General features: G+C 55.1%; 100 protein-coding genes, 1 tRNA gene, 1 pseudogene and 1 riboswitch (2 of these 103 running past the window's edge). Of the genes and pseudogenes, 47 read left to right on the top strand and 55 right to left on the bottom strand.

Annotated elements, in window-relative coordinates; all coding sequences use genetic code 11:
* The 4 genes in view from U2949_RS05755 to U2949_RS05740 are tightly spaced (at most 7 nt apart) and all read right to left on the bottom strand, a layout consistent with a single transcriptional unit that may run on beyond the window.
* Nucleotides 1-142, bottom strand: the 5' end (the start) of a protein-coding gene (locus tag U2949_RS05755) for a DUF484 family protein (protein ID WP_026484117.1). Its footprint begins 536 nt before the window's first position; 142 of the gene's 678 nt are visible here — the first part of the coding sequence; its start codon is at nt 140-142; the stop codon falls past the left edge of the window.
* A 2-nt stretch (nt 143-144) separates the two neighbouring features.
* Nucleotides 145-1,068, bottom strand: coding sequence for a diaminopimelate epimerase (gene dapF, locus U2949_RS05750; RefSeq protein WP_042488095.1), 924 nt, complete (start codon nt 1,066-1,068; stop codon nt 145-147).
* Nucleotides 1,069-1,075: 7 nt separating this feature from the next.
* Nucleotides 1,076-1,966, bottom strand: a complete 891-nt coding sequence (locus U2949_RS05745) for a lysophospholipid acyltransferase family protein (RefSeq protein WP_009462598.1) — start codon at nt 1,964-1,966, stop codon at nt 1,076-1,078.
* The gene (locus tag U2949_RS05740) at nt 1,963-2,817 is read right to left on the bottom strand and encodes a lysophospholipid acyltransferase family protein (protein WP_026484119.1); all 855 of its coding nucleotides are present in this window, start codon (nt 2,815-2,817) and stop codon (nt 1,963-1,965) included. Before U2949_RS05740 ends, U2949_RS05745 begins: the two co-directional genes overlap by 4 nt.
* 237 nt (nt 2,818-3,054) lie before the next feature.
* Between U2949_RS05740 and metK the strand changes: the two genes are divergently transcribed.
* The 4 genes from metK to metF all read left to right on the top strand — a co-directional run bounded on the left by metK (nt 3,055) and on the right by metF (nt 7,204).
* Nucleotides 3,055-4,218 carry a methionine adenosyltransferase gene (gene metK / locus U2949_RS05735; protein WP_026484120.1) on the top strand — a complete coding sequence of 388 codons (1,164 nt, stop codon included), beginning with the start codon at nt 3,055-3,057 and terminating at the stop codon, nt 4,216-4,218.
* Nucleotides 4,219-4,422: 204 nt separating this feature from the next.
* Nucleotides 4,423-4,515: riboswitch (S-adenosyl-L-homocysteine riboswitch) on the top strand.
* Nucleotides 4,516-4,589: 74 nt separating this feature from the next.
* Nucleotides 4,590-5,987 carry an adenosylhomocysteinase gene (gene ahcY, locus U2949_RS05730; RefSeq protein WP_026484121.1) on the top strand — a complete coding sequence of 466 codons (1,398 nt, stop codon included), beginning with the start codon at nt 4,590-4,592 and terminating at the stop codon, nt 5,985-5,987.
* Nucleotides 5,988-6,029: 42 nt separating this feature from the next.
* Nucleotides 6,030-6,368 carry a phage holin family protein gene (locus U2949_RS05725; RefSeq protein WP_009462594.1) on the top strand — a complete coding sequence of 113 codons (339 nt, stop codon included), beginning with the start codon at nt 6,030-6,032 and terminating at the stop codon, nt 6,366-6,368.
* Complete coding sequence (gene metF, locus U2949_RS05720; RefSeq protein WP_026484122.1) at nt 6,365-7,204, top strand: methylenetetrahydrofolate reductase [NAD(P)H]; 840 nt, start codon at nt 6,365-6,367, stop codon at nt 7,202-7,204. Before U2949_RS05725 ends, metF begins: the two co-directional genes overlap by 4 nt.
* Before the next feature lie 143 nt (nt 7,205-7,347).
* Here metF and U2949_RS05715 read toward each other — a convergent pair whose 3' ends face one another.
* Nucleotides 7,348-7,977, bottom strand: a complete 630-nt coding sequence (locus U2949_RS05715) for a 5-formyltetrahydrofolate cyclo-ligase (protein WP_026484123.1) — start codon at nt 7,975-7,977, stop codon at nt 7,348-7,350.
* On the opposite strand from U2949_RS05715, the gene U2949_RS05710 reads away from it, so the two are divergent.
* Both U2949_RS05710 and U2949_RS05705 read left to right on the top strand, forming a co-directional pair.
* A complete protein-coding gene (locus U2949_RS05710) occupies nt 7,976-10,078 on the top strand; it encodes a lytic transglycosylase domain-containing protein (protein ID WP_026484124.1) in 2,103 nt (700 codons plus the stop codon). The two genes, U2949_RS05715 and U2949_RS05710, sit on opposite strands and share 2 nt — an antisense overlap.
* 11 nt (nt 10,079-10,089) lie before the next feature.
* Nucleotides 10,090-11,235, top strand: a complete 1,146-nt coding sequence (locus U2949_RS05705; RefSeq protein ID WP_257723870.1) for a tRNA CCA-pyrophosphorylase — start codon at nt 10,090-10,092, stop codon at nt 11,233-11,235.
* A 306-nt stretch (nt 11,236-11,541) separates the two neighbouring features.
* On the opposite strand, the gene U2949_RS05700 is transcribed toward U2949_RS05705, so the two are convergent.
* Both U2949_RS05700 and U2949_RS05695 read right to left on the bottom strand, forming a co-directional pair.
* Nucleotides 11,542-12,756: a class I SAM-dependent methyltransferase gene (locus tag U2949_RS05700; protein WP_321286611.1), complete on the bottom strand. Its 1,215-nt coding sequence runs from the start codon at nt 12,754-12,756 to the stop codon at nt 11,542-11,544.
* 4 nt (nt 12,757-12,760) lie between these two features.
* Nucleotides 12,761-12,982, bottom strand: coding sequence for a hypothetical protein (locus U2949_RS05695; protein WP_026484127.1), 222 nt, complete (start codon nt 12,980-12,982; stop codon nt 12,761-12,763).
* A 118-nt stretch (nt 12,983-13,100) separates the two neighbouring features.
* On the opposite strand from U2949_RS05695, the gene U2949_RS05690 reads away from it, so the two are divergent.
* Nucleotides 13,101-13,670 carry a class I SAM-dependent methyltransferase gene (locus tag U2949_RS05690; protein ID WP_321286610.1) on the top strand — a complete coding sequence of 190 codons (570 nt, stop codon included), beginning with the start codon at nt 13,101-13,103 and terminating at the stop codon, nt 13,668-13,670.
* Between the two features lie 85 nt (nt 13,671-13,755).
* On the opposite strand, the gene U2949_RS05685 is transcribed toward U2949_RS05690, so the two are convergent.
* On the bottom strand, nt 13,756-14,538 hold the full coding sequence (locus U2949_RS05685; RefSeq protein WP_321286608.1) for a sulfite exporter TauE/SafE family protein: 783 nt from the start codon (nt 14,536-14,538) through the stop codon (nt 13,756-13,758).
* A 139-nt stretch (nt 14,539-14,677) separates the two neighbouring features.
* The gene (gene ppc / locus U2949_RS05680) at nt 14,678-17,512 is read right to left on the bottom strand and encodes a phosphoenolpyruvate carboxylase (RefSeq protein WP_088451288.1); all 2,835 of its coding nucleotides are present in this window, start codon (nt 17,510-17,512) and stop codon (nt 14,678-14,680) included.
* A 163-nt stretch (nt 17,513-17,675) separates the two neighbouring features.
* Here ppc and ilvD point away from each other — a divergent pair, with 163 nt between their 5' ends.
* From ilvD to U2949_RS05650, 6 genes are all read left to right on the top strand, one after another.
* On the top strand, nt 17,676-19,535 hold the full coding sequence (ilvD, locus tag U2949_RS05675; RefSeq protein WP_026484131.1) for a dihydroxy-acid dehydratase: 1,860 nt from the start codon (nt 17,676-17,678) through the stop codon (nt 19,533-19,535).
* Between the two features lie 172 nt (nt 19,536-19,707).
* Complete coding sequence (locus U2949_RS05670) at nt 19,708-20,193, top strand: cupin domain-containing protein (protein ID WP_026484132.1); 486 nt, start codon at nt 19,708-19,710, stop codon at nt 20,191-20,193.
* A gap of 152 nt (nt 20,194-20,345) precedes the next feature.
* Nucleotides 20,346-21,368: a TRAP transporter substrate-binding protein gene (locus U2949_RS05665; protein WP_321286604.1), complete on the top strand. Its 1,023-nt coding sequence runs from the start codon at nt 20,346-20,348 to the stop codon at nt 21,366-21,368.
* A gap of 18 nt (nt 21,369-21,386) precedes the next feature.
* Nucleotides 21,387-21,899 carry a TRAP transporter small permease gene (locus tag U2949_RS05660; RefSeq protein ID WP_051316331.1) on the top strand — a complete coding sequence of 171 codons (513 nt, stop codon included), beginning with the start codon at nt 21,387-21,389 and terminating at the stop codon, nt 21,897-21,899.
* On the top strand, nt 21,900-23,192 hold the full coding sequence (locus U2949_RS05655) for a TRAP transporter large permease (protein ID WP_026484134.1): 1,293 nt from the start codon (nt 21,900-21,902) through the stop codon (nt 23,190-23,192). It begins immediately after the preceding gene.
* The gene (locus U2949_RS05650) at nt 23,189-24,637 is read left to right on the top strand and encodes an amidase (RefSeq protein ID WP_321286601.1); all 1,449 of its coding nucleotides are present in this window, start codon (nt 23,189-23,191) and stop codon (nt 24,635-24,637) included. The genes U2949_RS05655 and U2949_RS05650 overlap by 4 nt, the downstream gene beginning before the upstream one ends.
* Before the next feature lie 83 nt (nt 24,638-24,720).
* On the opposite strand, the gene U2949_RS05645 is transcribed toward U2949_RS05650, so the two are convergent.
* Nucleotides 24,721-25,374: a GntR family transcriptional regulator gene (locus U2949_RS05645; RefSeq protein ID WP_321286599.1), complete on the bottom strand. Its 654-nt coding sequence runs from the start codon at nt 25,372-25,374 to the stop codon at nt 24,721-24,723.
* A 283-nt stretch (nt 25,375-25,657) separates the two neighbouring features.
* Between U2949_RS05645 and nadE the strand changes: the two genes are divergently transcribed.
* Both nadE and U2949_RS05635 read left to right on the top strand, forming a co-directional pair.
* Nucleotides 25,658-26,485, top strand: coding sequence for an ammonia-dependent NAD(+) synthetase (gene nadE, locus U2949_RS05640; RefSeq protein ID WP_321286597.1), 828 nt, complete (start codon nt 25,658-25,660; stop codon nt 26,483-26,485).
* 2 nt (nt 26,486-26,487) lie between these two features.
* Nucleotides 26,488-27,243: an IclR family transcriptional regulator gene (locus U2949_RS05635; protein WP_321286595.1), complete on the top strand. Its 756-nt coding sequence runs from the start codon at nt 26,488-26,490 to the stop codon at nt 27,241-27,243.
* An 8-nt stretch (nt 27,244-27,251) separates the two neighbouring features.
* Here U2949_RS05635 and U2949_RS05630 read toward each other — a convergent pair whose 3' ends face one another.
* The 4 genes from U2949_RS05630 to U2949_RS05615 are packed head-to-tail and all read right to left on the bottom strand — an operon-like array spanning nt 27,252 to nt 31,100.
* Nucleotides 27,252-28,418, bottom strand: a complete 1,167-nt coding sequence (locus tag U2949_RS05630; protein WP_321286593.1) for an acyl-CoA dehydrogenase family protein — start codon at nt 28,416-28,418, stop codon at nt 27,252-27,254.
* Nucleotides 28,415-29,644: a CaiB/BaiF CoA transferase family protein gene (locus U2949_RS05625; RefSeq protein ID WP_026484140.1), complete on the bottom strand. Its 1,230-nt coding sequence runs from the start codon at nt 29,642-29,644 to the stop codon at nt 28,415-28,417. The genes U2949_RS05630 and U2949_RS05625 overlap by 4 nt, the downstream gene beginning before the upstream one ends.
* 17 nt (nt 29,645-29,661) lie before the next feature.
* On the bottom strand, nt 29,662-30,660 hold the full coding sequence (locus tag U2949_RS05620; protein ID WP_407654164.1) for a Bug family tripartite tricarboxylate transporter substrate binding protein: 999 nt from the start codon (nt 30,658-30,660) through the stop codon (nt 29,662-29,664).
* Nucleotides 30,661-30,719: 59 nt separating this feature from the next.
* Entirely contained in the window at nt 30,720-31,100 is a 381-nt protein-coding gene (locus U2949_RS05615) for a cupin domain-containing protein (protein ID WP_321286591.1), read from the bottom strand.
* Between the two features lie 550 nt (nt 31,101-31,650).
* Here U2949_RS05615 and U2949_RS05610 point away from each other — a divergent pair.
* The 4 genes from U2949_RS05610 to U2949_RS05595 all read left to right on the top strand — a co-directional run bounded on the left by U2949_RS05610 (nt 31,651) and on the right by U2949_RS05595 (nt 36,206).
* Entirely contained in the window at nt 31,651-32,715 is a 1,065-nt protein-coding gene (locus U2949_RS05610; RefSeq protein ID WP_035275006.1) for an AI-2E family transporter, read from the top strand.
* Between the two features lie 313 nt (nt 32,716-33,028).
* Nucleotides 33,029-33,113: transfer RNA gene (locus tag U2949_RS05605), tRNA-Leu, on the top strand.
* Between the two features lie 447 nt (nt 33,114-33,560).
* Nucleotides 33,561-34,799, top strand: a complete 1,239-nt coding sequence (locus U2949_RS05600; protein WP_026484201.1) for an O-antigen ligase family protein — start codon at nt 33,561-33,563, stop codon at nt 34,797-34,799.
* Nucleotides 34,800-35,111: 312 nt separating this feature from the next.
* Nucleotides 35,112-36,206, top strand: coding sequence for a Wzz/FepE/Etk N-terminal domain-containing protein (locus tag U2949_RS05595; RefSeq protein WP_321286589.1), 1,095 nt, complete (start codon nt 35,112-35,114; stop codon nt 36,204-36,206).
* Nucleotides 36,207-36,273: 67 nt separating this feature from the next.
* Here U2949_RS05595 and U2949_RS05590 read toward each other — a convergent pair whose 3' ends face one another.
* The 12 genes from U2949_RS05590 to U2949_RS05535 all read right to left on the bottom strand — a co-directional run bounded on the left by U2949_RS05590 (nt 36,274) and on the right by U2949_RS05535 (nt 50,605).
* The gene (locus U2949_RS05590) at nt 36,274-37,710 is read right to left on the bottom strand and encodes a mannose-1-phosphate guanylyltransferase/mannose-6-phosphate isomerase (RefSeq protein WP_321286587.1); all 1,437 of its coding nucleotides are present in this window, start codon (nt 37,708-37,710) and stop codon (nt 36,274-36,276) included.
* Between the two features lie 49 nt (nt 37,711-37,759).
* Nucleotides 37,760-38,860: a glycosyltransferase gene (locus U2949_RS05585; protein ID WP_026484913.1), complete on the bottom strand. Its 1,101-nt coding sequence runs from the start codon at nt 38,858-38,860 to the stop codon at nt 37,760-37,762.
* Nucleotides 38,861-38,876: 16 nt separating this feature from the next.
* Nucleotides 38,877-40,064, bottom strand: coding sequence for a hypothetical protein (locus tag U2949_RS05580; RefSeq protein WP_266140767.1), 1,188 nt, complete (start codon nt 40,062-40,064; stop codon nt 38,877-38,879).
* On the bottom strand, nt 40,065-41,588 hold the full coding sequence (locus U2949_RS05575) for a capsular polysaccharide export protein, LipB/KpsS family (protein WP_321286586.1): 1,524 nt from the start codon (nt 41,586-41,588) through the stop codon (nt 40,065-40,067).
* The gene (pseI, locus tag U2949_RS05570) at nt 41,542-42,597 is read right to left on the bottom strand and encodes a pseudaminic acid synthase (RefSeq protein WP_026484916.1); all 1,056 of its coding nucleotides are present in this window, start codon (nt 42,595-42,597) and stop codon (nt 41,542-41,544) included. The genes U2949_RS05575 and pseI overlap by 47 nt, the downstream gene beginning before the upstream one ends.
* Nucleotides 42,598-42,649: 52 nt before the next feature.
* On the bottom strand, nt 42,650-43,138 hold the full coding sequence (pseH, locus tag U2949_RS05565; protein WP_051316420.1) for a UDP-4-amino-4,6-dideoxy-N-acetyl-beta-L-altrosamine N-acetyltransferase: 489 nt from the start codon (nt 43,136-43,138) through the stop codon (nt 42,650-42,652).
* Nucleotide 43,139: 1 nt separating this feature from the next.
* Entirely contained in the window at nt 43,140-44,237 is a 1,098-nt protein-coding gene (gene pseG / locus U2949_RS05560) for a UDP-2,4-diacetamido-2,4,6-trideoxy-beta-L-altropyranose hydrolase (RefSeq protein WP_080655596.1), read from the bottom strand.
* 6 nt (nt 44,238-44,243) lie between these two features.
* The gene (locus U2949_RS05555) at nt 44,244-46,271 is read right to left on the bottom strand and encodes an aminotransferase class III-fold pyridoxal phosphate-dependent enzyme (RefSeq protein WP_026484917.1); all 2,028 of its coding nucleotides are present in this window, start codon (nt 46,269-46,271) and stop codon (nt 44,244-44,246) included.
* Nucleotides 46,268-47,152: an aldo/keto reductase gene (locus U2949_RS05550; protein WP_026484918.1), complete on the bottom strand. Its 885-nt coding sequence runs from the start codon at nt 47,150-47,152 to the stop codon at nt 46,268-46,270. The genes U2949_RS05555 and U2949_RS05550 overlap by 4 nt, the downstream gene beginning before the upstream one ends.
* Nucleotides 47,153-47,215: 63 nt before the next feature.
* The gene (gene pseC / locus U2949_RS05545) at nt 47,216-48,373 is read right to left on the bottom strand and encodes a UDP-4-amino-4,6-dideoxy-N-acetyl-beta-L-altrosamine transaminase (protein WP_026484919.1); all 1,158 of its coding nucleotides are present in this window, start codon (nt 48,371-48,373) and stop codon (nt 47,216-47,218) included.
* Entirely contained in the window at nt 48,373-49,371 is a 999-nt protein-coding gene (gene pseB / locus U2949_RS05540; RefSeq protein WP_026484920.1) for a UDP-N-acetylglucosamine 4,6-dehydratase (inverting), read from the bottom strand. Before pseB ends, pseC begins: the two co-directional genes overlap by 1 nt.
* Before the next feature lie 13 nt (nt 49,372-49,384).
* Nucleotides 49,385-50,605: a lipopolysaccharide biosynthesis protein gene (locus U2949_RS05535; protein ID WP_266140769.1), complete on the bottom strand. Its 1,221-nt coding sequence runs from the start codon at nt 50,603-50,605 to the stop codon at nt 49,385-49,387.
* 436 nt (nt 50,606-51,041) lie between these two features.
* Here U2949_RS05535 and rfbB point away from each other — a divergent pair, with 436 nt between their 5' ends.
* A complete protein-coding gene (gene rfbB, locus U2949_RS05530; RefSeq protein WP_035275490.1) occupies nt 51,042-52,121 on the top strand; it encodes a dTDP-glucose 4,6-dehydratase in 1,080 nt (359 codons plus the stop codon).
* Between the two features lie 114 nt (nt 52,122-52,235).
* Here rfbB and U2949_RS05525 read toward each other — a convergent pair whose 3' ends face one another.
* Together U2949_RS05525 and U2949_RS05520 are read right to left on the bottom strand one after the other, a co-directional pair.
* On the bottom strand, nt 52,236-52,781 hold the full coding sequence (locus U2949_RS05525; RefSeq protein WP_321286577.1) for a hypothetical protein: 546 nt from the start codon (nt 52,779-52,781) through the stop codon (nt 52,236-52,238).
* A 52-nt stretch (nt 52,782-52,833) separates the two neighbouring features.
* Nucleotides 52,834-53,334, bottom strand: a complete 501-nt coding sequence (locus U2949_RS05520; RefSeq protein WP_321286575.1) for a hypothetical protein — start codon at nt 53,332-53,334, stop codon at nt 52,834-52,836.
* A gap of 760 nt (nt 53,335-54,094) precedes the next feature.
* Between U2949_RS05520 and U2949_RS05515 the strand changes: the two genes are divergently transcribed.
* Nucleotides 54,095-55,141 carry a porin gene (locus U2949_RS05515; RefSeq protein WP_407654163.1) on the top strand — a complete coding sequence of 349 codons (1,047 nt, stop codon included), beginning with the start codon at nt 54,095-54,097 and terminating at the stop codon, nt 55,139-55,141.
* Nucleotides 55,142-55,285: 144 nt separating this feature from the next.
* Here U2949_RS05515 and U2949_RS05510 read toward each other — a convergent pair whose 3' ends face one another.
* From U2949_RS05510 to U2949_RS05500, 3 genes are all read right to left on the bottom strand, one after another.
* Complete coding sequence (locus U2949_RS05510) at nt 55,286-57,472, bottom strand: DNA/RNA helicase domain-containing protein (RefSeq protein WP_321286573.1); 2,187 nt, start codon at nt 57,470-57,472, stop codon at nt 55,286-55,288.
* 289 nt (nt 57,473-57,761) lie between these two features.
* Nucleotides 57,762-58,565, bottom strand: a complete 804-nt coding sequence (gene dkgB / locus U2949_RS05505; RefSeq protein WP_321286572.1) for a 2,5-didehydrogluconate reductase DkgB — start codon at nt 58,563-58,565, stop codon at nt 57,762-57,764.
* A gap of 150 nt (nt 58,566-58,715) precedes the next feature.
* Nucleotides 58,716-59,921 (bottom strand): MFS transporter, encoded by a 1,206-nt coding sequence (locus U2949_RS05500; RefSeq protein WP_321286570.1) that lies wholly within the window; start codon nt 59,919-59,921, stop codon nt 58,716-58,718.
* A gap of 104 nt (nt 59,922-60,025) precedes the next feature.
* On the opposite strand from U2949_RS05500, the gene U2949_RS05495 reads away from it, so the two are divergent.
* The 4 genes from U2949_RS05495 (at nt 60,026) to U2949_RS05480 (ending at nt 63,572) form a co-directional block, all read left to right on the top strand.
* Entirely contained in the window at nt 60,026-60,931 is a 906-nt protein-coding gene (locus U2949_RS05495) for a LysR family transcriptional regulator (RefSeq protein WP_321286567.1), read from the top strand.
* A gap of 315 nt (nt 60,932-61,246) precedes the next feature.
* Nucleotides 61,247-62,452 carry a chromate efflux transporter gene (gene chrA, locus U2949_RS05490; RefSeq protein ID WP_321286788.1) on the top strand — a complete coding sequence of 402 codons (1,206 nt, stop codon included), beginning with the start codon at nt 61,247-61,249 and terminating at the stop codon, nt 62,450-62,452.
* 196 nt (nt 62,453-62,648) lie between these two features.
* The gene (locus U2949_RS05485) at nt 62,649-63,170 is read left to right on the top strand and encodes a ferritin-like domain-containing protein (protein WP_321286565.1); all 522 of its coding nucleotides are present in this window, start codon (nt 62,649-62,651) and stop codon (nt 63,168-63,170) included.
* 117 nt (nt 63,171-63,287) lie between these two features.
* Nucleotides 63,288-63,572: a hypothetical protein gene (locus U2949_RS05480; protein WP_321286563.1), complete on the top strand. Its 285-nt coding sequence runs from the start codon at nt 63,288-63,290 to the stop codon at nt 63,570-63,572.
* A 53-nt stretch (nt 63,573-63,625) separates the two neighbouring features.
* On the opposite strand, the gene U2949_RS05475 is transcribed toward U2949_RS05480, so the two are convergent.
* The 3 genes from U2949_RS05475 to U2949_RS05465 are packed head-to-tail and all read right to left on the bottom strand — an operon-like array spanning nt 63,626 to nt 69,497.
* The gene (locus tag U2949_RS05475) at nt 63,626-65,101 is read right to left on the bottom strand and encodes an efflux transporter outer membrane subunit (protein WP_321286561.1); all 1,476 of its coding nucleotides are present in this window, start codon (nt 65,099-65,101) and stop codon (nt 63,626-63,628) included.
* A 14-nt stretch (nt 65,102-65,115) separates the two neighbouring features.
* Nucleotides 65,116-68,292, bottom strand: a complete 3,177-nt coding sequence (locus U2949_RS05470; protein ID WP_321286558.1) for an efflux RND transporter permease subunit — start codon at nt 68,290-68,292, stop codon at nt 65,116-65,118.
* A complete protein-coding gene (locus U2949_RS05465; protein WP_321286556.1) occupies nt 68,289-69,497 on the bottom strand; it encodes an efflux RND transporter periplasmic adaptor subunit in 1,209 nt (402 codons plus the stop codon). Before U2949_RS05465 ends, U2949_RS05470 begins: the two co-directional genes overlap by 4 nt.
* A gap of 327 nt (nt 69,498-69,824) precedes the next feature.
* On the opposite strand from U2949_RS05465, the gene U2949_RS05460 reads away from it, so the two are divergent.
* The 3 genes from U2949_RS05460 (at nt 69,825) to U2949_RS05450 (ending at nt 72,170) form a co-directional block, all read left to right on the top strand.
* Nucleotides 69,825-70,826, top strand: coding sequence for a 2Fe-2S iron-sulfur cluster-binding protein (locus U2949_RS05460; RefSeq protein WP_321286554.1), 1,002 nt, complete (start codon nt 69,825-69,827; stop codon nt 70,824-70,826).
* A 200-nt stretch (nt 70,827-71,026) separates the two neighbouring features.
* Entirely contained in the window at nt 71,027-71,503 is a 477-nt protein-coding gene (cueR, locus tag U2949_RS05455; protein WP_026484939.1) for a Cu(I)-responsive transcriptional regulator, read from the top strand.
* Nucleotides 71,504-71,621: 118 nt separating this feature from the next.
* Nucleotides 71,622-72,170, top strand: a complete 549-nt coding sequence (locus tag U2949_RS05450; protein ID WP_021447025.1) for a GNAT family N-acetyltransferase — start codon at nt 71,622-71,624, stop codon at nt 72,168-72,170.
* Between the two features lie 158 nt (nt 72,171-72,328).
* On the opposite strand, the gene U2949_RS05445 is transcribed toward U2949_RS05450, so the two are convergent.
* From U2949_RS05445 to lldP, 11 genes are all read right to left on the bottom strand, one after another.
* Nucleotides 72,329-74,581, bottom strand: coding sequence for a TonB-dependent receptor (locus tag U2949_RS05445; RefSeq protein WP_321286551.1), 2,253 nt, complete (start codon nt 74,579-74,581; stop codon nt 72,329-72,331).
* Between the two features lie 107 nt (nt 74,582-74,688).
* Nucleotides 74,689-75,693 carry a siderophore ABC transporter substrate-binding protein gene (locus tag U2949_RS05440; protein ID WP_321286549.1) on the bottom strand — a complete coding sequence of 335 codons (1,005 nt, stop codon included), beginning with the start codon at nt 75,691-75,693 and terminating at the stop codon, nt 74,689-74,691.
* The gene (locus U2949_RS05435) at nt 75,690-76,466 is read right to left on the bottom strand and encodes an iron ABC transporter ATP-binding protein (RefSeq protein ID WP_321286547.1); all 777 of its coding nucleotides are present in this window, start codon (nt 76,464-76,466) and stop codon (nt 75,690-75,692) included. The genes U2949_RS05440 and U2949_RS05435 overlap by 4 nt, the downstream gene beginning before the upstream one ends.
* The gene (locus tag U2949_RS05430) at nt 76,463-77,404 is read right to left on the bottom strand and encodes an iron chelate uptake ABC transporter family permease subunit (RefSeq protein ID WP_321286545.1); all 942 of its coding nucleotides are present in this window, start codon (nt 77,402-77,404) and stop codon (nt 76,463-76,465) included. Before U2949_RS05430 ends, U2949_RS05435 begins: the two co-directional genes overlap by 4 nt.
* The gene (locus U2949_RS05425; protein ID WP_321286543.1) at nt 77,401-78,345 is read right to left on the bottom strand and encodes an ABC transporter permease; all 945 of its coding nucleotides are present in this window, start codon (nt 78,343-78,345) and stop codon (nt 77,401-77,403) included. The genes U2949_RS05430 and U2949_RS05425 overlap by 4 nt, the downstream gene beginning before the upstream one ends.
* Nucleotides 78,345-80,111: an ABC transporter ATP-binding protein gene (locus U2949_RS05420; RefSeq protein WP_321286541.1), complete on the bottom strand. Its 1,767-nt coding sequence runs from the start codon at nt 80,109-80,111 to the stop codon at nt 78,345-78,347. Before U2949_RS05420 ends, U2949_RS05425 begins: the two co-directional genes overlap by 1 nt.
* The gene (locus tag U2949_RS05415; RefSeq protein ID WP_321286539.1) at nt 80,105-81,892 is read right to left on the bottom strand and encodes an ABC transporter ATP-binding protein; all 1,788 of its coding nucleotides are present in this window, start codon (nt 81,890-81,892) and stop codon (nt 80,105-80,107) included. Before U2949_RS05415 ends, U2949_RS05420 begins: the two co-directional genes overlap by 7 nt.
* Nucleotides 81,893-82,188: 296 nt before the next feature.
* Nucleotides 82,189-83,910, bottom strand: a complete 1,722-nt coding sequence (dld, locus tag U2949_RS05410; protein ID WP_321286537.1) for a D-lactate dehydrogenase — start codon at nt 83,908-83,910, stop codon at nt 82,189-82,191.
* A 2-nt stretch (nt 83,911-83,912) separates the two neighbouring features.
* Entirely contained in the window at nt 83,913-85,052 is a 1,140-nt protein-coding gene (gene lldD / locus U2949_RS05405; RefSeq protein ID WP_026484948.1) for an FMN-dependent L-lactate dehydrogenase LldD, read from the bottom strand.
* Nucleotides 85,049-85,828 (bottom strand): transcriptional regulator LldR, encoded by a 780-nt coding sequence (gene lldR, locus U2949_RS05400; RefSeq protein ID WP_026484949.1) that lies wholly within the window; start codon nt 85,826-85,828, stop codon nt 85,049-85,051. Before lldR ends, lldD begins: the two co-directional genes overlap by 4 nt.
* Nucleotides 85,829-85,906: 78 nt before the next feature.
* On the bottom strand, nt 85,907-87,574 hold the full coding sequence (lldP, locus tag U2949_RS05395; RefSeq protein WP_026484950.1) for an L-lactate permease: 1,668 nt from the start codon (nt 87,572-87,574) through the stop codon (nt 85,907-85,909).
* Nucleotides 87,575-88,081: 507 nt separating this feature from the next.
* On the opposite strand from lldP, the gene U2949_RS05390 reads away from it, so the two are divergent.
* The 3 genes from U2949_RS05390 to U2949_RS05380 all read left to right on the top strand — a co-directional run bounded on the left by U2949_RS05390 (nt 88,082) and on the right by U2949_RS05380 (nt 90,546).
* Nucleotides 88,082-89,095: a TetR/AcrR family transcriptional regulator gene (locus tag U2949_RS05390; protein ID WP_257723909.1), complete on the top strand. Its 1,014-nt coding sequence runs from the start codon at nt 88,082-88,084 to the stop codon at nt 89,093-89,095.
* A gap of 204 nt (nt 89,096-89,299) precedes the next feature.
* Nucleotides 89,300-89,728 carry a hypothetical protein gene (locus tag U2949_RS05385; RefSeq protein ID WP_257723910.1) on the top strand — a complete coding sequence of 143 codons (429 nt, stop codon included), beginning with the start codon at nt 89,300-89,302 and terminating at the stop codon, nt 89,726-89,728.
* A 113-nt stretch (nt 89,729-89,841) separates the two neighbouring features.
* Nucleotides 89,842-90,546 carry a GntR family transcriptional regulator gene (locus tag U2949_RS05380; RefSeq protein WP_321286534.1) on the top strand — a complete coding sequence of 235 codons (705 nt, stop codon included), beginning with the start codon at nt 89,842-89,844 and terminating at the stop codon, nt 90,544-90,546.
* Nucleotides 90,547-90,588: 42 nt separating this feature from the next.
* On the opposite strand, the gene U2949_RS05375 is transcribed toward U2949_RS05380, so the two are convergent.
* The gene (locus U2949_RS05375; RefSeq protein ID WP_321286533.1) at nt 90,589-91,050 is read right to left on the bottom strand and encodes an Lrp/AsnC family transcriptional regulator; all 462 of its coding nucleotides are present in this window, start codon (nt 91,048-91,050) and stop codon (nt 90,589-90,591) included.
* 143 nt (nt 91,051-91,193) lie between these two features.
* Between U2949_RS05375 and kynU the strand changes: the two genes are divergently transcribed.
* From kynU to U2949_RS05350, 5 genes are all read left to right on the top strand, one after another.
* A complete protein-coding gene (gene kynU / locus U2949_RS05370; RefSeq protein WP_026484953.1) occupies nt 91,194-92,444 on the top strand; it encodes a kynureninase in 1,251 nt (416 codons plus the stop codon).
* Between the two features lie 37 nt (nt 92,445-92,481).
* A complete protein-coding gene (locus U2949_RS05365; protein WP_250756672.1) occupies nt 92,482-93,855 on the top strand; it encodes an amino acid permease in 1,374 nt (457 codons plus the stop codon).
* Between the two features lie 379 nt (nt 93,856-94,234).
* Nucleotides 94,235-95,179 carry a hypothetical protein gene (locus U2949_RS05360; protein WP_026484955.1) on the top strand — a complete coding sequence of 315 codons (945 nt, stop codon included), beginning with the start codon at nt 94,235-94,237 and terminating at the stop codon, nt 95,177-95,179.
* A gap of 238 nt (nt 95,180-95,417) precedes the next feature.
* Nucleotides 95,418-95,927 carry a TetR/AcrR family transcriptional regulator gene (locus U2949_RS05355; RefSeq protein ID WP_321286529.1) on the top strand — a complete coding sequence of 170 codons (510 nt, stop codon included), beginning with the start codon at nt 95,418-95,420 and terminating at the stop codon, nt 95,925-95,927.
* A gap of 87 nt (nt 95,928-96,014) precedes the next feature.
* On the top strand, nt 96,015-96,566 hold the full coding sequence (locus U2949_RS05350) for a peroxiredoxin (protein ID WP_026484957.1): 552 nt from the start codon (nt 96,015-96,017) through the stop codon (nt 96,564-96,566).
* Between the two features lie 68 nt (nt 96,567-96,634).
* Here U2949_RS05350 and U2949_RS05345 read toward each other — a convergent pair whose 3' ends face one another.
* Genes U2949_RS05345 through U2949_RS05335 form a run of 3 tightly spaced genes read right to left on the bottom strand, consistent with a single transcriptional unit; the run spans nt 96,635 to nt 99,568 of the window.
* The gene (locus tag U2949_RS05345; protein ID WP_257723914.1) at nt 96,635-98,116 is read right to left on the bottom strand and encodes a tripartite tricarboxylate transporter permease; all 1,482 of its coding nucleotides are present in this window, start codon (nt 98,114-98,116) and stop codon (nt 96,635-96,637) included.
* On the bottom strand, nt 98,116-98,589 hold the full coding sequence (locus U2949_RS05340) for a tripartite tricarboxylate transporter TctB family protein (RefSeq protein ID WP_321286526.1): 474 nt from the start codon (nt 98,587-98,589) through the stop codon (nt 98,116-98,118). The genes U2949_RS05345 and U2949_RS05340 overlap by 1 nt, the downstream gene beginning before the upstream one ends.
* A 19-nt stretch (nt 98,590-98,608) precedes the next feature.
* Nucleotides 98,609-99,568, bottom strand: a complete 960-nt coding sequence (locus U2949_RS05335) for a Bug family tripartite tricarboxylate transporter substrate binding protein (protein WP_009463174.1) — start codon at nt 99,566-99,568, stop codon at nt 98,609-98,611.
* Between the two features lie 275 nt (nt 99,569-99,843).
* On the opposite strand from U2949_RS05335, the gene U2949_RS05330 reads away from it, so the two are divergent.
* From U2949_RS05330 to U2949_RS05305, 6 genes are read left to right on the top strand one after another with little or no spacing between them, the layout of a single operon-like run.
* Nucleotides 99,844-100,614, top strand: coding sequence for a DeoR/GlpR family DNA-binding transcription regulator (locus U2949_RS05330; protein WP_257723916.1), 771 nt, complete (start codon nt 99,844-99,846; stop codon nt 100,612-100,614).
* Nucleotides 100,611-101,711 (top strand): ABC transporter ATP-binding protein, encoded by a 1,101-nt coding sequence (locus tag U2949_RS05325; protein WP_257723917.1) that lies wholly within the window; start codon nt 100,611-100,613, stop codon nt 101,709-101,711. Before U2949_RS05330 ends, U2949_RS05325 begins: the two co-directional genes overlap by 4 nt.
* Nucleotides 101,712-101,730: 19 nt before the next feature.
* Nucleotides 101,731-102,993 (top strand): ABC transporter substrate-binding protein, encoded by a 1,263-nt coding sequence (locus U2949_RS05320; RefSeq protein ID WP_321286522.1) that lies wholly within the window; start codon nt 101,731-101,733, stop codon nt 102,991-102,993.
* 12 nt (nt 102,994-103,005) lie between these two features.
* Nucleotides 103,006-103,896 (top strand): carbohydrate ABC transporter permease, encoded by an 891-nt coding sequence (locus U2949_RS05315; protein WP_321286520.1) that lies wholly within the window; start codon nt 103,006-103,008, stop codon nt 103,894-103,896.
* Nucleotides 103,896-104,738: a carbohydrate ABC transporter permease gene (locus U2949_RS05310; protein ID WP_251196507.1), complete on the top strand. Its 843-nt coding sequence runs from the start codon at nt 103,896-103,898 to the stop codon at nt 104,736-104,738. The genes U2949_RS05315 and U2949_RS05310 overlap by 1 nt, the downstream gene beginning before the upstream one ends.
* Nucleotides 104,739-104,747: 9 nt before the next feature.
* Nucleotides 104,748-105,557 carry a phosphodiesterase gene (locus tag U2949_RS05305; RefSeq protein WP_035275502.1) on the top strand — a complete coding sequence of 270 codons (810 nt, stop codon included), beginning with the start codon at nt 104,748-104,750 and terminating at the stop codon, nt 105,555-105,557.
* A gap of 123 nt (nt 105,558-105,680) precedes the next feature.
* Here the strand turns inward: U2949_RS05305 and U2949_RS05300 are convergent, their stop codons facing one another.
* The 3 genes from U2949_RS05300 to U2949_RS05290 form a co-directional block, all read right to left on the bottom strand.
* Nucleotides 105,681-108,116 (bottom strand): TonB-dependent siderophore receptor, encoded by a 2,436-nt coding sequence (locus U2949_RS05300; RefSeq protein ID WP_321286518.1) that lies wholly within the window; start codon nt 108,114-108,116, stop codon nt 105,681-105,683.
* Between the two features lie 147 nt (nt 108,117-108,263).
* A complete protein-coding gene (locus tag U2949_RS05295; protein ID WP_321286516.1) occupies nt 108,264-109,259 on the bottom strand; it encodes a FecR family protein in 996 nt (331 codons plus the stop codon).
* Nucleotides 109,249-109,755 (bottom strand): RNA polymerase sigma factor, encoded by a 507-nt coding sequence (locus U2949_RS05290; RefSeq protein WP_257723922.1) that lies wholly within the window; start codon nt 109,753-109,755, stop codon nt 109,249-109,251. Before U2949_RS05290 ends, U2949_RS05295 begins: the two co-directional genes overlap by 11 nt.
* Before the next feature lie 458 nt (nt 109,756-110,213).
* Here U2949_RS05290 and U2949_RS05285 point away from each other — a divergent pair, with 458 nt between their 5' ends.
* The 5 genes and pseudogenes from U2949_RS05285 to U2949_RS05265 all read left to right on the top strand — a co-directional run bounded on the left by U2949_RS05285 (nt 110,214) and on the right by U2949_RS05265 (nt 112,729).
* Entirely contained in the window at nt 110,214-110,921 is a 708-nt protein-coding gene (locus tag U2949_RS05285; protein ID WP_257723923.1) for a TerC family protein, read from the top strand.
* A gap of 92 nt (nt 110,922-111,013) precedes the next feature.
* Nucleotides 111,014-111,298, top strand: a pseudogene (locus tag U2949_RS05280) (peptidylprolyl isomerase); the annotation flags it as partial.
* Between the two features lie 253 nt (nt 111,299-111,551).
* Nucleotides 111,552-111,818: a hypothetical protein gene (locus U2949_RS05275; protein WP_009463198.1), complete on the top strand. Its 267-nt coding sequence runs from the start codon at nt 111,552-111,554 to the stop codon at nt 111,816-111,818.
* Between the two features lie 3 nt (nt 111,819-111,821).
* Nucleotides 111,822-112,280, top strand: a complete 459-nt coding sequence (locus U2949_RS05270) for a YaiI/YqxD family protein (protein ID WP_026484968.1) — start codon at nt 111,822-111,824, stop codon at nt 112,278-112,280.
* Between the two features lie 74 nt (nt 112,281-112,354).
* Complete coding sequence (locus tag U2949_RS05265; protein ID WP_321286512.1) at nt 112,355-112,729, top strand: nucleotide pyrophosphohydrolase; 375 nt, start codon at nt 112,355-112,357, stop codon at nt 112,727-112,729.
* Between the two features lie 13 nt (nt 112,730-112,742).
* On the opposite strand, the gene U2949_RS05260 is transcribed toward U2949_RS05265, so the two are convergent.
* From U2949_RS05260 to U2949_RS05250, 3 genes are all read right to left on the bottom strand, one after another.
* Complete coding sequence (locus U2949_RS05260) at nt 112,743-113,384, bottom strand: HD domain-containing protein (protein WP_321286510.1); 642 nt, start codon at nt 113,382-113,384, stop codon at nt 112,743-112,745.
* A 115-nt stretch (nt 113,385-113,499) separates the two neighbouring features.
* Entirely contained in the window at nt 113,500-114,474 is a 975-nt protein-coding gene (locus U2949_RS05255; RefSeq protein WP_026484971.1) for a Bug family tripartite tricarboxylate transporter substrate binding protein, read from the bottom strand.
* Between the two features lie 30 nt (nt 114,475-114,504).
* Nucleotides 114,505-115,343, bottom strand: the 3' portion of a protein-coding gene (locus U2949_RS05250) for a mandelate racemase/muconate lactonizing enzyme family protein (protein ID WP_321286508.1). Its footprint extends 316 nt past the window's final position; the window shows 839 of its 1,155 coding nt (coding positions 317-1,155); the start codon falls outside the window, past its right edge; its stop codon occupies nt 114,505-114,507.

Genomic DNA, 115,343 nt, shown 5'->3' with positions numbered 1-115,343 from the left:
CGCCCAAGGAAATAGCACGACTTTGATGGGGATGCGGCACCATCAGTTTGGAAAAAACATCGGCATGTGCGTCGAAGAAATCAGGGTTGGCTTTCAAAAACTGGGCCACTTCCACGGCGCTAAGGCTGTTGGGGGTATCCATGTCTAGAAGGTTTCCTTTCTGGCTAGGGACGCACACAGTGCATCTATATCGACTTGTCCGGTAAAGACAGTTTGGGCCGGGCCGCTCATGCGTAGCGCCTGTCCGTCCCATTCAATGCGCAGACTGCCTCCACGAGTATCAACGACAACCGGGCTTTGGAGCAATCCCCGGCGTATTCCCGCCACCACAGCCGCACACGCGCCTGTACCGCAGGCCAGGGTTTCACCGGCTCCGCGCTCGTAGACGCGCAGCTTGATGTGGTGGGGATCAATTACTTGCATGAAACCCGCGTTCACTTTGTGGGCAAAACGGGGGTGGGATTCGATGAAGGGGCCTACCGTGGCAACCGGGGCCTGTTTCACATCGTCCACGACCTGCACGGCATGGGGATTGGAAATCGAGACCAGTGACAGGGCGACGGGGGCGGCTTGATCGGGCACAGGCAAGAGCCACAGCGTGTCTTCGCCTTGGGCGCGCGTTTCCAGGCCCTTATTGTCAAAACCCACATCGGCAGGCGCAAAGCGGGTGGTGCCCATCATGACATCCACGCCGCGTTGCGGGTCGTCATTAAGGCTGATGATGCCGGTGCGGATTTGCGCCCGCAAAGGGTTGGCCGAGGACAGGCCTTGTTCATGCACAAAGCGGACAAAACAACGTGCGCCGTTGCCGCAATGTTCCACCTCACTGCCGTCCGCATTGAAGATGCGATAGCGGAAATCGGCCCCTGCTTCGGTGGCGGCCTCGACCAGCAAGATCTGGTCGGCACCAATCCCGAAGTGGCGATCGGCCAAGGCGCGGGCTCGTTCAGGTGTCAGTTCGATGTGCTGCGTCACACCATCCAGCATGACAAAGTCATTGCCCGCTCCGTGCATTTTGCTGAAACGCCAAAGAGAGGAAACGGGCTGGGGGGCGGTGGGACTGTGCATGATGGGCCTAGTAGATGCCGGGTTGACCTTCAGGTCGGGTTTTGAAGCGTCGATGTACCCAATAATACTGCGGCGGGTCCTCGCGCACATATTTTTCAATCAGGGCATTCATGCGTTCCGTGGCTTCTTCCAGGCTGCCTTCACCCGGAAAGTCGGACATGGGTTCCAGCACCTGAATGTGGTAGTGACCAGTCTCGGCGTCCACGCGGGAAATAACGGGGATCACTAGCGCGTCCTGATTGCGTGCGATCTGGGCTGTGGACAAGAGCGTGGCCGCCGGGACATTGAAAAAGGGCACAAAGGCCGAGCCCTTGGTGCCGAAGTCCATATCAGGCAGGTAATAAATCGGCTGGCCTTTTTGCAGCGCGCGCATCAGACCACGAATACCATCCTTGCGGGAAATCAGCGGGACCGAGGAAAAGCGGCTACGGCCTTCGTACATCAGGCGATCCACATGGGGATCGCGTTGGGGGGTGTAAAAGGCGACCAAGGGCGAGATGGACATGGATAGTCGTGTCCCGGCTGCGTCCATCCCCAGAAAATGCGGGACCAGCAGCATGACCTTGCGGCCCTGTTCCAGGGCTTGGGTGATGTGTTCTTCGCCCGTCAGGTGCAGCGTGTTCAGAATGGTGCTGGGCAGGCCAAACCAGAGCAGGCCCCGATCCAGATAGGATTGGGCCAGCAGGCGAAAGTGCTGCTTCTCCCATTCGCGGCGTGTGCTTTCGGGGGTGTCGGGAAAACACAAATCCAGGTTAGTGCGAACAATGTGACGGCGGCGGGAGGCAAAGCGATGCACCAGCCCGCCCAGCACAGCACCCCAACGCTGGCGCGTGCGTACCGAGGCACGGCCAAAGTAGGTGAAAACGGATTTGAGCAGCGGGTAAGAATTAAAACTCATGGGGTGGTATCGCCAGGCAAAGGGGGCGCATCATGGGGAATCTTGTAGCGGTTATAGCCCCACAGATACTGGGTGGGGAAACGGCGTATCAAGCTTTCCATGGATTCGTTGATCAGGGTGGCCAGTTCCGTCGGGTCTTCGGGCAACGGTTCGGGCAGGCGCAAGGTGTGAATATGCCAGCCGCGCCCTTTAGGCAGGCGTTCGGCTGCGGTCACAATTACAGGCACATTGGATTGGCGGGCCAGCTTGCCAGCTAGTGTCATGGTCAGGGCAGGGCGGCCAAAAAATGGGGCCCACACACCATCGCCACCACTGGGGACCTGGTCGGGCAACATGCCGACAGATTCGCCCTTGCGAAACGCGCGGACAAATTCGCGCACGCCTTTTATGTTGGCGGGGACGGCATGCAGGCCGGGCAGTTCACGTGACTCCACCATCAGGGGTTCCAGTACGGCCTGGCGTGGTGGGCGAAACATCACGGTCAGTGGGCCTAAACCCACCAGATAACGTGCCGTAATCTCAAAGCAACCCAAGTGCGGGGTCAGATACAGCACGCCGCGTCCTTCGGCATGGGTGGCCTCCAGCAAGGCCACATTATCGACGGTGCAGCGGGCCAGACAGGCTTGCGGATGCAGCCAGACGCGTGGTGTTTCCAGGATCATGGCGCCGGTTTGTCCGGCTGCTTGCCGGAAAAAGGCAGGGGAGTCGTAACCCGCTTGTCGGCAGTGGCTTTGCAGACGGCGGCGGTAGCGTCCGGGAAAAGCGTAAATCAGGCGTCCGATTCCTTTGCCCAGCCCATGAAGAACGGGTAAAGGCAGACGAGCCATCAGACGTAAAAGTGCCGCGAGCATGGGCCAGGCAATCCTTTAGTGTGAAGTTTTGCTGAAATAAATACGTATTTTCGCTTAAAATGGATTGTATCGCTGAGTTAAACGACAACTTGCGGAGCGATCGGGCAGCAAACTGCCCTCTATAAACCGCTAAAGCGTCGCGCCCCGTCTATCGTATCCACATCGCTGGCTTCGAGGTGCAACGCAGTTTGTTCAACCTCGTGCTGATTATCAGCCCTTATTCAAGGAAGCTACGCTGTGAACAACAACGACTTTCTCTTTACATCCGAATCCGTTTCTGAAGGCCACCCCGACAAGGTAGCCGACCAGATCTCCGACGCCATCCTGGACGCTATTTTCGAGCAAGATCCTCAGGCACGTGTTGCTGCCGAGACCTTGTGCAATACCGGTCTGGTGGTGCTGGCTGGCGAGATCACCACGCATGCCAACGTGGATTACATCCAGGTTGCCCGTGACACCATCAAGCGCATTGGCTATGACAATGGCGATTACGGCATTGATTACAAGTCCTGCGCCGTTCTGGTGGCCTATGACAAGCAGTCGCCTGACATCGCCCAAGGCGTGGACCGCAGCCCAGAAGAGTTGCTGAACCAGGGGGCTGGCGACCAGGGCCTGATGTTTGGCTACGCGTGCGATGAAACCCCTGATCTGATGCCTGCTCCTATCTGGTACGCCCACCGTCTGGTGCAGCGCCAGAGCGAGCTGCGCAAAGATGGCCGTTTGCCCTGGTTGCGTCCTGACGCCAAGTCCCAGGTGACCTTCCGCTACGTGGATGGCCGTCCTACCGAAGTGGATACTGTGGTGCTGTCCACTCAGCACGCGCCTGAAATGTCCCAGAAAGACATTCACGAAGCCGTGATCGAACACATCATTCGTCCATGCTTCCCTTCGGACCTGCTGACCGAGAAAACCCGCTTCCTGGTGAACCCCACCGGCAAGTTCGTGATTGGTGGCCCTCAAGGCGATTGCGGTCTGACTGGTCGCAAGATCATTGTGGATACCTACGGTGGCGCATGCCCTCACGGCGGCGGTGCTTTCTCCGGCAAGGACCCCTCCAAAGTGGACCGTTCCGCTGCCTATGCCGCCCGTTATGTGGCCAAGAACATTGTGGCAGCCGGTCTGGCCCGCCAGTGTCAGGTGCAATTGAGCTACGCCATTGGTGTGGCCGAGCCTATCAATATCACCATCTACACCGAAGGCACAGGCGTGATCCCGGACACCGAGATCGCCAAGCTGGTTCGTCAACATTTCGACCTGCGCCCACGTGGCATCATCGAAATGCTGGATCTGCAGCGTCCCATCTACACCAAGACTGCTGCCTACGGTCACTTTGGCCGCAGCGAACCCGAGTTCAGCTGGGAAGCCACGGACAAGGCCCAGGCTTTGCGTCAGGCTATCTAAGCGATGCACAGATAGGCAAAGGCCGCTTGCGGGCGGCGCTTTGCTGCAGTTTGACAGCGTTGTCGGGGCCGGGAAACCAGTCAGCCAGCAACGCTGGGTGGGACGGGCAAGTGCCAGTCTCATGAGAAGAAATTATGATTTTTACCCGTGGAGCCGTCTTCCCAAGACGATCCAAACGGGTACAATCACCCACATTCATTTGCCATCCTCGAGGGGCGTTGCGACAAGACCCACGGTCTTGCCAGGCTCGGGGCATGGATAGGTGGTATCCACCTTGGAGAACGACGCTCACCACGACCTGCATGGCGGGCTGCTGGTGAGAATTCATTTGCTCTCCCTGCAGTCTGCGTGCCGTATAACGGAGCCCGACTGTGACTTTTACCGATTACAAAATTGCCGATATTTCCTTGGCTGAATGGGGCCGCCGCGAGCTGACCATTGCCGAGACCGAAATGCCTGGCCTGATGGCCACCCGCGAGGAATTTGCTGCCTCCCAGCCCCTGAAGGGCGCACGCATTGCCGGCAGTTTGCACATGACAATCCAAACCGGGGTTCTGATCGAAACCCTGACCGCCCTGGGCGCTGAAGTGCGCTGGGCATCGTGCAATATCTTCTCCACTCAAGACCATGCTGCCGCTGCCATTGCCGCATCTGGCGTGCCTGTGTTCGCCGTCAAGGGCGAAACCCTGGAAGAGTACTGGCAATACGCCCATGACATTTTCGATTGGCCCGGCGAACAGGCCAACATGATTCTGGACGACGGTGGCGACGCAACCTTGTTGCTGCACCTGGGTGCCCGTGCAGAAAAAGACCTGTCCGTTCTGGACAAACCCGGCAGCGAAGAAGAGCGTGTCATGTTCGCTTCGATCCGCGCCCGTCTGCAAAACGACAAGACCTGGTACTCCACCCGTCTGGCCCAGATCAAGGGTGTGACCGAAGAGACCACCACCGGCGTGCACCGTCTGTACCAGATGGCCAAGAAAGGCGAGCTGGCTTTCCCCGCCATCAACGTGAACGACTCGGTGACCAAGTCCAAGTTCGACAACCTGTACGGCTGCCGCGAGTCCCTGGTAGACGGTATCAAGCGTGCTACCGACGTGATGGTTGCCGGCAAGATCGCCGTGGTTTGCGGTTTTGGTGACGTGGGTAAAGGTTGTGCTCAAGCACTGGCCGCCTTGCGCGCCCAAGTTTGGGTTACCGAAATTGACCCCATTTGCGCCCTGCAAGCCTCGATGGAAGGCTACCGCGTTGTGACCATGGAAGAAGCCGCCGACAAGGCTGACATCTTCGTGACTGCCACCGGTAACTACCACGTGATCGACCGCTCGCACATGGAACGCATGAAAGATCAGGCCATCGTGTGCAATATCGGTCACTTCGACAATGAAATTGACGTGGCCTCGGTGGAAGATCTGGAGTGGGAAGAGATCAAGCCTCAGGTTGATCACATCATTTTCCCTGATGGCAAGCGCATCATCCTGCTGGCCAAGGGCCGTCTGGTGAACCTGGGTTGTGCTACTGGCCACCCCTCTTTTGTGATGTCGGCTTCGTTCACGAACCAGACCATTGCACAAATTGAACTGTTCACTCGTGGCGAGAACTACGAAACGGGTAAAGTATATGTACTGCCCAAGCATCTGGACGAAAAAGTTGCTCGTTTGCACTTGAAGAAGTTGGGTGTGAACTTGTCGACCTTGTCTCAGGCGCAGGCGGATTACATCAACGTACCTGTGCAAGGGCCATTTAAGGCTGAGCACTACCGCTACTAAAACGCACCGGCGTCTTTGGACGCCTATTCTTGGAGCCCTATCATGACTTTGCTACTTGTCTGGATCCTGAATGCTGTTGCCCTGCTGGTTGTCGCCTACATCCTGCCTGGTATTACGGTTGCCTCGTTTGGCTCGGCACTGATCGCTGCGCTGGTACTGGGCCTGCTCAATACCTTGGTCAAACCTTTGCTGATTGTGCTGACCTTGCCCATCACTATTGTGACGTTGGGCTTGTTCCTTCTGGTGCTCAACGCCTTGGTGTTCTGGTTTGCGGGCTCCATCCTCAAAGGCTTCCAGGTTGAAGGCTTCTGGTGGGCCGTGATTGGGGCGATCGTCTACAGTCTGGTTTCCGGGCTGCTGTCGGGATTGTTAATGAAATGAGCAACAAGCAAACCTTGAGCCTGGAGTTTTTCCCGCCGCGAGACATCGCGGCGCAGGAAAAACTGGTGCGCACCGCCAAGTCCCTGATGGGCTTGAATCCCGCCTATGTCAGCATGACGTTCGGAGCCGGTGGCTCCACCCGTGCGGGCACGGTCGATGCGGTGGCACTGCTGCAAAAACTGGGTTTTGATGTCGCACCGCACTTGTCGTGCATTGGTACGGCACCCGCGCAGCTTAAAGAGATGCTGGACAATTACCGCGATCAGGGCATACGACGTATCGTGGCCCTGCGCGGTGACTTGCCCTCGGGTATGGGCGGTGATGCGGGCGAGCTGCGCTATGCCAGCGATCTGGTGTCATTCATTCGTGAAAACTATGGCGAACACTTCCACATCGAAGTGGCCGCTTATCCCGAGATGCACCCTCAGGCCACAGGCTTTAGCGACGACCTGGGTCACTTTGTGAACAAGGTCAAGGCAGGTGCGCACGGTGCGATCACGCAGTACTTCTTCAACCCGGACTCGTATTTCAGCTTTGTTGAGCGAGCTCAGGCGCAAGGAGTCACGATTCCGATCACACCGGGCATCATGCCCATTACCAACTCGTCGCAGTTGCTGCGGTTCTCGACCATGTGCGGTGCAGAAGTGCCGCGCTGGATTCGCCTGCGACTGGCCGATTTTGGTGATGATCGTGCATCGATTCGTGCTTTCGGTATCGATGTGGTGGCACGCTTGTGTCAGGACCTGCTCGATGGCGGCGCTCCTGGCATTCACATGTACACCCTGAACGGGGCAGATGCGAGCATGGCTATTTTGCCGAATCTGACCTGGCGCTAGGCTCTCAGATGTTTAATAAAAAACCCGCCAGAGGTCTTGGCGGGTTTTTTTATGGGGCGGCTATATGGCCTGTACCTTTTCCGGTTTGATCGACTGCTTTGTAAACAGAGTTCTCGATTAAACAGTTTGTGGTAGCGGGTTACTTATAGTTCCGGGGCGGGTACAGCCCAGCCTTTATCAGTCAGAATACTGTCCAGACGTTGATCGTGCGGGGCAGGCTGGTAGGATTGGCCCGACAAGTCGCCCACAGCCCAGGCAATACCAATGCTGGTAAACGCGTGGTTTTGTTCTTTCAGCGCCGCCAAGGTCCGGTCGTAGTAACCCTTGCCATACCCCAGACGATCACCCTGTCTGGTGTAGCCCAGGGTGGGGACCAGGACAATATCCGGTTGCATGGTTTTAGTGGAAATGGGGATTTCGATGCCGTAGCGACCCTTTTCCATTTCGGTCTCGGGTGTCCACTCGACAAAGCTCAAAGGGGCATCGGCCTCTTTGACAACGGGCAGACAGACATTGATGCCTTCCTCTTCCACCCATTGAAGCAGCAGTGGGCGCAAGTCCGGCTCCTGGGCCATAGGCCAGAAAGCGGCAATGGTGGTGGGTTCGGCACGGCCCTGTTCACGCAGGCGGCTGCGGTTGGTAGCCAGCCAGGTAAACAGACGGCCCCGGATCAGCAAAGCGCCCCGGTTGGTGTCGATGGAGGGCTGCCCGGCTCGCAGGTCTTTTAGTCGCGTGCGCAGCGCGGCTGCGTTATGCTCTACGTTCTGAATCATGGGTGATTTTCTAAAGGCCGTCACTATGGGTATCAACCAGCTAAAGTACCAGAAAACACCAGCTTGGGGCATGGCATCCATGCTTCCTCGCCCGCCCTTGAGCGCTTTGGTGGTGTTTGCTCTGGGTTTGGTCGGCTGTGCGGGGTCGCAGTCGCCGCAAGCCCAGACACATTCCCCGGATCCTGTCGTTGCCAAGCAAGCTGTCGTGTTGCAGCCTGCCAAAGAAGCCGTGCGTCGTTGGGATCGAGTCCCGCCTGTGCCGCCAACGGCCCGCCAGGCTTTGATTGACGCCCGTGATGCCATGCAGGCCAAGCGCTGGACGGCGCTCGATGCTCTGGCTCCGGTTGCCGCCAATGATCCTGTTCTGGGTTCTTATGCCGAGTACTGGCGCTTGCGCCGGATTTTGCAGGACACGACCACGCCCGTGCCTGATGAGCAAATTCGTTTGTTCCTGAGCGGCAATCAAGATGAATACCTGGAAAATCGCCTGAAGTCCGACTGGATTGTGGCGGCTGCTCGTACCGGCAACTATGCTTTGGTGCGTGAGCTGGCCCCCGTTCACGCCCCTACCTCGGCTGTGAAGTGTGCAGTAGCGTCGGCACAGAACGTGGCCGGTCAGCCTGTGGATGTGCAGGACTTGCTGGCGTCATTCTCTCCAAGCCAGGCCTGCTGGTCGGCATTGGACCAGTTGTACGCCCGTAAAGTGATCAGCAAGAATCAGGTCCGTGATCTGATGCGTGATGCTCTGGAAAATAACCGCACATCCCAGGCCCGCCGCCTGGCTGCGATTATCTTCACTGCGCCGCAAATGAAGGATTACACCGCTTTGATGGCTTCGCCGCAGAAGTGGCTGGATCGTAATGTGAACAACAGTTCGGTCAATCCGGAGCTGGTGTCCTTGGCCTTGTCCCGTCTGGGTCGTGGTCAGCGTGATGCTGCAGCGGCCTATATAGACCGTACCTGGGCGGGCAAAATCCCTCAGGAAAACCTGAATTGGGTGTGGGGCCAGTTTGGTCTGATCAGTGCCTTGCGGGTAGAGGACGATGCGGCCAAATGGTATCGCCGCTCCGGTCGTACCCCCATGACGGATTACAACAATGCCTGGCAAGTGCGCGCCGAGCTGCGTCAGGGCACCATCGAGTGGAAGCATGTCTCTGCCGCCATCGACAAGATGAACGATGCACAAAAGGCCGAGCCGGTTTGGGTCTACTGGTCGGGACGTGCACACGATGCCTTAGGTCATAAAGAGCAGGCGCGAGCCAAGTTCCAGTCCATTGTGGGTGATCTGAACTTCTACGGTCAGCTGGCTACAGAAGAGTTGGGCCTGACGCCTTCTTTGCCTCCTCAGCCACAACCTTTGACGCCGTTGGACATGCAGGATGCTCGTACCAACGCGGGCCTGCTGCGCGCGGTGGAGCTGTTCAAGCTGGGCTGGCGTCCGGAAGCCGTACCCGAGTGGAATTATGCTTTGCGTGGCATGAACGACAGACAGTTGCGTGCAGCGGCCGAGTTCGCGCGCGAGCAGCACATATACGACCGAGTCGTGAATACGTCCTTGCTGACCAAGAATGAAATCGACTTCAGCCAGCGCTTTATCGCTCCTTTTGAAGGTCGCGTGACCGAGCAGGCCAAGTCCATCAATCTTGACCCGGCCTGGGTCTATGGCCTGATCCGTCAGGAATCGCGCTTTATTACCGATGCGCGTTCGGGCGTCGGGGCATCAGGCTTGATGCAACTGATGCCTGCCACCGCCAAGTGGGTAGCCAACAAGATCGATATGCGCGATTTCTCGCCTTCGCGAGTCAACGAGTTCGAGGTGAACACAGTGCTGGGCACCAACTACCTGAACATGGTTCTGGGCCAATTGGATGGATCGCAGGTCTTGGCATCGGCAGGCTATAACGCAGGGCCAGGACGTCCCCGCCAGTGGCGCTCGCGCTTGAACACTCCGGTGGAAGGGGCCATTTTTGCCGAAACCATTCCCTTTACCGAAACGCGCTTGTACGTGAAAAACGTGCTCTCCAACGCGACCTATTACGCCATGATGTTCAGCGGTCAGCCGCAGTCCCTCAAAGGGCGTTTGGGTACTATTTCGCCTTGATGAGTCCGTCCATGCTTGATAACAGACAGCAAGCAGCTCTGGCGGCCCTGATGGGGCCGCCAGATTCTGTTCTTGAAGGCTTGCAGGTCTATGTGGTGGGCGGTGCGGTGCGCGATGCCTTGCTGGGACTGCCAGCGGGTGACAAGGATTGGGTCGTGGTCGGTGCCCGGCCCGAAGACCTGGCTGCCCGAGGTTTTGTCCCCGTAGGTGGCGACTTCCCCGTCTTTCTGAATCCCCATAGCAAAGAAGAGTTTGCCCTGGCCCGGACTGAGCGCAAGTCGGGCCGTGGTTACAAGGGCTTTACCTTTTACACCGGCACAGACGTGAGCCTGGCGGACGATTTGCGTCGCCGGGATCTGACCATCAATGCCATGGCCGTGGATGCGGCGGGGAATCTGCATGATCCCTTGAATGGTTTGGCGGATTTGCAGGCCCGTCTGTTCCGGCATGTGGGCACCGCGTTTAGCGAAGACCCGGTACGCTTGCTGCGTCTGGCACGTTTTGCTGCCCGCTTTTCCGAGTTCACCGTGGCCGACGATACCTGGGCTCTGGCACGTGAGCTGGTGGAGCAGGGCGAGGTGGATGAGCTGGTGCCTGAACGCATTTATCTGGAAATAGCCAAAGGCCTGTCCTCCAATCAACCTGCTCGCATGTTTGAAGTGCTGCGGGAAGTCGGCGCGCTAGAGCGTGTCATGCCCGGTTTGAGCTACAGCGATCAGGTGGGCGAGCAAGTTCAGATCGCTAAAGAACGTCAGTTGGATTTGGCAAGCTGCTTTGCTGTTTTGTGCCATGTCTCAGAAACGCCTGCGCAGGTGGCGGAGCAGATTCGTGCTCCGTCGGAATGGCGCGATCAGGCCCGTCTGTTGCCCGTACTGCTGAGCAGTCCTGCTTTGCAGCAACCCCGTGCAGATGTGGAGTCGGCCTTGCAGGTGATGGAGTCGCTGGATGCCTTGCGCAAGCCGGATCGCTTCATGCAGCTGGTCAATGCGGCTGCATGTCTGGAAGCGGTCCCGGAATGGGAGTGGGATAAGCTGCGCATGGTTATGGCTGGTGTGGACGCAGGTGCAGTGGCGGCGAAATTCAAGGCTGAGCCTGGCAGAATCCGTGAAGAGGTACGTGCGGCCAGACTGGCGGCCCTGGAGCAATCAGTTGAGTAGTGAGTGATCAGTCCGGAGTACACAAGTAGATAAGCGGCCCATTGGCCGCTTATCTTTTTTGTGGGCTTGGAGCCGTGTGTGCGGTTCTGTTCTGGGTTCAGGAACAGATAGACCATTCAAGCTGGTTTCTGGTTTCAAGACAGGATGATCTGCAAGATCCTCTTTGCACCGCTGCCGTAGCTAGAGGTCTTGGCTTGGGCGTGGTTATTTACAGCAAAAAAATGGCAAGGTACGTGCCTTGCCATTTCACCGTTCAGGTGTACCGCCCTTTAGTCAGAAACGGCCAAAGGCCGGAGCTGAAAACACTTACAGACGCTCGCGTCGATCTCCGCTCATCGTGCCCAGCACGGGAGCCGGAATATCGCGCCCAATAATCAGCACCTTGAACAGTTCCCCCATTTCCGCTTCAGACAGCAGCTTGTTGGCGGCACTCATGGTCTGTGCCCATTGCTGTTGCACGGCGGGCGATGGGTCTTCCGGCGGAGAAGCCAGGAAGTTGGTGATGCCGCAATTCATCAGGAAGCGTGCCTGACTGGTATAGCCCAGCACATCCAAACCGGCCTCCAGGGCGGCATCCGCCATGGCGGTGAAGTCCACGTGGGCGGTAATGTCCTGCAAGCCAGCCAGCACCAGCGGCTCGGCATGAGCAAAGTGGCGGAAGTGGCACATCAAGGTGCCTTTGTCACGTTGCGGGTGGTAGTACTCGCGCTGCGGAAAACCGTAGTCGATCAAAATGGCCGCGCCTTGCTTTAACCAAGTACCCATGCTGCGCACCCAGGCTTCGGCTTGCAGGTTGATCTCGGATAGGTAGAAGGGCTGCGCTTCCACGCGCTCGGCCACCAGCGAAGCCAGATGGTCGGGAGCCGGGCGGGTAGCCAGGTAGAAAGGCGCTGGCAGGCCCTGGGCTGTGCTGTCGTCTGCGGCAATAACGCCCACTTCCAGCACCTTGCCAGCCACATCAAACGTGAACAGGCTGGCAGGCATGGCATCCAGAACCTCATTAGCCACCACGCAACCCTTGAAGCTGTGTGGGGTGCTGTCCAGCCATTGCACTTGTGCTTGCAGGGGGGCCAGACGCTCTTGCTGACGCGCACGCAAGTCCGGTGATACTTCCAGAATTGAATACTGCGGCTCGATACCTTGCTTGCGCAATTCCGTAATCAGCGCTTCGGCCAAAGCGCCGCTGCCCGCGCCAAACTCCAGAATGGACAGGGATTGGCTGCCTTCCAGTACTTCCATGACCTGACGGCTCAAGGTTTGAGCAAACAGGGGGGAGAGTTCGGGCGCCGTCGTAAAGTCGCCCGTTGGCTGATTGCTGCCAAACTTGGTGCTGCCACCGGTGTAGTAGCCCAGATGGGGGGCGTACAGCGCATGGTGCATCCATTGGTCGAAAGGCAGGAAACCGCCTTCATCTGCAATGCGGTCCAGCAAGTAATCGTTAACCTGTGCGACGTGTTTTTTCAGTTCCTCGGACAGGGGAGGTAAACCGTGTGGCAGGGCAGGGGCGGACAGTACGTTCATGGCGTCAGTTGGGCTTGTCGTTAGGTGTCTCGGAAGAAGCCGGGGCGGCGCTCTTGGCGCTGGCTTTCTTGGCCTGGGTCACTTGGTGCAGGGTGCGGATCATGCCCACCAGCATCCCGATCAGGATGGAGGTGACAGCGGCCAGGATGAAGTTGCCGTAGACAAACCATAAAGGCAGGCACAGAACGGCCATCAGCAATATGGGTTTTTGCAGCAGAACTTTCATACACCCTCAAAAAATAGCGTGGAATCGGGGCCAATTGTAGCCCAGGCCAGTGCTGTGCTTGAGCTTGCCCACTGCTGCGTTACCATGGGCGTTTTGTCTGCTTAGCAAAGGGGTAAGGATGAACGACAGGGGACAGGCCAGCGCCTGGTTACAGGCATGGGCCCATTTGATTCCGAATCCGGGCACGGTTCTGGATGTGGCCTGTGGTCGGGGGCGCAATGCCCGCTGGTTGGCCGAGCGCGGCAATACCGTGATCGGTGTAGACCGGGACCCGGAAGCGGTGGCAGCGACTTCGCCTTACGGGGAAATTATCCAGGCTGATATCGAAAATGGTCCCTGGCCTTTTGCCGGGCGCAAGTTCAATGCTCTGGTGGTGACCAAGTACTTGTGGCGCCCCTTGATGCCGACTTTGCTGGAGAGTCTGGAGCCAGGTGGGGTGCTGGTTTACGAAACCTTTGGGGTGGGCAACGAGCAATACAACACGCCGCGTAATCCGGACTTTCTGTTGCAGCCGGGTGAGCTGCTGCGCTGGTGTGCAGACTTCGACATCGTGGCCTATGAGCATGGTTTCCGGGCCGATCCGGACCATATTGTTCAGCGCGTTGTCGCCGTGCGTCCGCGTGAGGGCGGCTCTTTCAGCGATTACCGTCTGAATCCGCAAGACGGTGGTGGCAGTATCTGCGAGTAAAGTATGTGCAGTTTTGAGCCAAGCGCAGCGCTTGGCTCAAAGCCATGTATCCGTTGTTGCTTGAGCGCGCGTATCGAATCGCGGCTTAAAACAGATAGGTACGCGCCAGCATGGACAGGGCCACAATAGCGGTCAGAATGCTGAAACCCTGTTGCAAGCGCACAGGCGGAATATGAGGGGCCAGTTGTCGGCCTATCACCATGCCACCCATGGCCGAGGCCACAAATACCCAGCCGCTAAGGGGGATCACTGCCCCGTGTGCCAGACTCATGGCCGACGCGCTCAGAGAAATCAGGGCGATCAGCATCAAGGAGGTGGCCACAATGCTGTGCATGGACAGGTCGCTGAAACGCTTCAGGGCAGGCACGATCAGAAAGCCACCGCCCACGCCCAACATGCCCGAAAACAAACCCGCTACGGCACCAATGGAAGCCAGGGTGGCCGTGCCTGCTGGTGTCCAGCGCAGGCGGCCGGTTTCCGGGTTCAGACAACAGGGTGTATGAGCATGGGCCGTTGCCGCCGGACGACGCAGCATCTTGGTGGCAATCCACAGCATGATGGCGACAAACAGCGTTACCAGCACTTTTTCCGGCAAGGCATGGCTGATGCGTACGCCCAAAGACGTGACCAAAGCGCCTGTTACGGCCATGAACATGGCAGCTCTATAGCGCACGATATGTTTGTACAGACCATCCAGTGCGCCGACCAGGGCTGCGGCGCCCACAGCCAGCAAGGCCACCGGAGTGGCCGCTGTCATGCTGTAGCCCATGCCCAGCACCAGAGCGGGCACGGCCAAAATACCGCCACCCGCGCCAGTCAGGCCCAGCGACAGGCCAGTCAGAATTCCCAGGATGATTGCAAGCGCCATAAGCCAGATGGCGTGACCCCGGTAGGGATCACGCCTTTTTCAGAAAGCGTAGTAATGGCTTATTGTACGCTCTTAACTTCTTTTGGAAATTAGCTTATTTATAAAAGTAATTAATAGAGCCAATTTCCATGGTTTCGCTTTAGCCCGAGTTACGCAGGCCAGCCGCAATACCGTTGATCGTCAGGTGAATGACGTGTTGCTTGTTCACACCGCTGCGTGTGGGCTTGTTGGCCTTTTCACCTTGACGGCGATGGCGGCGCAGCAGTTCCACCTGCAAGTGGTTCAGCGGGTCAATGTAGGCGAAGCGTTCGGCCAGGGCATCTTGCAAAGCCTGATCGTGCGCCAGCAGTTCATGGCCGGTGATTTCACGGAACAGTCGGTGTGTAAGCTCGAACTCGTCACGGATTTGCGTGAAGATGGTCTCGCGCAGTTCCTCGTCCTCGACCAGACCGGCGTACTTCAGGCCGATATCCAGGTCAGTCTTGGCCAGCACCTGCTCCATATTGGACAGTAGCGTGCGGAAGAAGGCCCAGTCGCGCGCCATGGTTTGCAGTTGGGCCAAACGTTTGGCGCGGTTCAGGCCATCATTGGGCAGCCCCGATTCCAGATAGCGGTTCAAGGCCGTGCCCATGCCGTACCAGCCAGGAATAGGCAGACGGCATTGCGCCCAGGAGAAACTCCAGGGGATGGCACGCAGGTCTTCAATGCTTTGCGTGGCCTTGCGCGAGGAAGGACGCGAGCCGATATTCAGGCCAGCAATTTCCTTGATAGGCGTGGACTGGAAGAAGTACTGATCAAAGTTCGGCGTACCGTAGACCAGCTGGCGATAGCTTTGATGGGCCTGCTCGGACATCCAGGCCATGGCGTCACCATACGCAGCCAGATGTTCGTCGTCATTGGACGAGCCTTTACGTGAACCCAGGCTGGCTTCCAGCGTGGCAGCGACAAACAGCTCCAGGTGCCAGCGGCCCACGTCCGCATCCTTGTAGCGGCCTTGAATCATCTCGCCTTGCTCGGTCAGACGAATCTGGCCATTCACGGTGCCTGGAGGTTGCGCCAGAATCGCGTCGAAACTGGAACCACCGCCTCGGCCTACCGAACCGCCACGACCGTGGAACAGGCGCAAACGCACTTTGCGGCGCGAGAAAACCTGCGCAAATTCACGCTCGGCACGGTACAGCGTCCAGTTGGAGGTCAGGTAGCCACCATCCTTGTTACTGTCCGAATAGCCCAGCATCACTTCCTGCACGCTGTCCTGAGCGTGACGCACGCGCTGGCGGATTTCAGGCATATCCAGCCATTCCTGCATGATTTGCGGGCCACGCTCCAAGTCAGGAATGGTCTCGAACAGCGGTACAACCATCAGACCTTGATGCTCTGGCTCGTTGGAGTTGGGCACGATCAGGCCGGTTTCTTGTTGCAGCACCAGTACTTCCAGCAAGTCGCTGAGCGTTTCGGTGTGCGACACAATGGTTTGTTCCAGCGCACGCGCACCAAAGCGACGGCGGCATTCGGCGGCTTTGCGCAGAATGGACAGTTCTTTCTCGGTTTCTTCCGAGTAGCGATACCAGGGCGAAACCAGGGGGCGATGGTGGCGCAACTCCGAGCGCAGCAAAGTGATGCGGTCTTCTTCGGACAGTTGGCGGTAATTGACGGGTTCGTCCTTGTACAGCGTGCCTGCCACGCGGAACAGCTCGTCCAGTACGCGCTCGTGCACGTCCGAGCTTTGGCGCAGGTCCAAAGTGGCCAGATGGAAGCCAAAAACCTCCACAGCTTGAATCAATTCGTTCAAACGCAGGCCGGCAATGGCGCCGCCTTTGTTTTCAGCCAGGGAGTCGGCAATGATTTGCAGATCAGCCTTGAATTCTTGCGGGTTTGCGTAGGGTGGGGCGGCGTAAGTGGGGCGATCGGCCAGGTCGCGGCCCAGCAGGTTCTGCGCTGTGGCCGCCATACGGGCGTACAGATGAATAAAGCTGCGGCGATAAGGTTCGTCTACACGGTGTGGCGATGGGTCCTGGCTGCTGGCCGACAAGGCCGCCAGGTCTTTGCTGACGCGGTTCAGTGCGTCGGATACGGAGATTTCTGTACCCAGCAGACGAATCTGCTCCAGATAGTGTTGCAGCGCGCGTGTCGACTGGCGCAGCACCGCTTGTTCAACCGTTTCAGGGCCCACATTGGGGTTGCCATCGCGATCGCCGCCAATCCAGCTGCCCATGCGCAAAAAGGCGGGAAGGGAACGTGTTTTCTGATCCAGCAGGCTTTTTTTGCCCGGTTCCAGCAAACGGTCCAGATCGTGGTACAGCTGCGGAATGGTGGGCAGGAAGGTGGAGCCGTAATAGGCCAAGGCGTTATCGATCTCGTCCATCACCGTCAGCTTGTGATCGCGCAGCATGCGGGTTTGCCACAGCAGGGACACCAGACCGGTCAGCTTTTCCTGGGTGCGGGCTGATTGCGTGGCGCTGGCTTTGTGATCCAGGCCGTTCAATTCATCGGCAATGGCCATATGCACAGCCAGCGTACTTTGGCGCTGAACTTCGGTAGGGTGAGCCGTCAGCACCGGCATCACACAGGCTTCTTGCAGATAGCGGCGAATTTTCTTGGCGCTCAAACCCTGGTCCATCAAGGTTTGAATGGCATGTTGCAGGCTGCCCAGCAGCTTTTCGGGATCTTGCTCTTCGCGGCGACGGTTCTGGTCGCGGTCCTCGGCAATATTGGACAGGTGCAAAAAGTAGGCAAAGGCACGGGCCACGGAACGGGCCTGCGCATCGTTCAGCTTGGGAATGTCTTTTTCCAGAATCCGTGCTTGCTGCGGATCGTGTTCACGTCTGAAACTGACAGCCGCCCGGCGCAGGGCTTCAATCAGCGTGAAGGTTGCCTTTCCTTCGCTATCACGAATCACCTCTCCCAGGGCCTTGCCCAGAAAGCGGATGTCCTGTCGAAGCAGGTTGGAAAGGTCAGGCACGGCCTGCGGCATAATATATCTCCTGTTAACTAAGGGGTTTTGCTGCAAAGGATTCTGGGTGCCAGATCGGTAGCCGCCCTACGGTAAGACGCCTTCCCGACCTTGACGCGCACAAAGCGCCTTGGGACGTTTATGATAGGTATCTTTACATAATTTTCCTGTTCAGAGAGTAGTCATGCCCCAATATCGCTCCCGTACCTCGACCCACGGTCGGAATATGGCCGGCGCGCGTGCCCTGTGGCGCGCCACCGGTATGAAAGACGAGGATTTCTCCAAACCGATCATTGCGGTGGTGAACTCCTTTACGCAATTCGTACCGGGTCACGTACACCTGAAAGACATGGGCCAGCTGGTTGCCCGTCAAATTGAAGCGGTCGGCGGTGTGGCAAAAGAGTTCAACACCATTGCGGTGGACGACGGTATTGCGATGGGCCACGGCGGCATGTTGTATTCCCTGCCTTCGCGCGAACTGATCGCCGACTCGGTGGAATACATGGTCAACGCCCACTGTGCCGATGCAATGGTGTGTATCTCCAACTGCGACAAGATCACCCCCGGTATGTTGATGGCCGCCATGCGCCTGAACATTCCTGTGGTTTTTGTGTCGGGCGGACCGATGGAAGCGGGCAAGGTCTACTCGCCAGACGGCAAGACCGTGGTGCAAAAGCTGGATCTGGTGGACGCCATGATTCAAGCCGCTGACCCTAATGTCACTGATGAACAGGCTGAAGCCGTTGAGCGCAGCGCTTGTCCGACCTGTGGTTCCTGTTCGGGCATGTTTACCGCCAACTCCATGAACTGCCTGACCGAGGCGCTGGGCCTGTCCCTGCCTGGTAACGGCACCATTGTTGCCACCCACGCTCGCCGCCAAGGCTTGTTTGAGCGCGCTGGCAGCCTGATCGTGGATCTGGCCAAACGCTACTACGAGCAAGACGACGAATCCGTTCTGCCACGCAACATCGCCACCTACCAGGCTTTTGAAAACGCCATGACCCTGGACGTGGCCATGGGCGGCTCCACCAACACCGTGCTGCATTTGCTGGCCGCTGCCCAGGAAGCCGGTGTGGAATTTACGATGGCCGATATCGACAAGATTTCGCGCCGCGTCCCTTGCCTGTGCAAAGTGGCCCCCGCTACCCCCGAATTCCACATGGAAGACGTGCACCGCGCAGGTGGCATCATGGCTATTCTGGCCGAGCTGGCCCGTGCCGACTTGCTGAACCTGGATGTAGGCAACGTACACAGCGGCACTTTGCGTGAAGCCATCAAGCGTTGGGACGTCAAGGGCGACAACGTCAAAGCCATCAGCGACTTCTTCCGTGCTTCCCCCGGCGGCATTCCGACCCAAGTGGCCTTCAGCCAGGACCGTTACTACCAGGAATTGGACACAGACCGCGCCAAGGGCTGTATCCGCGACAAGGCTAATGCTTATTCGCAAGACGGTGGCTTGGCTGTGCTGTACGGCAACCTGGCCATCAACGGTTGTATCGTCAAGACCGCTGGCGTAGATGAAAGCATTCTGACCTTCACCGGCACGGCGCGTGTTTATGAAAGCCAGGATGACTCCGTAGCCGCTATTCTGGATGGCGTGGTCAAGGCAGGCGATGTGGTCATCATCCGCTACGAAGGCCCCAAAGGTGGCCCTGGTATGCAGGAAATGCTGTACCCCACCTCCTATCTGAAATCCATGGGCTTGGGCAAAAGCTCGGCCTTGTTCACCGATGGTCGTTTCTCCGGTGGCTCGTCCGGTCTGGTGATTGGTCATGCGTCGCCTGAAGCTGCCGAGGGTGGCAATATCGCCCTGGTGCAAGATGGCGACACCATCGAGATCGACATCCCCAACCGTCGTATCCACTTGGCCATCAGCGATGAAGAAATGGCCGCACGCCGTGCCGAAATGGAATCGCGTGGCTCCAAGGCCTGGAAGCCAGTGAACCGCGAGCGCGTTGTGTCGCAAGCACTGAAAGCCTATGCCGCGCTGGCAACATCGGCTGACCGTGGTGCCGTGCGTGATGTGTCGCAACTGGACCGCTAAGCACTAGTTCTGCTTGTAAAAACCCCACCTGCCTTGAAGCAGGTGGGGTTTTTTTATGCCTGGTAGAAACGTACCGGGTAAATACGAATATTCCGGTGCCATCGTCCTGATAGAATCCATTTCATATAAAACGGGATCCCATTTTGTTAATTTGGTTTTTAAGGAGGAAGTGATGAGTGAAATAGATCCAATTACCTTGGCTCCGATTCTGAATCCGGGTGGCATCGGCGGCCCGCTGACGGCAGCTCACCGGGAAATGGCGGTCAAGCATCGGGATGATCTGGAGTGGGACAACCTGCGCTACGAAGGGCAGTTCACCAAGATGATGTTCCACCCCACGCAAGACGACCCCACCATTCCCAACGCCGGGGTCGTGAAGTATCTGAAGGGCTCCGGGCACCCTTTGCACAGCCATTACTTTGCCCAGATCTGGTACATCCTGGCGGGCAAGTTCGAGATCAATGGCGTGATCTACGGCGAGGGCACCATGGTGTTTCACCCGGACCCGCATTACGAGCACGCACTGACGACCCTGGAAGATGGCGAGATTCTGTACGTGCAGTACATGGGTCCGACCACCCGCCAGCCTGCGATTTATGAAGGCCGCTTCAATATGAAAACCCGCCGTTCCCTAGACGAAGAATCCAGAGCGGTGTAAGCAGTCCCGCTTTAACAGCGAGCTACAGGAAAGCTGCCCATGCCTTTGCGTATGGGCAGCATCAACAAGCAAAAAAAGCCCGATCAGGGCTGGCTTGAAACACAAATAAAACTGAACAGAAATTCAATACCACAGGATGCAGGGGGACGATCATGAAACGAATGACACGAGTGGGAATCGCGGCTCTGGCGATGCTGGGCGCGCTGAGCGCATGTGGCAAAGGCGGTTCGAGCGAGACAGCAAACCATGAAAGCAAAGGCCCGCGAACACTACAGCTTGCCCACGTTTCGGTAGAGCAGGGCGAAGACATGTACCACCACCTGGCAACGAGTTTTGCCAAGCGAGTGGAAGATCAAACCAAGGGGGCAATCAAGGTCCAGGTGTTGGGCGGAGCCCAACTGGGTGGCGAGCGCGATGTGGCTGAAGGCATGCAGTTGGGCACGGTGGACATGAGCCTGCTTGCCAGCTTCACCTTGGGCACCTTTGAGAAAAAAGCGATGGTGTTTGATCTGCCTTACCTGTTCAAGGATTACCAGACCGCCTTCAAAACCCTGGACTCCAGTTTCACGGATCCGATTGAAGCAGATCTGGAAAAGTCCGGCCTGAAAATTTTGGGTTGGGGGCATGGCGGTTTCCGGAATCTGTACAACTCCAAGCACGCAATCCGCAGTTTGTCGGATCTGAGCGGCATGAAAGTGCGTACGCCGGAAAGTCCTATTTATGTGGATACCTGGCAGGCGCTGGGCGTGAATGTCACCTCCATGGCGTATCCGGAGCTGTTTACCGGCCTGCAGCAAAAAACCATTGATGGTGCAGAGAACCCCACGGCCTTGTTCTATACCAGTCGCTTCTACGAAGCGGCCCCTTATCTGTCCCGAACCGAGCACGTTTATGTGGCGATTCCTTTGGTGATTTCCGGGCGGGTCTGGGACACCTTATCGGCTGATGAAAAAGCCATCTTCCAGAAAGCGGCCAGCGAGTCGGTGCAGGAGCAACGTCAGTTCCTGATCCAGAGCGAAGCGCAGATCGAGAAGAAACTGATGGAGGCAGGCGTGTCCATTAATGCCGATGTGGATAAAGCGCAGTTCCGCCAAGCCGTCATGCCGATTTACGAAAAATACAAGACGGTGATTGATCCTGATCTAGTCACCCGTGCTGCGGCGCTTGCTCAATAATCCTGGCGGATAACCATCATGAAACACTCTTTGCTCGATTGGGCCGATAGAGTCAGTACCCGCCTGGATAGCTTATGCAGAACCTTGGGGGCGGCATTTCTGGGGCTGATTGTGCTGGCCGCATCAGTGCAGGTGGCCGGGCGCTATTTTATGGGTTACTCCCCACCATGGATTGAGGAAATCACACGCTACAGCTTTATCTGGATGATCATGCTAGGCACGGCTGTGCTGGTTAAAAGCAATGGCCATGCCGTGATTGACCTGCTGGTGATGCGACTGAAAGGCAAAGCCCGCCAAGTGCATAGCGGCGTGGTTCAGATTGCGATTTTGACCTGCGCACTGGTCCTGCTGGTGCAGGGTTTGCAACTGATTGCCATTGTCTACCAGCAGCTTAGTCCTGCGCTGCGTATCTCCATGGCCTATGTGTACGCAGCCTTGCCGGTAGGCGGCGCCATCATCGCCGTGCAGTGTGTGAATGCTCTGCTGGACGGGTATCGGGATCAGCCCAGCCAGTCGTTGGAGGGGGTGTAAATGCAGGAAGCTCTCTTACTTTTTAGTTTGATGTTCACGCTGTTCATCGCGGGCATTCCTATCGCCTTTTCCTTATTGCTGTGCAGTGCGCTGTTTTTGCTGTTTACCGGCATGCGTCCACTGATTGTTGTGCCGCAGCGTGTGATGGCGGGGCTGGACTCCTTCCCCTTGCTGGCGGTGCCGCTGTTTATCCTGATGGGAAACCTGATGGAAAAGGCGGGCCTGTCCAGGCGCCTGATTGATCTGATCGACATGCTGGTCGGGCGCGTCCATGGCGCACTGGGCTATGTGACGGTGATTGCTTGTGCCATGTTTGGTGCCTTGACTGGCTCGGCTCCGGCAACGGTGGCGGCTATTGGCGCCATCATGATGCCCGCGATGATCGCGCAGAAATATCCGGCTTCTTTGGCGACAGGGATTACGGCTTCGTCCGGTGCCTTGGGCAATATCATTCCGCCCAGCATTGCCTTGATTCTGTATGGCGCAACCGTCAACGTTTCTATCCCCAAGCTGTTTGTAGCCAATATCCTGCCCGGCTTGTTGATGGCTCTGGCTTTCATGCTGACCCATATGCTGCTGACCAGAAAGCTGAAAGTGCCTAAAACCGCAGCGCGTTCCTATACCTCGCAAGAGATGGTCATGGTGGCTTTGAAGGCGATTCCGTCCTTGTTGATGCCTGTTGTGATTCTGGGCGGCATCTATGGTGGTGTGTTCACGCCTACCGAAGCCGCCGCCGTGGGTGTGGTATTCAGCCTGGTGTTGGGCGTGTGCTACCGCCAGTTCACTGTAGGTACCCTGTGGCAGGTCATGAAAAGCTCGGTAGAAACCTCTTCCATGGTGGGCATTATTCTTGGCGCAGCCGGTATTTTTGGCTGGATTCTGGCCTCGGCGCGTATCCCCATGCTGATGGTGACGGAACTGACGCCTTTGCTTGATACACAGTTCCTGTACCTGGCCTTGCTGGTGGTGTTTCTGCTGCTGGTTGGTTGCGTGATGGATGCTGCAGCCAGCATTGTGATCCTGGCACCGATTCTGGTTCCTATCGGCATTGCCTTGGGTGTGGATCCTATCCATTTGGGTGTGGTGTTCTGCGTCAATCTGGTGGTGGGTTTCTTTACCCCTCCCTTTGGCCTGAATCTGTTCACGACGGTCTCCGTATCAGGCCAGCCTTACGAGGTGGTGGTGAGAGGGGTCATGCCCTTTGTCATTGCAGCCATCATCGTTCTGTTCATCCTGGCTTATGTGCCTGAGATCTCCCTGGTGCTGGTTCGTTTGATGGAGGCGTCAGCATGATGCGTAGTTCCCACAAGGACGAGCCAATCGCCAAATCTGAGAGCGCCGTGGACATGAAGTCTCCCACGTTTATGGATCTGATTTATGCCAGTGCGGATGAATTGCAGCGCTTGTATCAAAGCAAAGTGGTGTCTCCTGTAGATGTGGCAAGGGCTACGCTGGATGCAGTGGATCGCTGGAACCCCATTGTGAATGCCTACTGTTATCTGGACCGTGCCTTGACCTTGCAAGAGGCAGCCGAATCAGAGGCTCGCTGGATGGCAGGTGCGGCACGTGGTCCTTTGGATGGCATTCCGTACGGAGTTAAAGACTTGCTTCTGGTGCGTGGCTTGCCGACTGGCTATGGTTCAAGTGCAGCAAGGATGGCGGACGCTGCCCAGGATGACGCGCCTGCGGTGGCGCGGATGCGTGAAGCCGGGGCGGTACTGATCGGCAAAACGACGACCTCGGAGTTTGGCTGGAAGGGAACGGCGGACAGTCCCTTAACGGGAGTCACCCGTAATATCTGGGACTTCAGTCTGACCAGCGGAGGCAGCAGCGGCGGTGCGGCCACGGCGCTGGCAGCGGGGATGGGGACGCTGCAAATCGGTACGGATGGCGGCGGGTCCACCCGTATTCCCGCCAGCTTTTGCGGCGTCACCGGCATGAAAGCTACCTTCGGGGGCGTACCTGCCTGGCCTGCTGGTCCGATGCTGACTTTATCCAATGTCGGTCCCATGGCCCGAACCGTGGCGGACCTGGAAGGTTTGCTGAACGTCATGATGCAGGCCGACCCACGTGACTGGAACTCGGTGCCCTTGCCGCGTCATGTGCGAGCTCCCGCTTTTACCTTGCAGGGCCTGCGCATCGGTCTGCATCTGGATGAGTATTGCAGCCCCGAGGTCAGGGGCATCATCCAGGCGGCGGCGGACAAGTTGCAAGAGCAGGGCGCGCATATCATGCCTACCGAGCTACCCTTGGCTGGCTCAAAAGAGCTGATTACGGCGCATTGGGAAGCCGGTACGGCCTGGTTGGTAAGTCAGGTCTCTACCGGGCAACACGCTTTAATTGATGAGGGCCTGCGCCGGGTTGCCAGCAAGGGCGAGCAAAACAGCTTGTCAGATTATTACCAAGCCCTGATTGGCCGACAAAAGCTGGGTGAGGCCATGCTTAAGCATTTTGCGCAGTTTGATCTAGTCCTGACGCCTACCGTTCCAATATTGCCCTTTGAGGCAGGTCGGGAAGCTCCAGCTGAGGCCAGTTCGCAGAATTGGCTGGATTGGAATCCCTATACCTATCCCTTCAATTTGACGCGGCAGCCTGCCATTTCCTTGCCTGCCGGAATCAGCGCCTCTGGCTTGCCCGTGGGGCTGCAACTGGTGGGGGGACTGTATCAGGATGAGTGGCTGGTGGATGTTGCCCAACTGGTAGAGGATTGCCTGCAAGTGCGCAGGCCGCGGTTTTAACAATCGGGTGGTTTGTCCGGGGGATCGCAAACCACCTTGATTGTGCGGTGCCACCTCTCCTTGCGGGTGGCACTGTTTTTTATTTAGCGCTCAGGCAACCAGTCCAATACCAGGTTCATGGTCTTGGCAACGTGCTCGGTCATGGCTTCGCGTGCTGCTGTCCCATTGCGTTCGGCCAGTGCAGAGATAATTGCTTCGTGCTCCAGAATATTTTCTTCCATCAAACGCGGCGGCATTTTCGAGGCAAAACTTAAAGCGCTGGAGACGCTGTCGTTTTGCAGCTCCTGAATCAGCTCGTGCAGGCGCTCGTTGTGACTGGTGATCGTAATCAGGTCATGGAAAGAGCGGTTGTGTTGCAACCATTCTGACCCCTCCTCGCTGCGCACACGCGTTCGCAAGGTGCGGGCATAGTCGGACTGATGCTGCATCAGGACCTCCAGATCTGAGTCCTTGATCCAGTCTACCGCCAACTGCGCCGCCAAGCCTTCCAGTTCGGCCCGAATCTGAAATGCCTCGCGGATTGATTTGGCAGAAGGAATAGCCACAATCGTGCGTCCGGTCTTGGTCAACGAGGTCACGCGGCGTGCCTCCAGAAAACGCAGGGCCTCCCGAACAGGGGTGCGGCTGGTCTGAAACTCCTCCGCAAGCTCGTATTGACTTAGCGAGTCGCCGGGCCGGTAGTGGCCGGACTGAATACGTCTCAGGATTTCGTCTGCGATTTCAGTTGAGGATCTCATGGGATACGTCTGGTGAGCTTGCTGCCAGCCGGGCCTGTAAGCACGCTCAATGTCGCGCAAGGCACTGGATGGCATGGGCGGGTTTTATGATGCCCGAGCAGTAGCTAAGGGGCTTGTCTCAGTAAGGGCGATTTGTTTTTCTTGACTGAAGATTATATACAGAATCCATTTTTAATGAATAAGGATCCCAATTTTTTAAAAGCCCCTGATAAGGCGGTATGGCACAGCTCTCCCAGTCCTTTACAATCGAACTATTGTTCACTTTGTGTAGAGAGCCTGCGCCATGACAGATGATCAACGCGCTTTGCAAGCCAGTATCCGTGTGGAATTGGGGATCACGGATCATTTCGATGCTCAGGAAGAAATCGAACGTCGCGTCCGCTTTCTAAGTGACTATCTGCTGCGTACCGGCTGCCGCAGCCTGGTCCTGGGGATCAGCGGGGGCGTGGACTCCCTGGCAGCAGGGTGTCTGTCTCAGCGAGCCGTAGAGCAGGCACGTGAGCAAGGCCATCAAGCGCAATTCATCGCCGTGCGTTTGCCTTACGGTGAGCAGGCTGACGAGAAAGACGCCCAAGGTGGTCTGAAGGTCATCAATCCCGATCAGACCTTGGTCGTGAACGTGAAGCCCGCATCGGACGCCATGCTGGATCAGCTGCTGGCCTCCGGCCTGAAGTTCCGCGATGACGCTCAACAGGATTTTCTGATGGGCAACATCAAAGCCCGTCAGCGTATGGTGGCACAGTACGCGATTGCTGGTGCGAACGGTGGCTTGGTGGTGGGTACAGACCACGCCGCTGAAGCCTTGATGGGTTTTTTCACCAAATTTGGTGACGGCGCTGCTGACATTACGCCTTTGGCTGGCTTGAATAAACGCCGTGTGCGTGCCTTGGCTAGTGCGATGGGCGCTGCTGACGCCTTGGTGTTCAAAGTCCCCACTGCCGATCTGGAAAGCCTTAGCCCCTTGAAACCGGACGAAGACGCCTTTGGTGTCAGCTATGACCAGATTGATGATTTTCTGGAAGGCAAGGTGATTGATGATGAAGCCACGCAGATCATCATCAAGACCTTCCGTGCTTCGGCGCATAAACGTGCATTACCGGTGGCGCCCTGAGCATGAGCACCAAACCAGCCGAGAGCAATGTCAAAACTGCTCTGCGCGTTATCGAGATCATCGAACTGTTTGCTCGGGAGACACGCCCTTTAGCGCTTTCTGAAATGGCCCGATTGCTGGATGCGCCTGTATCCAGCTGCCTGGCTTTGCTGCGCACTTTGTCTCGGCAGGGTTATATCTACGAGACGGGCCGTCGGCAAGGTTATTACCCGACAGGCCGTTTGCTGGCGATGGCCCAGCGTATTTCTCAAGCAGACCCGATTCTGGAAAAAGTTCGCCCCAGCCTGGAAGAACTGCGCAACACCACGCAGGAAACCGTTGTGTTTGGCAAGCTGGATCTGGATAAGAAAGTGGTCTATGTAGAGGTGATTTCTTCCCCGCATCCCATACGCTATGTGGCGGTGGCAGGAACCCAACGCCATGTTCATGCTAACTCTATTGGTAAAGCGCTGTTGTCTCAGATGACACTGGAAGAGCGAGCCCAACTCTTGGGTGATGGACCTTTGGAAGCCTTTACGAACAAGACCTTGACCAGCCTGGACAGTGTGAATGCAGACCTGGAAACCTCTGCGCAGCGCGGCTGGTACGGCAATATGGGCGAGTCCATGTCGGATGTGGGCGGTATTGCGTGGCCTATCCGGCTATCAGGCGGCAGTTACGCCATTTCGATTGCAGGTCCTGTTTATCGTATTGAACAGAACCTGCAAAGTTACGCGGAGCGCCTGCGTGTAGCTTGCCGTTTTATTGAAGAGGCCTAGAAGGCGGCTCAATAGGACTTGGGCAGTCCCAGCACTTTTTCCGCTATATAGCACATGATTAATTGCGGGCTGACAGGAGCCAGACGCGGAATAAAGCTTTCGCGCAGATAGCGCTCTACATGGTATTCCTTGGCGTAACCCATGCCTCCCAGGGTTTGAATGGCGGTCTGACAAGACTGGAAACCGGCTTCGGCTGCCAGGTATTTGGCGGCGTTGGCATACTCCCCGCAAGGCTTGCCAGCATCATACAAAGCCGCAGCCTTTAAAGTGACCAGGTCGGCGGCTTCCAACTGCATCCAGGCTTGGGCCAGCGGGTGCTGTATACCTTGATTCTGCCCGATTGGTCGTCCAAATACGTGCCGTTCTTTGGCATAGAGGGTGGCTTTCTCCAGGGCGGCTCTGCCTAGTCCAATAGCCTCGGAGGCGATCAGAATTCGTTCCGGGTTCAAGCCGTGCAACAAATAGCTAAAGCCTTTACCTTCCTCACCGATACGGTCCTCAACAGGAATACGCAGCCCGTCGATAAACAGCATGTTCGAGTCCACGGCGTTGCGTCCCATCTTGTCGATATGACGCACCTCGATGGTGCTGCGATCCAGGTCTGTATAGAACAGAGATAGACCATCCGTCGGCTTTTTGACTTCCGATAGCGGGGTTGTGCGGGCCAGTAGCAGGATTTTGTTGGCAACTTGAGCAGTGGAAATCCAGATCTTGCGACCATGCACCTGATAATGGTCACCCTGCAAAACAGCACGGGTTTCCAGCTTGCTGGTATCCAGTCCGGAGTTGGGTTCGGTGACGCCAAAGCAAGCTTTGTCTTTGCCCTGAATTAATGGTGGCAGAAAGCGGGCGCGCTGTTCATCGTTGCCAAACACCACGACCGGATTCAGACCAAAAATATTCATATGTACGGCAGACGCACCCGAGAACCCGGCACCGGTACGGGAGATGGTGTGCATCATCAGGGCAGCTTCCATCATGCCCAAGCCCGCCCCGCCGTAGTCCTCTGGCATGGCAATGCCCAACCAGCCACCGTCTGCCAACGCTTTATGAAAGTCATGGGGATAGACGCCATCCTGATCGCGGGCCAGCCAGTACTCGTCATCAAACTGCTGGCAAACCGACTCAATAGCCTGCACCAAGGCGCGTTGATCTTCGCTTAATTCAATATTCATACAATCTGTTCTCGGGGTGAGGGGTGAACGCTGGCCAGCATGGCCTGTATGTCTTGCTCGCTGTAGCCCAGCTCTGCCAGAACCTGGGCAGTGTGTTCTCCCAGGCTCGGAGCATGGCGTCGAATGCTGAGAGGGGTGCGCGAATATTTGCCCAGAGGGGAGGGGGTGCGGATAGGGCCCTCGGTCGGGTGCTCCATATGCTGCAGATGCTGTACCGCTTGTAGATGTTCGTCATCGATCAGTTGTTCGATGGAGTACAAGGGGGCGGCCGGGATGTCGACCTGACGCAAGGCGTGGAGCCAATAAGCTGTGTCCTTTTGCTTGATCTGTGAGGCCACAAAGTCATAGACCTCGCCGATATGAATGGCGCGGGCCGAGTGCGAGCTGAAACGCGGGTCCTGTTGCAGTTCGGGTTGACCAATCAGGGAGAAGAAATTGGTCCAATGCTTGTCGTTGTAGATCAACAGCACCAGAAAACCGTCACTGGTTTGATAGGGCTTGCGCTCTTTAGCCAGCAGGCGGGCATAGCCGGTGGGACCCAGTGCAGGCTCAAAAGAGTGGCCGCCTAGATGATCGCCCAGCACAAAATGCGCCATTGCTTCGAACATGGGGATTTCAATTGCCTGGCCTTGGCCGCTTTGGCGTGCCTCAATGACACCAGCCAGTACCGCTACGGCCACATGCAGACCTACTGTGCGATCACATAGGGTCAACGGCGTATAGCGAGGTACATCACCGGATTGCTGCTGGTAGAGATGGCCTAGCCCCGTCATGCCCTGGATCAGGTCATCGTAGGCAGGACGTCCGGCGTAGGGGCCATCTTCCCCGAAGCCATAGGCGCCGACATACACAATAGCCGGGTTAGCAGCGGCGACGCGCTCGTAATCCAGGCCCAGGCGTGCCATGGCGGCCGGGCGCAGATTGTAGAGCAGCACATCCGATTCCCGAATCAGCTGCAGGCAGGCCTCTTGACCGGCAGAGGTCTTCAAATCCAGAACTACGGATCGCTTATTGCGGTTCAGATGGAGAAACAAGGCCCCCATAGCCGCGTTGCGCATAGGGCCGACTGCCCGCATGGTGTCCCCGCTGGGGGACTCCACCTTGATCACGTCAGCTCCCAGATCGGCCAGAATTTGCGTGGCAAAGGGCCCCATCACCACCGAGCTTAAATCCAGAATACGGATACCGCTCAATGGACCCACATTGTCCTTCTTGTGTTCAGTCATGGTTGGTGTCCACGCAATTACTGAGGGCCGAGATTGGCGTCATTAATCAGTTTTCCCCACAGTACATACTGCTCTTGAACAAACTGGGCGAACTCCTCGGGCGGGCCGCTAAAGGCATCAAAACCTAGCTGGGCCAGTTTCTGGCGCACGGTTTCGTCCTGAACAATTTCATTGATGGTGCGGTTGAGTAGCTGCACGCGCTCCGGGTCCATCCCTGCCGGGCCGAAAAATCCATTCCAGGAAGTAATGTCAAAGTCAGACAAGCCGGCTTCTTCCATGGCAGGCAGATCGGGCAGCAAGGCACTGCGTTTGGCGGTGGACACGGCCAAGGCTTTCAGACGGCCACTATTAATAAACGCCAGCCCGGAGGTGACGTCGGTAAACATGAAGTCCACTTGCCCGGCGATCAGGTCAGTCAGTGCTTGAGGGGTGCCTTTGTACGGGACATGCAGCGCTTTCATGCCTGCTTGCAGATCCAACGTGCCGCCTGCCACGATGCCGGTACTGTTGCCAGAGGCGTACGTAATCTGACCAGGGTTGGCTTTGGCGTATTGCAGCAGCTGCTCAACGGTTTGGTAGGGACGATCGGGATTGGTCACCAGGATAAAAGGCAGGTTGCCACCACGGGCAATGGGCGTGAAATCCTTGATCGGATCATAGGGCACATTTTTCATCAGCCACGGCGCAGCAGAATGCGAGGTATTGGTGGTGATGAACAGGGTGTAGCCATCTGGGGCAGCCCGTTTTACATAGTTGGCCGCAATGGAGGCATTGGCACCTGGGCGGTTTTCCACAATGATGGTTTGGCCTACCCGCTTGCCCATCTCTTCCGCAAAGATCCGGCCTACAGCATCGGTGCCTGATCCAGCCGGAAAAGGCACGATCAAGGTAATGGCTCGTTCCGGATACTGAGCCCAGGCATTGCCACTCATCAGCAGCATGGCGGCGCTACAGGCCAATACGGCCTTGCAGCGTGAACGTAGCGAAAGCAAAAGATTATTTTTCTTGAAATTCATAGCGGTCTCCTCAGGGTGGAAAGGCAGGGCGCGTTAGCCCAAACCAGCAAGCACGCGGATCAGCGGATAACCCGATCGGGGTGTTCTTCGTAGGGCGGCGAGTAAATCACCAGCAGCTGAGCGGGTTCATCGCTGGTGACGGTGAAAACGTGCTTTTTGTCAGGGGGGAGATAACAGCACTCGCCTGCTTTCATCTGACCGCGTTCGCCATCGACTTCCACATCGGCAGTACCGCTGAGCAGATAACAGACCTGCTCGATTCCAGGGTGCGCATGGGGCAGGGCGCCCTGGTTCTTTTCAATCACCCCCAAAAGCACCTCCACATGCTTGGCGCCGACATTGGCCTGACTGATCAAGCGGCGATTCACAGTGCCCGTGTGATTAGCGGGAGAGTAGGCAATGGCGTCTTCGGGACTAACAATCCAAGATGGTTTTTTCATTTCTAAATTTCCTGTGTGAGAAAAATATTTTACGTATGTGAAAAATTAAAAAAACTGGGGTTTACCTGTGGATGGTTGATTGGGAGGGTTTAAGCAGAAAAAGATGCGGCAGCTCGCACCTGAATTGCAGTCAGGCACGCGAAGTGGAAGGACTGGGAGAGGGAGTGAAGGGAGGGCCCTAGCGTGTTGAGCTGAGCAGCAAGAGAGGCCTGAGAGTTGCCGTGGACATACAAACTTGGCCGTAAGGCGTTGGAAGTAACTTTTCCCTAGTCCTTTAGTTGGACGAGGAGGATACTTGGTAGGCGATGCAGATCATGTAGTTGAGCTCTCGGGCCTTGGCTTAGCTCCAACGCTGAATAGATCAGTGCCATGTCAATTCTGGTTTGATCAGAAAGATCGGGCTTGCTTAAAGCGGGTTTGTCGTATCAAACGCCTCGCTCAGCTTCTTGTAAGAAACGGGTATTCCTAGGGCTGTGATCATGCTATCGTCAAAAAACTTTCGGGCACCGACCCATGCCCAGACCAATAGACAAGAGGGTCTCCACCGTTTATGCAACCCGTCTTACCCGCATTTCTAATCGCTCGCTGGCTATTGCTGCTATTGCTGGCCGCAGGCGTCTACTTTTTAAAGGGATTTCTGGTCCCTGTTCTGGCCGCGCTGATCATAGGCCTGGCCGGTTGGCCCTTATATAAACGGCTGGTTGTACGCTGCAATGGCCGCACCGCACTGGCGGCTACATTGGCCTTGCTGGTCGTCATCGTGGTTCTGGTTGTGCCTTTATCCCTGGCCTTGTCCTTCGCAATCCAGGAAGCCAGCAGCTTCATTACCTGGGCGCTAGCCGCCAACCGCTACGGCACTCCTACTCCGGAATGGATCAAAGCCATGCCCCTGATGGGCGAGCGCTTGACCGAGTACTGGCAAGTCTACCTAGGCGAGCCCCACGCGCTGGGCGAGCTGGTCGAGATGGTTAGCGGCCAGCACCTGGGCAATATCTACCGCATGGTCCTGTCCGCTACCGGCAACGTGTTTCACCTGCTGCTGACCGTGCTGTTCATGCTGATCACGCTGTTCTTCATCTTCAAAGATGGTGACAGACTGCTGGTGCAATTGGATATTGTTGGCGAGCGAGTTTTGCCAGGCCGCTGGCAGCGTTTCTCCCGGGTTGTGCCTGCTACTGTGAACTCCACCGTTACCGGGATGGGCCTGATCGCCTTGGGTGAGGGCGTGGTTTTGGGTATTGCCTATTGGATTGCAGGTGTTCCATCGCCCGTACTCTTGGGTGTGATCACCGGCTTTATGGCGTTGATCCCTGGCGGCGCTCCCCTGTCATTCACAATGGTGTCCTTGTATTTAATAGGCTCTGGTCATCTGGTAGCTGGCGTGAGCTTGTTCCTGTGGGGCGCTATCGAACTGTTTATCGTCGATAAAACACTGCGACCACGCCTGGTGGGTGGCCCGGTAAAACTGCCCTTCCTGCCGACCTTCTTTGGTTTGGTTGGCGGTGTGCAAACAATGGGGATCGTGGGCTTGTTTATCGGCCCGGTCCTGATGGCTTTGTTGGTTGCGATCTGGAGAGAGTGGATTCGTAACGGACAGGCTGTGGCAGGGGACTAGGGACCCCAAACTTAGAACAAAAAGATTGAGCAGGCCAGGACGGTATACCTGGCCTGTTTTTTTATTTGGAGTCCAGGTTTGAGTATGGGCGGAAGTGGTGCAGGTGCCTGTTCGCCGAGAACTGTCCGTTAATGCTTAAGCAGTTGTGACAAAGCAGGCGGAAAACGGAGCTTCAGATGGGCTTTAGGCGGAAATGTTTTCAGTGCCAGGCTAAATTTAAAAAAATTGCTGTAGCACTTGCCAAAACCCCGAGGAATCTGCGTATAATAACAATCTTTCCTTCCAAGCCTGGATTCTCAGGTTGCCATACCTAGCCCGGGTGGTGAAATTGGTAGACGCAGGGGACTCAAAATCCCCCGCCGCAAGGCGTGCCGGTTCGATTCCGGCCCCGGGCACCACTCAAAAATCCCTAGTGTTCACAAGCACCTAGCGCGATTCAAGTCATAGCCCCAGTACTGGGGGATTTTCTTAAAAGTTCGCTTAGGTACAGTTTCGGTACACTGACGCAGCGCAATGCGGTCGACGGAGCATGTATGGTGACTCTTGCTGAGGTCCATCTGTGTAGTGGGTTTGAGCCTATTAGTCTTACCTCATGCGTTTATTTAGTCTTGTCATAATATGTACAAGAATACCTTTAATAGGTAAGAAAGGGTTGGCAGCTAAGCAGCTCTCTATGCTGTAGGAAACAAGATAAGCAAAGGTCGAGAGAAATTGCTTTGTTAGAAGCACTCGAAGACGATTTGGTGAAAGGCAGCTTATTAAGTTAAGCTCGCGAAACTTTAGCAGTATTACAATACGCTACCTTTCTCAGTGCCTTCATGGTAGTACCTTACTAGCCGTTAAAAATGCCTAATTTACAGCTTGCACAGCCTTTGCTTGCCCATTTGGGACTCCTTCTGTGCTATCCCGTTTTCCTGGCCTGGAATCGGGGACCGATCATCGGTGTGGGACTCTTGCTGCTGGGAGGGTTGTTTGCCCTCGCGTCCTTGCCAAATAAGCAACTGAACCCTAAACAGCGTACTTTGATGATGCTTCTGGTTAGCTGCTCGGTTATATGGTTCGCTATTAGCTATGCACATGGAGAACCAGCAAGTAATTACGACTTGGCATCTCGTTATGTGCTGGTGGTTCCCATACTTGTCTTGTTCGTCTTGAGTCAACCAAGTTTGAGCTGGTTCTTTGTTTGTTGTGCCATGGGAGCTTGTGCAGCTTGGCTGGTTGCCTGGTCACAGATGGACATTGCAGTTAACCAGCGAGTCAGCGGCTATACCGGTGTCATTCAGTTTGGTGACTTGTCTCTCATGCTGGGGGTTTTCTCCTTTGCGGGGTGGCTCTATACAAAGGCAAAACTGAAGAGTGGTTTGGCCTGGTTCTACCTCTTCTCTAGCGGGGCGGGCTTATACGCCTCGTTCTTGTCCGGTAGTCGTGGTGGCTGGATTGCATTCCCGTTTATTGCCGTGCTTTTTTGTGTTGGCTTTATTCATAAGAAAAATATCAAATTTGTAGCGTTGCTCGCTTTAGTTATGGGTGTAGCAGGAGCTGTAGTCGCTATGAATTCGAATTTTTTCCAAAAAAGGGTAGAGGCAGCCCAATGGGAGATTCTTGAGTATCAAAAGGGGAATCCCGATACATCGATAGGGAACCGCCTGGCACTCTGGGTGCAAACAGCGGCTGTGATCAAAGAAAATATCGTGATTGGAGCACCGTCAGTAAAGTATCGCGAGGTATTAGCCCAGGCTGCAGTGGAAAATCCAAAATTAAAGAATGCCATGGGGCTGCCCAATACTCATAACTCCTTTTTGGAGGTATTGGTGACATCAGGTATTGTCGGACTAGTACCTTTTATGGGGCTCTTGTTTTATGGCTTATATGGGTTCTTGTCGAAATTACGATCCAATAACCTGGAATTACGTGTTACGGCATTTTGTGGTGCCAGTTTGATTGTTGGTTATATTATTTTTAGCCAATCTCAAGTGATGTTCCACAGAAATAATACGCTGATATTTTTTCTGATCTCTTTGGTCTACTTGTGGGCAAAGCTGTATCCCCTCAATACTAGTCGTGCCCCCTCTGAGACTCCATAGCGGCGATAGATAGCTTCTTTGAGCTGTTTTTAAGTGTCTGAAATTATTGATAGAGCGATTTGCGTAACGGCCGTGGCTGATGGGGTGTGAGGTGCGGTTGATGGCACTGGCCCGGAGCTATGCTGCGGTGACATTTCCTTGAGGACGCTTACTTTACATATGAATTATTCGTGGATACAGTGAGTCGATTGCCGAGAGACCCGTCAGAGTTGGCGACTGAAGCCGCAAGGTGTGACTCCATATTGCCGTCAATGCGATGGACTGCTTGTTCTTATTGACAATAACCAAATAGTGACTTGAGTACCCAAGACTATGCAACACCAACATGTTGATGATATTGACCTGCGTGATCTTGTTCTGATCCTTTGGCGGAATAAAGTACGTTTGCTCGTCTGTATTCTGTTCACTACATTAATAGCTGCTGCTTATGCTTTTATTAGTGCCCCGACTTATGAAGCCAGTAGTAATATTTTGCCGCCAACGCCTGCTAACCTGAGTAGCTACAATGCAGTTGCTCAAAGCGTAGAGAAGTTGCCAGGAATGGAAGCTGAGGGTGCGTATCGAATCTTTTTGCGACCAGAGGATGCTTATCGTATATTTTTACGACATTTGAATTCTGGATCATTAAAACTTTCATTTTTTGATAAATATTATTTGCCTGAAAAAATTGGTGATCGCAAGCCCAGTACTAATGAAAGAGAGCAGCTATGGAAAGACTTTAACTCTGCTCTTGGTATCGCCTTGCCCACGACCAATACACCTGATCTGGCCACGGTTAGCTTGGCGGACCATAACCCAACCATCGCAAGCACTTGGGTTAATGACTACATAGAAATGGCGATGCATGCTTCCAGTGAGCAAGCCTTGAGCACATTGACCAGTACTATCGATACTCGTGTCCAACAACTGAATATAGAGATTGATGGGCTGCGTACGGTTGCGGAGCAAGACCGGGTGAACCGTATCACTCGCTTGAAAGAGGACATTTTGCTCGCCAAATCAATAGACCTGAAGGCTCCCTCGAACAGCACCAACTTGATTATTACCTATGCTGGTGAAGCACCAACTCACACCAGCGATACGGCCTATCTGCGGGGAAGCTTGGTGCTGGAGGCTGAGCTGGCCTTATTGAAAGCGCGGGAAAATAATGATCCCTATATTGAAGGGCTGCCGATTCTGAACGAGCAATTGGCTGTGCTCAAGAACCTGAAGCCAGGCGACAAGCTACTCAGACTTGCCGCTATTGATAACTATGCAGTGGTCCCGGAAACACCTGTGAAACCCAAGAAATTATTATTGATTCTCTTGGGGGCAGTGTTGGGGCTGATCTTGGGTGTATTCGGGATACTTGTGAAGGAGTGGTGGATGCGCTCGGCACTGGACAGAAAGGCAGTAAACAGCCTCTAACAATAACCGGCTTGGCCCGACTTGGAGCTTTAAAAGGGAGTGCAAGATCGGGCTAAGCGGTAGGAAGTTAGTCGTCTTTGTCGACCCTGCCGTAACGGTCTTCAAAACGTACGATGTCATCTTCACCCAAGTAGGATCCGGACTGTACCTCAATCAATTCCAGAGGAATAACCCCAGGATTCTCCAAGGCATGTATTTCCCCCACAGGGATGTAAGTAGACTGATTTTCGGTTACCAGGTAGACCTGTTCTCCTTTGGTAACCTTTGCAGTGCCACTGACCACTATCCAATGCTCGGCACGATGGTGATGCATTTGCACCGACAGCTTGGCTCCAGGTTTTACTGTTATGCGTTTAACTTGGTATCTGTGGCCTGTATCAATGGAGTCGTAGATTCCCCAAGGGCGATAGACTTCACGGTGAACCAGGTGCTCATGCCGACCGTCTCTTTTTATTTGGTCAACCAGTTGTTTTACATCCTGTACCGCATCGCGGTGGGCTACCAGGACGGCATCCTTAGTTTCTACAACGATAAGATTGTCTACTCCGACTGTCGCGATAAGGCGGCTTTCGGCACGCAAGTAGTTGTTAGTTGAATTATGCGTAATGATATCGCCTATACAAACATTGCCTTGAGCGTTCTTGGTGCTGGTATCCCACACCGCTGACCAAGCACCGATATCGTTCCAGCCAGCGTCCAGTGGGACCACTGCCGCCGAATCTGTTTTTTCCATCACCGCATAGTCAATAGACTCGCTTGGGCAGGCGGAGAAATGGTCTGCGTCAATGCGAATGAAGTCCATGTCTTGATCGATTTTGGATAAAGCCAAGCGGCATGCAGCAAGAATTTCCGGGTAGTGCTGCTCCAGTTCTTCCAGATAACGGCTGGCCTTGAACATAAACATGCCGCTATTCCAGTAGTACTCCCCGCTGGCTACATATGCTTCGGCTACCGATAGTTCCGGTTTTTCCACAAAACGTTTCACTACGAACGCAGGGTTCTTTGCTTCCAGTTTCGGCCCGCGCTGAATATAACCATAACCAGTCTCTGCTCGTGTAGGAACCACTCCAAACGTAGCCAACTTTCCTGACTGGGCTACATACAGGGCTGTGCTGACGCTTGAGTGAAATGCAGCCGTATCCGGAATGAGGTGATCTGCTGCCAAGACTAGCAGAACAGTGTCTGGATCCTTCTGAACGATATTTAGGAGATACAGGGCAGCTAATGCAATGGCAGGGGCTGTATTACGGCCTACAGGTTCCAGGATAATCTTTACCTGATCCATGTTTAATTGACGTAATTGCTCTGCAGCAAGAAACCGATGTTCTTCATTGCAGATCAATAGTGGAGGCGCAAACTCCAGGCCATTCAATCTTGTTAATGTTTTATGCAGAAGTGATTCTTTATCGTCAGAAATAGCCAGAAATTGCTTTGGATTTAGCTGACGAGACAGCGGCCACAGTCGAGAGCCGTGCCCACCTGCTAGTATTATTGGAATAACCATTCTGCATCCTATATTCAATAAGACCTACTAATAACTGGTGAGAACTTAATTAGTTTTCATTTAGTTTTGTGTCAATAAAATATTTGATTTCTTTCTTGAATCTATCTTTATTGAATTTCTCTGCATGCTGACGCAGTGTGTTCTTGTCAAAGATTATTTCCTTGGTTTCAATTTTCATGACTGCTTCCATCAGGGCTTCAACAGTTTGTGCATGAAAGTAAATCCCGGTTTTTCCGTCAATAACGGTCTCTAGTGCGCCTCCTTTGGCATACGCTATCACTGGAGCACCCGCTGCCATTGCCTCAACTGGAACAATGCCAAAATCTTCCACGCCTGGAAAAATGAGTCCTTTGCATTTCTGCAGCAGATCCTTTATGACAGGAAAGGGCTGCCTGCCCATTATTTGGACATTTTCCTTTGCCATGGATTTTAGGGTTTCAAAGAGCTCTCCCTCACCCACGACTCGCAACGGTAGCCCTAGCTTGTTGAAGGCCTCAACAGCCAGGTCAGCTTTCTTGTAGCCAACCAATTGACCCAAACACAAATAAAAATCTTCCCTCTCACAGTTGGAGTCAAAATCATTGACGCTCACTGGAGGGAAAATAACCTGCGAGTCACGCCTATAGTATTTTTTTATCCGGGATGAGATGAAGCTTGAGTTTGCGATGAAATGGTCAACACGGTCAGCGGATAGCCTGTCCCAGATTCTTAATCTATGAGCTAAAAATGGGAATAGCTTCCTGATAGCAAAGCTGGCACGGCCCAAATAGTCATGGTACATGTCCCATATATATCTCATGGGGGAGTGGCAATAACAGATATGGAGAGCATTAGGGCGAGTAATTACACCTTTGGCGGGGCCTGACTCACTGCTGATGACCAGGTCATACATCCCCAGGTCCAGTTGCTCCAATGCTAAGGGCATGAGTGGCAGGTACTTTTGATAGTGTTTTTTAGCACCCGGAAGTCTTGAGATGAAGGTGGTATGGATCTTCCCAGTGAAGTGCTTTGGGAGGAAGTCCCTTACTAAACTTTCGTCACATACATGAAGGTATAAATCGGCATCTGGGTAGATTTCAGCAATGGCTTTGCAAACAGCTTCGCCTCCACGATTGCTTAACCACCAGTAGTGAACTATTGCTACTTTCATGTGTATCCCTATATCGCTAATTTTCTGGAGTCAGTGTATTAAATATTACTTTTTTTATGCTGGAATTTGCAGGCAATCCAGTATTTGCGAGAAAAAAGAAAAATAAAATTATAATGATAGGTCTTGAGAAAAAAGCTGTCATTGAGCAGGCGAATAAGAAAAACCAGGAATAATATATTGAGTACCAGTTGTTGGAATGTTTTTTTATTATTGTGGCTGCCAGTAATAAAAATAGAAAAACAGGAATAATTCCAAAATTGAAAAAAATATTGTAGTACTGAGAGTCAAAAAGCATGTAGCTGCTATTCTGGCTTGCTCCGAAAACCCAATTAACAGGATTGGATATGGAGTCCAGGAAGAGCTGAAGCTGCATTTCGCGGGCGGATAGCGAAGTTAAATGAGTGGATTTTTCAAAGAATATCTGGTTTATTTTCCAAATAAAGTGAAGGTTCATGATGTCATCAAAGAAAAGCCAGAACCCTATGACAGTGGCAAGGCCAAGAAAAATAACCATTTTCAAATTTCTGGCTATGGATAGAAATAATCCAATAATAGCTGTGACAGAGCCAGATAAAATTATTAATAATGCAATCAAGGACCAGATGAAGATTTTCGTGGAAAATTTTCCTTCGTAGGAGTACCAGATCCAGAAAGAGAAAAAGGTCAGGAAAACTCCATAGCTATTATGGTTTAACAAGGTTCCTGTTAGCCTGGATCCTTCCCAGAAAAATCCGCCGATGGAATATTCCAATAAAACAATAATAAATGAGAAAATAAGTTGGGAGCAAAGAAGTAAAAAAAGAAAAGAATTAAAGCGGTTTTTTTCAATGGAGCTGCAGTAGTGGTAAATCAAGCCACCAAGAAAGACATAGAATATTTGATTCCTGAAAAAATAATGTATGTAATCTATGCTTCTTAAGCTGTATGCTCCTCTGGCTGAGAAAATAAATAAGGAAAAAACAAAAATAAACCAGAATATAAAAATAGGGTCTGGGTTTTTGATATTCCATTTTGAGGAGAATAATAGGACAAAAAAAATCAGAATGGAAAATAGATCAAAGAATATATATATATCTTTGGGAATGACCATTTCGCCATATTCATTTAGAGGCGCAAACAGTGACGTTGCGCCAATGTATACGGTAAAAAATATATAAATATATAATATATTTATACTTAATGATCGAGAGTGAGTTGAAATCATTTATTTTGAATATTCAACAATCTTCAATATTCCCTCTTCCAAAGCGGAAAGGTTTTCCTCGGATAGAACTATCTGGGCTGTATCCAATTTGTGGACATCAAACATGCCTTTAAAGCTGCCTTTGTAAATAGCATTTAAAGCTATAGCGATGTCATCAACTTCAGCGACTTTCAGGTTTGAGTTGAATAGACTTCTAATTTGCTCAATATTCGATATTTTATAGACGCCTGGAAACTGGTCGTAGAAAACATCGCCCAAAACAAGAGCAGGTTTTCCGGCCAGGAATGCCTCCCAGCCCATGGTGCCACTGATCACAATAACGCCTTGAGAGTTATTGATGACCCTTTTTGTATCTTCTCCTGGGGCTATTAGTTTGACATTAAATAGCTGCTGGATCTCCTGATACATTTTATGGCTGTGCATGCCGTAGGCAGCAGGGTGCTCTTTTACATACAGGTACTCGCCTAGAGGAAGGCGTCTGGAAATGGCCTTGATGGTTTCCAGTTGATTTACGTAGTCGGGGCCTAATACCAGCGTTGATGCCTCTGGCTGTAAATGCAGGGGGTAAATATAGTACTTGTCATCGTAATTGACAGAGTCAAATTTAAAGACAAATTTTAGATATTTTCCATTGATGATTCTTTTCAGATTTCTTTTTGCATACCAGAGAGGGTGCTGGGTAATGTAATCTTCTTTCTTTGACCAGTTTTTAAAATACCAATTTTTTAGTCTGTGAAAAAATTCTCTCACAAAAACACTGCTGATCCCACCTGTTTGTCGAGCGCTAGCCATGTAATCGGGGCTGCTGAACTTTATTCTGAAGTCAATAACTTCATTTGCTTCTGCAGAGTAATCGATTTTTTCTTTATTTTCCAAGTTTTCAGCATATATCTTGTCTACTAAGTCCCATTTTCCACCATAACCTTCCGATAAAGTGAAGCGGGACTCTTTTTGTCTGGTGCCATATAGTGAATAGCAGACAAGATTATTCTTTCTGGCTACCTCTACCATTACCAAATTGTACAGATAGGCTACCCCGGTAATGAAAAATTTAGTTACCCCAGCAGCTACCAGCTCTTCTATTTTCAGAAAAGTCCAAACTAGCAGTTTCACTTGTTCATCTCTGCCGAGATAAGCAATGAACCTATCAGCTTGTATAAAACCAGCAACTGCAGAACTATATTCTTGTTTGATTCTATCTAACTCTTTGTCCCAGTCGATTGGGCTGTCTTCCAGGTCGAGTGGAAACAAGTCGATTTGATCTGTCCAACCTTCTTTCCAGCGATTGCCAAGCGTGATGGCACAGACATCATGCCCCTTCCTCTGCAAGGCAAGGGCTGCTCTGGAGTAAATCAGGGCTTCATCACAGACAAAATCGAAACAAATTTTCATATTGAAAACCGGGCAGTGCGAATAGGTGTGTTTAAGGTTTGAAAATATTTGACTGGGGTGTGAAATATTTTCCTTGTTATTTTTTTCAGGAAGCTTGCTGGACAAACTGCTCCCAGCTCGTTGGTGTGCCATGGGTAACATCTATTGCCAGTGTCTTGCCAACCAGCTCGGAAAAATGCTTGGGAGCCAAGCCAGTACCTGGACGAATGCGCTTGATATCCCTTTCCGTGACGATCTCGCCTGCTTTCATGTCTCGTACAAAATAAATTGAACGACGGAAAATCTTATTGGCTTGCTCTGCCTCTTGCCGTTGGTATCCAACCTGTCCAACGGCTGCCCATGCGTCGCGTGTATCAGAGCACAGGCGTTCAAGCTCAGGTGGCTCTATAGAGAAACCACTATCGGGCCCACCGTCATCACGATCTAGAATGAAGTGCTTTTCAATTACACACGCGCCTAGTGTGACTGCTGCGACAGAAGCAACGGTACCTAAGGTGTGATCAGATAAGCCTGGGACTGCGTCAAAACGGCGTCCCAGTTCGGCTAGTTGGGCGACATTTGCCTGTTCCATCGGGGCAGGGTAGCTGCTTATGCAATGCAGTAGAACCAGCTCCTTGCAGCCAGCCTGACGTGCGGTATCAACGGCTTCTTGTATTTCCAGCTCTGTGGCCATGCCGGTAGACATGATCATGGGTTTGCCTGTCCGGGCAACGTACTGGATTAACGGTAGATCTGTCAGTTCAAACGAGGCAATCTTGTATGCGGGTGCGTTCAACTTTTCCAGTAGATCAACCGCAGTTTCATCAAAAGGGGTTGAGAACACGGTGATTCCGATTTTGCGGGCATGCTCAAACATGGCTTGATGCCATTCAAACGGGGTTTGAGCCTGCTTGTACAGATCGTACAGTGTATAGCCGCGCCAAGGGCCCTCATTAATCAAGAATTCTGGGCGATCACTTTGGATCGTCATTGTGTCGGCTGTATAAGTCTGCAATTTAATTGCAGATGCCCCTCTACGTTTGGCCTCATCTATAGTTTGCAAGGCACGTTCCAGAGACCCATTATGATTGGCCGACAACTCAGCAATAATATAAGGAGGGTAATGGGGACCTATTTTTACACCATCAATTGTTACGACCATTTTTTACCTCATATTAAATAATTTTTACAGAAGCTAAAATTCATATGAAATTTTATTTATTTCTAATTTTAGCGAAGCGTATTACCGATTCAAATTTATCGTTGGAAAGGAAGTGGTCCTTGAAAATACCTTCAATCTTGAAGTCCAGTCTTTTATGTAGCTCCTGACTGCGGACATTGCTTTCCAGTACCTCTGCATTGATTTTGTGCAAATTCAAATCAGAGAAGCAGTAGTTGATAGCTGCCATACACATGATTTTTCCTGTTCCTTTTGGGGCCTCGGGATTTGCATAGAACCCCCAAAAAGCGTGTTTTGAGCTGTTGTCGATTTTTGTAATGCTGACTACGCCCAGTGGGGTATTCGCATCTCCCAGAAATAGGAGCCATTTCGAATCTTTTTTTTGTTTTTCCCGCTCAAACCAGGCTTGATGGTCTTCGTACGCAATTTCTTCCTGGGAGAACATGCAGGACCTGACTGCAGGATGGTTTCTCCACTGCAAAATAAGTAACAGGTCTTCTTTCCTAATTTCTCTAAGCGTCATCTTACTGATCCAGCATAAGTTGGATTACCTTTGCTACTCCCAAACCGTCTACCGCTGCTCGCATTGTCCTGGACTGTTCTGCCAAGTGGTTTGGGTTGGACAGCACGAACCTGAGTTCTGTCGAGATTTTTTCCTCAGTGAGGTCTTCCACTGATTGCAGGAACTCGATCAAGCCGCGGCTGGCCAACTGTTCATTGATGGCCTGCTGGTTATAAGCAACGCTAGTTACAAGTGAATTTAAGCCTAAACACAGCCTTTCCCAATTAGTAGTACCGCCAGCCCCCAACATCAAGTCAGCCCGTACCATCAAGGCGGCCAGACTGGGTAAATCCGCGTAGACTCTGGTGTTCGGACGTTTTGTTGCCAGCTGCCTGACAACTGCTGGCGTTGGGTGGTTCTTCCCGATGACGACATCCACCGATAAATGATGGAGCGCATCATTGCTGACTGCCTGCAGATATCGTTCTGTCAGGTGATGAGGATCGCTACCGCTAACAAATATCAGTATTCGCGAGATGCTCCCATCACGTTCGGGCAAGGACCTTGCAAATGAACCGTATTCAGGTGCAAGCAAAGCGTAATGAGGTCCGAGCAAAAGCTGGCAGGAGGGATTAACCAGCTCCTTGTACCGTGTTTCAGCTGCCGTATCCAGGACATTCTGATCCAGCAGGATGTCGCAGCGGTGAGGTCGATCCAGCAAGTCATCGATCACCATCAGCTTGTGAACCTTGCTTGCAAGCAGTTGTTCCCATTTGCTGTCGATCGCATAGTGATCCACAATCAGCCAGTCAAATTGAGCATGACCTTCGAGCACAGAGAGAGTCTGTAGTGCATCGGTTCGCCAAGACACTTGTAGCCATTTTGCATGTGCATTTTCATAAGCTACCTCATGGTGATGCTCCTGCTCATCACCAATCGTTAATAGATGCACAAGAAAATTACGTGTGCTGATGAGCTTGCCCAAGTGTCCAGGATGATCCCGGCATATAAAAACGCATGTGTGACCTTGGCGTCTTAATTCTTCCGCCAAGGTCAGACAGCGCATTACATGCCCGGTGCCTATTTGAGTAGATGCATCTACACGAAAAGCAAAGTTCATGGGGACTTAGTTCAGGCGCTTGAAACCACTATGGCACACTGGTCCTTTCAACAGCTCGCTAACCGGGCGACCTTCTTCGCACTCTTTGATCAGCTTGAAGATAGGCTCCAGTTCTGCAAAGTATCCTTGCACCACACTTTCGGTGTGATCGATACAAACATAGACGGAGTTGCCTGCAAGGTACCCTTTGGCCAGCATTTCCTGGGTAATGAGGGTTTTGTACTCCAAGGCATTCTTGCTGTTGAAGGTATAGCCGGTTAATGCGGCAAGCCCCCAGTGGCTGATGCCCAACTCATATTTATCTGCCAGATCCTGCCATTGCTGACGAATCTTCAGGCCAGTTGCAGTGATGGTTTCCCAAGAGCGAAGTTTCTCCATCACTTCCAGAGTTTTCAGACCTGCAGAAGAGCCAATCCGCTCCGTCCAGAACGTGCTGCTGATAAAGCTCGTCTGGGCCGCTTGCATGATTTCACGGCGTCCAATCGTTGCAGTGACGGCATAACCATTGCCCAGCGTTTTACCAAATATCGCCATATCTGGTTCCACGCCATACTTTTTATGCAGGCCGCCAAAGGTCTCACGAAAGCCGGAGGTGCATTCATCAAACACCAGCACAATGCCTTTTCGTGTCGCCAAGTCACGGACTTTATGCAAGAAGTTATCTTCTGGCCCCATATTGCGGACAACTTCCATCTTGATTACGCCGATATCGTGCTCGTTTACCAGCGCTTCCAGACCGGCGTAGTCGTTGTAGGTGAAGGGGTAAACAGTTCCGCGCAGAGTGCTTGGTACACCTTTAGGTTCCAGACCTGGCAACAAATGGCCGGCCAGGCTTTCATCGCTGCCCAGGTTTGCGGACAGATACCAATCATGCCAGCCATGGTAGCCGCATACTGCCACTTTTTCTTTGCCACTAGCTGCCCGAGCAATACGAATGGCAATGGAGTTGGCTTCGCCGCCCGTACGTGCGAAGCGGACCATGTCAGCCCAAGGATGCAGTTCTACCAGCTTTTCAGCCAAGTACACTTCCTCAGGGGCATTGAATGTGGACATATTGCCATTTTGTACTGTACGCATGACAGCCTCATCCACTTCAGGATGGCCATAACCTAGCGTATTGGTCCCGATGCCCATCAGGCTCATATCTGTGTAGGCATTGTTATCCAAGTCCCACACCGTACAACCTTTTGCTTTACTGAAATATGCAGGCCATTGTTCAGGCAAAAACATCTCGGCTCTTTTGGAGAGCAACATGTTTCCACCTGGAATTACTTCTTTTGCCCGTTTCCAAAGCTTCTGACCGCTACCCATAACTGCTCCTTCATTACGCTTTAACTGTGTGTTTTTCAAAAAAATATCTGGAGTGTCCCGCTGTAAAGCAACCACTTCTTGCCAGGAGAAATGCAGGTCTGGCGCGAAGTGTTCAAAAACCTGTTGAACTACTTGTAGATCAACCTTTTCATCCACTGTCCAACGCCAGCTCGACAGGTCCTCTTCATGACAGATGTTTTTTGTTCTGAATTGTCCTGACTCTCGCAAGTAGGGCGTTACATGCTCTCGATCATGTTGCCTGTTTGTCAGGCTTGCCGAACGCTCCAAGGCTTGCAAGGTAAATATTTCAATGTCCAGCCCATCCGGGTAGGTAGGAGGGGCGCAGTTGCTCAGATAGTCCAGGCCGGCTGTCTTGAAGGCCGAGATCATCTGATCAACGAGCGTTGGGTCTACTAAAGGGCAGTCCCCGGTAATCCGAACCACAATGTCCGCTTCATACGCCTTGGCTGCGTCCAGATAGCGCTGCAGAACGTCGTGCTCACTGCCTTGGGCGCATTCGAAACCCAAGTGCTTAACATGTTCGATCAAAGGGAGATTGTTTTTGTCATCGGAAGTTGCAACTACGAGCTGATCGATCTCCTTGGCCTGTGAGAGTCGTGCCAGCAAGACTTCAATCATTGGCCGCCCGGCTACGGGCATCATGACTTTGCCTGGTAAACGACTGGACCCCATCCTGGCCTGAACTATCGCTACAGTTTTCACAAGGAGCTCCACATCGATGGATTGATCAACTGACTGTCGTCAGTCAAAAGTGTATTGGGTAAAACAGGTGTATTGCCGTCCGTAGCTTGCAGGATTTCTTCCAAGTGGCGTAGTGAGTCCACTCCCACCACCACTTTTTCGATTTCAGGGGTATTGACTGCAAAACGCAAGCAGGCCTCAAGGGCTGTTTGTCCGGTTTGGCTCAGCCAATGTTCCCACTCATTCCAGAGGGCATTCCATCGCGAAAATTTTGTGGGTCTATTGGTGACCGTCATCAACAGCAAGCCTTGTAAAAACACAGACCGGACATGAAGGGCAGTCCCTTGTTGTTGCAAACGTTGCAACCAGCCGCTGCGTTTCAGGCGTTGATCCAAAACACTGAATGGTGCCTGCACCAGGTCAAAGTGATAGCTCTCGCAGAGGAGGTCCAGTTCCTGAGGGCCATATACCGATACACCGATACGTTTGACCAGCCCTTGCTGTTTCAAGCTTGTGAGCGCTTCGTAGAGCGCCTGACCGGAGCTTTGCAGCAACTGTTCTGGCCTATGCAATAAAAGACCATCTACATGTTCTACTTGCAGCAGTTCCAGTGAACTGCTCAATTGTGCCTGGACCCAGGCCTGTATGTCGGCTTGAGGGGGCATCTCTGGCAGTTTCGTGACGATAGAGAAACCTTCCACTCCATTTTGTCCAAGTACACGCTGACTTTCACCGTAGGCGACTGCTGTATCCAGAGTAGACACACCAGAGCTTCGCGCATGTCCCAGGATCTGCGCTACTACGTCAACAGGCACTTTCCCAGTTTGATTGGCTACCCCATATTCGGTGCCAAACTGAACTGTTCCTAGCGCAATCTTTCCAACTTTACCGACTGAACTCATGCTGAAAGAACCTTAGCCAAAAATACTTGCCTGCTACCGCTGCATTTCATGCCAGCTTGCTGCTTACTGAAGCAGGTCGTGCAGGACGTGGACCACTCGGTCCTGTTCTGCAGCAGTCAGGGTGGGGTACAAAGGCAAGCTGATTGCCTCGCTGTAATAGCGTTCGGATTCGGGGAACATCCCCGTCTGGAAACCCAATGCCTGGTAATACGGCTGCGTATGGACAGGGATGTAATGCAGATTTACACCCACTCCTTGTTCTCGCAAGCTGTCAAACATTTGTCTCTGACTACGTTCAATTTGATCAAGCTTCAAGCGGATGACATAAAGATGGCAACCTGAATAGCTATCTGGATGCTGCCAGGGCAGAACCAGGGGAAGGTCCTTGAGCAAGTTGTTGTACCGTGCGCTAATTTCGTGGCGCCGAGCGACCAGCTCATCCAGGCGCTGCATCTGGCTCAGGCCCAAAGCCGCTTGGACCTCCGTCATCCTGTAATTGTAGCCAAGAGCAATTTGCTGGTAGTACCAGGGACCATCAGGCTCATGCGTCATTTGTGCGGGATCGCGTGTGATCCCATGGCTACGGTACAAATGCATGGCGGTTGTCAGCTTGTCATCATTGCTGACAGCAACACCACCTTCTGCAGTCGTGATAATTTTTACTGGGTGAAAGCTGAAGACCGTGATGTCACTGTAGCGGCAGTTGCCGATATATTCGCCTTTGTATTTGCCCCCGATCGCGTGGGAGGCATCTTCAATAATCTTGAAATTGAAACGTTGTGACAGGGCTCGTATCGCTGCCATATCACAGGGTTGTCCGCACAAATGCACCACCACAAGTACCTTGGGTAACTTGCCTTCAGCTTGAGCGGCAAGTAGTTTCTTTTCCAGTTGCTGTGGACAAAGATTGTAAGTACGTGGGTCAATATCAACAAAGTCCACTTGAGCGCCGCAGTACAGACCACAGTTTGCGGAGGCGACGAAAGTGATGGGCGTTGTCCACAAGTAGTCACCAGGTCCTAGGTCAAGGGCCAGACAGGCAATGTGCAAGGCACTGGTGGCACTATTGACCGCTACGGCATGTTTGACTCCGACGGTGTCGGCAATCATTTGCTCGAATAAAGGGACCTTTGGGCCTTGGGTCAGGAAGTCGGACTGCAAAACCTCGACAACAGCATCGATGTCGGCTTGAACTATATCTTGTCGGCCATAGGGAATCATTAGATGCTCCCAATCTTGTCGTGATTTTTATTGATCCATTCCTGCAGCTCCGCGTCACTCATCCACTCGGTGTTGTTGTCGCTGGCATAGATGAAGCCTTCAGGCACACGTTTGCCATCCTTGATACGTTTTGGACACGTGGCCCATCCGTGAATGGTGGGCAATATCTTGAAATGCTCAGGATATTCGTAAGTGTAGTAGGCATCTTCTGCGCTGATCATCTGCTCATGCAGCTTTTCGCCAGGACGGATACCGATGACTTCCTGCCTGGCTTCCGGGGCAACTACACGTGCCAAGTCAGTAACTTTCATAGATGGGATTTTCTTTACGTAAATTTCTCCACCAACCATATCGTCAAATGCGTGCCAGACCAGCTTGACGCCTTCTTCCAGGGAAATCATGAAGCGGGTCATGCGCTCGTCTGTAATAGGCAAGACACCCTTGTCTTTTACCGACATGAAAAATGGGATGACCGAACCACGAGATCCCATGACATTGCCATAGCGCACGACTGCAAACTTGGTGCCGTGTTCACCTGAGTACGAGTTGCCCGCGACGAACAGCTTGTCGGAGGCAAGTTTGGTTGCGCCGTAAAGATTAATAGGGCTGCTGGCTTTATCGGTTGATAATGCCACCACACCTTTTACACCCTTATCAATACAGGCGTCGATCAGGTTCATTGCACCATTAATATTAGTTTTCACACACTCGAAAGGATTGTATTCAGCGGTAGGAACAATTTTGGTTGCCGCTGCATGGACGACATAATCAACACCGTCTAGGGCGCGGTACAAACGCTCCTTGTCACGGACATCTCCGATAAAGAAGCGAATGCGGTCATCTCCTTGATATTTTTTCGCCATGTCCCATTGCTTCATCTCATCACGCGAAAAAACAATTATTTTCTTTGGATTGTATTTTTCTAAGGTCATGGGGACAAAGGTATTGCCAAATGAACCTGTGCCACCGGTGACCAATATAGTTGAGTTACTCAGCATTCTTGTTCCTTGCTTAGTGTGTCTCAGCTTTTGCAGCCGAGCGATATGACTTGGGCGTAAGTCGATAGAAGGCCCAAGTTTTCCAGATTAAAAGTACAGAAAAAGCGGCCACTAAGCCTAACAGGACAGCTTTCTCAGGCAGAAAGGTGGAGAACAGCCACGTGACCAGCCCGAATAACAGGAAGGCAGTCAGGTGGCTATAAATTATTGCCTTGTCGTACCCCTGAGCGTACAAGGCATAGTGTGGCACCATGCTGAATGCATAGAGCGAAGCTATTAACAATATCCATGGAAATAAGGAAAGTTGTTGTATATAAACTTCCTTATTCAACAAACTTAATAACGGGACAATAGCAATAGAGGCACCGATTACAAATAGTCCGGTCAATATTGCACATAATACGAGCGATTGTTTTAAGGCTTTCCCGAACTCCCCATGCCTTTTCTCGTGGTGTGTGCTGATCAGTTTGGGATAGGTAAACGAGAATACCCCTGCATCCAGAAATGTCATCAAGGCGTTGGCCATGCTCATGAACAGTACGTAGGCAGCCAGAACCTCCAGGCCTTGAAGCGTTTCAAACCAGTATCGGTCGAGTGTCAACACCCCTTGCAAGGCAAGTGTGGCTAACAGCAAGGGGATGGCAACCTTCAGGCCTTTCAGGATCCAGCGCCAATCAATAGGGCTCCACCATCCCGTGAGCCTGAGCCTGTAAAAGGTAAGATAAGCCAGAGTCAGGGCCAGGAAACCACCAATGCTCCAAGCGATCATCACCACCTGTAAAGAGCGTACCGTCGGGTCATAGTACATCCACAGAACCAGTATCAAGCCCCATAGCCCAGAGCGTAAAAACAAGACCCAGCTTGCTGTCAGCTGCATGGAAATGGCAATGAGCAGGCGGTTTAACTCTTGGTTGATATGCTCCAGTATCAGGACGATAAAGAACAGGCCTGCCAGGTGCCAAGGCAATAGCTCATATACAAAGACCAGGAGTAAGAGAGGAAGTACGACGGCATACAGTGCCAGGTGAAGAGTCCCCTGGTTTTTTAGCAGGGACGCCCATTGACTACGATCCTGCTTGAGCAGTTCGCGGGTACTGTAGGTGTAGAAGTCGAAGCCCAAGGGGTAAATGGCGTAGCTGATTGTGGCCGCGACCAAGCCATACAGGCCCAGCTCTGCCGGCTCCAGGTACCCCGCTAAAAAAAAAATCAGCAAAAACTTGCTGACTAGCGTCATACCACGGAGGCCTATATTTATCAGCCGCGTTAGGCCAAGTGAATGCATGGAAGCTAGCACAGGACACTCTATCTTTTAGAAGACATTGGGATGCTAGCACTTGGCCGTTGAAGTGGGCCGTATCAAAGTGAGGTGAGACAAGAACATTCTATTCAATCCAGTTATTTATTACCGGTCAGTATGTCGTCATGAAATATGGCAACAATGTCAGGCGTCTGTATTAGCTGGCGACAATATTTATCAGCCCCTGACCGCTGTGCTGCTTGGCAGCATACACTGCCCCCTCTCCACCTGCTTCTCGATATTATATAGTAAGTAACCCCTTGTACACCGCACTCTGGACAGTTAAATCTGTAGCGTTTGAGCTTGCTTACAGGGGGCATTGGCGCGTCCCAGTCATGGTGCTTGTAACAGTTTTTTATATAATTTTTTGCCGATGCGTACCTCTTTCAAGATACTCGTTACAGGCGGGGCCGGCTTTATCGGTTCTGCTGTAATACGCCACCTAATTCAAGACACAGCTCATAGTGTTCTTAATCTGGACAAGCTCACCTATGCCGGGAATCTGCGTTCTCTGGCTGAGGTCTGTCATCATCCACGGTATCAGTTTGTTCATCAAGATATCTGTGATACTGCGGCTGTCATGCAGGTCTTGTTTCGATTCAAACCCGACGTCCTCTTGCACCTGGCCGCGGAAAGTCACGTTGACCGGTCGATTGATGACCCCATCCAATTTGTTTATACCAATATCATAGGAACCTTCTCTTTGCTGGAGGCAGCCAGAGCTTATTGGGGGCAGCTAGATAGCCGACAGCAAAGTCAATTCCGGTTTCATCATGTTTCTACCGATGAGGTCTACGGAGATCTCAAGCAGGGAGATGCCCCTTTTTCCGAGTCTACAGCTTACGCACCAAGTTCTCCCTATTCTGCCAGCAAGGCGAGCTCAGATCATTTGGTTCGCTCCTGGCATCGTACTTACGGTTTACCAGTTGTCATCAGTAATAGTTCCAATAATTATGGCCCTTACCAGTTTCCCGAAAAGCTGATTCCACATATTATCTTGAGCGCACTCAAGGGCCAGGCTTTGCCTGTGTATGGGCAGGGTGATCAGATCCGCGATTGGTTGTATGTAGAAGATCATGCCCGAGCTTTAGTGCAGGTTTTTAGCCAGGGACATGTGGGTGAAACTTACAATATTGGCGGTCTGAGCGAAAAGCAGAATATTGAGGTTGTTCGCAGCGTCTGTACGATACTGGAAGAGCTTGTGCCAAATAAGCCTGAAGGGGTTAGGAACTACGTCGACCTTATTCGGCTTGTTTCGGATAGGCCCGGCCATGACCGGCGTTATGCGGTAAATACCAACAAGATTGTTCAAGAGCTTGGGTGGGCTCCGACTAGAAACTTCGAGGTCTGTTTGCGCAAGACCGTGCAATGGTATTTAGATCATTCCGATTGGTGGGAGGAGATCTTGGGCGGCGACTATGCGCTTGCTCGCATAGCTCCCGGCCAGCTTTAGCGACTGATGTATTCAGACGCGGGATGCAAGTGGTTCTGCCGTTGTGCCAAACCACTTAAATCAATCATTGATCGCGCTTGCTTCATTGACTGATCCGGCTGTGGGTTTGACTGCCTAAGTCGGCTTCACCAGATACCCCCTCATCCCCAAAAGCCGTGCAGGTTGTTTGGACGTCAAGTCTGACAACTTGTCATAAATATCAATAAGCGGCGTGCCCTTACTTAGTTCCAGCTCATACAAGGCGATTTTCTCCGCCTGGTATTTGGCATCAGCCATCATGAAATAGGCGGTGCTTTCTTCCGTGACCGGCTCCCGTGTATTTGAGTAGTACATCGGTCCACCTTTTAACCAGTCGGTGATATCAACCATGATTTCGTGCAGGGCTAGTCTTTTGGGCCCTCCTTCATACACGATATCTTTCAGAAAAGCGCCAAATTCCCTTTCGTCCATTTTGCTGACGGTGTCGCGCATTGCAAAGCTGCCATGCTTAAGCTCGGTGACCTGAGCTTGTTGTTGAGCTGCGGATGAGATTGTTACTCGTGTCGAGGCTGATTCAAGAGCGGCTTGGAAGCTGGTCGTAGTAGTGCTTGCGTTGGGCGGCTGTTGATTGACGTTTGTGCCAACCAAAGCAAATTTGGGAGTTGATGAGTTGATAAGCATGGGTCACATCCAGAAGTGGGGGCCCTAGTGAGTTTATGGAGCCCCGAGAAGATCAGGGGTACGAGTAGTACACGGTCACTGTTGTGGGGACATAGATGGGTGGTCGTCCGCTACCCCAGCTTCTGACATCAAAAATGACGTAGAAAGGTTTGCTGGCATCGAGGTCATTAAAAACTCGAGTGGTCAGATCTTTGCCAAGAAAACTGACGCAGTTTGTAGTGCTGTTCCAGCAGAGTTTGTTGTTGGCCGAGATGGTGTTGACTTGAGTTCCCGACATGCCAACTTCGACACGGGTAATTCGAGAGCCGGGAGGGATGTTGTGGCCGAATCTGATTGGGTCGTAGGTTTCCTGATAGGAGCTTAGTCTGTTCAGTTGGAATGTTTGTGTGCCCATCCAGTAGGAGCTGGCGGCGTATGTTGGGGCGATAAAGAGCAGGTTTTGCAGCAATAAAAAAATCAATGATGCTATAGAGATTCTATTTTTCACGCCATTTCCTTGCTTTTGATTAAGAGTAATTTTTAGTTTATTCGTTTGTTTTTTATTCAAAATCAAGGATTGGTATGTGAAACAGATTTAATTCATTGGTTTCTTTTTTTATTGTTTTTTATTAGTATGCTAATAATTAAATATTAATATATTTTAATTCTATTTTTAATTATTAATTGTCATTTATTTTTAATTTCTGTTGTTTTTAAAAAATATGACTTTTGGATTTAGCAAAATTTTTTCCCGCTTCTGACCTTAGAGGGTCAAGTAGGCAAGAAGAGAACGCCCGTCTTTAGGTAAGAGACATCAGCATTCTCCTGTAGGCATCAGGCCACTCTTCGACTGGGGGTTTAGGCGGCAAGTTGTGCTAGTTTGAGTCCGGTCTTGGCACGCTCAATCCTTGTTCGCATGCCGAATCTTTGGAAGATTTTGTAGTCTAGGCGTTACGTTAGGGAATACCTCTACAACCGGCCTGAGGCTCAACTTCTCGATCTATCTTTCCCAAGCGTTTGCGCATCTACGCCTATGTCTATTGCGCTCTCTTTGGCTATGTAGAAAGTTCTCAATAGCAACAAATTCAGGCAAAAAAGGCGGTAGTGCCAGGACAAGGTGTGTGCTTCTTAAAGCAGGCCCAGGAATAACCGTTATCACCCGCATCTTTCCAAACCACTTGTAAGTGACAGTAAAAATTAAAAGCCCCTAGAAAAATTGGGGTTGTTCGCTTTGCCTGTTTGTACTGCCGAAGTGGATGACACCCAGTCAGGGCTCCCCCTTAGAAAAAGGGAAGGGGGATCACCACAATACTGAAAACGATAACGGAGACACAATGGTTCTAAAGATGCCAATATTGGCAGGCGGGCTGCTGGCCGCTTTGCTGGGAATAGGGTCAACTGCCCACGCGCAATCCAATGTACAGCTGTACGGTCTGGTTGATGCCTGGGCAGGCATACATAAGCCTGTAGGAGGCAACAAGCGGGAAGGGACGGTAGGCGGGGGAGGGATGACAACCTCTTACTGGGGCTTGAAAGGCCAGGAAGATTTGTCCAACGGTGTTCGTGCCGTGTTTGCCATGGAAGGGTTCTTCCGGCCAGAGACAGGTCAGGCGGGGCGGTTCAATGGCGATCCCATGTTTTCTCGTAGTGCTTATGTGGGTTTGCAAAGTGATGATGCAGGCACTTTGACGCTGGGGCGGCTGACTACGCCTTATTTCGTCTCCACCATCTTGTTTAACCCGTTTGGCGATTCCTACACGTTCTCCCCGTCGGTGTTCCACACGTATCTGGGGATGGAAGGCCAAGGCGTGCTGGGCGATTCAGGCTGGAGCAATGCGGTCAAGTACACCACGCCCGACTTCAATGGTCTGACCGCAAACTTGATTTACGGGTTCAGTAACGAGCCTAACAAGTCTGGGTCCAATAAATGGGGTGGTAATGCGCTGTATTTCAATGGTGCTTTCTCGGCGACATTGGCCTATCAGCAGATCAAGTTCGACAATCAGGCCGATGATCTGGAAAACATTATTGTGGGCTTTCGTCATCAGCGGGCAAGCCAGTTAGGCATGGCTTACGACTTTGACTTTGCCAAGGTTTTTGCTCAGTTTCAGTACGTGAAGAACACCATTACTAGCGGCGACATCACAATTAAGGGCGGGCAGTTTGGTGTGTCTGTCCCCATGGGCGGCGGCAAGGTGCTGGCTTCGTATGGTCATACTCGTAGCAGCGGGGCCAGTGAGGTCAAGCGCAACAGTTGGGCCTTGGGTTACGACTACGAGCTTTCCAAGCGCACGGATGTTTATGCCGCGTATTACAGCGACAAACTGACTGGTTTGTCGCGTGGCGATACGTTTGGTGTGGGTATACGCACACGCTTCTAAACGGTTCACTGTAGTAGAAGGCAAGCAGGCGACATGCCCGTAGACGTGTCGTCTGCTGTTTTTTGCTTAATCTTCCCTTCGGTTATATCTCCATCCTGAGCTTGCGTAGCGCAATGCCTGTGTTCGGCAAAACACAGGCATTGTTCAGCTCAAAATCCTTATAAATTCGCCCACGACTCGATAGCGATAGTCGGCGTCTTCATGGATTTCAATCGCTTCAAACGTAAGTTGGGTAGAGCGGGGTTTCAATAAAATCTTTTTATGCTCCCAGCCCTCTGCCGTCTGGGTTTTGATGCTTTCATATTCTTTGACGGTGAATCTTGAGCCATCGTCGCTATCTTGAGCTGACAAACACTCCACCAGAACAATCTTGCCATTTCGGCTGCCGCCTGGATCCTGGCGGAAAAGGCAGAGCGAGCCACTAGGGATGATCTTGTTCATGGATTCGCCCACGACCCGGCACGCGAACATGTCCTGCTTCGCCTCCATCCCTTTGGGCAGGCCTATCCATTCCTTGTCTTCTACGTGTTGCAATTCACTGAAGCTGCCAGCTGCGGCTTGCAGGTCATAGAAGGGAACGGCATTGACCCAGGGCACCAACGTAGGTGCAGGCAAGAGCTCTTGGGCTGGGGGAGCTTGGTAGCTGGGGATATGTTGCTTGAGATAGGCCCGCAGTGCCGGGTCGCAGGCATAGACGTAAGTGCCTTTGATGCCCCGAAGCATGATGGTTTTGTAGATATTGAGGATGTACTGCTTCAGTTTTGCTGTGCTTTTTATGGTTTGCTTGCCGTTTCGATCCAGATAGTTTTTTTCGTTGATCGTGATCTGATTCGTATCGGCGTCGTAGCCAATCTCTGTTCCGAAAATGATGCCGGTGTAGTTCAGGTCGTATCCTTGGGTGGTGTGGATACAACCAACCTCATCTTCTGCTCCCGTCGTGTTAATCCAGTCCGTATTGGTTCGATTCCAACGCAGTTTTACATTGTCTATTTCAATGTCATAAAGCGTAGAGTCTTTTTTTGAATGCCATGGCCAGGCATATCCGGCTACCAAGCGGGCCAAGCCGTAAGTCTGGTTTTTCTGCTCAATAACTTGAACCAGATCTGCGATGTTTTCAAAGAGCAGAAAGTCATATTTTTTAGAGCGGTATTGCTCTTGCTTTGCAAGGTGGACATTCAAAAGCTTGTCGATGAAGTCGACATAGTCCTGGCCTGCTTGGACACGAAACTGAGAAGTCAGTGTCATGACTTTAGAGTCGGGCGATTGCTTGATCTTTTGAAAGTCTGACGCGTTGGCGTCCGATGGTTTGATGGACTGATCGGGGTCGTAGAAAAAAATGGCCTTTTTAGCCTGTTGCGTCACCCAATCCACTTCGCTGCAGCTTTCTTTATCCAAACCCAAGTCGGTGCAGACCTTGTCGAATATTCCGTAGTAGGATCCCAGGTTGACTCGTTTGCGGAGTCGATGGGACTCGTCCACCAACACGATATCGTAGGTCTCCCGAGCCAGTTGTGACGGACTGATCACCATGTCAGGGCGCAGACCAGTCACATTCTTGAACGCCCGCTTCAAGGTGGCGCGGAATGAAGCCATAGGCACTACCAAGGCCATTCGAGGGGCAGGGAAACGTTGTTTTAGCTGGCAGAGCAGTTCACGTAGCTCGTTTTCCTCTTCGGAAAACTCCTGAAGATTCAGTTCCGCTTCATCGGTATGGATCAGCTTGAACAGGAAAATAGCGAGAACAGACTTTCCGGTGCCTGCCCCGCCTTGAACGACCAGATGGCGCAGATTGCCATTGAGCAGAGCGCGCATCATTTCCACCAGGCTTTGACGCTGGTCGAAAGATAGCGCTTTGTATGGGGAATATTTAAAAATGTCGGAGTTATCAATCGACTCTAACGAATGCCTGGCGATACCTTGGCCACGGAGTTTGTCCCACGTCTCACGAAAGATCTGCGTGTAGACCTCATCTCTTTGGTAATAGTTGTGATCGGACAGGCCCAAATTGCCATTGAGCAATTCGAAGCAACCATCCGCTGCCATGTATTTGATCAACGCTGATTCAATATCTAGCGTAGCGGACTTGTTAAAGCGTGAGCTGCTGATCAAATGGGCAGTAGTGAGCATTTTCTTATGCTCATGCTGCAGATGCGTATTCAGACGGGTCAGCGCACTGCTTGTTTCACCCACATAAGCTCGGCGTTTGGCTCCGTCACTGAGGATATAAACCAAAGGCCAGTTACCGACGGCATAAGCGTTATTTCTTATGTCCGCTAAAGCCGCCGGTGAGAACGAATATTGGTTTATTTCTACAAGATGTGGCTGACTCATGGCTCTGGAGTAATGATCTCTATTTTTTGGTAGGTTTTGCTCAGTTATTGTCCGTTTGGCATGGCTTGTAAATCATAGCCTATTGGGTTGAAGAGGCCTCGTATCTGTTTGTCTTGACTCAGGCAGGGGCTGCCCGCAAAGTCTTGGCGAGAACTGTGGTGTGTTTTCTGAGGGACGAAAAAGAAAATGCCCCAAAAAGGGGCATGTTTCTAGCGTTCCGTGCAGATATTTTTCGAGCTAGGTTTGGTTTGCTTTTTTCAGCGAGTCTAGCCGCTCACTGGTGTTGGCCTCAATCCCAAACCGGCGCCAACCCTTCCGGATCAACCAAACGCTCCCCGCGATCCAGCTCCGCAATCTTCTGCAAATCCTCCGCATCCAGCTTCAGCTCGCCAGCCTTCAGGTTGCTTTCCAGATTCGCCCGTTTGGTCGACGAAGGAATCACCGAAAACCCTTGATGTATCGCCCAGGCCAGTGCCACTTGGGCCGCAGTCGCTCCATGTTTAGCTGCAATCTCCTGCAATACCGAGTCCTGCACCGCTTTGCCGTAAGCCAAGGTCATGTAGGACGTCAGGTGCACGCCTTTCTCCCGAGCAAAGGCAGCCAGGTTGGCGTTTTGCAGGTAGGGGCTGATTTCTACCTGGTTGGTGGCGATGTTTTCTGCACCAATTGCGTTGATGGCTTCGTCCAGCAGGGCGATGTTGAAGTTGGACACGCCAATCTGGCGGGTCAGGCCTTGTTCGCGTGCTTGTAGCAAGGTTTGGAGCGACTCTTTTAAAGGCACAGCGCCTTGTGGTGAAGGCCAGTGGATCAAGGTCAGGTCTACGTGGTCAGTGCGCAGCTTTTCCAGGCTGGCTTCCAGGCTAGGGATCAGCTTGTCCGCAGACAGCTTGTCGACCCAGATCTTGGTGGTGATGAACAGTTGGTCCCGGGGCACTCCGGATTCGGCAATGGCTTGGCCAACTTCAGCTTCGTTTTCGTAGATCTGGGCGGTATCGACGGCGCGGTAGCCAACGTCCAGGGCGGTGCGTACTGAATCAATGGCAGCTTGTTCTTTCAGGCGGAAGGTGCCGACGCCGATTTGTGGGATAGACATAGTGTTAACTCCATTTGAGTAAATCTGTACGGGTGTCAAGATCACCCGTTGATGAGTATTGGGGAACGTGTCCAGTGCTGATTGCGGGGGCGTTTTTGCTGCTTTGGTTCAGCTGTAGTGTTGGGCTGTTGCGATGTTAATGCTTGATGCTTAGCAAGCTGCCAAGGGCCTTGCCTTCACTTCCAGTTGATCTTCTTGATCTCGCTGATCCAGTTTGCCTGCCCAGACGGTCAGGCCCAGGGCCAGCAGGACGACGATGGCACCGATCCAGGCGGTGTGAATCAGGCCGACGTTGGCGACGATCAGGCCCCCCCCCCAGGCTCCGATTGCAATTCCGATATTGAAGGCGGCGATGTTCAGGCCGGAGGCCACATCGACTGCTTCAGGAGCAAAGCGTTGGGCCTGGTTAACAACATAAATCTGCAGGCCGGGGACGTTGCCAAATGCCACGCCACCCCAGGCCAGTACGGTTGCCAGCATCAACCAAGGGTTGTGGGCGGTAAAGGTCAGGGCCAGCAGGACGATAGCCAGCAGCAGGAAAATCTGTTTCAGGGCGGGGATGGGGCCGCGTTGATCGGCCAGCTTGCCACCCCACAGATTACCGATGGCAACCGATACCCCGTATGCCAGCATGACCCCGCCCACGGCGTGAATGGAAAAGCCCGTAATCTGTTCCAGCATGGGTGCCAGAAAGGTGAAGGCAATGAAAGAGCCGCCGTAGCCCACTGCTGTCATTGCGTACACCAGCAACAGTCGTGGTTGGGCGAAGACGCGGATTTGTTGACGCAGCGTGGCCGGTTTGCTGTGTACTACGTTCTTGGGCACAAAGAGCAGGCTACCCAGGAAGGCGATCACACCCAGGGCCGCGACGGCCAGGAAGGTGGTGCGCCAGCCGAATTGCTGGCCGATAAAGGTGCCCAGCGGTACGCACGTCACCAGGGCAACGGTCAGGCCGGTGAACATGATGGCAATGGCGCTGGCGGCTTTTTCTTTGGGGACCAGGCTGGCAGCAATGGTGGAGCCAATGGAAAAGAACACGCCATGAGCCAGGCCGGTCAGAATACGGGCCACGATCAGGGATTCATAACCTGGTGCTTGCCAGGCCACCAGATTGCCGATGGTGAACAGGGCCATCAAACCCAGCATCAAGGCTTTGCGGGGGACCTTGCCGGTCAGGGCGGTCAGGACGGGGGCACCTACGGCGACGCCCAGGGCGTACAAGCTGACCAGCAGCCCGGCAGAGGGCAGGCTCACGGCCAGGTCTGCCGCGATGGTGGGGAGAAGGCCAACGATCACGAACTCTGTCGTTCCGATGGCAAAAGCACTGATGGTCAGCGCCAGTAGAGCGAGAGGCATGATGGCATCCTTGCGTGGAGCATTGCAGAAGATGCCATTGTGTTCTTGATGATTTAGTCAAAAAAGCCCATATTGGTCGAAATACATTTGATTTAAAGTCAACAATGAAAACAACTCTGGATGAAATGCAGGCATTTATTGCCGTGGTGGATGCCGGTGCCATCACGCGGGCGGGCGAGCATCTGGGGCTGACGGTGTCGGCTGTTAGCCGCACATTGAACAGGCTGGAGGAGAAGCTCAACACCACCTTGCTACGGCGTACCACGCGGCGCTTGGAGCTGACCGAGGAGGGGGCGGTTTTTCTGGAGCGGGCCCGATCCATTGTGGCCCATGTGGAGGAGGCGGAGGAGGATCTGGCCATACGCCGGCAGCAGCCAGTGGGGCGCTTGCGGGTGGATGCTGCCTCGCCTTTTATTCTGCATTGCGTGGTGCCGATCGTGCGCGGCTATATGGAGCGCTATCCGCAGGTCAGCCTGGAGCTGACCAGTAATGAAGGGTGGATTGATCTGCTGGAACATCGCACGGATGTGGCTATTCGGATTGGTCGGCTCAAGGACTCTACCTTGCATGCGCGACCTATTGGCAACACGCGTCTGCGCGTGATGGCTTCACCTGCTTATCTGGAAAAGCACGGTCATCCGCGTGACTTGGCCGACCTGGATAATCATGTTTTGCTGGGCTTTACCCAGCCGCTATCCCTGAATGAATGGCCCTTGCCTGCGCTGGATGGGATGCCGGTGCATATCAAGCCAAGTATTGCCGCTTCCAGTGGGGAAACCTTGCGGCAATTGGCGCTGGATGGCGTGGGGATTGTGTCGTTGTCGGACTTCATGACGCACCGGGATCGCGAGGCAGGACGTTTGGTGCAGTTGTTCCCGAAACGCACGCTGGAGATGTGTCAGCCTATCAATGCGGTGTACTACCGCAATACGGCTTTATCGGCGCGGATTTCCACGTTTGTAAGCTATCTGAGCGAGTGCTGGGAGGCAGGGCTGGGTGGGTCGAAATAGCGCGTGATGAGGACGGTTCTGACGTTCTACATCACAGTATTCATATGTTGCGAGGCTAAGGTGCCTGTAGCGTGGATATCGGGCTGTAAGCAGGAAAAAAATCAGCAGTAAAAACAGGTGGTGCAGATGACGTGTGCCGGATGTTGATCAAGGGGGGAACAGGCAGCAATGAATAATTCGAACGAACCTGTGAAGGCACAGGCACAGGCACAGGCACAGGCACAGGCACAGAAACAGAAACAGACACAGACGCGGCTGCATGAGCAGACACAGGCGTCGGCACAGACACTCGCATCAGCATCAGCACCGCCAGAAATGCAGGCGCAGGCGGCGGATAGGCCAGGCAGTCCGCTGGAGGTCTTTTGGGCCTTCCTTAAACTCGGGCTGACTTCGTTTGGCGGGCCTATCGCGCACCTGGGCTATTTCCGTACCGAGTTCGTGGAACGCCGTCGTTGGTTGGATGACCGCAGCTACTCCGACCTGGTGGCCTTATGCCAGTTCTTGCCGGGGCCAGCAAGCAGTCAGGTCGGGATGGCGCTGGGTTTGGGGCGTGCCGGGTGGATGGGTTTGCTGGCTGCCTGGACAGGCTTTACCTTGCCTTCGGCCATTGCGTTGATTCTGTTTGCTTTAGGCTTGGCGGGGCAGTCGGGGATCGCGGAGTCGTCGTGGGTGCATGGCCTCAAAATTGTGGCGGTGGCCATTGTTGCGCAGGCAGTGCTGGGGATGGCTCGGTCCTTATGTCCTGACCGGTCCCGTTCCGCGCTGGCGATTGTGGCTGCTTTATTGAGTCTGGCTTTGCCTTCAGCCTTTGGGCAGGTGCTGGCCATTGCGGTGACTGGTCTGATTGCGTGGTGGAAGCTGGATTTTGCTCAAGCTGGGGCGGCTCAGGCGCATTCGTATCCGGTGTCTGGCAAGGTGGGCATGGGGGCTTTGTTGATTTTTGCGGGGCTCTTGGTGGCTCTACCTTTGTGGGCAGCGGCTACGGGCTCATCGACCGTTCAATTGCTGGAAGGGGTGTACCGCTCCGGGGCGCTGGTCTTTGGTGGGGGTCATGTCGTGTTGCCGCTGTTGCAGGCCTCTGTCGTACCGACAGGAATGGTCAGCAATGCGGATTTGATGGTGGGTTATGGAGCGGCGCAAGCAGTGCCGGGGCCCCTGTTTACCTTCGCGGCTTATATCGGGGCGATGGCGCAATGGCCTTTGCAAGGCTGGCTGGGGGGCATGGCGCTGTTGGCACTGATTTTTATCCCGGCGTTCTTGATTCTGATTGGCGTCTTGCCTTTTTGGGAAGGGCTGCGACATCGGACTGGCGTGCGCACGGCGATGGCAGGGATTAATGCAGGGGTGGTCGGTATCCTGGGGGCCGCCCTGTATGACCCGGTGTGGACCAGTGCCATTCATGACAAGGCGGATTTCGGCTTGGTCTTGCTCTTGTTTGGCTTGTTGACGGTGGGGCGTGTGCCGCCGGCGTTGGTTGTACTTTTGGCGGGGCTGGGCGCCTTTCTAATGTCGATTATTTAAGTATTTTGCTTGCTGTGCGTGATTGCCTGGCTTCAATTTTTCGGTCCGGGATGTATGGGGGCTGATTCACGAGGAAGTAGGTAGCTGTTTGGTGTTTCTCAAGGTGTGCGCGGGGCGCTGGCACCTTGGGAACGCCATATGCTGGGTATCAGTTGCTTGTCGCAGTTGCGGCAAGGCAAACCGACAGGAGAATGTCATGGATACCAATAAAACACGCGCGGACAAACACTTGATGGACTGGCTTCGAGACGCGCATGCCATGGAAGAACAGGCTGAGACGATGCTCAACAGCATGCTCTCGCGGGTGGAGAACTACCCGGAGTTGCATCAGCGTATTCAGCAACATATCAAGGAAACTCAGACACAGCAGGGGCTGGTGCGCGAATGCATAGAGCGGCGCGGTGGAGATACGTCCTTGCTCAAAGACCTGGGCGGGAAAGTTATGGCAGCGTTTCAGGGCTTTTCCGGGATCTTTGCCTCTGATGAGGTGGTGAAAGGCACGATGTTCAGCTTTGCCTTCGAAAACCTGGAAATTGCGGCTTACAGTCAGCTCAAGGAGGCCGCTGATTTTGTGGGTGACACGGAGACGGCGATGGTGTGCCATCAAATCCTGGAGCAAGAGCGCGCGATGGCTCGTTGGCTGGAAGAGCATTCACCGGAGTTGATACGGATCTTTCTGGCTCGTGCCAATGAAGGTCACAGTCAGGCCAAGCCTTAGTCCCAGCCTGTTCATGGCCTCGCCCGACAGGCTAGTAGCTTGGAGGCGAGCACCAAGGCCGCCAGGCACACTGTTTGCTGGAGCCTGTCTGCGAAACCTGATCTATGGAGAGTCCACATGAGTCCCATACGCAAAGGCAACACCGAACGTTCGAATCAAGCTAAAGCACTGGAGCCCAGCAGCGAATCCCAAGTGGATATTGCCGGGCGGGTGCAGGAAGACTTGAAGGAGGTGAATGAACGCCGCAAAGACAAGGAGCGAAGGCGGCCGGTAGACCATAAAGCCACGCAGTTTGATGGTTCTCCGAATCCGGAACCCGACAAGAGTCCGTATTTGTTCAAGCCACATGACGATACGCCCGCCATCTTGCCCAAGCGCCGCGGTCCGAAGAACCCGGACTAGGACGGGGGCAGGTGGCCTGTTAGGAATAGCCCGTGATTAGGCCGCCTACATATTTAGGTGGTTTTATCGGCTGCAGAAGTATGCTCCTTCCACCCACCCCCTAAAGCCTTGTACAGATCAATCAGATTACTCAGTCGTGCCAGGCGCGTTCTGACCAGTGTTTGCTGGCTGCTGTACAGGCTGCGATGTGCATCCAGAACGCTCAAGTAGTCGACCAGGCCTTCCTGAAAGCGTTGCTCGGCCAGGGTTTGAGCCTCAAGGCTGGCTGTGACCGCCAGCTTCTCGGATTGGATCTGCTGGTCTAGCAGACTTCTGTTTGCCAGCCCGTCCGCGACTTCCCGGAAAGCGACCTGAATGGTTTTTTCATACTGGGCGATTTCTATCCGTTTGCGCACATGGGCGACATCCAGATTTGCCAGTAGGGCACCGCCCCTGAAAATGGGCAGATTAATGCTGGGAAAAAAGCTCCAGGCGCGTGTACCGGAGTCGAACAGACCTTCCAGTGAAGCGCTGGCGGTTCCGATGGACCCAGTCAGGCTGATGGTAGGAAGAAAAGCAGCTCGTGCTGCACCAATATGGGCGTTGGCGCCTCGAAGGGTTTGCTCGGCTGCCCGAATGTCGGGTCGGCGTACCAGCAGGTCGGAGGGCAGGCCGCCAGGTAGATCCGCCACAAGGATCTGATCGGGCAGCGTAACTGCCTCATCCAGTTGTCTGGATAGATCGGCGCTGAGTGCTTGTCCCAACAGCAGGACCAGAGCGTTGCGATCCAGGGCTGCCTGGCGGCTATAGGCGCCATAGCTGGATTCTGCCTGTCGCAGGGCGACTTCCGCCCGGCGCAGGTCCAGTTGGGTGGCATGGCCCAGCTCCTTTAACTGGCGGCTTAGTTCGTAGGAGCGCTGTTGTGTTGCCAGCGTGTCGCTGCTCAGGCGTAGCAGCTCCTGGTCGGCCCGTAGCGTCAGATAGGTATTGGCCAGCTCGGCGATCAGGCTGGTTTGGGCCGCTATGCGAGTTTCATCCAGGGCCAGATAGTTGGCCAGTGCCTGTTCGTTCAGGCTGCGGATGCGGCCCCATAGATCCAGCTCCCAGGCTGTGCTGACACCGCCCACCTCGTAGCGACGATTAAGCTGGCTGGTGCCAGTTGGATTTAGGTCGGCGGGAAGTCGCTCGGAGGCACCGCTGGCGGCCGCCCCCAGCTCTGGTAGCAGTTTGGCGCGCTGAATGCGATACAGCGCCTGTGCCGCTTCGACATTTAATGCCGCGGTACGAAAGTCGCGGTTGTTTTCCAGTGAAATTTCTATCAGTTGCTGTAGCAGCGGGTCGCTGAAGAAGTCGCGCCAGCCTATTTCTGCAGCGATGACTGCAGCAGAGCTAGCCTCTTCCGTAGTAAGGGGGGAAGCGGGATACGTAGCGTCGATAGGGGCGGCCGGCCGCTCGTACTTGGGAGCCAGCGTACAGCCTGTCAGTATCAATGCCAGGGCAAAGGGGCTGAGGCGTCGAACGCGGGGCAGAGAGGGGAAAATCATGTTCATGCTTGTCCTTGGCTTCATGCGTGTTGCTGGTCGTGGCTGTCAGGGGCCCGGCGGTGCTGGCGGCGTAATGCCAGTTTGCGTACCAGCACATAGAACACAGGGGTCAGCAGCAGGCCGAACAGGGTGACGCCCAACATGCCGGCGAACACGGCCACCCCCATGGCGTGGCGCATTTCTGCACCTGCTCCACTGGCCAACATCAAGGGCACCACACCGGCGATAAAGGCCAGGGAGGTCATCAAGATGGGGCGCAGTCGTAGCCGGGCGGCCTCCAGGACGGCCGTCAATGGGTCAGCTCCCGCCTCTTCCTGCGTGCGGGCAAACTCCACAATCAGAATGGCGTTTTTGGCGGCCAGCCCGACCAGTACTACAAAACCAATTTGCGTGAAAATGTTGTTGTCGTCACCGGATAGCCAGACACCGCCTATGGCCGAGAGCAGGGCCATGGGGGCGATCAGCAAGACGGCAAAGGGCAGGGACCAGCTGTTGTATTGCGCGGCCAGAATCAGGAAGGCCAGCAGGACGGCCAGAGGGAATATGTACAGGGCAGAGTTGCCGGCCTGCTTTTCCTGATAGACCAGGTCTGTCCATTCGTAGACCATGCCTTCGGGCAGGGTTTCCCTAAGGATTTTTTCGATAGCATCCGTAGCCTGCCCGGATGAGTAGCCAGGGGCAGGGCCGCCACTGATGTCGGCGGAGGGAAAGCCGTTGTAGCGGATCACCCGGTCGGGGCCGGAGCCTTCGGTCAGGGTGACAAAGGCGTTCAAGGGAATCATGTCGCCTTTATTACTGCGTACTTTCAGCAGACCAATGTCCTGAGCCTGGGCGCGGAATGGCGCGTCAGCCTGTGCCATGACGCGGTAAGTGCGCCCGAAGCGGTTGAAGTCGTTGACATACAGCGATCCCAGGTTGATCTGCAAGGTCTCGAATACGTCTGTCATGGATACGCCCAGAGTCTTGGCTTTGACCCGGTCAATCTCCACGTCCAACTGGGGGGCATTCGTCTGAAAACTGGCCAGCATATTGGCCAGCTCCGGGGCCTGCATGGCTTTGGCCATGATTTGCCCTTGTGCCTGCACCAGAGCTTCGAAGCCCAAACCATCTCTGTCTTCAATTTGCAGTTTGAAGCCGCCCATGGCGCCTAGTCCGGGGACAGGTGGCGGTGGGAAAATCCCTAAAAATCCGTCAGGGATCTGGCTGAACTTGCCCATCAGCTTGCCGGCGATGGCGTTGGCAGAAAGCGAGGGGTCCTGGCGCTCGTCAAAGGGCTTGAGCATGGCGAACATCAGGGCGGAGTTGGGGACATTGACCGGCCCGTTGACGGACAGGCCCGGAAACGCGACCACACTCTCCACGCCCGGCTCGGCCAGGGCAATGTCCGACATTTGCTTGACCACCGCTTCCGTGCGGTCCAGCGAGGCCCCGCTAGGAAGTTGTGCGATGCCCACCAGAAAGTACTTGTCCTGAGCGGGTACAAAGCCGTTGGGTACTTGATGAAAACCCAGCCAGGTCAGACCCACAAAGCCGGCATACAACACCAGAACAATCGCACTGCCACGGACTGCACGGCGCACTGTCCCTACGTAAGAGCTGGCAGCGCGGTCAAAGAAACGGTTAAAGAGGCGGAAGAATCCGCCGAACAGGGCATCAATCAGCCGTGTCAGCCAGTCTGGACGTGCCTTGTTGTTATGAGGTTTGAGCAGAATGGCGGCCAGCGCGGGTGACAGGGTTAAGGAGTTGATGGCCGACAAAATGGTGGAAATCACGATCGTCAGGGCGAACTGTCGATAAAACTCGCCTTGCAGTCCGGATAGAAACGCGGAGGGGATAAAGACCGCTGCCAAAACGGATGTGATGGCAATAATCGGGCCGGTTACTTCATCCATGGCTTTGAAGGCTGCTTGCTTAGGCGACTCGCCCAGCGCCATGTGCCGTTCCACGTTCTCTACCACCACAATGGCATCGTCAACCACGATGCCGATGGACAAGACCAGCCCGAACAGCGAGAGCGTGTTCAGGGAGAAACCAAAGATATGCATCAAGGCGAAGGTGCCTACCAGGGACACCGGCACGGCGACCAGCGGGATGATGGAAGCACGCCAGGTTTGCAGAAACAGGACAACCACAATCACGACCAGCAAGACGGCTTCCAGCAAGGTGATGGCTACGGATTGCAAGGAGGCTCGAACGAAGACTGTCGGGTCATAGGCGATGCGGTATTCAATGTCTTGCGGAAAACCGCCTTGCAGTTCCTGCATCTTGGCGCGTACCGCATTGGAGACATCAATGGCATTGGCACCTGGGCTTTGAATGATTTGCAGGGCAGGGGCGGATTCGCCATTGAGCAAACTGCGCAGTGTGTAGCCATCGGCACCCAAAGAGACTCGGGCCACATCGCGCAGGCGGGTAACTTGCCCGTCCTCGCCCGTCTTGACCACAATCTCACCAAACTGTTCTTCTGTGGACAGACGCCCCAAGGTATTGACGGTGACTTGAAAGGCCGAGTCCGCATTGGGCTGTTGCCCCACCGAACCGGCAGCGACCTGCACGTTCTGCTCGCGCAAGGCCGCCACGATGTCGCTGGCTGTCAGCCCACGTGTTGCCACGCTGGACGGGTCCAGCCAGATGCGCATGGAGTATTCCCCGGCGCCCCAGACCAGCACGTCGCCCACCCCTGGAAGGCGGGCCAGCTGGTCACGCACCTGCCGAATGGCAAAGTTGGACAGATACAGCGAGTCGTAGCGCTTTTCCGGGGAGACCAGATGGACCACCATCAGGACGTCAGGCGAGGTTTTCTGGGTGATGACACCGATGCGTTGAACTTCCTCGGGCAGACGAGGCAGAGCGCGGGAAACCCGGTTCTGTACCTGAATCTGCGCCATGTCGGCATCCGTTCCCTGTTTGAAGGCAATGGTCAGAACCATCTGGCCGTCGGTCGCCATTTGGGAGTTCATGTACAGCATGTTCTCCACGCCGTTGATGGCTTGCTCCAGCGGCGCGGCCACCGTGTCGGCAATGACCTCGGGATTGGCACCTGGATACTTGGCCGTTACCTGCACGGTAGGGGGCGTGACCGCCGGATATTCGCTGAGCGGCAATTGCCAGAAGGCCATGGCGCCGGCGATCAGCATCAGCAAGGACAGCACGATGGCAAAGATGGGCCGGGCGATGAAAAAGTGGGGAAACTTCATGGCTGGGCCTCCGCGGGGCGTGCCGTTTCATTGCCTGCCTGCATGGGAACCAGGCGAGGAGCGATGCTCATGCCGGGGCGTACCAAGCCTTTGATGATGACTTTTTCACCTGCTTGCAGACCGCTTTTAATGACACGTAAACCATCAACCATCGGACCAGGTTCGACCACGCGGTATTGGGCTTGATTGTTCTGGTCTACAACCAGCACATATCTTTTCCCTTGATCAGTACCCAAGGCTTGGTCGTCAATCAAGATAGCGGCTTGTTCTGCCCCCGTAGCCAGTCTGATGCGCGCAAACAGGCCGGGGGCCAGCATGCCGTCGGGATTGGGAATGACTGCGCGCGCCCGTACGGTCCCGGTGCTGCGATCAATCTGGTTTCCCACAAAGTCCAATGTCCCTTGATACGGAAAGCCCTGATCTGTTGCCAGTCCAACGGAAACGGGTGGCCCGGAGGTTTTGTCACCCTTTTCGGGGCGGGTCTGGCGGATGGCTTTCAGGTAGGTGGCTTCGTCTATGTCGAAGTACGCATACAAAGGGTCTGTGGAGACGATGGTGGTCAACAGGCTGGCCTGGTCAGTGGCGCCGCCTTTGACCAGATTGCCTGCCGTGACCAGAACCCGGTCTACTCGACCCGAGATGGGCGAGCGGATATGGGTGTAGGACAGGTTAAGCTGAGCGGCGGCGACCGCCGCTTTGGCTACTTGGACCTGGGCTTGCTGGGCGTTGCGTATGGCCAGTGCATCATCGTATTGCTTGCGGGAAACGGCGCCGGTCTCGACCAGTTTCTGCACCCGGTTCAGATCATCTTGCGCTTGTTTGGCCAGGACCTCGGACTGACGTAATTGCGCTGTGGCTGTATCCAGAGCCACTTGAAAGGGGCGCGGGTCTATATGAAACAAAGGCTCCCCTTTACGTACCAGGCTGCCTTCCGGGACGCTGACCGCTTCGACCGCTCCGCTTACGCGCGAACGTAGTTCTACGGATTGAGGGGCGGCAAGAAATCCGGTGAAATCCGTAGAGGGAAGAATGCTGCGCTCCAGAACTTGAGCAACAGGCACGCTTGGGCCTGCGGGCGCACTGGCGGCTTCTGGTGGCGGTTCTGCCGCCTTGTCTTTATGATCGGAACTATCGCGGGCAGCGTAGGCGGTTCCGACGGCGGCGATGGCGCTTGCCGCTAAAGCAAATTTGAATGTTCGACGCATGGCTGTATCCCTTTCTTGCAGCAGGGCTTCGGCCCTTCCGAAGCGTCTGTGCAAAGTTGTTAGCCAAGGCTAGGCATTACAACGATTGGAAGGTCAAGGTTTGCTTGCACACCTTGTTGAAGGGGTTGACTCTCCAATCGTTGGAAGCTTTAGCTTGTTCACAAGGCATTGAGAAATAAGCCTTTTGTGTCGTTAAACAGCAACTTTGTGTGGAGTCGCCATGTCAAATACAAGAATGAGACAGCCAGATCCCTATTGGTCAACAAGAACCGGGCGGGAGCTGATAGCAGTGTGTGGCCCGTGGGGCGATACGTGATGGGGGGAGCAATGAGCAGCAAAACAATTCTTATCCGTCAGACGGGTCAGCGGATCGCCGTTCAGGAGGGGCAAAATATTTTGCAGGCTGCCTTGCAAAGCGGCTTGGCCTATCCGCATGGCTGTCGTCTGGGGCGTTGTGGGGGCTGTAAAACCCGGCTGGTTGATGGGCAAATTGACTGGCTGGAACACTCCCGCTTTGCCCTGACCGAGGAGCAACAGGCCCGCGGTCTGATTCTGGCCTGTAGGGCGATCCCCTTAAGTGATGTGACCGTAGACTGGATTGGCACGGATGATGTGAGGGGGCTAGCCCCGTCGCGTAGCGTGACCGGCACAGTGTCCGACTTGCGAGAACTGACGCACGATGTGCGCCTTGTGCGTATCCGTCTGGATGAGCCTGAGCCCCTGATGTTTTTTGCCGGTCAGTACGCGGATATCAAATTCGGGCAGGCACCCGTGCGCAGTTACTCCATGGCCAACCGCCCTGGTGCACCTGAGCTGGAGTTTCACATACGCCGTGTTCCCCGTGGAGTGACGTCTTCGTATGTTCACACCGTGCTTCAGCCGGGCGAGAAGGTCAGCCTGGAAGTGCCCCGTGGCTCCTCCTATCTGCGCGAGGGGCATGGCGGCCCTATCTTGTGCATTGCGGGAGGCACCGGCCTGGCCCCTATCAAATCGATTGTTGAAACGGCGTTGGCCTGTGGCATGAGCCAGCCCATTCATGTGTATTTTGGAGCGCGCGAACTGCGGGATTTATATGCTATTGATGACTTCCGGGCGCTGGAGCGCCAATACCCCAATCTGGCTTTTACTCCTGTCATCTCCGGGATACCGGCCACTCACTATCGCCGGGGGCTTGTCACCGATATCGTTGGCCACGATCAGCCTGATTTAAGCGGCTGGAAGGTTTATGTGGCCGGCTCTCCATCCATGGTGGATGCCACGATGGGCATGGTGCTCAAGCGCGGTTTGAAAGTGCAGGATTTGCATGTGGATGTATTTTTTACGCCATAGCGTTCTGGGGCCGGAAGCTTGGGTCACGCGCGCATACTTGACCTTCCTACCGTGGGAATCTTCACACTGTGTGTTGTCAGTGCTGGCAACACAGGCCTTGGCAGGCAGAAAAGACTGATGGGGCTTTGGACAAGGCCTGTCACCTTTTGCCATCACTGACACCCGACTTTTGAGTCCTTTCATTGAGTAAGGGGAGCAAGATGAATATTGGTGAAGCCTCCAAGGTATCCAAAGTGTCGGCCAAAATGATTCGTTATTACGAGCAGATTGGCCTTATCCCGGAAACCGAGCGCACTGCTGCGGGTTACCGGACGTATAGCCGAAAAGATGTGGAGCGCTTGCGCTTTATAAGACGTGCTCGCGATCTGGGATTTTCCATGGTAGCCATTGGTGATTTGCTGAGCCTGTGGCACGACCCGTCGCGTCAGAGTGCAGATGTAAAGCGGGTCGCGCAACAGCACCTGACTGAGCTGAGCAGCCGCATTAAAAACATGCAGGAAATGGCCTTGGCACTGGAAGCATCCATTGGTTGTTGTCCGGGTGATGAACAGCCTGACTGCTCGATTTTAAGTACGCTGGCGCAGGCAGAGGATCGTGATCTACAGCCTGATTTGCGAGCTGCTGCGGTCTTGCGCCGTCCTGTTCGCCGAGGCATTCAGAGCGATGTACGCCTATAATCGGGCGCGTTCACACAGGGGGCAAGTTTCATGCAGGACTTGGCGAGGCGAGTCCCCTGTTTGAGCGTTGAGGCGGATTCAATCCTCTGCAAACCCGAAATACATCACCTTGATTACCATGCCCTCTTTACCTCCAGGCTTGACGCTGCGCCCTTTGAAGGAAACCGAACTGAACCTGTTGTGGTCTATAGACCGCAGCGAACGGATTGACGGTTTGTACGAGCTGCGCGATGGCGTCCTGCACAAGCAAGCGGCTGATATTGATTTGCGGGGTTGGCCGGAAGGTGACCCGGAGAAATATCACCCGGAACATGAGGACGCTTTTCATCGAGGCTCCTGGTTCATGGGCGTATTCAAGGGGGATAGCCTGTTGGCCGCCGTCGGCCTGGATAGCCTTCCCTTGGGACCACAGGGGGAGTGGCGTCAGTTGTTCTTTCTGCACGTCAGCCAGTCCTTGCGCGGGCAGGGGATGGGCGTATGGCTGCTGGATCAGGCCAAGAAGCAGGCCGTGAAGTGGGGCGCGAAGGCGGTCTATGCCTCGGCCACGCCTTCGGTGAATACGGTGGATTTTTATATGGCTCACGGCTTTGAAATCGCGCCAGAGCCAGACCCGCGTTTATTTGAGCTGGACCCGGAAGATATTCACCTGTTGTGCTTCGTGGCTTAAGAAATTGCTCAGTTGTACGCCAGTCAGCTAACTGGTGAGTCGACCGCTGGTGAGCTCACCTGAAAATACCGATGGCAGCATCTGCTTGTCATCAAACAAGGGCCTTGTCACACCACTCAGCAGCAACAAGGCCCTGTCATCAAATTCAGCTCTTCAGCTTAGAAATCCATCGTTGCTGACAACATGAAAGTCCGTGGTGCGCCCACACCCAGGCTGGTGAAGTGCGGCTTGGCCCAGTAAGCCTTGTTCGCTACGTTATTCACCGTTGCCCGCAAGGTCAGCGGACGGCCGGAGATTTTGGTGCGATAGCGTGCGCCCAGATCAAACACGGTATGGCCGGGGATGGACAGGGAGTTGTCCGCGCTCAGGTATTGCTTGGATGAGGTGGTGGCGTTGGCCATCACGGTCAGACCTTGCAAGTTGGGTACATCCCATTCCACGCCCAGCTTGGCTTGCCACTTGGGCAGGCCCGTGGCCTGGCGGCCCTCTTCAGCCGGGTTGGCGGCTTTGGTGATTTCCGGGTCGGAGTAAGCCACGCCACCCATCAAGCGCAGGCCTTCGAGGGGGGAGCCGAAAAAGCCCCATTCAATGCCTCGGTTGCGCTGCTCGCCACCAAAGGAGAATACATTGGTGAATGGGTCGGTATAGCTGCTGGGGCGTTTGATTTCGTACAAGGCCAGGGTGTGGGCAAAGTCACCCAGATCCAGCTTCAGGCCCACTTCCTTCTGCTTGGTTTTGAAGGGGGCAAAAACCTGACCTGCATTGGCGGCGGTGTTGGGAGCAATCGCGCCTTGGGACAAGCCTTCGATGTAGTTGGCGTAGACCGAGACTTGATCAGTGGCTTTGACCAGGAAGGCGACGGCCGGAGTGGTTGCGCTTTCCTTGTAGCGCTCGCCTGTGCGCTGGCCGGTGCTGCCGTTAAAGCTTTCGTTGATCACTTGTTGACGGCGTGCGCCCAGTGTCACTTGTACGCGGTCCTCGGCAAAGGACAGGGTGTCAGCAAAACCGATGCTCTTCAAGCGAGTCTTAGTGGTGCTGATCAGCGGGATATTGTTCGGCAAGGAAGGCTCTGGACCCCAGACGGGATCGTAGATATTGGTTTCCCATGCGGTGGGCAGCAGGTTGCGGAAGCCGCTCAGGTCGTAGTCTTCGTTGTACTGCGTGGCGTTGATCGCGAATTGATGGCTGACCGGGCCGGTTTGCAGCTTGCCCATCAGACCCACTTCAGCGGTTTTGCGCCGCATTTCATCGGCCACGCCGCTGAAGTTGATCTTGAAGTCGCCTGCGTTATTGATCACCTGACCAGCGCCCATATTGGATCTGAATTTGGTGCGGCTGATACCGGCGGCGGCATAGGCAGTGAATTGATCGTTCAGATCGAACTCGCCCCGGATCATGGCGCCTTTGTCGGTGGTGTCATAAAACGCCCAGGGCGGGTTCCATGACACATCGGGTTTGGGTGGTTTGGGCAGTTCTACACCGGGGTCCAACGTCAGGCCACGTGTCAGCCCGTAGGCACGGTCTTTGCTGTGAAACAGGTCGGCAGACAGACGTACACGTTCGCCACGCCAGTCCAGACCCAGAGAGGTCTGGGTAATTTTCTTGTCCTGGTCTTTGACGGCAATTTCGCCATCCCGGTAGGCCGTGTTCAGGCGTATACCGAACTGCTTGTCCTCGCCAAAGCGACGGCCCAGATCCACGTGGCCGCCAAAGTGCGAGTCGGACATATAGCTGCCTGTGACGCGAAACAGGGGATCGTCGCCCGCGCGTTTGGTGACCAGGTTTACCGCACCGCCTGCCGAGCCTTTGGGTGGCATGCCGTTCAGCAGGGCGGAGGGACCTTTCAGCACTTCGACGCGCTCGTAGGCTTCAGGCGAGTTGCGGTAGTAGCCACCCATCCCGGCCAGGCCGTTGACGGTGACATCACCCACATCGGAGCGGAAGCCGCGGATGGAGTAGCTCTCGTTGCTCTCGCCCGCAATGCCGCTCATGAACACGCTGGGATCGGTTTTGGCGATCACTTCGCTGATGTCACGCGCCTGCTGATCGGCTATGTATTGCTCGGTGTAGCTGATGGTGTTGAAGGGCGTTTCCATGAAGTCTTTGGTGCCCAGCAAACCGACGCGTCCGCCGGTAGCGACTTGTCCGCCTGCATAGCTCTCGACAATCTTGTCGCGCTGACCTTTGACGGTAACGGACGGCAAGGAGACGACTTCATCGGCCTGGGCAGCCGTACTGTTCTGTGCCTGTGCTGGCGAGGCCATCAAGGCCAGCGCGCTGGCTCCCAAACCCAGTAGTAGCGCCATTTGTACGGCACTGAAGGTGCGATTCAGGGCAAAGCCGGAGCGGCTGGAACTGCCGATTTTACGTATCGAGGGCGCAAACGTCCCATTGTGGCGTGGTGTGTACATGCCAGTTTCCTTTATGTAGCGGGGTGTGTTTCTTTGCTTTTATTAAGGCAAATAGAAATTGGATTGAGTCGCATTACTGTCTATTTGCCCGTGTAAAAACCGTTAGATCATGGTTGTTGGTAGGCTTTGATCACGTCATCAATAATCAATTTCAGCGAGGTGACACTGGCGGCAGTTACGTACCAAGCTTCGGCATTGGCAAATACCACACGGCCGTTTTGCCAGGCTTTGGTTTCACGCAGCAGCGGGTTGCTCAGGCTGTCGGCGTTCAGGGCAGGGCGACGTTCCATTACGGCGGTACGGTCGATGATGTAAATGATGTCCGGATTGGCTTGCTGGATGAACTCGCTGGAAACAGGCTGTCCGTGCAGGCCGGTTTCTACCGTCGGGCTGGCAGGCTGTACGCCCAGCGCATTGAATACAAAACCGTAGCGGGACTGCACCCCGAAGGAGCTGAACGAGCCGTTGTTATGCAGAACAATCAGGGCTTTTTCAGGACGATCCTGGGTGATGTCTTTGGCTTGGGCGACTTTTGCATCCAGTTCGGTCACTTTTTGTTGGGCCAGCTCTTCTTTCTTGAAAATCGAGCCCAGAGTCAGCAGGTGATTCTTGATGACTTCAATATGATTGACCTGGCTATCGCGGTAATCCACGTCAAAGTGAATGGTGGGGGCGATCTGGCTCAGTTCCTTGTAGTGATTGGCTTGCAAGGAGGTGATCAGAATCAGGTCCGGTTTGGCGGCGTACACCTGTTCCACATTGGGTTGCACAATTGCGCCGGTGTCCTGAATTTCAGGGGCATTTTTATACTTGTCCAGGAATGCCGGGATGAAGTCTTTGGGCATGCCTACAACCGGGACTCCCAAGGCATCCAGAAAATCCACTTCGTTCATGTCCAGCGCCACGACGCGTTGCGGCAGCTTGTCGATGCGTGTCGAACCCAGCTTGTGTTCGACCACAATCGGTTCATAGCGGGCACTGGCCTGCGGGCTGGTGGCGGCTTGCGGTGCCGGGGTTTCCGCCGCTGCCTGGGTCTTTTTCTCGCAGCCTTGCAAGGCAAAGCTGGCGGCCACAAACAGGGCTATCAGCCCGTATCCGTGTTTGGCGATCATGCTAGTTCTCCTGATGGGGTGAAGTAATTGCACAGGCGGCCACGCTTGCTGTGCGTAATCTCGAAATCCAGGCCATAAAGTTCGGTCAGCCGTGCTTGCGTGATGACCTCTGACACCGGTCCTGCGCAGTACAGCGCACCGTTTTTCATGGCCACAATGTGATCGGAATAGTTGGCGGCAAAGTTGATGTCATGCACCACCAGAATCACGGTACGGCCGTACTCGTCACAGAGCCGACGCAAGGCGCGCATGATCTGAACAGCGTGCTTGATGTCCAGATTGTTCAGCGGCTCATCCAGCAGCAAATAATCGGTTTGCTGGGCAATGGTCATGGCCAGAAAAGCCATCTGTCGCTGACCGCCGCTCAGCTCGTCCAGATAGGACTGGCGCAAGGGTTCCAGCGATAGAAACTGAATAGCGTTGGAGATGGCTTGTTGATCTTCATCCGTCAGCACGCCCCGGCTATAGGGGAAGCGGCCAAAGGCGACCAGTTCTTCCACGGTCAGGCGCAAATTGAAATCAGGAGATTGGCGCAAGGTGGCTACCCGGCGCGCATAGTCAGCAATCCGTATATCCGCAATGTTGCGGCCGTCCAGCTGGATCTGGCCTTCGTCGGCCTCCAGCAAGCGGGCGATACTCATCAGCAAGGTGGTTTTACCGGCACCATTGGGGCCGATCAGGGAGCTGAGCTGTCCGGCGGGGAACTGTGTGCTGACCTTGGAAAGCACGGCCTTCTTCTTGTAGTGTTTGGAGAGCTGATCGATCGTAATCATGCAGTGCCTCGGGTACGAACCATCAGTCCCAGAAAGTACGCGCCACACACCAGGTTGACGAGTATCCCGACGGTCGTGCGGTAATTGAAAATGTGTTCCACCGCTATCTGTGCCAGCAAAAACATGACGATGGCGATGGCGCAGCCTAGCGGCAGCGTGATTCGGTGTCGGAAGCTGCGGGCCAGCGCATAGCTGGTGTTGGCTACAAAAATCCCCATGAAGGCAGTGGGCCCGAGCAGGCTGGTGGAAATGGCGACCAGGGCAGCAATCAGGGCCAGCTGGATGCGCACGGTACGGCGGTAATCGACCCCCAAAGAAATGGCTTGCTCGCGGCCCAGAGACAATACGTCCAGCGTGGGCAAGCTGCGCAGGCTGCCTAGGCAAATGCCACCCACCAGAATCGCGGAAATCAGCAGTTGCAAAGGCTCGGCCCGGTTAAAGGACGCCTGGCTAAAACCCAGCAAAATGGAGAACTCGCCGGGGCTGATCTTTAGCTGCACAAACTGGGTGAAGGTGCTGATGATCATGGTCAACACCAGCCCCATCAGCAGCAGGAAATACACATTGTTCTTGCCCTGGCGAAACAGCCAGTGATGGATTGCCAGCGAGTAGGCCAGCATCAGCACAATGGACAGCACCACATTGCCATTGGCTCCCAGCATCACCAGGCTTTGTGTGCCCAGCAGCAAAATCAGCAGGGACTGGAACAGCAGGTAAACCGCTTCGTATCCCATGATGGCGGGCGTCAGAATCCGGTTGCCGGTAATGGTCTGAAAAATAATCGAGGACCAGGCAATGCAGATGCCGCCAATCACCATAGCCGCCAAACGGTTCAGGCGTTTGGGGATGATGTAGTCGAAGTCCAGGCCGGAGCGATAGAACACAAAGCTCAGAACCAACACCAGCAACAGTATCCAGACCAGATGTTGCCGTTTCATCTGTTCCTCCAGAAAATCAGGAACAGAAACAGCAGGCCACCCACGCCGCCTGCGGTCAGGCCAATAGGGACTTCAAAAGGGTAGATGATGAGGCGGCCCAGAATGTCGCAAGCCAGCAGCAGGCTGGCACCACCCAGCGCCACAATGGGCAAGGTACGAGCCAGATTATCGCCATAGCGCAGCGCCACCAGATTGGGGATGACCAGACCAATAAAGGGGATGGCTCCCACGGTGATGACCGTGGCCGAGACGGTAACCGCAACCAGTATCAAACCCAGGGCCACGGTGGCGGAATAGTTCAGGCCCAGGCTGGTGGCCATGCCTTCGCCCATGCCCAGCACTGTGAAGCGATGCGCATACAGATAGGTGAGCAACACAATGGGCAGGATCAAATAAATGATTTCGTAGTTGCCCTGCACGATCTTGGAAAAGTCGCCCAGCATCCAGCCCTGCATGTTTTGCAAAATCTGGTGCTGGTAGGCATAGAACTCGGCAATGGCGCTAAGCACACCGCCATACATCAAGCCAATCACCGGCACCAGCACGGTGTTCTTGAAGCGGATGCGGCGTACCACAGCGATGAAGATCAGGCTGGAGGCAAAGCAGAACAAGAGGGCAAACAGCAGCTTGCCCAATGTGCTGCTGGTGGGGGCCAGAGTCAGGGCGATCAGAATGCCCAGCTTGGCGGCATCCAGCCCGCCCGAGGTGGCCGGTTCCACAAACTTATTGCGCACAATGTGCTGCAAGATCACCCCGCAGACCGACAGGCCTATGCCACTCAAGACCAGTGCCGCCAGACGGGGCAGGCGGCTGGCGCTCAGTGTCAGCCAGGCATCGCCTGAAAAACTCCATAATTGTGCCCAGCTGATTTGCCGTGCACCTATCAGCAAAGACAGGCTGCAGAGCATCAGAAACAACAGCACAAAAGATCTAGCTCGCATCACACACCGTTATTCTGGGCTGCGGTGGCAATACGCCATCCTTTGGCGGCATGACGCTGGTTCAGGAAGTGGGCGTAACGGCCTTGGGTTTCGCGCAGTTGGGCCGGCGGGCCTTGTTCGATAATCTGGCCGTTCTCCAGCACCACGATCTGATCGGCCATAGCGACGGTAGAGAGCTGGTGGGCAATCACGATCAGGGTGCGCTTGCCACGCAGACGGGCCAAAGCCTGGGCAATGGCCGCCTGGTTTTCGGCATCCAGTGCGGCGGTGGCTTCGTCCACCAGCAAAATGGGGGCGTTCTTGATCAGAGCGCGCGCAATGGCGATGCGTTGACGCTCGCCCCCGGACAGGCGGGCCCCGCCTTCGCCCACCGTTGTGTTCAGACCTTCTGGCAAGCGCGCGATGATTTCGCTGACACCGGCCTGTTCCACTGCTTCCATCAGCTCGGCCTGGCTGGCGTCCGGTTTGCCCAGGCGTATGTTCTCGGCAATGCTGCCCGCGAACAGATAGTCGTCCTGGAAAATCTGGCTGATTTGCGTGGCTAGTACGGGGCTGCCGATCTGGCGCACATCCACGCCTCCAATGGAGACACTGCCCTGGCTGACATCAAAGAAGCGGGCAATCAGACGAGCCAGGGTGGTTTTGCCTGAGCCGGATTCCCCGATCAAGGCCACCATGCTGCCAGGCGCAACGTTCAGGCTGACGCCATTCAGTACATCGGGCTTGTCGGCGGCATAGCGGAAATGCACATTGTTCAGCACGATCGAGCCGTCGCTTGGGGTTTGGGGCGAAGCGGGTTCGGGTAGGGGCTGAACGGCAAACAGTTCTTGAATCGCATCGAGCTGGCCGCGTGCACCGCGCAGCACTTCACCGTAGCTGGCCACTTCCAGTAAGGAGTCGATATAGCGTGCGCTCAGCAGCAAGGACACGATGACGGCGATGACCTCTGCACTGCTCAGGCCCAGACCCGTATGGCTGTTCAACCACAGCGTGGCGGCAATCAGCAAGGCCGCGAAGGCTGCTTGCACGGCCCAGGCATTGAGTACCGCCGAGGCCGTGGATTGCCAGATCAGTTTCTTGCCTGCCTGGTGCTGTCGTTCAATTGCTTCTTCCAGCAGGCGGGTGCCACCGCCTTCGCCATTGAAAGCGCGCAGCACGGATTGGGCCTGGGCAAACTCCACCACGCGCTGGCTGGCATGGGCGAAGTGGGCTTGGAAGGCATCATCAGCCTTGCGTCCCAAATGGGCGGTCAGGGCCAGAACAGCGGCCAGCAAAGGCAGCACGATCAGGGCAATCAGGCCCAATGGCCAATGCAAAATGAACAAGGCCACAACCAGCACGATAGGCGTCACAATCCCGGCGATCAGCGGGGTGAAAACGTGCGCTGGCAATTGGGCCACAGACATCATGCCTTGGGTGACGATGTGCCCCAGCCGCGCGGTGTTTTGAGCGGAGAACCAGCCTACGGGCAGTTGGGCGATATGTTCGCCCAGACGATGACGGCCACCTTGCAGGATGGCGGCACCTACATTCACACCGGCTTGCTCCACATGGCGACGCCATGCCCAGCAGACAGCCACGCCTAGCAGCAAGACCAGCAGCCAGCCGCCTGCCTGTTTGGGTTCGCCATTGAGTAGATGAGTGAAAACGGGGACCAGGGTGGTCATGGTCAGACCGCATAGCAGGCCGTATAGAACAGCCATCCAGCTATAGCGACGGAAAATGGGGGCATCCGTACCCAGCAGCTGAATCAGGGTCTTTAGCATGATGTGTCCTTGGAACTGTTGTCGTAGCCACCCAGGGTCCAGAGCCGTGCGTAACGACCTTGTTCAGCCAGCAGGCTGGCGTGATTGCCTTGCTCCACAATGGCGCCGTTTTCCAGCACCAGAATGCGGTCGGCGTGCATGATGGTGTCCAGACGGTGAGCAATGACCAGCAAGGTACGACCTTGGGCAAAGCGCGACAGGGCATCCTGAATGGCGACTTCATTGCTGGCGTCGGCAGCGGCGGTGGCTTCGTCCAGCACCAGAATCGGCGGGTCCAGCAGAACAGCGCGTGCAATGCTGACGCGTTGCCGTTCGCCACCGGATAGTTGGGCATCTTCACCCACGACAGAGTCGTAGCCACGAGGCAGGCTCAAAATACGGTCATGAATATTGGCGGCGCGGGCGGCGTCTTCAATCTCTTGCTGACTGGCCGAGGGGCGGCCCAGCGCAATGTTCTCGCGCACGCTGGCATTGATCAGGCGCACTTCCTGCAGCACAAAACCTATGCGGCGGTACAGCTCAGTGGATTCGATTTGGCGCAGATCTGCACCGCCCAGGGTGATACGGCCTTCGCTGGGATCAAAAAAGCGCAGCAGCAGGCGAGCGATGGTGGATTTGCCAGAACCGGAGGAGCCCACAATTGCGGTGACCGTGCCCGGTTCCAGGGTGAAGCTGATATTGCTCAGCGCCTGATGGCCTTCGCCATAGGCATAGCTGACGTTTTCGACCCGCACTTCCTGATTTGCCGGGACTTGTTGCTGATCGGCGGTCAGTGTTTCCAGCACGGGTGTTTTCATCAAGGCTTGCACGCGCTGCGCGGCACCTGTTGCTCCGCCCAGGTCGTGCAGCAAGGTGTGCAGCAAAAGCAGAGGTGCACAAATACCGGGGGCTACCAGGGCGAAGGGCAGAATGTCTACAGGCGCCATCCAGTCCAGATAGCTGAACAGGGCGCCGAAGACCAGCACGACACCTAATACAGTGACCGGAGCGATCATGGCGTGTGCGTGGGCCATGCGGGCGACCAGTGGGCGGGCAAAGTTCAGAAAGGCGTCGGCAAAGCCGTCCACGGCCTTGCTATAGCCGCCATGTGCCTGCCCGCTGGAGCCAAAGGCTTTGACCACAGGAATGCCGCTGACAAATTCCACCGTGGCACTGTTCAGGCGGCCCAGTTTTTCAACAAAGCCCTGCATATTGGCGCTGCTGGCCTTCATGGCGTGGCGCAGGAACAGGAAGAAGCCGGGGAAGGGCAGCAACGCCACAATGGCCATGCGCCAGTCCATGAAAAACAGGTACAGCACGGAGGTCGCAATGGCACCAAGGGCGCGGCCTACCGAGGTGTAAAAGTGCGCGGTCAGGCTGTGCAGGGTGGCGATGTCATCCTGCATGGCTTGTTTCACTTCGCCTGAAGCCTGGCCGGTAAACCAGCCCAGTGGCACTTTGGCCAGTCGTTGGGCAGCGCTCAGACGCAGACCGCGTGTCAGCTGATTGTCGGCCAGATGGGCCAGCAGCTCGCCTGCCGAGATCAGGGCCAGGCCTGCAAACATGCTGATGATGCTCAATAGAACCGTCCAGCCTATATCGCCTTGCAGCTCGCCAGACAGGGTATTGCCCAAAGTCAGCTTGGCGATGTGGGCGATTCCGGCCAAAGGCACCAGGGTCAGCATTGAACCCAAGGCCGCCAGAACGGCGGCAACAATCAGACGTGAGCGTATGGAGCTGAGGATCTGGCTGATGGGGCCAGGCTCTTTACGCGCGTCCGTAGTAGTTTCACGAGTGGTCATGAGAGGTGGTATGTATCTAAAAAGCCGGAGAATTAGGCTCTTCAATATAAGGTATTGAGAATCATTATCGATAATGTAATCTAAATTTTGAATTAGTGGAACCTATTAAACTAAATAGGAAAGGAGACAGAATATTTTTGTGTTCTGCTTGTCACAGCGCACAAAAAAACAGGCCCACCAAGTCGAACTTGGGGGCCTGCTTGTCTGCATGAAGGGCGGTTTATTGAAGGGACGGACTGCGCTGCAAGCAAAGGAATGGCTGGCAGCCCGTTAGTGCCTTCAAGAAAAGGCGGTGTTTAGTCGTGTTTGCCGCCGCAGCACACACTCCACCATTTGCGGCGCGAGGTGTGGCCGATGCCAGGGTTGAAGGTGTTGGTTGGATCCAGCTCGCGATAGAAACCGGCCAGGGCAGGTTTGGCGATATACAGGTGGCCGACATTGTGCTCGGCCGGGTATTCGGCACGGCGTTCATCCAGCAGCTTCCACATGCGGTGTTCCATATCCAGAGGAACCACGCCTTTTTTGACGATGTAGTCCTGGTGGAATACGTGGCACAGGAAGTGGCCGTAATAGAGCTTGTGGACGATGTCTTTTTCCATATCGTCCGGCAGTTGCTCCACCCATTCCTTGTCATTACGGCGCAAGGCAATGTCCAGCGCCACAATATCTTCCACGCTGTCGGGGTGTGCCTCGCGGTAGCGGATGGCGGCACCGGCAATGGCAAAACGGTGCAGAAAGGCTTTGCGACCTTCTTCGGCATCGCACTCAAAATAGGCACCTTGCTGGCTGCCTTCAAATTGCTGGCTCAAAAATTCGCGTGTGGCCTGCGCGGTGTCGTTGGAGACGCGCAGCAGCAGGTGGTGCTCGAAGCGGTCGCGCCATTCACGCATGCGTGGCGGCAGGTGGCTGGGCAGGCGGTTCATGATGGCCTGGATCACGCGATCAGTCACGCCGCGCCAGCCAAAGCGCTCAAAAAAGCCATCCACACGGCTTTTCATAGCAAAGGCGGATGGCACTTTGGCGGTACCAAAACGGTCGATCAGCAAGAAGGTGTCTTTGCCGTATTGCTCGCCAATATCGTAGGCGGTGCGATGGATGTACTCGCCCGCAATAGGCAGGCGGGGCAGTTTTGTCAGCAGGTGACGGCGCACAGCCGTGAGCTCGTCCGGGTCATTGGTGCCAATGTAGAAAACGGTACTGGCTTCTTTGGGGAAGGTATCCAGACGCACGGCAAAAATGCACAGCTTGCCTGCCGAGCCGGAGGCTTCATACAGGCGTGAAGGGTCGGCATTGAAACGGGCCGGGGTCTGGGCATCCACGTCGCGCACATCTTCGGCGTAGCGCGGGTCGCTGGCCTTGCGTTCCGGGTCGTTGACGATATCCGCCACACTGTACTTGCCTTGCTCCAGGCGGCTCAGAATTTCTTCCGGGGTATCCCCCAGATTAATGCCCAAATGATTGACCAGTTGCAGGGTGCCATCGTCCAGCACTTGCGCGTACAACGTCAATTCCGTGTAGGCTGGCCCACGTCGCACCAGTGCACCGCCGGAGTTGTTGCAGACACCGCCCAGCACAGAGGCGCCGATACACGAGGAGCCAATCACCGAATGGGGTTCACGCTCCAGCGGGGCCAGGGTCTGTTCCAGACGGTCCAGCGTGGCACCGGGCAGGCAGACAACCTGCTCGCCATCGTTGATGACCTGTATGCCTTGCAGACGCATGGTGTTCATCAGCACGATGTCACGGTCGTAGTCGTCCCCGTCGGGGGTGGAGCCACCCGTCAGGCCGGTGTTGGCCGCCTGCATGATCACGATGCAATTGGCAGCGACAGCGGCTTGCAGGCTGCGCCATTGTTCCAGCAGCGTTCCGGGCCGCACAACGGCCAATACCTTGCCTTCACCCGTGCGATGGCCCTTGCGGTAACGACGCGTGCTGCGGTCGTCCGTCAGGACGTGAGGGTTGCCGACAATAGAGCGCAGTTGCTGCAACAAATCCGCAGCGCTGGTGGACACTGACATGGTCAAGACTCCTGTACAAGCAGGTCAGAGGTGATCTGGGAAATGCTGCTGACACTGGTCAGTGTCATGGCGACCCGAATTTCTTTTTCAATCAGGCCCAGCAGGTGGTCCACGCCGGATTGCCCGGCGGCGGCCAAGGCATAGATATAGGCGCGGCCCAGCATGGCAGCGTCGGCACCCAGGGCAATCATGCGCACCACGTCCAGGCCACTGCGGATACCCGAATCTGCCAGAATCTTGATCTGGCCTTTGACGGCATCGGCAATGGCAGGCAGCGCGCGTGCCGAGGACAAGACGCCGTCAAGCTGACGGCCGCCGTGATTCGAGACGATGATGCCATCGGCACCAAAGCGCACGGCATCGCGGGCGTCATCGGGGTCCAGAATGCCTTTGATCAGCATGGGGCCTTTCCAGAATTCGCGTATCCACTCCAGATCTTTCCAGGAAATCGAGGGGTCAAAGTTCGCGCCCAGATAGCCCATATAGTCTTCCAGACCCGTAGGCTTGCCCAGGTAGCGCGAGATATTGCCCAGATCGTGCGGGCGACCCAGCAGGCCGACATCCCAGGCCCAGCGCGGGTGCATGACAGCCTGTGCATAGCGACGCAGAGCGGCATTCGGGCCGCTCATGCCCGAATGGGCGTCGCGGTAACGAGCGCCGGGTACGGGCATGTCCACGGTAAAGACCAGGGTGCTGCAGCCTGCAGCTTGCGCGCGTTCCAGTGCATTGCGCATGAAGCCGCGGTCCTTTAGCACATACAGCTGAAACCACATGGGCCGCTTCAGGCGCGGGGCAACTTCCTCGATCGGGCAGACTGACACGCTGGACATGGTGAACGGAATGCCATGTGCATCGGCTGCCTGGGCAGCCTGGACTTCACCTCGACGCGCGTACATGCCTGTCAGACCTACCGGGGACAGGGCCACCGGAATGGATAGTTTTTCACCAAACAGCTCAATGCTGGTATCGAGCTGGCTCATGTCCTTCAGGACACGCTGGCGCAGGGCGACATTGGCCAGATCGTCCACATTGCGGCGCAGCGTGTGCTCGGCGTAGGCACCGCCGTCAATGTAGTGAAACAGGAAAGGAGGCAGTCGTTTTTGGGCGGCACGCCGGTAGTCGGTCGAGGAGGAAATAATCATGGCAGAGTCGGGTCGGATAAGACGGAAGGAGGGGTTTGCAGGCGCGCGGCACGTTCGCGGCGTGCAAGGTCTTCGTCAGCCTGAAGAAGGGTGTTGCGTACGTAGCCCAGGTGTTCGTTCACGACGTGGCGTGCTTGAGCGGGGTCGCCATCGATAATGGCTTTGACCAGGGCTTCGTGTTGCGCCGTCAGATTGACGATGGTCTCGGGGGAGTCATGCACGAACATGATGATGTCCCGGTTTTGCGTCACGCTGCTGAGCACCAGATCAAACAGGCCCCGCATGACCTGAACCAGCACCAGATTGTGTGAGGCTTCGGCCACGGCCAGGTGAAACTGGGCATCGGCGCGGGCGGACTGCACGGTATCGCCGCTTTGCTGGTAGCGAATCATTTGCTCGAAGCATTGCAGGATCTTGTCCTTGTCTTCGGGCGAGGCGCGCAGCGCGGCGTGCCAGGTGGTACTGCTCTCCAGAGCAATGCGCGCTTCCAGCACGTCGTAGCGGTACTGGGGATCAGACAGCATCAGGGCGGCCAGCGGGTCTACCGAGCGCTGGGTCCACTGGGGTGTTTGGGAGGCCAGGTAAGTGCCTGAACCTACCTGACTGCGCAAAATGCCCTGGCTGTTCAGTTGCTGAATAGCCTCGCGCAGCGATGCACGCGACACATTCAATTGGGCTGCCAGCGTACGCTCGGCAGGCAGTCTTTGCCCGGCCTTGAAATCGCTGGATTGAATCAGCGCCAGCAATTGTTGGGCAACGTGATCAGAGAGGCGCATAGTTCTTGAGATACCGGAAAAATAAATCTGCAAGGCACGCGTGTACGCGCCTTGCAGATGAAGGATGAGGGCGGGCCCTTAGGGAATCATCCAAGGTAACACATAGGCTTGCAGGGTAGTCAGCAGGCCAATCAGAACCGCAAAGATCAAGCTGTGTTTCACGGTAAAGCGGAACAGATCGGATTCTTTCCCGGCCAGACCCACTGCCGCGCAGGCAATGGCAATTGACTGGGGCGAGATCATTTTGCCGGTTACACCACCTGTGGTGTTGGCGGCCACCATCAGCACTTCAGGCAGACCCAGCTGCTGTGCCGTGGTTGCCTGCAAGGCACCAAACAAGGCGTTGGCAGACGTGTCGGAACCAGTCAGGAACACACCAATCCAGCCCAGGAATGGCGAAAAGAAGGTGAAGGCTTTGCCGGTGTGAGCCAGGGCCAGCGCCAAAGTTGCGGACAGGCCGGAGTAGTTGGCGATAAAGGCAAAGGCCAGCACCATGCCAATCGAGTAGATCGGTACAGCCAGTTCCTTGAAGGTTTCGCCCAAGGTTTCCACCGCTTTTGCCGGTTTCATGCGCAAAAAGAGGATGGTCAGCAAGGCGGCAATCAGAATGGCGGTGCCGGTGGCAGAGAGCCAGTTAAAGGAGTAGACCGCGCCATACGGAGTGGCCGAGGCCACGACGGGTGGAGCCTTGTCGACCAGATTGTGCAGGAAGGGCACAGGAATATTCACGATGGTCGAGGCCAGCGGGCCATTGGCGGCAAACAAGGCTTTGAAGGGCTGCACACTCCAGATCGTGACCATGGCGGTCAGGATGATGAAGGGCGACCAGGCTTTGATGATGCGGCCCGTGCTCAGCACGGTAGGGGCTTGATCGGCCAGATTGTCCTGGGCAGGCGAGCCTTCTTGTGTTTCAAAACGGAAGATACGCTTGGGTTGCCACACTTTCAGGAACAGGGTCAGCACAACCAGGGAAACCAGAGCCGAGGTAATGTCCGGCAGCTCGGGGCCAATGTAGTTGGCGGTCAGGAACTGCACCAGCGCGAAGGAGCCGCCACCGACCAGTACGGCAGGCCAGGTTTCCTTGATACCGCGCCAGCCGTCCATGATGGCCATCAGCCAGAACAGCACGAGCACCGTCATGAAAGGCAGTTGGCGACCAGCCATCTGGCCGATTTCAAAGGGATCAATACCCGATACCTGACCGGCCACGATGATAGGAATACCCATGGCACCGAACGCCACCGGGGCGGTATTGGCAATCAGGCACAGACCGGCCGCGTACAAGGGGCGGAAACCCAGGCCAGCCAGCAAGGCGGCAGTAATGGCAACGGGCGCACCAAAACCGGCTGCCCCTTCCAGGAAGGCGCCAAAGCAAAAGCCCACCAGAATCAGCTGCAGGCGCTGGTCAGGCGTGACGGACAGGATGGAGGCGCGAATGATGTCGAATTGACCGGTCTTGACCGAAATCTTGTACAGAAAAACGGCGGCCACAATGATCCAGGCAATCGGCCACAGCCCATAGAAAAAGCCATACACCACCGAGGCCAGCGCAGTGGAAACCGGCATGCGATAGAAAAACAGGGCAACGCCCAGGGCCAGCAAGACGGTAATCGTCCCTGCCAGATACCCTTTCATGCGCAACTTGGTCAGGGCCAGGAAAAAAAAGATGATCGGAATAAGGGCGATCAGTGCCGACAGCCAGATATTGCCGGTGGGATCGTATTGCTGCAGCCACGCTTGTTGCATGTTGTTCTATCTCCGCAGGAGCAAAGGGGAGGCGCTTGTATCGCAAGCGAGCCTGAAGGTCGTTAAATTGGTCTGACCATTTCTTGAGATCGTCAAGAACAGAGCGCATTGTATAGAAAGGATTATTTTATTGAATCTAAGTGTTTACCCTAATGATTCAAGAATAAACAATTTTTTATTCAATTAATTGGTCTGACCAATTTGGGTCAAAAACCAGAAATGAGAGGTGGAACGCGCAGGGGCTGTCACACGGTTTTCAGGCGTGAAAAGTCTCTGTTCCTGACTATTTTTGCCAGGATGGGGCGGGAGGAATCGGGTTACGCTGTTGCCCGTTCAGGTCGATGTCTTGCGACTTCATCAGCAGGAACACTCGCTTTGCAAAAAATGATATTGAGAATCATTATCGTGGATGTAAACTAGGCTTCTAATTAGTAGAGTTTCATAAATTAAATAAGAGGCAGTGGCAGGTATTACCACGCTGCTGTTATCAAAAGGGTCAACATAGATATGCCAACCCCTCAGGCGTCCGCGCCACGCGGACGCCCTCCCACCATCACCCGAGCACGGATTGCCGACGCTGGCATTCAGATTGGCCTGCCCAACATCACCTTTGTGGGGGTAGCGGCCGCTTTGGGTGTCAGCCAGATGGCGCTGTACAAGCATGTGGGCAATCTGGAAGGGCTTAAACAACTGGTGGCCGAAGAAATTTTCAGCCGCTGGCAGGTGCCTCGGGCCACGATTCCGGTTCAAGACAGCCTGGAGGACTATCTGCAGCTGTTCAGTGCGGCGACACAGGCTTTTGTGAAAGCCAATCCGGGCATCACGCCCTATGTGATACGCCGGCTGGTGGCGACTCCTTCCATGCTGGACAAGATCCGGGAGCATCAAGAGCACATTGCCCAGGCTTATGGCGTGTCCTTCGAGCGCGCGCGTTACTTGATGGGAACGGTGGCCTTTCATTGCCTGGCGGTTGCCGATACGGTTTATGCCGTGGCTGGCCGGGAGCCACGTGCAGCCGTGGAACGGGTCGTGGAGGAGGTCGAGATGGAGGGCATATTGCAATTGGGTATGACAGCCTTGATTCAAGGAGCTTTAGCAATGAGTGAGCAAGACATTTCTCCAGACTTTTCCACCCAGCTTCTGGATACATCCGCTTTGCCGATAGCAAGGGTGCGCGAGTTCCCCTTGACCCTGGAGCTGGCCACGCAATGGCTGGACGATATGGAAACTTTGATCAAGGCCGAAAAAGAGTTCGTTCTGGTCTACGAAAGCCTGCCCGATCCTTCCACTCCCGGCGACCCGGAGGGGCGCAAGAAAGCGGTGTTGTGGTTAAAGGCACATCGAGAAGGCTTCGGTCGTTATTGCCGCGGGATTGTGATGATGTGCGATGACCCTGCCAATCTGCCTGCCCTGCAGGAGATGGTGGGGCCTTTGGAAAAGGTCTATCGGGTACCCGGGGGTGTGGCCTCCAGCCCCGACGAGCTGCGCGCTTTCATCCAGCAGTGGGTGACAGCAAGTTAGGACATAACAGACAGTAGTCCATCGCCTGATAGCGCTTTGCTTCAGGTTTCAAAGCCGCTGCGTCTCCGGGTTGAGAGGCAGCGGCTTTGTTATGGACAATCTTTCGCTGAACTGTACGTGTTTTCCCGTCTAGTATCGGTTTTCCTTTGGCATGACAATAAAAACATTGTCATAACAATAAGCATTGGTCACAGGAGCAAGTACGTGAAAGATCCACATTGTCATTCCAGTAGCATCCTGGTGGAGCGCCCGGCTAAGGTCGCTTTTCAAATCATGTCCGATGGCATCTTGCAAGGTCAGTGGGCCTGGGGCAGTGCGAATCGCAGCGAAGTGGAACCGGGCCTGTTCAAGGGGACCTCGGTCTTTAGCGGCCAGGAAACCTATGTGCGCCTGAATGTGGACGCAGACCGCTTTCAGGTCGATTACGACGTGGGCGCCAGCAAGGAGGCGATGCAGTTTCGCAATATGTCGCGCGTTATCCCAGGCGAAGTGCTCAAGCTGGGTGCAGACAAATGTGTGGTGAGCTTGCTGACCTGGCGTTTGGCTACACAAAGCGATGTGGCATGGGAGCAGATTTCCTGTGTCCATGAGGCCGAGATGTTTCTGATCAAGGGCCTGCTGGAACGCGAATAAGAAGACGGCTTACTGGCAGGGGAACCAACGATTTTCTGTTGATACCGCAGGTGGAACACAGTACGTAGGGAGAGCCAGCAGCAGAGCGTCATCAACAGGGATGAGATAAAAAAGTGAGTACAAAACCACTGTATGAGCAGCTTGCCGACAAGCTGACCCGCTATATCCAGGACGGTCGCTTGAAGCCCGGCGACCGCTTGCCTACGGAGGCCGAGCTAGGAGGGATGTTCGGCGTCAGCCGCATCACCGTGCGCCAGGGCCTGGCGATCTTGACGCGCAATGGCTTGATCGAGCGTTTTCCCAGCCGAGGCTCCTTTGTGCTGGAACGCAAGAACACCGGCTCCTGGGAGCTGAGCTCCATCAATGATCTGGTGCAGCTGGGCAAAGACACCACCACCCAGATTGCCAGCTGGGGGCTGGTCGCCCCGCCAGCAGACATTGCTGAGTTTTTCGCTTCCGATGAGCCGGTTTATAAGCTGCAAGCGGTGCGCTACAGGTCAGCGGTGCCCCTTTATTTTGCTGAAAACTACTTGCTACGCTCGATAGGAGAACGTATCGAGCAACAGGATCTGGAAACGCGCACCATGGTGGAGATGCTGACTGGCGTGCTGAACGTGCCCATCAAGCATGCGCAAGAAGAGATTAGCATGGCCAACGCGTCGGCAGACATGGCCAAGCAGCTCTGGATCAAGGAGAACCAGGCCGTGATTGTGCAGCGTATTGATCTGTTCAATACCGATAACAAACCGGTGCAAAGCGGCAAGGGCTGGTGGCGCAGCGAGCATTTCAAGCGACGCTTCAAACTGAACTACGACTAAGTCAGGGGCCTGGCACCTGGCCAGACCTTGCCGGTAGCCGGTTTATACCGGCAAGCGTTGCCCCTTGGCCTTGATGCAAGACAGCACGATCTGCGAGTGGATCTTGGTGACGCCGCGCAGCGTGTTGAGCTTGTGAATGACAAAATTGGAAAAAGTCTCGAAGTTGCGCGTGCGTATGTGCAGCATGTAGTTCGCCTGCCCGGTCACGATGTAGGCATGAAGCACTTCATCCATGGTGGCCAGTGCCTTGCTCAGGTACTGATGCTCGCTCTCGTTGAGCTGACCGATATTCACTTCCACAAAGGCTTCAATGGCAAAGCCCAGTCTGCCTGCGCTCAAGTTGGCGCTGTAGTTTTCGATGAAGCCTTCCTGCTCCAGAATCTTTACGCGCCGGTGGCAGGAGGAGGGCGAAAGGGCTACCAGGTCAGCCAGCTCCTGGTTGCTGAGCCTGCCGTTGTCCTGCAAAAGACGCAGGATTTTCAGGTCTGTCTCATCTAGTCTCATATTTTAGAATTTTCTATGAAAAGGGTTTTTAAAAACCGAATTTTCTTCCAGTATTGATCATAATCTTCATCGCTTTGGAATAATTTACCAGAGGCTCGGTGCTAGACTAAATAGCTTAAAAAGCAGAATCGAGGAGCATGAATATGATTACCTTGCAGCAATGCGAGCAGTGGGATCAGGCCGATGAACTGGCTGCCTTCAAAGCCAAGTTCGACCTGCCACCCAACACGATTTATCTGGACGGGAATTCGCTGGGCGCCATGCCCCGACACGCCATGGAGCGCGCCCAGGAAGTTATTGCTCAGGAATGGCGTACCGACCTGATCAATAGCTGGAACAAGGCAGGCTGGTGGACCTTGCCCGTGCGTCTGGGCGACCAGATGTCGCCCCTGATCGGTGCCGGTCAAGGTGAAACCATCGTCAGCGACAGCACCTCGGTCAATCTGTTCAAGGTGCTGGCTGCCGCCGTCAATTTGCAAAAAGAGCGCCATCCGGAAAAGAAAGTCATCCTGGCCGAGCGTGATTCCTTCCCTACGGATCTTTACATCATTGAAGGGTTTAACGCCTTCTTTGGCAAAGACTATAGGCTGGAGTTGATTGATGACCCGGCAGACCTGCAAACAGCCGTCAATGAAGAAACCGCTGTGGTGGTGCTGTCCCATGTGAATTACCGCACGGGTTACTTGCACGATATGCAGGCCACCAACCGCCTGGTGCATGAACACAATGGCCTGTTGATCTGGGATTTGTGCCACTCCGTGGGTGCCTTGCCTATCGAGCTGAAAGACAGCGAATCCGACTTTGCCATCGGCTGCACCTACAAATACCTGAACGCCGGTCCGGGTGCTCCGGCCCTGCTGTGGGTAAACCCCAAGCTGATGGGCCAGATCAGCCAGCCCTTGTCCGGCTGGTGGGGCCACAAGCACCCCTTTGCCATGAGCCCGTCATATGAAGCCGCCAACGGTATCGAGCGCTTCTTGTGCGGTACTCAGCCCATTGTTTCCTTGAGCCTGGTGGCTTGCGGTGTAGACGTGTTCCTGCAAACCGACCTGCAGGCGGTGCGCCGTAAATCCTTGGCGCTGACGGACTTGTTCATCGCTTTAGTGGAACAGGAGTGTGCGGAATTTGGCCTGCGTCTGGTAACCCCACGCGATCACCACTACCGTGGCAGCCATGTCAGTTTTGCCCATGAGCAAGGCTATGCCGTGGTGCAAGCCCTGATTGCCCGTGGTGTGATTGGTGACTACCGCGAGCCTGAAGTGATGCGCTTTGGTGTTACGCCCTTGTATCTGTCTTTCGTGGATATTTGGCAGGCCGTGCAGCATATCAAGGCGGTACTGACCGATAAGGAATGGGACAAGCCCGCCTATAAAACACGTTCCAAGGTGACCTGATCAGGCTGATATAAAAAATAAGCATAAAGGAGGAGACATGAGCCGATTTGAGCAAATTCAATCGCGCGAAGCCGGGCTGCATAAAAAACTGAGCGCCCGCCAAATGAGCATGATTGCGATCGGGGGCGCCATCGGTACCGGCTTGTTCCTGGGCAGCAAATTTGCCATTGGCTTTGCTGGTCCCGGCGTTGTACTGAGTTATGTGATTGGCGGCTTCATTGCTCTGGTCCTGATGGGCTGCCTGGCCGAGATGACGGTGGAACACCCCACATCGGGCTCTTTTGGAGCCTATGCGGAGTTCTATATTCATCCGCTGGCCGGGTTCCTGGTGCGTTACAGCTATTGGGCCTGCATTGTTCTGGCCGTGGGCACCGAGGTGACGGCGGTGGCGGACTATATGAAGTTCTGGTTCCCGGACGTCTCACCCTGGATCTGGATCGCCTTTTTCTCGGCCGTGCTGATTGCCGTCAATGCCTACAGCGTCAAGGCTTTTGGTTCGGTGGAGTACTGGTTTGCCCTGATCAAGGTGTTTGCCATTATTGCGTTCATCGTGCTGGCCATTGGCATGTTGACGGGCTATTACAAGCCGGCGCAAGTGCAGGAAAACCTGTTTGGCCAGGGTGGCTTCATGCCCAATGGCTGGTACGGGGTGTGGGTAGGGGTGATCATTTCCATCTTCAGCTATCTGAGTATCGAGATGATTGCCGTGGCGGCGGGCGAGGCAGAAAACCCCGAGCAGGCCGTGCGCCAGGCCTTCAAGGCCACGATCTGGCGCTTGATCATTTTCTACCTGCTGTCCTTGTCGCTTATCGTGATGCTGGTGCCTTGGCAGGTGCTGGTGGCGGAAGGCACAACCAGTCCTTTCATCACGGTGATGCAGTCCGTCGGTATTCCCTATGCAGACAGCATCCTGAACTTCATTGTGATTATTGCGGCCTTGTCGGCCATGAACAGCATGCTCTATATCTCGACCCGCATGATGTTCAGCCTGTCGCGCGCTGGTGATGCGCCCGCCGCGTTGGGCAAGGTGGCGCGCAATGGCGTGCCCTTGAATGCCCTGGCTTTATCGGCCAGCGGTGTGGCCGTGGCCGCAGTGGTGTACGCCAACAATCCGGAAACCGCCTTTCCGGTGATGATTGCCTTGTCCATGTTTGGCGCCTTGTTCACATGGGGCATGATCTTCCTGACTCATTTGTTCTTCCGCCGCCGCGTGGCCCGGGACGGTGTGCAGCTACGTTTCCGTATGCCGGCCTATCCCATCGGCACCTTGCTGGGCTTGATTGGCATTGTGGCGATTTTGGTGACCACCTGGTTCATCAATATCTTTCACTACACCTTGCTGTTCGGTGTGCCGTTCCTGCTCGCCTTGGTCGTGATTTACTTTGTACGAGGCGCTCGTAAGGCTGCCTGAGTGATCTGACTTTCTGGCTCTGTTTGAACAAGCCCCTGCCTTGGCAGGGGCTTTTTTTTGCAGCGTGCGTTTCAAGAAGCTCGTCCCGTCGGATAACAGCGGGAGCGTAGTGATGCTGAGGCGTGTGTGTCTGAACAGGTAAGGATGTGGTGTGGGGCCGATTTGATCGTTGTCAGCCTTGCAGATCGCGGTGAATCGACTCAATAAAAATGTGTATTATTTGAGGATATTGTGTGTTATTTGAGACTATTATGTATCATTTGGCATTGTGATTGCTCAAGAAGGCCACTGTCAGTCGCGCCAGGCCGCTGTTCTTTGTTGGGGGCGGCCAGGACTGCGAGTGCTTGGGAGGAAAACTGTGAACCGTCATGGAAAGCGCATGACTCATCCACGTGAGTTGCGTCAATCGAATCGCAAAGCCTTGCTGGGCCCTGGCGCGGATGCTGCTTTCAGCAGCTTGGCGGCGCCCGAGATTCGGCAGCGCGTGTTGCTGGCCCATTGGGTGGCCCATAGCCGGGACAAGACCCAGCAGTACTTGGGGTTCCCCTTGGGCCGCATCATGCTGCAGCGCTGGATGCACAGCAAAGCCGGCAGCCGTCGGATCGAGGCGTTTGGCCTGCCGCGTCACATCGTCCATGAAACCTTGGGGGAGCAGGCCTTAACCCTGCATGTGAACCCGCGTGAGCTGATCCGCATGGCCATTCAGGCGCCTCGCAAAGAGGAAAAACGGCCGTCCTCCCTGGCCTTTATCTGGGAGGGAAGCTGGGACCAGCGGCGTGAGGATTTGCGCGTCGGAACGCGTTACTCCCTGATCAGCGATCTGGATGAAAACCGGCATCAGCTGGAACAAACGGCGCGTTTCAAAAAGCTGATGAAGCGTATTGAACAGGGCAATCCTTGGGAGTCGTATCAGCAAGGTGTATTTCTGGATACGCCGGAAAAAATCATTGAGTATTTGCGTATCTATCTGGGCTTTCTGGACGAGATGGCTCGTGATGGCTTTGATCCCAGGCGCGGTAAAGATGCCTTGGGTGTGGTGATCTCCTGTGATGGCCGTATTCTGAAAATTAATCGTGGCCTGCACAGATTGGCCATGGCCCAGAGGCTGGGCCTGCCTAGCGTACCCGTGCAGGTACGCCATGTGCATCGCTTCTGGTGGGATCGGGTCACTGCCGGGGCCACGGGCGAGCTGGCCTTGCACCGGATGCAGCAAGCCTTGCGCCGCTGCGTGCCGGAAACCCGGCCCGGCCCCTTGGATCTGGATCCGGATACCTTGCTGACAGATGCTTTCTGGCCGGCTCCGCGTGCCGGTCTGAGCGTTTAAAAAATCACCCGCATAGTCATTATTCCATGGGTGAAATACGGTTTCTCAATGAATGACGTTACACTAGCGCACGCTCCACCCAGGTAGCGTGCCTGTTCGTTTTCCTGATCTCCAGTGGTGCCAAACAAGAAGACCGATTCGCAGCGATCTGGCAATAGCCCGTGCCCGATCCAGTCCTGTATTACCTAGGGGAAGAATTATGACTGCAGCAAAGCCTCGGCCTCGCGAGGAATTGCTATTGCGCCTTGTAAGCGCTTTGGCTGACCAGCCGCGGGCGTCCATGGGGCAATTGGCCGGTCTGGTGGGCTTGAGTCGCGCAACCCTGTGCCGCTACTTCCCGTCTCGCGAAGCCATGATGATGGAGATCTTCCAGGAAGGGGTAAATAGTGCGGAGCAGGCTATTGAGCGCGCCCGCCTGTGCGAGGGAAGTGCACAAGAAGCCATTCAACGACTAATCCAGGAACTGCTGCCTATTGTGGACCTGTACATGTACGTTGAGCTGCAGTTGCAGGTAGAGGAGTATTCCACGGCCCGCAGTGAAGCGGTGCGACAGGCGTTGATTGAGCAGTTTCAACAGTGGCAGGAAAGCGGGGACTTGCGGCGCGATCTGGCGGCCAGTTGGTTATGCGAGTCCTTGTTTGCCTTGCTGGGCAAGGCCGCCAGGCTGATTCGAGCTGGCCGTCTGGCCCGCCATGATGCACCCCACAATGTGTTTGTCCTGCTGTGGAGCGGCATCGTTCATCCCTGATAGGGCCGGAAAACCAGGCCTTGTGCTTTCATGCCTGTGCGGATTACGCTGCTTGCTGGTGCAGGGTACACATACGGAGGTAATGGCATGAAGCAGGCAATAGCAGCTTTCTCTTTGGGTTTGTCCCTGCTGGCGGGGGCAGGTGGCGCACAGGCCGCTTTGGACGTGGGCACACCCGCGCCGGACTTTACCGTGCAAGCCGCTCTAGCCGGTAAAACCTTTGATTTCTCCTTGAAAGAAGCTCTAAAAAATGGGCCGGTGGTGCTGTACTTTTATCCCGCTGCGTTCACCAAAGGTTGCACTATTGAAGCGCATTCTTTCGCCGAGGCGATTGATGAGTACGCTTATTTTGGCGCCACGGTTATCGGGCTGTCCTCGGACAATATCGACACCCTGAAAGACTTTTCCACGGGGCCTTGCGGTAGCAAGTTCGCGGTGGGGGCGGACACCACAGGCCAGGTTATCAAGGCTTATGACGCAGGACTGGGAACGCATACCGAACGGGCTGCCCGCATGTCTTATGTGATCTCGCCCGAAGGCAAGATTGTGTACGAATACACGGCTATGGATCCCGATGAGCATGTCAGCAAAACCTTGCAGGCCGTGCGCGATCTGGCGGCGCAGCAAGGGACAAAATAAACGCTTGGCTTGAGGCTTGGTCGGGGGAAAGCAAGCCGCGCAGGATACGGGGCTTGCTTTTTTTTGGCTTATTTTTGCAGGCGCTTGAGCATGTATGGCACGCTCAAAAACAGAATGGCAGCAATATAAAAACCCACTGCAACTGGACTTTCCAGCAGTACCAGAAAATTTCCCTGTCCGGCCGCCAGGGCCGTTCGCAACTGATTTTCTGCCAAGGGCACCAGAATCAGACCGATCAGCAAAGGGGCAATGGGAAAGCCGTAGACTCGCATGATGTAGCTGACCACGCCCAGGCCGGCCATCATGGCCAGTTCAAAGGTGGAGCCGGACACGCCCCAGATGCCGATCATGGCAAAGACCAGAATTCCGGCGTAAAGCTGCGGTTTGGGAATATAAAGCAGACGCACCCACAGGCCGACTAGCGGCAGGTTCAGCACTAGCAGCATGGCATTGCCGACATACAGCGAGGCAATCAGGCCCCAGACCAGTTCGGGGTTGCTGGAAAACAGAAAAGGGCCGGGCTGCAGACCGTAGTTTTGAAAGGCAACCAGCAAAATGGCGGCGGTGGCGGATGTGGGCAAGCCCAGCGTTAGCAAGGGCACCAGAATTCCGGCTGCGGCGGCATTATTGGCCGCTTCGGGACCGGCAACGCCTTCGATTGCACCGTGTCCAAACTCGTCCTTGTTTTTGGACAGGTTTTTTTCCAGGGAATAGGACAGCATGGTGGGCAGCTCAGAGCCTCCACCAGGAATCGCTCCCATCGGGAAACCAATGACCGTGCCACGCAACCAGGGCTTCCATGAGCGTGCCCATTCATTGCGTGTCATGAAAGCTTTGCCACTGATGGGAATGATCTGCTCGTCGTTGTGACGAAAGCGGCTGGCCACGTACAGAATTTCTCCCACCGCAAAGACCGAGACCAGCACCACCGTCAGCTCAACACCATCGAGCAGGTCGGGCAGCCCGAAGGTCATGCGAGCCTGCCCGGTCATGGCATCGATGCCGATCACGCCCAGGGCCAGGCCCAGAAACAAGGAAATAAACCCACGGACGCGGGAAGCTCCCATCACCACAGCGACCGAGGTAAAGGCCATGATGGTCAGGGCAAAGTAGTCTGCCGGTGTGAAGATAAAGGCCAGCTCAGCAACGACCGGAGCGGCAAAGGTCAGCGCCAGGGTAGCGATAGTGCCGGCAATAAACGAGCCGATCGCGGCCGTGGCCAAGGCCGCCGCGCCCCGCCCACGGCGCGCCATCTTGTTGCCTTCCAGTGCCGTCATCATGGAACCAGCTTCGCCGGGGGTGTTGATCAGAATGGCAGTGGTCGAGCCTCCATACATGGCCCCGTAAAGCACCCCGGCGAACATGATGAAGGCCGAGACCGGGCCGACGGAGACGGTGACTGGCAGCAGCAGGGCAATGGTCAGTGCCGGGCCAATGCCGGGCAGGATGCCAATGGCCGTACCCAGCACCGAACCAATCAAGGCCCACATCAGGTTCATGGGCTGCAGAGCCACCTCAAAGCCGTGCAAGAGCAAAGAAAGCGTATTCATTACAGCCCCGCCACAGGAAGAAAGCCGCCCAGTTGCAAACCCAGGCGGCCAAACAGAAACCAGCAGGCGCTGCCCAGTACCAAGCCGGAGAGCAGATCCAGCAGCACGCGACGTGAACCCAGGGCACGTGCCACCAGCATGAAACACACTGAGGCCGTGAGTGGCAGGCCCAATGGCTCCATCATCAGGCTGGGCAGCACGGCAGCCAGCAGGACGGTCAGGAAGGGCCCCTTGTCCATGCCTGGATCCTGGGCCAGCTCTTCCTTGTCGAAGGCGGTGCCACGATGCATTTGCAGCAGGAACAAAATGCCTAGAACAACCAGTCCCACGCCGACCAGCGCAACGAACAGGCCTGGGCCGATTGCAGCATATTGTGCGCTGAGAGTCAGGGACATGGAGGCGTAGAGACAGATGGCACCCGCCAGGATGACCGCCAGCCCCAGCCACCAGGGCTGACGCGAAGTTGCACTCATGTGTGTTCCCCGACTTGCTTTACTGGATCAAGCCTGCGTCTTGCAGGATGGTCGTGGTGCGCTCGGTTTCTGCCTTGATGAAGTCACCGAATTTGTCGCCGGCCAGAAAGTACGGCTCCCAGCCCAGGCGCTCCTGCGTTGCTTTCCATTGTGGTGCTTCGCTGAGTTTGGTGAAGTGGTCAATCCACAGCTGATAGTTTTCTTCAGGCATGTCCACCGAGCCCAGAATGCCCCGCCAGTTGGCAATCTCCACCTTGTAGCCAGCTTCTGTGAAGGTAGGCACTTGCTCCAGGCCTTTCATCCGTTTGTCCGAGGAGATGGCCAGAATACGGATGCGGCCGCTGTCGGCAAATTGCTGAAACTCGGACGCCCCCGAGATTCCGGCCTTCAGGGTTCCGTTGACGATGCCTGTCACTGTATCGGCCCCGCCCGCTTGCGGGATGTAGTTCAGGGCTTTGACGGGCACCTGGCCTTGCTGCGCCAGCAAGGCCAGAGCAATGTGATCCGTTCCACCGGCAGAGCCACCGCCCACGGGCATGGCCCCAGGGTTGGCTTTCATCGCTTGTACAAAATCGTCCAGGTTTTTGTAGGGGGAGTCGGCTTTGACCGCCAGCACAACGTATTCCGCTGTCAAACGCGCAACAGGTCGAAACTTGCTTAAATCGATGGGGGATTTGTTCATGGCAATCGAGCCGACTGTGATCGCACCGAATACAGCCAGTGCATCGGGTTTGCCCTTTTGCGAGCGCTGGAAGTCGGCCAGACCGATGGTGCCGCCGGCACCGCCTTTATTGCTAAAGCTGACCGTGCCGGTGTAGATGCCCGCCTCATTCATGGCCTGCATGGATTGGCGGCCTGTGGAGTCCCAGCCTCCGCCTGGATTGGCAGGCAGCATCATGCTGAGCTGGGCTTGCGCAGTGACTGTAGCCCCCAGCAAGGTAGCGGCCAGCAAGGGACGCAGAAAGCGATGAAGTTTCATGTCATGTCTCCTGAATAAGTGCGCCTGTAGACGCCTGGTTTTTTTTAGTTGTTCGGCGTTGATATTACCCTATGCGTAATGCAGAGCTACCTTATGTGCAGGATGGACGATGGAGTCGGCCTGCTCGAGTGGCGCATGCGTTTGATGGCTGATGGTAGGCAGAGTATGTTCATATGAACATTTGGGCGTCATAAAACTTTCATCTGAGCGTCACCGACACGTAACTTCGCGTTCCTACACTGCCGGGTATTCAAACGAAACCCATACGCCGTGTTATGAACCTATCTGTCAGGCAAAGCATTATTGTGGATCTGCTGGCCGCCCAAGGGGCGGTGTCAGTGGATGGCTTGGCCGCGCATTTCGGGGTGACGCCGCAGACTATCCGGCGCGACCTGAACCACTTGTATGAAGCCGATCTGGTGCGCCGTCGCCATGGTGGTGCCGAGCTGAACGTGGTCGAGCGCAATGTGCCTTTCCAAACGCGCCGCATTACCCATTTACAAGCCAAGGCCCGTATCGGGCGAGCCGTTGCCAAATTGATTCCTCCCGGTGCCAGCCTGCTGCTGGGTTTTGGCACCACCCCCGAGCAAGTGGCCCTGGCGCTGGCCGACCATCGCGATCTGACCGTGGTCACCAACAACATCAGCGCGGCTTTGGCCCTGTCCCACAATATGAGCCACCGCGTGGTGCTGACGGGGGGCGAGCTGCGTCAACCCAATCCCGAAATTCTGGGCCCCGGGGCCGAACGCCTGTTCAACAGCTTCAAGGCGGACTTCGGCGTGTCCGGGGTAGGGGGCTTTGACTCGGACGGTGCTTTGCTGGACTTTGATATGGCCGAGTCCGATTGCCACAAAGCCCTGCGCGGCAATTGTCGTGTGCGGATTCTGGTGCTGGATCACACCAAGTTTGGCCGTCGTGCCCCTGTGCGCAGTGGCTCTTTGGATGATGTGGATATTCTGGTTAGCGACCAGCCCATTCCCGAGCCTTACCGCGAGCAAATTCCTGCGCGTGTCCAGATCGTAATTGCTGATGAGGTGCAGGCATGAATCGCGCCGCTATCGAGTTGCAAGGCATAGGCAAAGCCTGGGGCGAACAGGCCGTGCTCAAGCAAATGGACCTGTCCATCCAGGAAGGTAAATTTACGGCCTTGCTGGGGCCTTCGGGCTGCGGCAAATCCACCTTGCTGCGCATTATTGCCGGGCTGGAAACCCCCGATCAGGGTCGTCTTTTGATCAATGGGCAGGACGCCACCTATATGGAGCCCGCCAAGCGTGGTTTGAGCATGGTGTTCCAATCCTACGCCCTGTTCCCGCATCTGAATGTGGCCGACAACATCTTGTTCGGTCTGCAAGTACGCCGTGCCGATCGTCAGCAGCAAAAAGAGCGTCTGCGTGAAGCCTTGGCGCTGACCAATCTGGAAGGTCTGGAAGAGCGCAAGCCCGGCCAGCTTTCGGGCGGGCAGCGGCAGCGTGTAGCCCTGGCGCGCAGCATTGTGTCGGGCCATCGAATCTGCCTGATGGACGAGCCGCTGTCGAACCTGGATGCCAAGCTGCGTCACACCGTGCGCCACGAAATCCGCGCTCTACAGCAACGCTTGGGTTTGACTGTGGTGTACGTCACCCACGACCAGACCGAAGCTATGGGCATGGCCGATCACGTGGTGCTGCTCAACGCTGGACACATCGAGCAGCAGGGTAGCGCGCAGGACTTGTATGGCCAGCCCAATAGCGTCTTTACCGCCGGTTTTATCGGCAGCCCTCCCATGATGATGATTCACAGCGACCACGTGCCCGTGGAGTTGTGGCCGTCGCGTCGTCAGTACGACCAGCCGCATCGGGTGCTGGTGGGCGTGCGCCCGGAGAACCTGAACTTGCGCGAAGCGGGCGAGCAGCATGTGGCTGCCACCGTGGTGCATCAGGAGTTTCAGGGGGCTGATGCCTATGTGTATGTGCAGCTCGATGACGGTCACACCCTGATCGTGCGCGCGCCACACAGCCGCAGCGTCGAGGCGGGCGCTCGCTGTGGTTTGAGCTGGGATCCCGTTCACGCTTTTTACTTTAACCAGGACAGCGGGGCTCGCCTGCCGTCTGCGGATGCTCTGACTGCTGCTCCTTTTGCTGTTCCTCCTGCTGTTCTTCCCTAAACGTACTGCGAGTCTACCCATGTTGAAGAATTGTCTGCTTGCCACTTCCAGCGCCCTGTTGATGGGCCTGGGCGCCAACGCCCATAGCGCGGTGGAATTGACCATGTATTACCCCATTGCCGTAGGGGGGCCGCTGACCGATGTGGTCGATGGAATGATCAAGGACTACCAGGCCCAAAACCCGGAAGTCAAAGTGAAAGCCGTGTACTCCGGCAACTACGACGAAACCCGTGTGCGTGCCTTGTCGGCCCTGCGTGCGGGCGAGCCGGTGCAGTTGTCTGTGCTGGGCGCATTGGACACCCATGATCTGGTGGAACAAGGTCTGGTTGAAGCCTTTAGCGATGTGGCTCAGGACGCCCCCAGCCAGGATTGGTTGAAAAGCTTTTACCCCGCCTTGATGGCTAACGGCACCTTGGAAGGCAAGGTCTGGGGCATTCCGTTCCAGCGCTCCACCATCGTCATGTTCTATAACAAGGACATGTTCCGTGAAGCGGGCCTGAATCCGGATCAAGCGCCCAAAACCTGGGACGAACTGGTGCAAACCGCCCAGAAGCTGACCAACGATCAGCACCACGGCCTGATGATCCCCTCGACGGGCTACCCCTACTGGATGCTCCAGGCCATGGCCTTGCAAAACGGCCGTCAGCTGATGAATGAAGAAGGGACTCAGGTTTATTTCAACGATCCCAAGTCGGTTGAAGCGCTGCAGTTCTTCCACGACCTGGCCTACAAGCACAAGGTCAGCCCCACCGGCACCATTGAATGGGGCACGCTGCGCCAGGCTTTTGTGCAGGGCAAGACCGCCATGATGTGGCACACCACGGGTAACCTGACAGCCGTCAAGAATGAAGCCAAGTTCGACTTTGGTGTTGCCATGCTGCCTGCCAAGGAAAAAGCGGCTTCGCCTACCGGCGGTGGCAACTTTTACCTGTTCAAGGGCGCTAACGACGAGCAGAAAAAAGCCGCTCTGGATTTCGTGCGCTGGATGACGGCTCCCGAACGTGCGGCTAAGTGGTCCATGGCTACGGGGTATGTCGGTGTCAGCCCTGCTGCCTACGAAACGCCTGCTCTGGTCGAGTACGCCAAAACGTTCCCGCAAGCTGTGGTCGCCCGCGATCAGCTGGCCGTGGCCTCGCCCGAATTTGCCACTTACGAGACAGCACGTGTACGCGAGCTGCTGTCCAACGCTGTGCAAGCTGTGCTGACCAATGCCAAGACGCCCAAGGCCGCTTTGGATGAAGCCCAGGCTGCCGCAGATCGTCTGCTGCGTCCTTTCAACTAAGCAGGTGCAGGAATGGCTGAACCATTGCGTGTGCTGCGTAAAGAGTGGGTATTTGCGTACCTCTTGTTAACGCCGCTGTTTGTGCTGCTAAGCGTGTTTGCCTTTATCCCGGCGCTGCACACGTTTTGGTCCAGCTTGTTGAGTAAAGGCACGGCGCGTCGTCCGGCCCAGTTTGTGGGCATGGACAACTACGATGCCATGCTGGCTGACCCGACGTTCTGGCTGGTTATGAAGAACAATCTTTGGTATGCCGCCATTGTGATTCCGGTGTCCATGGCCCTGGCCTTGTTGATGGCCTTGTGGGCCAACCGGGCCATGAGCATGCGGGCCTGGGTGCGTTGTGCCTACTTCACCCCCACCATGCTGCCCATGATTGCCGCCGCCAATCTATGGCTGTTTTTCTACACACCGGATCTGGGCTTGCTGGATCAGATTGCCAAGCTGTTTGGCGCTGGGGCCACCAACTGGCTGGGCCAGCCGCAAACCGCCTTGGGCGCGGTCATGGTGGTGACGATCTGGAAAGAGGCCGGTTTTTTCATGATCTTTTATCTGGCGGCCTTGCAAACCATCCCGCCCGAGCTGCGCGATGCTGCCCGCCTGGAAGGCGCGACCCGTTGGCAGTATGGCCGCCGTGTGCTCTTGCCCTTGCTGGCACCCACGACCCTGTTCATCTTGATCAATGCGCTGATCAACTCGGTCAAGCTGGTTGATCACCTGTTTATCTTGACCAAGGGTGGTCCCAATAATGCCTCCAAGCTGATGCTGTACTGGATCTGGGAAACCGCCTTTGCCTATATGGATACGCCTAGTGCCGCTGTGTTGACGGTAGTGCTTTTGCTGGGGCTGGGTGCGGTCGCTATCTTTCAATTCCGCTACGCTGAACGACGCGTGCACTACCAGTGATGAACATGGACACTGTTTTGACTGCTCCGGGCCGCAGCTTGCGTTTGCCATCCCTGGATACGGTGGGGGCACATGCGCTGGCCCTGCTGTGGATTGCCCCTTTGCTATACGCCTGCTGGGCTGCATTTCGCGACCCGTCTGCCGCCTTGAGTTTTGACTGGAGCGCAGGCTGGACCGTTAGCAATTTTGCAGCCGCCTGGGACCGTGCGCCCTGGTTGCGCTACATCTTCAACACCACCGTGCTGGTGCTGACCATTCTGGTCGGGCAGTTTGTGCTGTGCACCCTGGCCGCTTATGCCTTTGCCCGCTTTCGTTTCTTTGGCAGCCAGTTTCTGTTCATGCTGTTGCTTTTGCAGTTGTTCATCCTGCCTGAAGTGCTGATTGTGGAGAACTACCGCATGGTGGCCTTGCTGGGCTGGACGGACACGGTCTGGGGCATGGGTGTGCCCTATATGGCCAGTGCCTTTGGCGTGTTCTTGTTACGCCAGGCTTTCAAGCAAGTGCCGCGTGAACTGGAGGATGCGGCGCGACTGGAAGGATGCAGCCGCCTGGGTGTGCTCTGGCGTGTGTACGTGCCGTTGGTCAAGCCTGTGTATCTGGCTTATGCCTTGGTGTCGGTGTCTACGCACTGGAACAATTTTCTATGGCCCTTGGTGATCAGCAGCTCTGACCATACCCGTCCTTTGACCGTAGGTTTATCCCTGTTTGGCGCACCGGAAAGCGGGGTCAGTATCTCCCTGATCAGTGCCGCTACATTAATGACTATCTTGCCGCTTTTGTTGGGCTTTTTGCTGTTTCAAAAGCAGTTCATGCAGGCCTTTTTACGCGCCGGCATTCGTTAAGGAATTCTGATGAAGATCATCCAGTTTTCGGACCTGCACATTACCCCGCCCGATGGCCTGTTGTTTGGCTCGGACCCTCTGGATCGCTTGCGTAGCTGTGTACAGCACGTCAATCGTCATCATGCCGATGCAGACTTGTGCGTGCTGACGGGCGACCTGACCCATGCCGGTCATCCACGCGCATACGAGCGCCTGCGTGAAGGCTTGCAGGATTTGATTCCGCCTGTACGTTTGATGATGGGCAACCACGACAGCCGCAGCGCTTTTCACAGTGTATTTCCGCAGATCTCGACCGATTTACCCGGCTTTGTACAGCATGCCGAGACCCTGGGCGACTGGCGCCTGATCTACCTGGATACCTTGGAGGACGGCTATACCAACGGCTATTTGTGTACGCGGCGTCTGCAATGGTTGCAGCAGGAGCTGGCCGCGCATAGTGGCCCGGTGATGCTGTTTTCGCATCATCCTTTGCCGGCCCTGCAATACCCGTCCATGGATTGGCTGCGTTTGAGCAATGCCCCGGATTTATTGCCTTTGCTCAAGGCTCATCCCGCGCCCGTGCATTTGTTCTCCGGCCACGTGCATCGCTGCGCCAGTGGCGTGTGGAACGGCCTGCATTTTGTGACGGTCAATGGCACCAACCATCAGCACGAACTGGATCTGGAGCGCGAGGGGGCCGCAACATCGACTTTCGAGCCTGCCAGTTACGCGCTTATCTTGCCCAACGCAGATGGTTTGACGGTGCATTTTCAGCCCTTTGGCTACGAGGAATTGCGCTTTCCGTATACGGGGGACTTGAGTGCCCTGAAGTGCGTGTAAGCCTTCCGGGTTCAGCAACGCTGGCACAAGGCGGTAGCGATCAGCAAACCCGCAGTGGCCCCCGCGGCCTGGATTATTTTCCAGGTTACGGGGGCTGTTTGCCTGGTAGCCGCTTTCACGTGATTAGAAGGAATAACGCAGGTTCAGCATGGCATTACGCGGTGCGCCGTAATAGCCGGTGTAGAAGGTCTGATCCAGCGCACTCAGGTACTTGCGGTTGAATAGATTGTTGACGTTCAAGGTGGCCGTCAATTGCTTGCTGAAGTCGTAGCGGCCCATCAGGTTGACGACGGCGTAGCTGCTTTGTTCTCCGGTGACAGTCTTGCCCAAATCCCACGGTGTGGCGGTGAAATGGATCTGGCTTTGCCAGTTCACACCACCCCCAATCGTCAGGCGATTCCAGCTGCCGGGCAGGCGATACGTGGTCCACAGCTTGGCCATATGGCGTGGCACCAGGGTTTTGATGCGCTCGCCCTGGGCGTCTTTGGTCTGGCTGTAGGTGTAGCTAAAGGCCATGTTCCAGCCATCGAGCAGCTCGCCCGTCACTTCCATATCCAGGCCCTGGGTCTTGGCGCCTTTGACCGCCGTGTAGGCCGCTTCGCGCTCGGTACCCGGCACGATAAAGCCACTGTCGGCCACGGCCAGATTGTCCTGGCGGATTTCGTACAGCGCAATGCTGCTGTTCACGCGGCCGTCCAGCATTTCGCTTTTCAGACCGATCTCATAGTTATTACCTTTGCGCGGGTCCAGAAAGTTGCCGCTACGGTCGCGATAGCTTTGTGGCTTGAAGATGCTGGTGTAGCTGGCGTAGATCGAATGCTCTTCATTCAGGTCGTACACAATGCCGGCATACGGGGTGAAGACATTGTCTTCGTGCATGGTTTTCAGGCTGTTAAAGCGCTGCATACTAGGGTCAGGATAGCTTTGGGAAAGACTGTAGCGGTAATTGCTGAGGCGCCCCCCCAAAATGACAGCCAGCTTGTCGCTGGGTTTCAGGCGTAGCGCCGAATACCCACCGTACTGTTTGACAGTCAGGTCATAGTCAAACAGCTTTTCTCCAGTCGTATTGGGTAAAGCCGGGTTGTTGTTCCAGTTGTGGAGATTGATGGAGGTGCCTTCGATATCGTCGTCCATGGTGTCATGGCGATTTTTGTAGCGCGACGAATTAAAGCCGACGATCAGTTCGTGGTCCTGTCCAAATAGTTGAAAAGGCCCTTTTGCGTGAATATCAAAACTGGTTTGATACTGTGTGGCATCTGAAACACCTCCGTAAAGCTGCACGCCGTCGCCCGTTTCACGGTTGGGATAGCCCCAGGAAGCATCCGCGCTTTTCCCGCTTCGACGGGCTTTCAGGTAATTCAGGGACATGGCCAGTGACCAGTCTGCCCCCAGTTGCTGGTCCAGTTTCACAAAGGTGTTGTGAGACTCCAGTGTATTGGTGTTCCAACGAGCCCCTGCATTGGTGGAAATATCAAAGTCGGTCTGTTCGCCGGTGTCGTAGAACAAAGGAAAGCCGGAGCCAGAGGAGCCGCGCGGATCATTTTTTTGATAATCCATCCCCAAGGTGACAAGCGTGGTGTCCGTAATGTCGGCCTCAAGTATGCCGTAGACCACATCTTTTTTTGTTGTGAAGTAGTCCATATAGCTGTTGCCTTCCTGATGGGCTCCAACCAGACGGCCACGCAGGCTGCCGTTCTCGTTAATCGGGCCGCCCAGGTCCACTTGAGCCCGCATCTGATCCCATGACCCGTAGCTCACTTCGGCATGGCCCTGAAAATCGGCTGTTGGACGTTTACGGACCATATTGACGACGCCAGATGGGTCGCCTGCGCCGGTCAATAGACCAGAGGCACCACGCAGCACTTCCACCCGGTCATAAATCGCCATATCCGCCAGCCCCTGGGGAATGTTCTGGCTGACGATATCGGACAAGGTGGACAGGCCGTCCAGCTGATAGTTGTCGATAGCATAGCCACGCGAGTAGATGGTGTAGCGGTCGCTGCCTATGTGCTGGATGGAAATACCGGGCGCTTGCTGCAGCACGCTGCCGATATTGTCCAGTGACTGGTCCTCAATACGCTGGCGCGTCATGAAACTGACAGTTTGTGGTGTTTCGCGTAGCGTCATGTTCAGCCTGGTGGCCGTGGTGGTCGCGCCGTGGCTGGCATAGGTCTGGCTGCCTTCCGTCACGGGCAGGCGACGGCCCACGACGCGCACCGGGTCCAGCATGGTGGCGTCCGTATTGGGGCGTGAGAGAGTAATGGTGTTGTTCTCGCGCCGGTATTCCAGGCCAGAGCCTTGCAGCAGACTGCGTAGCGCGTCTTCCGGGCGCATGCGGCCCTGAATCGGTGTCGTGCTCAGACCTTGCACTAGCGAAGGCGAGAAAAACACCTGCAGCTGGGTTTGCTCGGCCAGCTTTAGCAGCGCTTCGGACAAGGGCTGGGCGGGAATGTGGATAGGGACAGGATTGTCTTGGGCTAGGGCAGGGGTGCTGGCACTGGCCACCATTAAAGCTAGCAGGACGGGGCGCAGGCGGGGTAGGAAAGCGGTTCGGTTCACGGTGCAGATTCAGGGTAGGGGCGGGCAGGGCGACGCCCGGATTCAGAGATATTCATCAAACGCGATGTTGAGGAACGCTGAATCTAAATACGAGTCAGTCTTACTAAACCCCTCAGCCTGAATCGATTTATTTGAAACTAATTGTAATTACGGGCCGCTGCTCAGCAGTACACTGCCATCGTCTTGTGTCTTGGCCTGCAGTGGCAGGATCTGTTGCAGGGCTTGAAGCACGGCACTTTGTTCGTCCAGCAGGAAAGACGCTGTGACACGCTGCTGGCCGATTCTGGCGTCAGCGATGCGGATGGGATGCTCGCGATAGCGGTTGATTTCAGCAACGACTTCGGACAAGGACAGGTCCCGCACAATCAGGCGTCCTTGCCGCCAGGCGGTGGCAGCGGCCACATCGACCTCGGGCTGAATACTGAGCCCATCTTGAACGGACACTGTGGCGCCAGAACCGGCGGCCAGATACCGGGTCTGGCGGTTCCACCAGTGCCCGCTGGACACCTCCACACTGCCGCTTTCGACCAGCACTTTGACTTGCTCGGCATCACGGCGAACCGTAAAGCTGGTGCCGGTAACGCGCACCACCGTATTGCCTGCTCTGACGATGAAAGGGCGTTGTGGGCTGGATGCTACCGCGCACATCACTTCGCCCTGAATCAGATCCAGATGACGGCTGTCTTCATAAAACCGCAGCTCGGCTTGGGTGGCGGTATTCAGCTCCAGGCTGGAGCCGTCCGGCAGAGGAACCCAGCGGCGCTCGCCCACACGTGTTTGCAGGCTAGCGGCGTAAACAGCCTGGGGGCTGAGTAGTAGGCCTGCCACACCGGCAGAGCCCGCGACAGCGACCAGGGCGCCGGTATTACGGATCAGTTTGCGGCGGCGCAGATCGGGCCGCTGGGGCACTTTGCCGCCATACAGCAGCTTGACCAAATCCTTGTCTAGCGTGCTGGCCAGGGAGCTTAACTGCTCCACCGCCATAAATTCGCGCTCGTTTTCCGGGTCTGCCTGCAACCATTCCTCCAGCGCTTGCTCGTCAGCCGGGCTGAAGCGGCCCGAATGCAGGCGGGCCGACCATTGGGCGGCGGCTTCCGCAGGGGAGGTGGCATCACTGGGGTAGAAAGGGGCTTCAGAACTCATCGCGCAGGCGCTCGCGGATAAACTGGCTGGCCAGCGCAATATAACGCTCCACGCTGGCAATGGACAGTTTCAGATGACGGGCAATTTCAGGCTGGGTCCAGCCTTCGATGCGATTCAAGACAAAAGCCCGTCGGTGATTCAAAGGCAACGCTTCCAGGGCCGCAACCAGGGCGTGGCGCACTTGCTCCGCACTGGCATGGGCATCGGCACCGTCGGTGATGGGGTGGGCGTCTTCACGCAGATCGTCCCAGGCCAGGTGCTGGAAGCGGCTGTTGCGACGCCACAGATCAATGGCCCGATGGCGCGCGGACTTGTACAGAAAGTTGCGGGCATGGGCCGCTGTCAGTGTTTTCTGATCTTTTCGAAGCAGGGCCTCTACCGCATCATGGGCGACGTCTTCCGCGTCCGCAGCGCCGCCAAAGCGGCGCAGGCAGGACTGCATGAACTCGCCATAATAGGCCAGCCAGCTTTTGCGGGAGAGGTCCGAATTGGACATGGGGGCAGGGAGCTTGAATGACAAAAAGCAAATTATTGCAAATAGTTCTCATTAACTCAATGGCGCTTTATTCAGGCCCTATCGGGGCGTGAGGCCAGCTTGCAACGTCGATCCGGAACTTGCACCGAAAAATCGTCATGTCCGGCGAAAAGCTTTGTTGTTTCATACAAGATCGTTATACTTGCGAACTATCAGGGGGAGTAGCTTACTTTCCGGCGCATCGTCATCACGGCAATCTGTGTTTTTTGCACATGTTCCCGGTGCCCGGGCAACCTTAGGGTTGCAAGCAAGACCTTGCCATTAAAGGGCAAGGTGTATCCTCTAAAAGCGATATGGCCTGCGTCCTTAATGGATCAGGCCATTTTTGTTTTGTACACGAGTCGTCATTTTCTTGTTGTACAGTCATGCAAGATGGTCGTCAGCTTTCAATCAAACAATATGAAAAGGCGGTCTTACACATGATGGAGTTTTTGCAAACAATGAGTTGGGCGGCAGTATTTCAGATCATCCTGATCGATATATTGCTGGGGGGCGATAACGCCGTGGTTATCGCATTGGCTTGCCGTAACTTGCCTGCCAAACAACGTGTCAAAGGTATTTTGTGGGGTACGGCCGGTGCCATTGGCCTGCGCGTTGTCCTGATTGCCTTTGCCCTGACCTTGCTGGCCGTGCCTTACCTGAAAGTGGTCGGTGCCCTGTTGCTGGTCTGGATTGGTGTGAAACTGCTGATCCCTGAAGATGATGGCCACGGTAATGTGGAAGGCAGTGCCACCCTGTGGAAAGCCGTTAAAACCATCATCATTGCCGACTTTGTGATGAGCTTGGATAACGTGATCGCCATTGCCGGTGCGGCTCAAACTGCTGATCCGGATCATCAGATCGGTCTGGTTGTCTTTGGTCTGGTCGTAAGTGTGCCTATCATTATCTGGGGCAGCACCCTGGTTCTGAAGCTGATCGATCGCTTCCCTATCGTGGTGACCTTAGGCGCCGCGCTGCTGGGCTGGATTGCCGGTGGCATGATCGTGACCGACGTGAAGTTCATCGAGTTCTTTGGTGAAGCCTCCACCAGCACCAAGCTGATTGCTGAAGTGGTGGGTGCCTTGCTGATCGTTGCCCTGGGTCATGGCATTGCCGCGACCAAGCGCAAGAAAGCTGCCCAGGCCTGAAATTGAAACAGCAGGTGTAGAACCGGCGCCGGGGGCTTCGCTTCCGGCATGGTTCTGGGTTAAGCTCAAACGATTTTCTAAAAAAGGAGTACACCATGGCACAAGCCTCCGCACGCCACATTCTGGTCAGCACCGAAGAGAAAGCGAACGAACTGAAAGCCGCTATCGAAGGTGGTTCTGACTTTGCTCAGGTGGCCAAGGAAAATTCCAGCTGCCCATCGGCCCGCATGGGCGGTGAGCTGGGAACATTTGGCCGTGGCCAAATGGTGCCCGAGTTCGATCAGGTTGTGTTCAGCGCCCCCGTTGGCGTTGTGCAAGGCCCCGTCAAGACTCAGTTCGGCTACCACCTGGTAGAAGTGACTGCACGTCAGGACTGATACGATCAGGCCAATAAAAAACCCGCTTCGGCGGGTTTTTTATTGCATGCTGATCTGGTGACTGGTGGTTGGGGGTAGGGCCGGGCGGTGGCTGCTTACAGAAACTAAAGCTTTGATTATCAGGGCTTATACATAAAAAGCCTGGACATTTTCCTGCAAGCTGCGCAGTATGCCAGCCATACCGGCTAACGGCCTTGTCGCCGTGTTGTTCGCTTACCGTGAGCGAACCAGCCTATTCTTATAAAGAAATCCGATGAAACGCACCGATATGGAAAAACTCAGCGCCGTCAAACTGCTGAGCAATGTAAAAAAAGCGGGTACGCCACAACGCTTTGCAGGTGACTCCGCCGTGGCCGATCGGCGCGAACAACGTCGTCTGGATCAGGCTGCTGGCCTGGTGTCCTTTCCCGTCAAGCTGACCCAGCCTGTTATTGATGCCGTGCGTGCTCGCGCTACCGAGCAAGGCGTCTCGACCAATGAGGTCATTGATCGGCTGCTAGCTCAAACTCTGGGCCTGTAACCCATGCAGATTTGGGTCGATGCGGACGCTTGTCCCGTAGTCATCAAAGAGATTCTGTACCGCGCCGGGCAGCGCTGGAGTCGCCATGTGATCCTGGTGGCGAATCAGATGCTGCGCACCCCGCCATCGCCCTGGTTGAGGGCGGTGCAGGTGGCACGGGGCTTTGACGTGGCGGACGACTACATCGTCCAGCACGCCAGCGTGGGAGATCTGGTGATTACTGCCGATATCCCTTTGGCTGCCCAGGTGCTGGAGCGTAAAGCCCTGGTCCTGACCCCCAGGGGCGAACGCCTGGACGCCAACAGCATAGGCGAGCGCCTGGCCATGCGCGACATGATGGAAGAGCTGCGCAGCACCGGCGTAGATATCGGAGGCCCAGCCCCCTTTAGCCAGGCCGACCGGCGCGAGTTTGCCAATGCACTGGACCGCCTGATGATGAGCCTGAAAACGGCTGCGAGATAATAAACAGACTTGCCATCCCCCCGGTCCTTGTGTGAGTCTGTCGCTGGATTGAAATTTTTAAAGTGAAGTCCGTAATGACAGACCCAAAACGCCCCTTGATGAATTTGACTGGCCTGAACGAGGCCGTCGCCCAGTTCGCCCGCGAGCGTGAATGGGACCAGTTTCATAGCCCCAAAAACCTGGCCATGGCGCTGACCAACGAAGTGGGCGAGCTGATCGAAATCTTCCAATGGCTGACAGAAGACCAGTCCCGCGAAGCAGGCACAGATCCGAAAACCGCTGAAGCCGTGCGTGATGAACTGGCCGATGTGCAAATCTACCTGAGCCGTCTGGCCTTCGTTCTGGGTGTGGACATGAATGAGGCTGTTACCAACAAGCTGGTGAAAAACGCCCGGAAATACCCTGCTGATAAGGTGCGGGGGACGAACAAGAAATATACGGAGTTGTAAAAGGGGCTAGGGATTACAGCTCCCCCAGCATTTCCTCTACAAACAGCTCCATCCGCGCGTGTCGCTCACGAGCGATTTCTTGCCCCCGTTCAGTCTGAAAACCCTCGGCCAATTTGAACAATTTGGCCGGGAAGTGATCCAGCGCGTAGCGCTTGTCATCCAGAGGACGACTCTCTGCTTTTGGATCTTCCGGTTCATACAGGCTGGAGCCCATTCGCCCCGCTGTATAGAAGCAGCGAGCTATCCCTAAAGCACCAATGGCATCCAGACGATCCGCATCCTGCAAAATGCGGGCTTCCAGACTGACGGGCGGGATGTTCGCTGAAAAGCTGTGGCTTTGAATTGCTTGGCCCACGGCTTCACAGTCCTGCTCTGACCATCCCTGCCTGGCCAGAATGTGTCTTGCCTGCTCCGCCGACAGGGTGGAAGCACGAGAGCGCAATGGCGAATTCTTCTCTACCGCCACGCAGTCGTGCAGCACCGTTGCTGCCAGCAAAATCCGCAGATCCCCACCTTCTTTTTCCTGAATCGCACAGACGTTCTTCCAGACGCGCTGCAAGTGCGTTTGGTCGTGGGAGCCGTCGTTGTGACTGGTGCTGCTGTGGGGCAGGAGTTGGGCGGCAAGCTTTTCAAAGGGGGGGAACAGGCTGGACATGGCTATGGTTTGCTGTAGATGGTGCAACAGCATAACGCGAAGCAGCAGGGGCAGGACAGGTTCAAGAAAAAGGGCTGCCAGTGGCAGCCCTGAAGGTGAGTTGAAGCTTTTGGAGTTAGAAGTTGCTCAGCCCCAGATCACTGACCGAGTCGGCCCAATAGTTCAACTGCTTATCCACATAGACCGTGAATTCGGCCGGGCTATTGGTGACCAGGGTTGCGCCGTTCCCTTCCCAGATTTCCTTGATCTTGTCGGTATTCAAGGCACGGTGAATGCTGTCTGCCACGCCTTGTACGGTGGCATCCGGTACATCTCCTTGCATGAAAATCCCGTACCAGGTCTGGGCACTGATCTCATCCATGCCCAGTTCTTTCAGAGTGGGAACATCTGGCAAGGCAGGAGCGCGTTCCGGGCTGGATACGGCCAGGGCGCGCAGGCGGCCATTGCGTATCTGTGCCACGGCCGACGGCATGGTCTCGAACATGAAGTCCACTTGATCGCCACTGATCAGCGCCATGACAGCCGGGCCGCTGCCTTTGTAATGCACGGCGGTCATGGTGGTGCCGGATTTTTTTTCCAGCTTGCCGGCCATCAGATGCAGCATGGTGGCTACGCCACTGGTGCCATAGTTCACGCCAGCCCCTTGCTTGGCGGCGGCCAGCAGGTCGTCCACGCTGTGATAGGGCGAATTGGCGTTCACCACCAGCACATTGGGCATGGCGGCAATCAGGGTGACGGCTTTCAGGTCTTTGCGGGTGTCGTAGGGGAAGTTCTTCAACACGGCAGGCGCAATCATGTGATGCACGGCACCGAACAAGAGCTGATTGTCTGCGGGGCTGGAGTTGGCCACCATGCTGGCACCCAGCACGCCGCCTACGCCTCCTTTATTTTCTACAACAACGGTTTGACCTATTTCATTGCCCAGAGCTTCGGCCAGGGGACGAGCCAGGGTGTCGCCCGAACCACCCGCGGCAGAAGGGACGATCAGTCGCACCGGGCGTTCGGCCCAGGCGGGGGGAGCTGCCCAGCTTTGGGGCGCGGCAGCAAAGATAAAACTGAGGGCAAGTACAACACGGGACCAGGGTTTCATGTTTTTTTACCTCCTCGGTAGTCGTCGGTTTCAGCCTTTGCCGGAGCCCAGGCTGCCGGGGTTGCTGCGCAGCTTGTCGATTTGATCTTGTCGTGGTGTCAGCCCCAGGCCGGGGGCTTCGGGCATGCCCAGCCAGCCTTGTTCGGGCTGAGGCAGGCCGGTGTAGATTTCGGCCATCATGGCGCTGGCCGCCAGATGCCATTCCACATCGCCGCCATTTAACAAACCACAGTGCAGGTGACCGTTGTGAGAGGGGAAGGCCCCGCCATTGGCGACGGACGCGTTAAAGCTTTCTGCCAGGGCGAAGATCTTGCGGGACTGAGTGAAACCGCCGGAGATCAGCACGTTGGGCTGCAGAATATCGACAGCCTGTTGCATCAGCAGATCCCGGAAACGATAGGACTGGCCTTCGTTCTGGCCAGCGGCAATGGTGATACCTGTGCTTTGACGCAGCTCGCGCAAGCGGCCTGTGTCGTTCTGGGTGATGGGTTCTTCAAAAAAGCCGACGTCCAGATCGCGGGCATGGCGGGCGATGGCTTTGGCGTGCACATAGTCCAGGCTGCAATTGCCGTCGATGTACAGCGGAATGTCGGCGGGGATGGCCTCTCGTACCAGGCTCATGCGGCGCATGTCCTGGCGGATCAGGTCGGCCAGGGGACGGGGTTCGTCGCGACGTTGCAAGCCATGATGGCCTACCACCATCTTCAAGCCCTTGAAGCCTTGATCCACGCAGTCGCGCGCAACTTTAACCAACTCTTCTTCGCCCAGGAAAGCAAAGCCGAAGGTCGCGTAGGCAGGGACTTTTTCACGGGCACCGCCCAGCAGTTTCCATACGGGCAGACCCAGGGCTTTACCCTTGATGTCCCACA

The organism is Alcaligenes phenolicus, from assembly GCF_032063905.1.
GTDB classification, from domain to species: domain Bacteria; phylum Pseudomonadota; class Gammaproteobacteria; order Burkholderiales; family Burkholderiaceae_B; genus Alcaligenes; species Alcaligenes phenolicus.
Note: the sequence above shows the minus strand (reverse complement) of the source record. Positions and strands in the feature narration are given on the sequence as shown.

Excerpts from the sequence above, each read along its gene's own strand:
- U2949_RS05485 (WP_321286565.1), top strand. The coding sequence starts at position 62,649 with ATGGATACCAATAAAACACGCGCGGACAAACACTTGATGGACTGGCTT.
- U2949_RS05445 (WP_321286551.1), bottom strand. The coding sequence starts at position 74,581 with ATGTACACACCACGCCACAATGGGACGTTTGCGCCCTCGATACGTAAA.
- dld (WP_321286537.1), bottom strand. The coding sequence starts at position 83,910 with ATGTCAGTGTCCACCAGCGCTGCGGATTTGTTGCAGCAACTGCGCTCT.
- U2949_RS05625 (WP_026484140.1), bottom strand. The coding sequence starts at position 29,644 with ATGACTGAACACAAGAAGGACAATGTGGGTCCATTGAGCGGTATCCGT.
- U2949_RS05635 (WP_321286595.1), top strand. The coding sequence starts at position 26,488 with ATGAGCACCAAACCAGCCGAGAGCAATGTCAAAACTGCTCTGCGCGTT.
- U2949_RS05270 (WP_026484968.1), top strand. The coding sequence starts at position 111,822 with ATGCAGATTTGGGTCGATGCGGACGCTTGTCCCGTAGTCATCAAAGAG.
- U2949_RS05665 (WP_321286604.1), top strand. The coding sequence starts at position 20,346 with ATGAAACGAATGACACGAGTGGGAATCGCGGCTCTGGCGATGCTGGGC.
- U2949_RS05660 (WP_051316331.1), top strand. The coding sequence starts at position 21,387 with ATGAAACACTCTTTGCTCGATTGGGCCGATAGAGTCAGTACCCGCCTG.
- ppc (WP_088451288.1), bottom strand. The coding sequence starts at position 17,512 with ATGCCGCAGGCCGTGCCTGACCTTTCCAACCTGCTTCGACAGGACATC.
- U2949_RS05615 (WP_321286591.1), bottom strand. The coding sequence starts at position 31,100 with ATGAAAAAACCATCTTGGATTGTTAGTCCCGAAGACGCCATTGCCTAC.
- U2949_RS05710 (WP_026484124.1), top strand. The coding sequence starts at position 7,976 with ATGGGTGATTTTCTAAAGGCCGTCACTATGGGTATCAACCAGCTAAAG.
- U2949_RS05440 (WP_321286549.1), bottom strand. The coding sequence starts at position 75,693 with ATGATCGCCAAACACGGATACGGGCTGATAGCCCTGTTTGTGGCCGCC.
- U2949_RS05550 (WP_026484918.1), bottom strand. The coding sequence starts at position 47,152 with ATGAGTTCAGTCGGTAAAGTTGGAAAGATTGCGCTAGGAACAGTTCAG.
- U2949_RS05645 (WP_321286599.1), bottom strand. The coding sequence starts at position 25,374 with ATGAGATCCTCAACTGAAATCGCAGACGAAATCCTGAGACGTATTCAG.
- lldP (WP_026484950.1), bottom strand. The coding sequence starts at position 87,574 with ATGCAACAAGCGTGGCTGCAGCAATACGATCCCACCGGCAATATCTGG.
- U2949_RS05650 (WP_321286601.1), top strand. The coding sequence starts at position 23,189 with ATGATGCGTAGTTCCCACAAGGACGAGCCAATCGCCAAATCTGAGAGC.
- U2949_RS05535 (WP_266140769.1), bottom strand. The coding sequence starts at position 50,605 with ATGACGCTAGTCAGCAAGTTTTTGCTGATTTTTTTTTTAGCGGGGTAC.
- U2949_RS05525 (WP_321286577.1), bottom strand. The coding sequence starts at position 52,781 with ATGCTTATCAACTCATCAACTCCCAAATTTGCTTTGGTTGGCACAAAC.
- U2949_RS05705 (WP_257723870.1), top strand. The coding sequence starts at position 10,090 with ATGCTTGATAACAGACAGCAAGCAGCTCTGGCGGCCCTGATGGGGCCG.
- U2949_RS05305 (WP_035275502.1), top strand. The coding sequence starts at position 104,748 with ATGAAGATCATCCAGTTTTCGGACCTGCACATTACCCCGCCCGATGGC.
- U2949_RS05510 (WP_321286573.1), bottom strand. The coding sequence starts at position 57,472 with ATGAGTCAGCCACATCTTGTAGAAATAAACCAATATTCGTTCTCACCG.
- nadE (WP_321286597.1), top strand. The coding sequence starts at position 25,658 with ATGACAGATGATCAACGCGCTTTGCAAGCCAGTATCCGTGTGGAATTG.
- U2949_RS05290 (WP_257723922.1), bottom strand. The coding sequence starts at position 109,755 with ATGTCCAATTCGGACCTCTCCCGCAAAAGCTGGCTGGCCTATTATGGC.
- U2949_RS05325 (WP_257723917.1), top strand. The coding sequence starts at position 100,611 with ATGAATCGCGCCGCTATCGAGTTGCAAGGCATAGGCAAAGCCTGGGGC.
- U2949_RS05700 (WP_321286611.1), bottom strand. The coding sequence starts at position 12,756 with ATGAACGTACTGTCCGCCCCTGCCCTGCCACACGGTTTACCTCCCCTG.
- U2949_RS05310 (WP_251196507.1), top strand. The coding sequence starts at position 103,896 with ATGAACATGGACACTGTTTTGACTGCTCCGGGCCGCAGCTTGCGTTTG.
- U2949_RS05685 (WP_321286608.1), bottom strand. The coding sequence starts at position 14,538 with ATGGCGCTTGCAATCATCCTGGGAATTCTGACTGGCCTGTCGCTGGGC.
- U2949_RS05620 (WP_407654164.1), bottom strand. The coding sequence starts at position 30,660 with ATGAATTTCAAGAAAAATAATCTTTTGCTTTCGCTACGTTCACGCTGC.
- U2949_RS05475 (WP_321286561.1), bottom strand. The coding sequence starts at position 65,101 with ATGAACATGATTTTCCCCTCTCTGCCCCGCGTTCGACGCCTCAGCCCC.
- U2949_RS05335 (WP_009463174.1), bottom strand. The coding sequence starts at position 99,568 with ATGAAACTTCATCGCTTTCTGCGTCCCTTGCTGGCCGCTACCTTGCTG.
- U2949_RS05495 (WP_321286567.1), top strand. The coding sequence starts at position 60,026 with ATGAAAACAACTCTGGATGAAATGCAGGCATTTATTGCCGTGGTGGAT.
- lldD (WP_026484948.1), bottom strand. The coding sequence starts at position 85,052 with ATGATTATTTCCTCCTCGACCGACTACCGGCGTGCCGCCCAAAAACGA.
- U2949_RS05515 (WP_407654163.1), top strand. The coding sequence starts at position 54,095 with ATGGTTCTAAAGATGCCAATATTGGCAGGCGGGCTGCTGGCCGCTTTG.
- dkgB (WP_321286572.1), bottom strand. The coding sequence starts at position 58,565 with ATGTCTATCCCACAAATCGGCGTCGGCACCTTCCGCCTGAAAGAACAA.
- kynU (WP_026484953.1), top strand. The coding sequence starts at position 91,194 with ATGATTACCTTGCAGCAATGCGAGCAGTGGGATCAGGCCGATGAACTG.
- U2949_RS05450 (WP_021447025.1), top strand. The coding sequence starts at position 71,622 with ATGCCCTCTTTACCTCCAGGCTTGACGCTGCGCCCTTTGAAGGAAACC.
- U2949_RS05655 (WP_026484134.1), top strand. The coding sequence starts at position 21,900 with ATGCAGGAAGCTCTCTTACTTTTTAGTTTGATGTTCACGCTGTTCATC.
- U2949_RS05695 (WP_026484127.1), bottom strand. The coding sequence starts at position 12,982 with ATGAAAGTTCTGCTGCAAAAACCCATATTGCTGATGGCCGTTCTGTGC.
- U2949_RS05435 (WP_321286547.1), bottom strand. The coding sequence starts at position 76,466 with ATGATTACGATCGATCAGCTCTCCAAACACTACAAGAAGAAGGCCGTG.
- U2949_RS05420 (WP_321286541.1), bottom strand. The coding sequence starts at position 80,111 with ATGCTAAAGACCCTGATTCAGCTGCTGGGTACGGATGCCCCCATTTTC.
- lldR (WP_026484949.1), bottom strand. The coding sequence starts at position 85,828 with ATGCGCCTCTCTGATCACGTTGCCCAACAATTGCTGGCGCTGATTCAA.
- U2949_RS05595 (WP_321286589.1), top strand. The coding sequence starts at position 35,112 with ATGCAACACCAACATGTTGATGATATTGACCTGCGTGATCTTGTTCTG.
- U2949_RS05740 (WP_026484119.1), bottom strand. The coding sequence starts at position 2,817 with ATGCTCGCGGCACTTTTACGTCTGATGGCTCGTCTGCCTTTACCCGTT.
- U2949_RS05480 (WP_321286563.1), top strand. The coding sequence starts at position 63,288 with ATGAGTCCCATACGCAAAGGCAACACCGAACGTTCGAATCAAGCTAAA.
- U2949_RS05415 (WP_321286539.1), bottom strand. The coding sequence starts at position 81,892 with ATGACCACTCGTGAAACTACTACGGACGCGCGTAAAGAGCCTGGCCCC.
- U2949_RS05470 (WP_321286558.1), bottom strand. The coding sequence starts at position 68,292 with ATGAAGTTTCCCCACTTTTTCATCGCCCGGCCCATCTTTGCCATCGTG.
- U2949_RS05425 (WP_321286543.1), bottom strand. The coding sequence starts at position 78,345 with ATGCGAGCTAGATCTTTTGTGCTGTTGTTTCTGATGCTCTGCAGCCTG.
- U2949_RS05285 (WP_257723923.1), top strand. The coding sequence starts at position 110,214 with ATGATGGAGTTTTTGCAAACAATGAGTTGGGCGGCAGTATTTCAGATC.
- U2949_RS05715 (WP_026484123.1), bottom strand. The coding sequence starts at position 7,977 with ATGATTCAGAACGTAGAGCATAACGCAGCCGCGCTGCGCACGCGACTA.
- pseB (WP_026484920.1), bottom strand. The coding sequence starts at position 49,371 with ATGCTGAGTAACTCAACTATATTGGTCACCGGTGGCACAGGTTCATTT.
- U2949_RS05265 (WP_321286512.1), top strand. The coding sequence starts at position 112,355 with ATGACAGACCCAAAACGCCCCTTGATGAATTTGACTGGCCTGAACGAG.
- U2949_RS05345 (WP_257723914.1), bottom strand. The coding sequence starts at position 98,116 with ATGAATACGCTTTCTTTGCTCTTGCACGGCTTTGAGGTGGCTCTGCAG.
- U2949_RS05500 (WP_321286570.1), bottom strand. The coding sequence starts at position 59,921 with ATGCCTCTCGCTCTACTGGCGCTGACCATCAGTGCTTTTGCCATCGGA.
- rfbB (WP_035275490.1), top strand. The coding sequence starts at position 51,042 with ATGCGTACCTCTTTCAAGATACTCGTTACAGGCGGGGCCGGCTTTATC.
- U2949_RS05315 (WP_321286520.1), top strand. The coding sequence starts at position 103,006 with ATGGCTGAACCATTGCGTGTGCTGCGTAAAGAGTGGGTATTTGCGTAC.
- dapF (WP_042488095.1), bottom strand. The coding sequence starts at position 1,068 with ATGCACAGTCCCACCGCCCCCCAGCCCGTTTCCTCTCTTTGGCGTTTC.
- U2949_RS05670 (WP_026484132.1), top strand. The coding sequence starts at position 19,708 with ATGAGTGAAATAGATCCAATTACCTTGGCTCCGATTCTGAATCCGGGT.
- U2949_RS05320 (WP_321286522.1), top strand. The coding sequence starts at position 101,731 with ATGTTGAAGAATTGTCTGCTTGCCACTTCCAGCGCCCTGTTGATGGGC.
- chrA (WP_321286788.1), top strand. The coding sequence starts at position 61,247 with ATGCAGGCGCAGGCGGCGGATAGGCCAGGCAGTCCGCTGGAGGTCTTT.
- U2949_RS05590 (WP_321286587.1), bottom strand. The coding sequence starts at position 37,710 with ATGGTTATTCCAATAATACTAGCAGGTGGGCACGGCTCTCGACTGTGG.
- U2949_RS05690 (WP_321286610.1), top strand. The coding sequence starts at position 13,101 with ATGAACGACAGGGGACAGGCCAGCGCCTGGTTACAGGCATGGGCCCAT.
- ilvD (WP_026484131.1), top strand. The coding sequence starts at position 17,676 with ATGCCCCAATATCGCTCCCGTACCTCGACCCACGGTCGGAATATGGCC.
- pseG (WP_080655596.1), bottom strand. The coding sequence starts at position 44,237 with ATGAACTTTGCTTTTCGTGTAGATGCATCTACTCAAATAGGCACCGGG.
- U2949_RS05600 (WP_026484201.1), top strand. The coding sequence starts at position 33,561 with ATGCCTAATTTACAGCTTGCACAGCCTTTGCTTGCCCATTTGGGACTC.
- U2949_RS05360 (WP_026484955.1), top strand. The coding sequence starts at position 94,235 with ATGACTCATCCACGTGAGTTGCGTCAATCGAATCGCAAAGCCTTGCTG.
- pseC (WP_026484919.1), bottom strand. The coding sequence starts at position 48,373 with ATGATTCCCTATGGCCGACAAGATATAGTTCAAGCCGACATCGATGCT.
- U2949_RS05575 (WP_321286586.1), bottom strand. The coding sequence starts at position 41,588 with ATGGCACACCAACGAGCTGGGAGCAGTTTGTCCAGCAAGCTTCCTGAA.
- U2949_RS05340 (WP_321286526.1), bottom strand. The coding sequence starts at position 98,589 with ATGAGTGCAACTTCGCGTCAGCCCTGGTGGCTGGGGCTGGCGGTCATC.
- U2949_RS05390 (WP_257723909.1), top strand. The coding sequence starts at position 88,082 with ATGCCAACCCCTCAGGCGTCCGCGCCACGCGGACGCCCTCCCACCATC.
- pseH (WP_051316420.1), bottom strand. The coding sequence starts at position 43,138 with ATGACGCTTAGAGAAATTAGGAAAGAAGACCTGTTACTTATTTTGCAG.
- U2949_RS05585 (WP_026484913.1), bottom strand. The coding sequence starts at position 38,860 with ATGAAAGTAGCAATAGTTCACTACTGGTGGTTAAGCAATCGTGGAGGC.
- U2949_RS05365 (WP_250756672.1), top strand. The coding sequence starts at position 92,482 with ATGAGCCGATTTGAGCAAATTCAATCGCGCGAAGCCGGGCTGCATAAA.
- U2949_RS05725 (WP_009462594.1), top strand. The coding sequence starts at position 6,030 with ATGACTTTGCTACTTGTCTGGATCCTGAATGCTGTTGCCCTGCTGGTT.
- U2949_RS05375 (WP_321286533.1), bottom strand. The coding sequence starts at position 91,050 with ATGAGACTAGATGAGACAGACCTGAAAATCCTGCGTCTTTTGCAGGAC.
- pseI (WP_026484916.1), bottom strand. The coding sequence starts at position 42,597 with ATGGTCGTAACAATTGATGGTGTAAAAATAGGTCCCCATTACCCTCCT.
- U2949_RS05430 (WP_321286545.1), bottom strand. The coding sequence starts at position 77,404 with ATGAAACGGCAACATCTGGTCTGGATACTGTTGCTGGTGTTGGTTCTG.
- U2949_RS05350 (WP_026484957.1), top strand. The coding sequence starts at position 96,015 with ATGAAGCAGGCAATAGCAGCTTTCTCTTTGGGTTTGTCCCTGCTGGCG.
- cueR (WP_026484939.1), top strand. The coding sequence starts at position 71,027 with ATGAATATTGGTGAAGCCTCCAAGGTATCCAAAGTGTCGGCCAAAATG.
- U2949_RS05295 (WP_321286516.1), bottom strand. The coding sequence starts at position 109,259 with ATGAGTTCTGAAGCCCCTTTCTACCCCAGTGATGCCACCTCCCCTGCG.
- U2949_RS05255 (WP_026484971.1), bottom strand. The coding sequence starts at position 114,474 with ATGAAACCCTGGTCCCGTGTTGTACTTGCCCTCAGTTTTATCTTTGCT.
- U2949_RS05260 (WP_321286510.1), bottom strand. The coding sequence starts at position 113,384 with ATGTCCAGCCTGTTCCCCCCCTTTGAAAAGCTTGCCGCCCAACTCCTG.
- U2949_RS05580 (WP_266140767.1), bottom strand. The coding sequence starts at position 40,064 with ATGATTTCAACTCACTCTCGATCATTAAGTATAAATATATTATATATT.
- U2949_RS05465 (WP_321286556.1), bottom strand. The coding sequence starts at position 69,497 with ATGCGTCGAACATTCAAATTTGCTTTAGCGGCAAGCGCCATCGCCGCC.
- U2949_RS05330 (WP_257723916.1), top strand. The coding sequence starts at position 99,844 with ATGAACCTATCTGTCAGGCAAAGCATTATTGTGGATCTGCTGGCCGCC.
- U2949_RS05460 (WP_321286554.1), top strand. The coding sequence starts at position 69,825 with ATGAGCAGCAAAACAATTCTTATCCGTCAGACGGGTCAGCGGATCGCC.
- U2949_RS05745 (WP_009462598.1), bottom strand. The coding sequence starts at position 1,966 with ATGAGTTTTAATTCTTACCCGCTGCTCAAATCCGTTTTCACCTACTTT.
- U2949_RS05610 (WP_035275006.1), top strand. The coding sequence starts at position 31,651 with ATGCAACCCGTCTTACCCGCATTTCTAATCGCTCGCTGGCTATTGCTG.
- U2949_RS05630 (WP_321286593.1), bottom strand. The coding sequence starts at position 28,418 with ATGAATATTGAATTAAGCGAAGATCAACGCGCCTTGGTGCAGGCTATT.
- U2949_RS05275 (WP_009463198.1), top strand. The coding sequence starts at position 111,552 with ATGAAACGCACCGATATGGAAAAACTCAGCGCCGTCAAACTGCTGAGC.
- metF (WP_026484122.1), top strand. The coding sequence starts at position 6,365 with ATGAGCAACAAGCAAACCTTGAGCCTGGAGTTTTTCCCGCCGCGAGAC.